Here is a 93677-nt window from a genome sequence, read left to right as displayed (position 1 = left end):
CAAGCCACAAATAAAGCAGCGGACTCCAGACGCACCTACCGAAAAGGCCGCAAATAGTCTGCCGATTGGAGCATCATTTAATTTGCCGGATGACAGTCTTCATCTGCCGATACATATCAATAACCATGTCATCATCTAGCTTAGCGCGAGCTTTATCTTTTCGGACGTCCACGCCTTGCTCTTTGAGCAATTTGATGATGGTGGTCTTGCTGCATTTGTAGTCGATGCTCATCTCTTGGCCTGTTTTTCCGGAAAGGTAGTCAGCTATTATTTTTTGAACTTCTTCCGGCGAGAAAGCCATCCTATACTTCCTTTTGAGTTGCTTTACAACCGTTTTATTTTTATAATATTCGTCCTCACTATTGTCTTTTTGAGGTCTTTGTGCGATAATAGGGCAAGCGGATGTGTCGAATGCATCGATTAAGCCGCGATCTCTTTTCCTTAAGATAGCGTGGTAATTGTTCAAGTTGCATTCCGATAGTCCGACTTCTTTAAATGACAGTGAGAGCGCCGGAATCCAGAGAAGATGATGGATTCCGGCGCTCTTTTGTTGATTGTGGACACCGAAGCTTCGAGTGGAGCGGATGTGTCCTCTAAATATCCAGCATCATCTGGAAGGGATTTTGACTGGTGCATGGCAGCCATGTCGGGAGACCAGAACCATTGGGATTTCCGGTTTTAATAAAATTTGTCCAGTAGGAAACCATCTTTTCGGACAGTGCGTAGTCGTCATCGGTCATTGGGCGCCAGCATTTATTAAGAGAACCAAACATATACCACAGTTCACTGCTGTGAAAAGCTCCGGCATCATCACCGGGCAGATCATGGGTAAAGTAATATACATAAGAAGGCTGATGACCGTTTTCTTCCATAATCTGTGCCCATCGGCGGCAGGCAGCCTGGAAACGGCTGTCTTTTGCAGCAGCCTCTTCGGGCAGAACTGTCATATCGTTTTTGGTTGTGCCGATCATCACCGGGACATCGGCGAGCATCCCTTTTTCGGTCATTTCATCTATGGGAAGCGGCAGCAGTGTTTTATTTGTGACCGGTGAAAAGGCCAGACCGCCGCCGAGTTTAGCAACCTTAGCATATACTTTTTCCTGTATTTCACAGATCTGCTTTGTTGTCAGAGAACGAAGTCCTTCCAGGGATTGGACACCGGAAAATTCCACGGCATATTGTCCACGTAAAAAGCCTTCTTCAAGGGAAATATCTGAACCGAGGAGAGTAGGATACCCGGCTCCGCTTTGCATTATTGCCCGGGAGAATTTTTCTCCTGATCTGAGAATGGATAAGAGGGCGCGCACACTCATGCATCCCGCGGATTGTCCCATAATGGTAATCTGGCGGGGATCTCCGCCAAAGGCTGAAATGTTTTCATATACCCACGTCAGCGCCGCAATCTGATCAAGCAGTCCGTAGTTTCCACAGGCATCAGGGTCTTCTTTGGCCAGCCAGGGATGTGCAAGAAAGCCAAAGATACCAAGGCGATAATTAAATGTGACTAAAATGACGCCTTTTTTGGCATAGGCATCTGTCCGGAAGGTGGCTTCATGTCCGCATCCGCCCATAAAAGCGCCGCCGTGAACGTAAAAGGCTACAGGCAATGGCGCGGATCTCCTTTTTTGGGGGATTCGTATATTTAAGTAAAGACTATCCTCAGATGAGGGATTGCTGCTTTCCGGATCACTGTGAAATTCCCGGGTAAAAAGTCCGGGAGGCTCAGATGACCAGTCTTTTTGAGCGCTCTGGTTTCCATAATGATCTGCTTTTAATATGCCCTGCCAGGGATGGAGGGGCCTGGGGGCCCTCCATCTTAAATTTCCCACAGGAGCCTGTGCGTAGGGGATACCCTTAAATACCACGCAGTCCCCTTCCACAGTTCCCTGGACAAGACCATGGTTTGTTTTTATAATTTCGGATTCCATATAATTCTCCTGTCTGTTTACTATTGTGTCAGCCACTGATTCAACTGCTCTTGATATGCGGCAACAATCTTTTCTGCGCCAGAACTTTTCAGCTTGCTGATAAATTCCTTATAAACGCTTTCATCTGCCATGCCGGTACCGACCGAAGAATCATATTCATTAATGATATTTGTGACCATACTGACTTCTGTAGATACAGCACTTGTATCGCCGGCAAAGCCAAGATATGGGGAGATTGGGGCGCTTTCCATCGTTTCTTTTTCGATTTCATTAATATCAGCCGGGGCGCCTTCCCAGGGGGTAACGATAAATTTATTTACGGCCAGATAATCGGCGCTGTGATAAGCGGGATTTTCGTTTCCTTCGATATAGTGAGCAATACCTTCGTCATCGGTTTCGTAGTCTACCCCTTCAATGCCCCAGGTCATCAGATTGGCAATTTGCGGGTCTGTAAACATCATCTCAAGGAAGGTTACGGCGGCTTCTGGGGCTTATGATCATTTGCAGGAAGGTGTTTACCGGGCTGCGGGGCCGGGGTATTACCGATGGTTTTTCTGCACTCAGGGAACAGGGGAGCTTATTGTTAATCATCAGCTTCAGGTGATCCGGCAGGGTATGGGATTTTTGCTCCAGCCGGAGGAGGCACATGGCTATTACGGGACAAGTCCGGACTGGATCGTCCATATGATCGCCTTTAACGGCAGCTTATGCGGAGGGTTGCTGACACAACTGGGGCTTACAGAGTCCGGTTCCTATTATTTTACGGAGATACATCTGTTTGAGCGATTTATTTCAAAAATAGCAGAAATAGAAAACTCGGATCATTTGGAAAAAGGCGTCCTTTTGTCAGAAATCTGTTACAGTTTTCTTCTTGAAATCGCCCGCTGTGTTACAAAGACACATTTGAATCCAGTCTCAGAAAAAAATATGCTGGTGATTAAGATCACCGAATTTTTAGAGGAACACTTTGCCCTGCCGGTTTCCCTTGACGAACTGGCCCTTCTGGTCAATTTGTCAAAGGATTATATGTGCGCTCTGTTTAAAAAGGCTACCGGACAGACGATTATAGATTATCTTACGGACCTTCGTCTGGAGCATGCCTGTCAGATGCTCAGGCAGTATCCGGAAAGGACGGCTGCACAGGTGGGGCGGATGTGTGGTTTTGCAAGCCCAAGTTATTTTGGAAAGGTATTTAAAAAATACCGCGGGATGACGCCCAATGATTACCGCAGGAAGAAATAATGACCGATGGTATTTTTAATATGACAGACCGCAAGAATTGCAATATTTTACTCTGATTTTGCAATGGCTGCGGTCTGTTTTTTATGGGATAATAAGGCCAGGATATAAATCACAAGGGGGAATTTTAAATGTTGTTTCCAGTATTAACAGAATCAAGATGTGTCATAGATCTAAGCGGAACATGGAATTTTAAGGCCGACGCCTGCGGCGTGGGATTTAAAGAGATGTGGTATGCCTCCAGGCTCAGAGACGCCCGGACAATGCCTGTACCGGCCGCTTACAATGATATGAAGGAAGATGCAGCCCTGCGGGAGCATTACGGATGGGTTTTTTATCAGAGAAACGTTTCTGTGCCGGCCGCTTTAAAAAGTCAGAGGGTTGTGCTGCGCATGGAGGCAGTGGCGCACAAGGCACGGGTCTATTTCAACGGAAGGTTGCTGTGTGAGCATAAAGGCGGTTTTCTTCCCTTTGAGACAGAGCTTGGCGAAGTTTTAAAGCCCGGTGAAAATCTTCTGACCATCGCTGTGGATAACCGGATCGACCGCACGACCTTGCCGGTGGGCGGTGACTGTCCCTTTGGCACCTCAGAGCCGGTAAAAGATCAGAAACAAAATTATCCCCGGTTTGACTTTTTCAATTATGCCGGGATCATTCGCCCGGTGAAAATTTATACAACGCCGAAAGATTATATTTGTGATGTGACGCTTGTGCCGTCGGTGATACGGGACAAGGACCTGGTGCGGGCATCTGTGGATTATTGTGTAAAGCTGTCCGATCTGACTATAGATGTGGACGTGGAAGTTTATGACGCCGATGGAAAGCGGGTAGGCTGCGGTCATGGCTTAAAGGGACAGATTGACATTGAAAATCCCCATTTGTGGAATCCCGGCGACGGCTATATGTATCAGGCGCGGATTACAGCCGGTGAGGACGTTTATGTACAGCCCTTTGGCATTCGTTCGGTCCGGGTGGACGGCGGCCGCTTTTTGATCAACGAAAAACCCTTTTATTTTAAAGGCTACGGCAAACATGAGGATACATTTCCCGCAGGTCGGGGTTTTAATCCGGTAATGAATGCCAAGGACATCAGTCTGATGCAATGGCAGGGAGCTAACAGCTTCCGGACGAGTCACTATCCATACAGTGAGGAAATGATGCGTCTGTGTGACCGGGAAGGCATCGTCGTTATTGATGAGACGCCGGCCGTGGGGGTAAGCCTGAAATTTGGCGGAGGCATTTCGCCTTTTTGCAAGGATAAGGTGACCTATAAGCCCTTTGAAGATGGCGGCATCGGGACATTTGAGCATCACCGGGAGGTGATCCGGGATCTGATTGACAGAGACAAAAATCATCCCTGTGTGGTTATGTGGAGTCTGGCCAATGAGCCGGATTCTGACAGCCCTGGCGCGTACGAATACTTTAAGCCGCTGTTCGATCTGGCCCGCGCCTGTGACCCGCAGAAACGTCCGTGTACGATCGTGTGTATGAAGGGGGCCTATTGGAAAGAAGATGTAACGATCCGTTTATCGGATGTGATCTGCCTCAACCGCTATTATGGCTGGTATGATTTCGGCGGGGAACTTGAGACCGCTAAAGAAGAACTGAAGAAGGAAATGGACTGGTGGGATGCTCTGGGAAAACCGGTGATGATGACCGAATACGGAGCGGACACTGTGGAGGGGTTAAGAGATACGCTGCCGGTAATGTTTACCGAAGAATATCAGGTTGCTTATTATAAAATGAATCACCAGGTTTTTGACACGCTGAAAAATTTTGTCGGCGAGCAGGCGTGGAACTTTGCGGACTTTGCCACCTGTCAGGGAACCGGTCGGGTCCAGGGGAACAAAAAGGGAATATTTACCCGTGACCGCCGTCCCAAGATGATCGCCCATTATCTTAAGGAGCGGTGGGAAAATATTCCGGATTTCGGTTATAAGGGCTAAAGCGCGGGCCCTTATTCCATTGGCTTTTGAGGCGCATTGTCCTGATAAAGGCGCTTTCGGTATTCCTGGGGCGAGATGCCGTATTCTTTTTTAAAATAGCGAAAAAAAGAAGAATAGCTGGTAAAGCCAAAGCCGGATGCGATCGCTTCCAGGGCGGTATGGGTGACCATGGCATTTTTGCATCCTTCCAGCCGCTTTTTTAAAATATACTGATGGATGGAGATTCCCATCGTTTCCTTAAAGATGTGGGAAATATAGTATTTGTTACGGTAAAATACCTGGGAAAGCCGTTCGAGGCTGACGGCCTCGCTAAGGTGTTCGTCAATGTAAGTGCAGATGCGGCTGCACAGTGATCCGGAGTCTGAATGAGTGGACAGCTCCCGGATGTAAATAAAACGGCTGAGCCCGAGAAGGAGCTGCTCAAGGAGCAGACGGCAGGCCGCCTCTTTGCCAAAGCGGCTGTCATGGGTTTCGCGGATCAGACTAAAGATCGCTGCCTGAAGATCATTGAAGCGGGGCTGGCTCATAGAAAGCAAAGGCGAGGAAAGTTTGTCACAGCGGTCAAATAAATATCGGAAAACATCTGTATGGGACAGCCTCTTTTGATAATAATCCTTCCGTATCCACAGAACAAAACGCCGATAGGGCGTAAGGGGGTCGAGAAGGGAAGGACAGTGGACAGTACCTGGCGGGATCATAATAATATCTCCAGGTACAACGTTATAGGACCGTTCCTGGATGGAAATAGAAACCTTTCCCTCAAGGAAAAAATAAAATTCGTAAAAACTGTGGCTGTGGGGCGCAACACCCTGATCGGGAAAGTCTTTATAATAATAGATTTCAAAAGCGTCATCAAGCATATACTGGCGATTTAAAAATTTTGTGCTGTCGTTTTGTTTCACAGGCGGTTCATCTCCGGTTTATTTGATAAATTGGGCGCTGTGGCCAATGATTTAATCTGAGGGTAGCACAAAGAGCGGTGACAGGTCAAGTTATTTATTCAAGACAAAAGGAGGATAATGATGGAGCGGATTCAGGAAATATTTCGGAAAGCCAGAGTAGTCCCGGTCATCTCACCGGAAGGACAGGCAGATGCCCGAAAACTCGGGCAGGCTTTGATTGATGGCGGAATGCTTTGCGCGGAAGTGACCTTCCGCAGTCAAACGGCGCCGGAGTGCTTAAGCGTACTCACCGGGAACTTTCCCGGCCTGTGCAGCGGCGCGGGAACCATTTTAAATGTCGAACAGGCCAGGCTGGCAAAAAGCTGCGGTGCCAGGTTTGTAGTTACGCCGGCGTTTAATGCCCGGGTGGTGGACTATTGTCTGGAACAGGAGCTGCCGGTGATCCCGGGGATATGCACGCCTTACGAGGTTGAACTTGCCCTGAGAAAAGGACTTGATTTTTTAAAGTTTTTCCCGGCCCAAGTTGGCGGTACGGCAATGCTTAAAGCGCTTTCGGGACCCTATAGGTTTGTAACTTTCATGCCAACCGGCGGCATTACCGTGGATAACCTTAACTCGTACCTTGCCCTGGAAAATGTTGCCGCCTGCGGCGCCAGCTGGCTGGCTCCCTCAAAGCTCATAGAGGCCGGTGACTTTGATGCGATCACTGCACGGTGCCGTCAGACATTGGAAACATCAGAAAAAATTCATATGGAATAGGGGGAGATGACATGGAGTATGATCTGATCACTATGGGTGAAATGCTGATGCGTCTGAGTCCGCCGGTATTTAAGCATCCGGCGCAAAGTGGGGTATTTGAATATTTTTTTGGCGGTGCGGAGATGAATGTCGCCGCCGCCGCTGCCCAGCTCGGACGAAAGACGGCCTTTCTGACAAAACTGCCCGGGCATATGCTTGGACAGCTTGCCCGGCGCGCCTTAAAGACTGCGGGGATCGGGGAGCGCTATGTTTTAGATGACTGTGAAAAAAACAGCCGGCTGGGTCTTTACTATTATGTCCCCGCGGATTTTCCGTCAGTGCCTCAGGTTGTTTATGATCGCGAATGTACCTCAATGCGGACAATGACTTTGGGGGAACTGGAACCGGATATTTTTTCGGATGCCTCATGCTTTCATGTTTCAGGAATTACACTTGGGCTTGGCGGAAGCTGTGGGGAGACCGCGATTGAGGCAATCAAAAATTTTAAAGCTGCCGGGGCACTGATCTCTTTTGATGTGAATTACCGGATGAATCTCTGGAGCGGCGAGGAGGCGCGGCGCTGCATCGAGACCATCCTCCCCATGGTGGACATTTTTTTCTGCTCTGAGGATACGATGCGGCTGACATTTAAAAAAGAGGGATGCCTTAAGGAGATGATGGCTTCTTTCGCAGATGCGTATCCGATGAAAGCAGTCGTTTCCACTCAAAGAATTGTTCATCGTCCGTCCTGCCATTCCTTTGGATCAACTGTGTTGGACTGCCATACGGGCCGCTTTTATGAAGATGCCGGCTATGAGCGGATTGAAATTACGGATCGTATAGGCAGCGGGGACGCCTATGTCGGCGGATTTTTGTCCGGTATTCTTCAGGAAGGCGTAAGGGATAACATACTGTCCCAAACTTTGAAGAAGGCTATGGATATTGGAAATGCGTGCGCCGCATTGAAGATGACGCAGCGGGGAGATATGATTGTTGCCGGACCGGAGGAGATTGAGGATATTATACAGCGCCATTATGAGGGATGCTCTTATGAAATGAAGCGCTGAGATGGGAGGAATAATATTGAAAATGACATTGCGCTGGTTTGGCAGCGGTTACGATACAGTAACATTAGAACAGATCCGGCAGATCCCCGGTGTGCATGGGGTGATCACAACATTGTACGGTACGGCGCCCGGTGAAGTGTGGAATCGGGACGATGTGCTTTCGCTGAAAGCACAGGTGGAGGCAGCCGGACTTTGTGTGGATGGCGTGGAGAGTGTTAACGTTCATGACGCGATTAAAGCGGGGCTTCCCGAGAGGGATATGTATATCGACCATTATATTAAAACACTTGAAATTTTGGGGGAGGCGGATATCCATCTTGTATGCTACAACTTTATGCCGGTATTCGACTGGACACGCACGGAACTGGCAAGAAAGCGTCCCGACGGCTCCACGGTGCTGGCCTATACTCAGACGGCAGTCGATCGTCTGAATCCCGAAAAAATGTTTGGATCGATCGCCAATGATATGAACGGGGCGGTCATGCCCGGGTGGGAACCGGAACGTATGGCCCGCATTCAAAGTCTTTTTGAAATTTACAGGGATGTGGACGAGGAAAAGCTTTTTGAAAATCTTGTGTATTTTCTTGAGGCAATCATGCCGGTGTGCGATCGCTACGGCATTTATATGGCGATCCATCCCGATGATCCTGCCTGGAGTGTTTTCGGGCTTCCGAGGATTATCACGAACAAGAAAAATATTCAAAGGCTTATGAAGACCGTGGATAATGTCCATAATGGGGTGACTTTTTGTTCCGGTTCCCTTGGCACGAACCCGGAGAATGATCTGCCGGATATAATACGCAGCCTGAAGGGGAGAATCCATTTTGCCCATGTGCGTAATCTTAAATTTATCGCTCCCGGAAATTTTGAGGAAGCGGCGCATTTGTCCGCCGACGGGAGTTTTGATATGTATGCGATCATGAAGGCGCTCTATGAGATTGGATTTGCCGGCCCGATTCGCCCGGATCATGGGCGGATGATCTGGGGCGAAAAGGCAATGCCCGGTTATGGGCTTTACGACCGGGCACTGGGCGCTGCTTATCTTAACGGGCTCTGGGAAGCCATCGCTAAAAGCCATAAAACAGTGGAGGTGTGATATGCGTATTGACAGCAGCATTTACAAAGAGCCAAAGCTTTGGGAAGCCAAAGGCTGGCATGTTCCCGCATTTGATCTTTTAGCCGTCCGAAAAAAGACTCGGGAAAATCCGGTGTGGGTACATTTTGGCGGCGGAAATATTTTTCGGGCGCTGATTGGACGGGCGGCGTCCGGCCTTCTGGAGCGGGGACTGATGGATCGCGGGCTGATTGTGACGGAAAGCTATGACGCGACGCTGATCGATGAAATTTATATCAAGCATGATCTGTTGAGCCTGGCTGTTATGGTGGATGGCAGCGGTACTATAGAAAAAAGTGTTGTCAGCAGTATTGGGGAGGCGCTTCACGCCGCAGGCGCGTGGCCGGAGGATATGAAGCGCCTGAAAACGATTTTTTCGGCGCCTTCCCTTCAGATGGTCAGTTTTACTATTACAGAAAAAGGCTACACGATTGCTGACAGCAGCGGGGAAGTGCTTTTGCCGATTCGCAAAGATATTGAAAATGGTCCGAATAAGGCAGCGTCAATATTGGGGATCGTATCGGCTCTTTTGCTGGAGCGTTATAACAGAGGTCGGTGGCCCATTGCCCTGGTGAGTATGGATAATTGTTCATCCAACGGCGCGCTGTTATGGCGGGGGATCCACATGATCGCAAAGGGATGGGAAGAACAGGGATGGGCCCCGAAAGGTTTTTGCGGCTATGTAGATGATCCGGATCAGGTGGCTTTCCCGTGGACGATGATCGACAAGATTACCCCCAGGCCATCGCAGAAAGTCACAGAACTGCTTGAGGCCGATGATATTGAGGATTTAGTGACTGTGGATACAAAGAAGCATACCTTTGCGTCGGCCTTCGTTAATAGTGAAGCCTTTGAGTGCCTGGTGATTGAGGATCGTTTTCCCGGCGGGCGGCCGCCTCTAGAGCAGGCCGGCTTTATCATGACCGACCGGGATCATGTGGAGCGGTCTGAGCGGATGAAAGTCTGTACCTGCCTGAATCCCCTTCACACGATGCTGGCTGTGTTTGGCTGCCTTTTGGGGAAGAAGACCATTGCCGAGGCTGTGGCGGATCCGGTACTTGGTGAGCTGACAAAACATCTGGGATATGACGAAGGACTTCCGGTTGTCACCGATCCTGAGGTGATCTCCCCCAGGGCGTTTCTGGATGATGTGATTGAAAATCGGCTGCCTAATCCATTTATTCTGGACACGCCTGAAAGGATTGTCACAGATACCTCTATGAAAATTTCGGTTCGGTTCGGACAGACCATAAAGGCATGGCAGGAGCGGAATATGGATACCGGCCGGCTGAAAGTCATACCTCTTGTTCTGGCCGGTTGGCTCCGCTATCTGACTGGAACAAACGACTGCGGCGAACCTGTAAAACTCAGTCCGGACCCGAGACTTTCCCAACTTTGTCCTGTGGTGGAAGCCGCAGCAAAGGCGATTGTGAAAGAGACTGCGACTACAGAGGTTCCAAATTCATCCAAAATGGCAGAAAATAATACAGGAACGCAGGGGATGAAAGCCGCGGGAGAGGTCCTTGAGCCTTTGTTAAGGGATGAGAGTATCTGGGGGTGTGATCTGTACCGCGCCGGTCTGGTGCCTGAGATTTTGAGATACTTTGGCAGTATGCTTGCAGGACCCGGGGCTGTGTATAAAACTTTGAAGTCTGTTTTGGAGCAGGAGGCGGAGAAATTGCAATGAAGCCGTTTATGACAGAAAATTTTTTGCTGGACACTTCCCAGGCAAAAACGCTTTACGCCATGGGCGCTGGTAATATGCCGATCATTGATTTCCATAACCATCTCAGCGGGAAAGAACTTTATGAGAACAGACCTTATGAAAATCTCACGCAGGTATGGCTTGGCCATGACCATTATAAATGGCGCCTTCTGCGCAGCTGCGGTGTTGATGAGAAATATGTGACCGGGGATGCAGGAGATAAAGAAAAATATGATCGTTGGGCGGAGACGGTAAGCCGGGCCTACGGGAATCCCCTGTATCATTGGACCCATCTGGAGTTGTGGCGTTATTTTGGTATTGATGAGCCTCTGACGGTAGAAAGTAAAGACCGGATATGGGGGCGCTGCTGTCATATGCTGAAAGCGATGCCGCCAAGGACGCTGGTGGAAGGGCAGAATGTCAAAATCTTGTGTACAACCAATGATCCGGCGGAAGATTTAAAATACCATAAACTTCTTTCCGGCTGGAAAGTGCAGGTACTTCCCACCTTCCGGCCGGACCGGGCGCTGAATATTCAAAAAGAAGATTTTCCGAACTACATTCAGAATCTGATGGAAGCTGCCGGAAAAGCATCTTCTGAGAAAAAGGCGCCGGCCATCAAAGATATCTTGGATGCTTTAGAGTGCCGGCTGGATGATTTTGTACGTCTGGGATGCAGGCTTAGCGACCACAGCCTTGAGGTGGGCGTTTTTGCTTCGTGCAGCCATAAAGAAGCCGATGCGATCCTGTCCAAACGGCTGAAGCAGGGATCAGTGTCTGTGCTGGAGCATGTGAAATACCAGACTTTTATGCTTCTTAGTCTGGCAGGAATGTTTAAAAAACGCAAAATGACCATGCAGCTTCACATTGGTGCCCTGAGAAACATATCTGCCTCCGGTTTTTTGTCGCTGGGCGCTGACGCCGGCCTCGATGCCGTCAGCGACCGCGCATTTGCTAGTGAACTGGCAGAACTTTTGGACGCCATGGAAAAAGGCGCGGGATTGCCGAGAACGATTATTTACCCGCTAAACCCCGGGGCATGGACGATGGCGGCAGCCATGGCCCCGTGCTTTTGCCGCGGCAAAACCATGGCGGCTCATGTTCAGATGGGGGCAGCGTGGTGGTTTAATGACCATGAGGCAGGGATAACACGGCAGCTTGAGGAATATGCCTGCAGCGCCAGTCTGGAAAACTTTGTCGGGATGGTTACAGATTCCCGGAGTCTGTTGTCATTTCCGAGACATGAATATTTTCGCAGAGTTTTGTGCCGGCTGCTGGGAAGGTGGATGAATACCGGGAAAATTCCGGAAGATTACAAAACCAGTCAAAAGATTGTGGAGGCGGTATGTTACAAAAATGCGGAAAATATGCTGAAAAATGAAAAACAGGAGGACTAAACTGTCTGAACATATTTTCTTTTAAAAAGCGGCGCCGGACTGTGCATTTTGTGTAAAACATTTTTTGAAAAAAACAAGATGCACAATTACAGACCGGATTTTTTTGGATGTTTGTCAACACTTTCAGACAGAAGTCTGTATAATAAAGACCATAAACAAACCTCCCCAATACATAAATTGTTTTGTTTATAGTTTTTTTGGTAACCCCCTATAAAAACAAAATACCTTCTCCTTTAGAAAAGGCAGCCCGTAAAGGCTGCCTTTTCGCATGTCTGTTTTTTAATAGGCATACAATGATCTATGAATAAAAGTTGGAGGTTCCAATGCAGGGGCTGAAATGTTTAATATTGGAGGGCATATGTCTGGCAGCCGTTTTTCTTGGGTGCAGTTTTTTGGGGATGAGCGGAAAGGAGCCCGATCACCTGGGAACTATTGCAGAGGTTGAGGCGGGTCAGACACAGGAAGAAGGAGACAAAGACTATATCCGGTGGGTAGATTTTAACGTGACATCCCAGGCCATGGAGGATGCCTGCCAGTGGGACATAAGTACATACGGCAGGGACATCCATTTAAACTGGATAGAGCTGTTAGCCTGTCTTGGCGCCAGATATGGCGGGGATTTTAAATCTTACCGCTCTGAGGATATGGAAAATCTGGCGGAAAAACTGACGGAGGGAACGGATACCATAGCGTCGGTGACAGCCAATCTTCAATATTATGACTATTATCTGGAGGCCTACGAAGCGGTGCTGGGCGGCCTTGTAGGCCTGTATGAGAGGGAGGTGGCAGATGACGCCGGCCAAAAATCCTGGGAGAAGGTTTATGGACTGAAAGCCTGCAGCCCTATCGCGGCCGGTTTTGAGTATTCAGATTATGATGATTTTGGGGTGAGCAGAACGTACGGCTATGAACGTCGCCACCTGGGGCATGATATGATGGGACTGGTGGGAACGCCGGTGATTGCCGTGGAGTCCGGTTATGTCTCGGCCCTTGGCTGGAACCAGTACGGGGGCTGGAGGATCGGTATCAGCAGTTTTGACGGGAAACGCTATTATTATTATGCCCATCTGCGCCAAAACCGTCCCTATGCCCAGGGGCTTGAAGTGGGGGATGTTGTGCTGGCCGGGGATGTGATCGGATATATGGGGCGAACCGGCTACAGTAAAGAAGAAAATGTCAATAATATCAAAGTGAACCATCTTCATTTTGGGCTTCAGCTGATTTTTGACGAATCGCAGAGGGAAGGGGCGAATGAAATCTGGATCGACGTCTATCCGATAGTGAAATTTCTGGAGAAGAAGCGCTCTCAGGTACAGAGAAATGACGAGACAAAAGAGTGGAGCCGGACATTGCTGATCCGGGATCCGGAAGCTGAAAGATATATTCGGGAACAGGGCGGTGATGGGGGATTGCCGGATAAAAATGAAAAAGCCGCCGGAATACACGGCGGCCTGCGTAGCGGAAATTGGATTTGAACCAACGACACCACGGGTATGAACCGTGTGCTCTAGCCAACTGAGCTATTCCGCCACAGGTGATAAATGGGGCCTACAGGGCTCGAACCTGTGACCCTCTGCTTGTAAGGCAGATGCTCTCCCAGCTGAGCTAAGACCCCAAATCAGAACGCTTTGATTAAGCGTAGGTTTATAATACCTTAAATTGTGTTAATTGTCAAGAATATTTTAAAATTTTTTTCACATGGCTGCCGGGAGATCGAAATCAGACAGAGGCTTAGCGCCTTTCTCAGAGACAGGTGTTTCATGATCTGAAAGTCCCTTGCCTTGCCGCCCAAAAAAGGTTAAGATAGGAGAGTAAAATAAAAAATACAGGGGGAGAAGGTTTAAATGACAGCACAACAAAAAGGTGTCAGACAGACGAGTTTGACAGAGGGGAGTGTCGTTAAGGGTTTTTTGACGTTTATGATCCCTATCATCATTGGAAACATTTTTACACAGATCTACAATATGGCCGATTCTGTAATCGTGGGACAGTTTTTGGGCGGTGAGGCGCTGGCTGCCGTGGGAGCCAGCTTTTCGCTGAATATGATGATCAATTCATTTCTTATATCTGTAGGCGCGGGGGCGACAGTGGTTGTCTCCCAGTATTACGGTGCCCGGCAGCAGGATAAGCTGGATAAAACTGTAAATACAGCGCTGATCCTGGCAGGGTGTGTAGCTGTGGTTATTACAGTCATCTGGCTGATTTTAGCCCGGCCCCTCCTTACAGTGATGAACACGCCGGAGAATATATTTGATGATGCCCTGGCTTATTTTTATATTATCATTCTTGGCACCATCGGTCATCTGTATTATCAGATGACAAGCGCTATTTTAAGGGGAATGGGGGATTCCGTATGGCCTCTTGGTCTTCTGATCTTTTGCAGTATCTTAAATATTATTTTGGATCTGCTTTTTGTAGCGGTGTTTCACTGGGGTGTGGAAGGAGCCGCGTGGGCGACAATCCTCTCTCAGTTGATCTCAGGGATCGCGGTGGTTTTGAGGCTGTGCGGTAAACGATACAATATTACAGTGCGGCCGGGGACGCTTAGGATTGATAAAGAGCTGGCTGTAACAATTCTTGCCATTGGCGTTCCCGCCGGGATGCAGCAGCTAGTTACTTCGGCGGGCAGTTCTGTGGTGCAGGTGGTAACTAACAGTTTCGGCAGTGACGTTGTGGCGGCCAACAGTACCATCATTAAGGTGGACGGCTTTATTATACTGCCTCTTATGGCTATCAGTACAGCCATCACTACATATGTGGGACAAAATATAGGGGCGGGCAAACATGACCGACTAAAACAGGGTATACATTTGAGCATGTGGCTGTCTGCCGGGATTGCTATTGTCCTTGGACTTATTCTTGTGGTGATCGCTCCTTTCGCAGTACGGATTTTCACCAATGAAAGTGCGATCATTGAGATCGGGGCGACAGGGCTGCGCACTCTGGGATTTTTTTATACATTTATTGCCCTGAGCAATTGTATCACAGGAATTGTCCGAGGGGCCGGAGCGTCCAGTGTTCCCATGTTTTCTGCGTTTTTAAATATCGGGGTACGGATTTTGTTTGCCTGGATACTTGCCTATGGCATGAATGATTACAGGGGATTGTATTATGCCATGATTTTGGGAAATTTCTGTAATATGGCGCTGCTGATCCTTTATTATAAGTTTGGTCACTGGCGGGAAGCGTCTGTCGTAAAAAATACATGATCAATGAAAGTTCTTTGGAAAAGAGGCGATGGTGTGAAAGTTGTTGTAGCCATGGATTCTTTTAAAGGAAGTCTATCTTCCTGGGATGCAGGAATGGCAGTGGCAAAAGGTATTAAAAAAGCGGTAAAAGACGTTAAGGTGGAAATATGTCCGGTGGCTGATGGCGGTGAGGGAACTGTGGAAGCGCTGACCCAAGGAATGGGCGGCATTTTCCGCACAATTAAAGTCACGGGGCCCACGGGGCGTCCTGTAGAGGCTTCCTATGGGCTTCTTCAAGATGGCAAAACGGCGGTGATAGAAATGTCTGCGGCGGCGGGGCTGACCCTGGTGCCAGAAGAAGAGAGGAATCCAATGAAGGCTACCACTTACGGTGTGGGAGAAATGATCAGGGATGCCATTAATTTGGGACGGCGCCGGTTTATTGTGGGTCTTGGCGGCAGTGCGACCAATGACGGCGGCACAGGGATGCTCACGGCGCTGGGCTATAAATTTCTTGATAACCATGGGAATCCCATTGGCCCTGGTGCCGCAGGGCTTGAGTCCCTGGCTTTGATCGAGACCGGCTATGTCATGTCCCAACTGAAAAATTGCGATTTCCTTGTGGCGTGTGATGTGACAAATCCTCTGTGCGGTCCACAAGGGTGCAGCGCCATTTATGGCCCTCAAAAAGGCGCTGACCCCGAAATGATCCGGCAGATGGACCGGTTTCTCGCCCATTACGGAGCTGTGACAGAGGAGACATTTGGCTGTGCCGGTCCTGATACACCGGGGGCAGGAGCTGCCGGTGGTATGGGCTTCGCTTTCCTGGCCTATGTTAATGGACGGCTGCGTCCGGGAACGGAAATTGTCTTTGAACAGACTGGGTTGGAAGAATGTCTTGAAGACGCGGATATTGTTGTTACCGGGGAGGGGCGTCTGGATGGCCAAACCGCGATGGGGAAAACCCCGATGGGGGTGGCGTCCCTGGCTAAAAAGCATGGGATTGTGGTCATTGCACTGGCAGGCAGTGTCACTGAGGATGCCTGGAAGTGCAATGACCAGGGAATTGACGCTTTTTTTCCAATCCTGCGCAGAATCACTACCTTATCACAGGCAATGGAACCGGAGACCGCCAGACAGAATCTGGAAGAGACTGCGGAGCAGATTTTTCTGTTCTGGAAAGCTCTTCGTTTATGATTCAAGACCCGCTCATGGGTCTTGGCGCGGGATTCGGGTCAGCTTCAGCCGACATAATTCTTATCCAAAACCCTGCCCTCTAGGCGGCCTGCAACCGGCTCAGGGGGTGAACCGATCTGTGTCGCTTTTATCCCGTTTTGCAAAGATCAGCAGTCGCAATTATTTGTATGGCAGCCACAGTTTGGCATATAGCCGCTGGACTGGCAGCCGCAGCCGCTGCGGGAGGAACGGGAATTTGAGCAGCCACAGCCGTTATTGCCGCCGCACAGAAGCAGTAAAAGAATAATCCAACAACAATTTGACATTGATTATCACTCCTTTCCTTAATATAGTATGAATGAAGTCTTTAAGTGTGACATATATTACTATGAAAGCTCTGGATGGCGGAAAGGGGAGATTTTTATGGAGAATTTTTTGCTGAGGCTGAAAGAAGATATGACGCAATATGAAGAGAAAAATCACAGTTCTCCCGATTATGTGATCATGGGCTGGGATTTGGTATATGAGGTACGTCATATGAAAGATGTCTATAAATGTACATTAAGCCGTGAGTACGTCTTTGGGATTCCTGTTCTGGAGACAAATATCAGTGGTGTGCTGGCACTGGGGATCCGGTGCAGGCAACAGTAGAATACATAGGAGGTTGAAAAATGCGAATAGGTATGGGTTACGATGTCCACAAATTAGTAGAAGGCAGGAAACTGATCATTGGCGGTGTGGACATCCCTTATGAGAAAGGGCTTCTAGGCCATTCTGACGCGGATGTGCTTCTGCACGCTATTATGGATGCGCTGCTTGGGGCTGCCGGACTGGATGATATCGGGAAACACTTCCCGGATACAGATGAGCGCTACCGGGGAGTGTCAAGTTTGAAGCTTTTGGCCAACGTGGGGCATCTGCTGAAAGAAAATGGTTTTGAAATCGGAAATATTGATGCTACTGTTATCGCTCAGAGGCCGAAAATGCGCCCCTATATTGATACGATGCGTCAGAACGTTGCCCGCGTTCTGGAAATTTCTGTGGAGGATATTAATATAAAAGCGACCACAGAAGAAGGTCTTGGATTTACCGGGGAAGAACTGGGAATTTCTGCCCAGGCTATCTGCCTGCTGAAGTAATTTTTTAGGACAGGGCGGTTATAAAATTTAAAAACTATTGACAAATTTCGGATTTTTGAATATGCTATATGAAACGTCAGTCAGTAAAATACTGGCATATATGTGAAAAAAGGCAAAGATTGGGAAGTTATTAAAGTGCTTGTATCAGAGAGAGGCCGCCGTGGGCTGAAAGCGGCTTTTACAATAGGCTTTAAGAAGTGCGCCCAGGAGCCTGCCGGAGGAAAGATGAGTATTCCGGCACGTTGCACGCGTTAAGTGAGTCTGTTTATCAGCGCAAAGGGGGAGGATATCCTCCCATTAGAGTGGAACCGTGGTAGCCGCCGCCTCTATTTTATAGAGGCGGTGTTTTTCATTTCACAGAAAACTGTGTTCCTGTGAAATGAAAAACGCTCCGCTTTAATCGCGCTGCAGCAGAGAGGAAGCGGCTGAGGCAGAAGGATGAATTTAAAAGGAGGTGTCCGGCGATGCTTCATTTTATAAAATATGTAAAAGAAGAAATTCGAATTATACGGGAGAGGGATCCAGCAATAAAGTCAAGTATGGAAGTTTTTCTATATCCAAGTTTTAAGGCGATTATGCATTACCGGCTTGCCCATAAGCTTTATTTAAAAGGACATTTTTTCTGGGCAAGGTGGATATCTCAAAGAACTGCCCGCAAAACCGGGATTGAGATCCATCCGGGAGCGGTGATCGGTAAGGGACTGTTTATTGACCATGGCCACGGAGTGGTTATTGGAGAGACGGCGGTGATCGGAGATAATGTGACGCTGTATCAGGGTGTTACCCTGGGCGGTACCGGGAAGGAGAGCGGCAAGCGCCATCCCACTATCGGCAATAATGTGATGATCAGCGCCGGGGCGAAAGTTCTCGGATCTTTTAAAATCGGGGATAATTCCAAGATCGGTGCGGGCAGCGTTGTCCTCAAAGAAGTTCCTCCAAATTCAACTGTTGTTGGTATTCCGGGGCGGGTTGTGCGCCGCCAAAGCACAATGGCACCCCAGGTGGAACTGAATCAGACGGATCTTCCAGATCCAGTATCCGGGGATCTCCATACGGTGACCGAGGAAAACCGAAGGCTCCATCTCCAGTTGACATTGCTGTGTAAACATTGCCAGCAAATGCATGAAAATGAATATGAAGCGGTATTTAATGAAATCTACGGACTGGATAAGCCGGCCAAAGAAAGCAAGGAGGAAATATCATGAAAATTTATAATACGCTGACACGAAAAAAGGAAGAATTTGTCCCCCTGGAAGAGGGCCATGTGCGTATGTATGTGTGCGGCCCTACGGTGTACAATTATATTCATATAGGAAACGCCCGTCCAATGATCGTTTTTGATACGGTGAGGCGCTATCTGGAGCATAAAGGATATGATGTCAATTATGTCTCTAACTTTACAGATGTGGATGACAAGATTATAAAAAAGGCAAATGAAGAAGGTGTGGACGCTTCTGTGATTTCTCAACGTTTTATAAGAGAAGCTCAAAAAGATATGGAAAGCCTTAACGTTAAGGAAGCGACCCATCATCCCCGCGCCACTGAGGAGATTGGCGGGATGATCGACATGATCCAGACACTTATTGAGAAAGATCATGCCTATGCGGTAGATGGAACCGTATACTTCAGGACAAGATCCTTTAAAGATTACGGAAAGCTTTCTAAAAAGAATATTGATGATCTTGAGGCCGGACACAGAGATATTAAAGTCACCGGTGAGGCAGGCAAAGAAGATCCTCTGGATTTTGTCCTTTGGAAGCCTAAAAAAGAGGGGGAACCGTCTTGGCCGTCACCATGGGGAGACGGCCGTCCCGGATGGCATATTGAATGCTCGGTGATGGCTAAAAAATATCTGGGAGAACAGATTGATATTCACGCCGGCGGCGAGGATCTCATTTTCCCTCACCATGAAAATGAGATCGCTCAGAGCGAGGCGTGCAATGAGAAAGAATTTGCCCATTATTGGATGCATAACGGCTTTTTAAATATTGATAATGTGAAAATGTCCAAGTCTCTTGGCAATTTTTTCACTGTCCGTGAGATTGGCGAAAAATATGATCTTCAGGTGCTGCGGTTTTTTATGCTCAGCGCGCATTACCGGAGTCCTTTAAATTTTAGTGCGGATTTAATGGCTGCGGCGAAAAACGGACTTGATCGCATTTTAACCGCTGTGGATCGTCTGAGATCTATAGAGGGAGAAGACCACCCTATGGATGAAAATGAGCAGGAGCAGATTAAAGCTCTTGAGGCTCTCTGTCAGAAATTTGACCGGGCCATGGATGACGATTTTAACACAGCGGACGCGGTTTCTGCTGTCTTTGAAATGGTTCGTCTGGCAAATGTTCAGGCTACATCCCAGTCATCTGCGAAATTCGTCAGCACTGTGTTAAAAGCTATTGTAGAATATAGTGATATCCTGGGAATTATCACAGAACGCGAAGAAGAAATGCTGGACGAGGATATTGAGGCGCTGATCGCAGAGCGGCAAAGCGCGAGAAAGGCTAAAAATTTTGCAAGAGCTGATGAAATCCGGCAAATGCTGTTGGAAAAAGGCATTATCCTGGAAGATACACGGGAAGGTGTTAAATGGAAGAGAGCGTAATCATGGAGTCATTGGAAGAAAATATGATCACGGAATCTGAAAAAAATATTTGTGAAAAAAAAGCGGATGAGAAACCGATGATGGCGCTGGATGAACATTTCAGAGCTATGTTTGGCCTGAAAGTGCCTGATGTCCGGGCTTTTTCGCCGCTGACTCTGGCTTATCTGGGCGACGCGGTGTTTGAGATTATTGTCCGCACCATTGTTGTGGAACATTCAAACGCGCCAGTCAACAAGCTCCATAAACGTTCTAGCGCGCTGGTTAAGGCTTCTTCCCAGGCTGAAATGGTCAAAGTGCTGGAGCCTCTCCTGACTCAGGAAGAAGAGGCTGTGTATAAGCGGGGCCGCAATGCAAAATCTTATACTATGGCAAAAAACGCGACAATGACCGATTACCGCATGGCTACGGGATTTGAGGCGCTTTTGGGGTATTTATATTTAAAGCAAGACCTGAACCGTATTATTGAACTGGTACACTATGGTCTGAATGAAAGGATTCAGTTATGAGATACGAAGAATCGAAAATCGAGGGCCGCAATCCTGTGGTTGAGGCTTTGCGGTCGGGAAAAACAATTGACAAACTTTTTGTCCTGGAAGGATGTCAGGACGGACCTATAAACACAATCTTGCGGGAAGCCAGGAAAAAAGACACAGTGGTCCATTTTGTGTCCAAAGAGCGGCTGGATCAGCTTTCCTTGACCAAACATCATCAGGGCGTTATTGCCATCTGCGCCGCTTATCAGTATGTCCAGGTGGAAGATATCCTACAAAATGCCCGGAAAAAGGGGGAAGATCCTTTTATTATTCTTTTGGACGGTATCGAAGACCCTCATAACCTGGGGGCAATTTTAAGAACGGCTAATCTAGCAGGAGCCCACGGGCTCATTATTCCAAAAAACCGGGCAGTAGGGCTGACTCCAACAGTGGCCAAAGTTTCTGCAGGAGCCATAAATTATACGCCGGTGGCCAGGGTGACCAATATGGCGGCGGTTATTGAACAGTTGAAAAAGGAAAATCTCTGGTTTGTCTGCGCGGATATGGGCGGGGAGTTAATGTACCGCCTGAATCTGAAAGGCCCCATAGGTCTTGTGATCGGCAATGAGGGCAGCGGCGTCAGCCGGATTGTTAAAGAAAAATGCGATTTTATCGCGTCAATCCCAATGAAGGGGGATATCGACTCACTGAACGCCTCTGTGGCCGCCGGTGTTTTGGCTTATGAGATTGTCCGTCAGAGGCTGGGGTGAATCGTGTGACACCGAGAACAGGAGATATATATGGAAAACCGGTTTGATCAAATGACCGATGAACAGATCTGCCAGTGCATCCAGGAGGGTGAGAAGGCGGGGATTGATTATCTTTTGAATAAATATAAGAGTATGGTGAAAAAAAAGGCGCGTCAGCTTTATCTTATTGGCGGTGAGAGCGATGATCTTATACAGGAAGGGATGATCGGGCTGATGAAAGCCATCTGGGATTATAAGCCGCAGGAGACGGTCTCCTTTGGGGCTTTTGCCCAGATTTGTGTCAGCCGTCAGATTTATTCCGCTGTCCGGGCGGCTCAGCGAAAGAAGCATCAGCCTCTAAATTCTTATGTTTCTCTCTATGAGCCGGCGGAAGACGGAGAGAATGCCCCGGTGCTTATGGACACACTGTCGGAGGAAGGGGCCGGGCCGGAGGACTCCTTTTTTATTAAAGAAAACCGGGAGCAGGCATGGCAGCGGTTACTGGATGTTCTCAGTCCCTTTGAAAAAAAGGTTTTGGATCTGTTTATGGAAGGACAAAGTTACGGTCAGATTGCCATGGTACTGAATAAAAATGAAAAATCTGTGGATAACGCGATCCAGAGGATCAAGAAAAAGGCCCAGCATATCAGTGATTGACCGGTATACTTCTCCCGGAGATTCATATACATAGTATAAAGAATCTCCGGGAGTTTTTTATGGAAGATATGATCATGGCCATAGCGGAGCAATGGGGATATGTGGGTATCGCAGTGCTGATCGCCCTGGAAAATATATTTCCTCCCATCCCCTCAGAGGTGATCCTCACCTTCGGAGGCTTTTTGACAACATTTACAAAACTAAACATATGGGGCGTGATACTTGCGGCGACAACGGGCTCAGTGGCCGGGGCGCTGGTACTCTACTTTGCGGGATGGCTTCTCGGCCGGGAACGGTTGCTGAAATTTCTGGATGGCCGAGCGGGTCGCCTGCTGCATTTTAAAAAAGAAGATGTGGAACTGACACTGGAATGGTTTTCAAAAAAGGGGAAGGCTGCGGTGTTTTTCTGCAGATGTATACCTATTCTCAGGAGTTTGATCTCAATCCCCGCTGGGATGTCCGGCATGGCCATGGGGCCGTTCATGGTCATGACTACTGCTGGTACGCTTGTGTGGAATATTGTCCTGGTTCACATGGGAGCTTTTGCCGGAGCCTCCTGGGAAATAATAACGAAATGGATGGATACATATAAAAACTGGACGATCCTTGTTCTAGCGGCGCTGCTGTCGGTGGCAGCAGCGGTAATCTTCCGCCGGGTAAAAAAGAGGAAAAAGAGCTAGATATCCTATTCCGGGGGATGGCACCTCTGACAGGGCGTGTATCCCCGGCTTTTAGCTTCGTCAAGGGATATGACGGTATCTGAATTTTCAAGGGAACTGCACCCTTCTCTGTGGTACCTGCTGCCGCTTTGGGTGATGTGAACCTGAATATCTTCCTCTGTCTCTGCTGCGGATTCGTCAGTGCCTTCCCCGGATTGGGCGGCATAGATGCCGGTTTCTTCTGTATCCCACAGGAATGAGGAACTGTCCGCTGAGGCGTCCATCCCAGATTGCGCTGGATCACTTTCGGCGGAGAAGCTCAGATGAGTACCATCGCTGTAAGCAATGACTGTTCCCATAAGATCTGTGCGGAAAATGTCAGCGCCGGCGGTCTCCAGCCTATCCAGAGTGACCTGGCAGGGATGACCATAATCGTTGTCCTGGCCGACGCTGATCACCGCATAATCTGGAGATACAGCGGACAGGAAAGCGTCGGATGTGGATGTATCACTGCCGTGATGGGCCACTTTTAAAACGTCAGCGTCAATGGCCAGCCCGGATGCCAGTATATCTTCCTCTGCCTCTACCTCTGCATCGCCGGTAAAGAGGAAACTTGTATCCCCGCAGGTCAGGAGAAGGACAACTGACCAGTTGTTAAGGTCATCCCCATAATCTTTCGCCGGGCCAAGCACTGTAAAACGGGCATCCCCCAGGGGATAAGTGTCGCCAATTACCGGCTCCGTCAGTGAGAGATCTTTCTCCATGACGGCATCCAGAACATCCTCAAAAGTCTTTGTGGTGTGTTCCTTAGGCGGCATCATGACCCGGTCTGTGTCAACAGCAAGGATTATGTCATCAAGGCCGCCGATATGGTCTTCGTGGGGATGGGTGCCAATGACCCAGTCCAGATGGGTGATCTGCTGTGCCTTCAGGTAGTTGAGAACCTCAGCGCCGCTCTCGTTAGTACCGGCATCAATAAGCATGGTCTGTCCGCCGGACTCTATGAGAATACTGTCGCCCTGTCCCACGTCGATAAAATGGACAATAGTCTCCGGGTTTGTGTCAACAGAGGATTGAGGGGAAGTCTCCGGTCTGCTCCCGGCGGAAAGACCGGCGGAAGGGGCACACCCGGACAGGAGGAGACAGAGGATAAAAACGTAGGGGAGTTTCATTTTCAATAATCTGTGGATCATAAGCATAACCTGCCTTTTTTATGATGTAATTAATAATAACAAACATATGTTCGTCTGTCAAGACAAAAAGAAAAAAGGGCTGTAGCTTAATACATAAAAGGAAATCAAGTGCGCGAACTTTGATACCCTGAGATTCAGAAAAAAAGAAAGACTCCAGAAAACCCAGTAAAATTAAGGATTTCAGGAGTCTATCAAAAAAGAAAAAAAGCTGCCTAGGGGACTTGAACCCCCGACCTCCGCCTTACCAAGGCGACGCTCTACCGACTGAGCCAAGGCAGCGTGCTGTTCGATTCAGCTTTATTAGAATACTACATTTTCCATCAGGTGTCAACAACAAAATGAAAAAAATATATACTTCGCCCTTGCCCTGTTCAGACAGCTATGCTATCATAATAAACATCATGCCACCCATTGGGTGGCGGCAGTATTTATGAGAGCCAAAAATAACAGGGAGGAATCATAACAATATGGAAAATGAAGTTGTTTCTAAAAATTTTATTGAACAAATTATAGATAAGGATCTTGAAGAAGGCGTTTACACTCAGGTATGTACCCGTTTTCCCCCGGAACCTAACGGATACCTTCATATCGGACATGCCAAGTCTATTCTGCTGAACTATGGCCTGGCAAAGAAGTACGGCGGCAGATTTCATCTGAGATTTGATGATACTAACCCGATGAAAGAAAAGAGCGAGTTTGTGGAATCTATCATTGAGGATGTGAAATGGCTGGGAGCTGTCTATGACGGCGAGGTTTTGTTTGCCTCCAACTATTTTGACCAGATGTATGAGGCGGCAGTCAAACTGATCAAAAAAGGAAAAGCCTATGTATGTGATTTAAGCGCTGAAGAAATCCGCCAGTATCGGGGAACTTTGACCGAACCTGGAAAGAACAGTCCTTACAGGGACCGCTCTGTTGAGGAAAATCTGGATCTTTTTGAACGGATGAAAAACGGTGAATTTGAGGATGGAAGCCGTGTACTCCGGGCAAAAATTGATATGTCTTCACCCAACATTAATATGAGGGATCCGGTCATCTACCGTGTGGCCCATATGACTCATCACAATACCGGGGATAAGTGGTGCATTTACCCGATGTATGATTTTGCCCATCCCATTGAGGATGCCATTGAAGGCGTCACTCACTCTATTTGTACACTGGAGTTTGAGGATCATCGTCCCCTCTATGACTGGGTTGTCCGGGAGCTGGAGTATCCGCATCCGCCAAAACAGATTGAATTTGCCAAGCTCTATCTCCAGAATGTGATCACCGGAAAAAGATATATCAAAAAGCTGGTAGAGGAAAATATTGTTGACGGGTGGGATGATCCCCGCCTTGTATCCATCGCCGCCCTGCGCCGCCGTGGATTTACACCGGAATCCATACAGATGTTCATGGATCTGGTTGGCGTGTCCAAAAGCCAGTCCAGCGTGGATTACGCCATGCTTGAGTACTGTATCCGCGAGGATCTTAAATTAAAGTGCAGCCGTGTTATGGCCGTCTTAGATCCTGTCAAACTGATTATTGATAATTATCCTGAAGGCCAGGTGGAATATATGGATGTGGTGAATAATCAGGAAAACGAGGCCCTGGGTACACGGAAGGTGCCTTTCTGCCGGGAACTTTATATTGAACGTGAGGACTTTATGGAGGAGCCGCCAAAAAAATATTTCCGCCTCTATCCGGGCAATGAGGTTCGCCTTATGAACGGGTATTTTGTGACATGCACAGATTATAAGAAGGATGAAAATGGCCGGGTAACGGAGATCCACTGTACCTATGACCCACAGACCCGCAGCGGCAGCGGATTTACCGGAAGAAAAGTGAAGGGAACGATCCACTGGGTGGCTGCGCCCTACGCGGTGCGGGCTACAGTTCGCCTGTACGAAAATCTGGTAGATGAGGAGAAAGGTGTTTATAACAAAGAGGACGGTTCTTTAAATCTCAATCCTGACTCACTGACAGTGTTGGATAACTGCTATGTGGAACCAGATCTTGCCAACGCTTTGGCCGGAGACAGCTTTCAGTTTGTCCGCCAGGGATATTTTTGCGTGGACGTTAAAGATTCAACGCCTTTAGCTCCGGTGTTTAACCGGATCGTATCTTTAAAGAGTTCTTATAAGCCGGGAAAATAAAGTAGCGGTCTGTAAGCTTTTTTATAATAAAAAATGAAAAATAAAGAAAAACAGAGTATTTATGAGGAAAACAGAGCATTGTTGTAAAAATCGGGTGATATTGCAATCTGTATATGCTTGCATAAAAACCGTAAAAAACATATTATAAATACATCGGTTAGCACTCGATTTGAGTGAGTGCTAATAAAGAAGAAGCTGAAATCTTTTAAGGAGGAATTTAGATATGAAATTAGTGCCATTAGGAGACAGAGTTGTATTAAAACAGTTAGTTGCAGAAGAGACTACAAAGTCCGGAATCATCCTGACTGGTCAGGCTAAGGAAAAACCACAGGAAGCGGAAGTTATCGCTGTTGGACCGGGTGGAATGGTTGATGGCAAGGAAGTTGTTATGCAGGTAACCGTTGGTTCTAAAGTTATCTATTCCAAATATGCGGGAACAGAAGTTAAACTGGACGGTGAGGAATATATCATTGTTAAACAGAGCGACATTCTCGCTGTTGTAGAATAATATTCAATCCCAGATTGAACAAAAAAGACATTAAGTGATCATTTCAATATCAGGAGGAATCAATCATGGCAAAACAGATCAAATATGGTGCAGAAGCAAGAAAAGCACTGGAAAATGGTGTAAATCAGTTAGCAGATACAGTCAGAGTAACCCTTGGACCTAAGGGAAGAAACGTTGTCCTTGACAAATCCTATGGCGCTCCGCTGATCACCAACGATGGTGTGACTATCGCTAAAGAGATCGAACTGGATGATGCTTTTGAGAACATGGGCGCTCAGATTGTTAAGGAAGTTGCCACAAAGACTAACGATGTTGCCGGTGACGGTACAACAACAGCAACTGTACTTGCTCAGGCAATGATCAATGAAGGTATGAAAAACCTTGCTGCCGGCGCAAACCCGATCATTTTAAGAAGAGGTATGCAGAAAGCTACTGACGCTGCCGTTGACGCGATCGCAAAGATGGCTCAGAAAGTTACAGGTAAAGGTCAGATCACAAGAGTTGCCGCTATTTCCGCAGGAGATGATTCTGTAGGCGAGATGGTGGCAGATGCTATGGAAAAAGTGACAAACGACGGCGTTATCACTATCGAAGAATCCAAGACAATGAAGACAGAGCTGGATCTTGTAGAAGGTATGCAGTTTGATAGAGGTTATTTGTCCGCTTACATGTGTACAGATATGGAAAAGATGGAAGCAAACCTTGACAATCCATACATCCTGATTACAGACAAGAAGATCAGCAATATTCAGGAGATCCTGCCGCTGCTTGAGCAGATCGTTCAGATGGGCGCTAAACTGCTGATTATCGCTGAAGATGTTGAGGGCGAAGCTCTGGCAACTTTAGTTGTTAACAAATTAAGAGGTACATTCTCCGTAGTTGCTGTTAAAGCTCCGGGCTATGGTGACAGAAGAAAAGACATGCTTCAGGATATTGCTATCCTGACAGGCGGCCAGGTAATCTCTGAAGAACTTGGCTATGAGTTAAAAGACGCTACTATCAATATGCTGGGCCGCGCTAAATCCGTTAAAGTACAGAAAGAAAACACAATCATTGTTGACGGTATGGGCGATGCTGATGCCATCAAAGATAGAGTTGCTCAGATTAAGAATCAGGCTGAAGAGACAACATCTGATTTCGATAAAGAAAAACTTCTTGAAAGACTTGCAAAACTCTCCGGAGGCGTTGCTGTGATCCGTGTGGGTGCTGCAACAGAGACTGAGATGAAAGAGAGAAAGCTCCGTATGGAAGACGCTCTGGCAGCTACAAGAGCAGCCGTAGAAGAAGGCGTTATCTGCGGCGGTGGCTCCGCATATATTCATGCGGCTAAGGAAGTTGCTAAATTGGCAGACACACTTACCGGCGATGAGAAGACAGGCGCTAATGTAGTTCTTAAAGCTCTTGAAGCTCCTCTGTTCCACATTGCCGCTAATGCCGGCCTTGAAGGCGCAGTTATCATTAACAAAGTTAAAGAAAGTGAAGTTGGCGTAGGCTACGACGCTCTCAATGAAACATATGTTAATATGCTTGACGCTGGTATCATTGACCCTGCTAAAGTTACAAGAAGCGCTCTCCAAAACGCTACAAGTGTCGCTTCAACCCTTCTTACAACAGAATCTGTTGTTGCTGACATTAAGACTGAGACACCTGCCGCTGCTGTTCCTCAGGGCGGAATGGGAATGATGTAATTGGGTTCCCGCTGAGATTTAAGACTTGCTTGTGAGTCTTACTCAATCTATAAAATTTTGTGAAGTTAAAAACCGCGTTGCGGTTCCTTTCCGGAACTGTAACGCGGTTTTTTATAGAAAACGCAGTGTCCTATGGCACAAAAGCTTTGCATAGCCAGCACTGGGGCAGAGTGGAAATCACCACATCCATGAAGCTTGGCTGTGACTGAGAATATTCATAATTTTGGGCTTTATCTTCGGGGAAAAATACAGTATAATAGACAAAGAAGATGCTGTCCGGGTGGCCTATATGTCTGTGCCGGGCAGACAATACTATTGGAGGAATGACTATGATAAGTTCATCAGGAGATATATTCTCCGAAGTTATCGTCCGCAGAAAAATTACGCCGGCCAATATTGTTGTTCGTGTGATCTGCGGGATTATTGTTTTTTTTCTGGCAGCCCTTTTTGTCCTGGGATTTTTTGCAGCCCTTCCAGGTCTGTTTATTTTCGCTGTCATTATTGTTGTGATCATTTATTTTATTATTCGTTTTCAGAAAGTTGAGTATGAATATATATTCACATCTGGGGATCTGGATTTTGACCAGTTGTCCGGCGATTTCAGACGGAAGAGAAAGTTAAGCGTAACTTTTGAATCACTGGAAGTGCTGGCGCCGGAAGGTTCCCACTGGCTGGATGGATACGGCGGCGACGGCGGGAAAACCTATGATTTTTCCTCCAGGGATAAGTCTAAGAAGAGATATGTCTATGTAGGTTCCGGAAATAATGGCCGTATCAAAGTGATTTTTGAACCGTCGGAGAAGATGCTTCAGAATATGTATAATTATTCGCCCAGCAAGGTGAAAATTGAGGGCTGACAGTAATCTTTGCCTGGGATATTATGTAACAGTTCTATCCATTTATTTCTAACGCCTGAATGGTTGCAGATATATTAATACTGCTGATAGAATCATAAGTTTTTTTAAGCTGTATTAATAAAACTCTTTAGAATTAATAATGACCGTATAGGTTGACTTTTTTGAAATCCTTTGTTAAACTTGAAACACTAAATTGCTACATTATTCGACAACTTATTATTCCTGTAATAAGTTGTCGAATTATATATGGAACAATTTTATTTATTCAAAAGAAAGAGAGGAAGAAATCGTGGGTAAGATTATCGGTGAAGGCATTACATTTGATGACGTTCTTTTAGTTCCGGCGTATTCTGAAGTTATTCCAAATCAGGTGGATATTACCACATATCTGACAAACAGCATTAAACTGAATGTGCCATTAATGAGTGCGGGTATGGATACTGTTACAGAACATCGTATGGCTATCGCTATGGCAAGACAGGGCGGTATTGGTATTATCCATAAAAATATGTCCATACAGGCGCAGGCTGATGAGGTGGATAAGGTAAAACGTTCAGAATATGGTGTTATAACAGATCCTTTTTATCTGTCTCCGGAGAATACTCTGGCTGATGCTAATGAGCTGATGGCGAAATTCCGTATTTCCGGCGTACCCATCACAGAGGGAAGAAAGCTGGTTGGTATTCTTACAAACCGCGATTTAAAATTTGAAGAAGATTACTCTAAAAAGATCCGCGAGTGTATGACTTCTGAAAATCTCGTTACAGCAAAAGAGGGCGTAACTTTGGAGGAAGCCAAGCATATCCTTGGAAAAGCCCGCGTAGAAAAGCTTCCTATTGTGGATGACGATTTTAATCTGAAGGGACTTATCACCATCAAAGATATTGAGAAAACCATTAAGTATCCACTTTCCGCAAAAGACTCTCAGGGACGTCTGCTCTGCGGCGCCGGCGTTGGGGTGACGGCGGACATTCTTGACCGTGTGGAAGCTCTTGTTAAGGCAAAAGTGGACGTAATCGTTATTGATACAGCCCATGGCCATTCTGCCAACGTACTCCGTGTAGTGCGCATGGTGAAAGATGCCTATCCGGATCTTCAGGTGATCGCGGGAAATGTGGCTACAGCCGGAGGAACAAAAGCGCTGATCGAGGCCGGTGTTGATGCTGTAAAAGTTGGCATTGGGCCTGGATCTATCTGCACAACACGTGTAGTGGCAGGTATCGGCGTTCCTCAGATTTCAGCGATCATGGACGCATATTCTGTGGCCAAAGAGTACAATATTCCTATTATCGCCGATGGCGGTATTAAGTACTCCGGCGATGTTACAAAGGCTATCGCCGCAGGCGCCAATGTGTGTATGATGGGCAGCATGTTCGCCGGATGTGATGAAAGTCCGGGAAGTTTCGAGCTTTATCAGGGAAGAAAATATAAAGTATATCGTGGTATGGGTTCCATCGCGGCTATGGAAAATGGCAGTAAAGACCGCTATTTCCAAACTGACGCGAAGAAGCTTGTGCCAGAGGGTGTTGAAGGCCGTGTGGCTTACAAAGGTCTTGTAGAGGACACAGTATTCCAGTTGATCGGCGGCCTGAGAGCAGGTATGGGTTACTGCGGAGCCAGAACTGTGGAAGAGTTAAAGGAAAACGGATGCTTTATCAAGATTTCCGCGGCTTCTTTAAAAGAGAGCCATCCGCACGATATTCAGATTACAAAAGAAGCACCAAACTATAGTGTGGATCATTAATATTCAGAAAAGTTACCCTCAGTGGGCAGGTACTGTGCGTATCTGCCTGCTGGGGGTACGTCAGTTAAGGATAAGTGGGGTATGAACAAAAGAAGAAAAACAGGCGGGATTTCAAGGCTTTACTGGGCTTTGGTGATCCTGCTTGTTATTATTATTGTAATTTTAGCAATCTTGCTGGTGGTGGAGAAAAATAAAAGGCCGGGGAGAGCTTCTGTCTACAACGTGGAAAATGTGGAGCAGTACCGTCCGGAAATTGATGTGGAACTTTTGACGCCAAATATGTACTCCCGCCCGGAAACCCCGGTGGGCACTATTACAGGGATTGTGATCCATTATGTGGCAAATCCGGGAACGTCGGCCATAGATAACCGGAATTATTTTGAAGGGCTCAAAGACAGCCATGAAACTTATGCCAGCAGCCACTTTATTGTGGGACTTGAAGGGGAGATCGTTCAGTGTATTCCTACATCGGAAGTAGCCTATGCCTCCAATGAGCGAAACAGCGACACGGTATCTATAGAGGTGTGCCATCCCGATGAGACAGGAAAATTTAAGGATGTCACTTATGATTCCCTGGTTGAGCTGACGGGGTGGCTCTGTGAATATCTCCATGTTCCGGTAGAAAATGTGATCCGACATTACGATGTGACGGGAAAATTGTGCCCCTTATACTATGTGGAGCATGAGGACGCGTGGGTGCAGTTTAAAGATGATGTCTACCAGTGGGTGGAGCGTCATCAATAAACCCTCCGGGGGATGCGCACGATTTTTGCAAGGAAAGATCTGCGCTTTGCGCAGCAAAAATCGGCGCAGGAAACGTCATAATAAAAATTATTATGACGTTTCCTATAAAAAAACACCCTGACAGTTGATGGCAAAGATAATATAAGGTATGATAGAAGCGAAGAAAAATAAAAAAGGAGAAGCATGATGACTACAGATTTTAAGAATATTCATTCAGCGTATACGCTGGTTTCATCCGAATATATTGACGAAGTAAAGTCCCAGGCTGCGATGTTCAAACATAATAAAACAGGTGCCTGTGTAGCCGTTTTATCCAATGAAGATAAAAATAAAGTTTTTGACATTATTTTCCGGACAACGCCTAAGGACAGTACAGGGGTGGCCCATATTCTTGAGCATTCTGTGCTGTGCGGATCAAAGCATTTCCCGGTAAAAGATCCATTTGTGGAGTTGGTCAAAGGTTCCCTAAACACTTTCCTAAATGCTATGACTTACCCTGATAAGACTATGTATCCGGTGGCAAGCTGCAATGATAAAGATTTTCAGAATTTAATGCATGTTTATCTGGACAGCGTTTTTTATCCGGATATCTACAGACATAAGGAAATCTTTTTACAGGAAGGCTGGCACTATGCCCTTGAGGACGCGGATAAAGAACTGACATATAATGGTGTTGTTTATAATGAAATGAAAGGCGCTTTCTCATCGCCGGAACAGGTGTTGGAAAGACGTATATTGTCCTCCCTTTTCCCGGATACCACTTATGGGCAGGAGTCCGGGGGAGATCCGGATCATATTCCCGATCTGACTTATGAGGATTTTCTGGACTTCCACAGAAAATACTACCATCCATCCAATAGCTATATTTATCTCTACGGCGATTTTGACGTATATGAGAAGCTGGATTTTATTGATAAAGAATACCTGAGTCATTTTGATTACCTGGATGTGGATTCCCAGATCCAGATGGAAAAGCCTTTCGGCGCCATGAAGGAGGAGACCGGGGTATACTCTATAGGCAGCGGGGAGGACGAGGAGGATAATACTTATCTGGCATACAGCGTTGTTTTAAAAGACAGCCTTGATCCCATGATGTATGTGGCTTTTCAGGTATTGGACTACGCCCTCATGAGCTGTCCGGGCGCGCCCCTGAAAAAGGCGCTCATTGAGAGTGGCATTGCTAAGGACGTTTACTGCAGCTATGAACGCTCCATCCGTCAGCCATTTTTATCAATTATAGCAAAAAACAGCAATGCGGAAGATAAGGACCGTTTTCTTGGGATCATCCGTGAGACCCTTTCAAAGATCGTCTCCGATGGAATTAATAAAAATTCTCTGAAGGCTGCCCTCAACACAATGGAATTTAAGTTCAGGGAGGCGGATTACGGATGGGTTCCCGGCGGTCTTATGTACGGGATCTTAATGATGGATAGCTGGCTTTATGACAAAGATCAGCCCTTCATTCACTTGAAGTGTTTTAAAACCTTCAATGATTTGAGAAAACAGATTGATACAGGATATTTTGAAAACCTTATTTCTACATGGCTTTTAGATAATCCCCATGCGTCCCTTGTCATCTTAAAGCCGGAAAAAGGTCTTTCTGCAGCTTCTGAGCAGGCTTTGAAAGAAAAGCTGGCGGAAAAAAAGGCGGCAATGACTCCGGAAGAGATCCGGGAAGTAGTGGATGCCACCCATCATCTGGCAGAGTATCAGGAGACGCCGTCCTCCCAGGAAGCGCTGAAAACCATTCCTATGCTGTCCCTTGAGGATATTGACAAAAATCCCATTCCCCTGGTCAACAAAGAGCAGACGATCGGTGGATTTCCCGGTCTGTACCACGATTATGAGACAAAAGGGATCGGTTATCTGAGACTCCTTTTTGACATGGATGGACTTCCTGTCCGGCTGATTCCCTACGCCGGCCTTTTGTCAAGCGTCCTTGGCAATATTGACACGGAGCATTATGAGTATCAGGATTTGAACAATGAGATCCGCATGTATACCGGCGGAATCTATACAGGGGCAACCCTTTATGCCGGGAAAACATGGGACAGTTATAATCCGAGATTTGAGATCAGCGGACGGGCCCTGACAGATCAGATGGGAAAAATGGGCGGACTGATCAGGGAGATTTTGTTTCATTCTAGACTGGATGACAAGAAACGTATTAAAGAGATTATTGATGAGAATGTCTCACGGCTCCAGATGGCGCTCAATTCTTCAGGACACGCGGTGGCAGTAAGCCGGGCAACTTCCTATTTCTCTGAGGCCGGGGCCTACAAAGAACTGCTGAGCGGCGTAGACTATTACAGGTTTTTAAAGAAGCTGGCATCAGATTTTAACGAGGTGGCGGATGATATCGTGTCCGGTCTGAGGGAGACGGCAGATTTTCTTTTCCGACGTGACAACATTATGGTTGATTTTACCGGACGGCCGCCTTACATTGAGACCGCTGCGCTGGCATTAGAAGGTTTTGAGGATGAGCTGACCGGGAAAGCGGCCGTAAAAGAAGATTTTAAATGGACGCCCGGATCGAAAAATGAAGGTTTTGTTACCCCCGGAACCGTACAGTATGATGTTATGGCCGGAAATTTTGTCCAGAGCGGCTTTAAATATCATGGAGGACTTAATGTCCTCAAAGTGATCATGGAATATGAGTATTTATGGATTAATTTGAGAGTTAAAGGAGGCGCTTACGGCTGCATGAGCAGCTTCGGACGTAATGGAAACGCTTATTTTGCCTCATACAGAGATCCGAATCTGGAAAAGACATTGGATATTTACAGGAAGTGCGCCGATTATCTGAGAAATTTTGAGGCCAGCGACAGAGACATGTTAAAATATATTATCGGCGCGATCAGCGCGGCGGACACGCCTCTAAATCCATACTCAGCGGCGGCAAGATCTCTGGGGGCTTATTTTTCCGGACTTACCGGTGAAGATCTGCAAAAGACCCGGAATGAGATCCTCTCCGCTAATGTGGAAACTATCCGCGGATTTGCCGGCCTGGTTGAGAATTTTGTGTCCCAGGAAAATATCTGCGTTGTAGGAAGCGAGGCTTCCATTGAAAAGAACAGAGAACTGTTTAAAACCGTAGAAACATTGTTGTAATTTGGGGTCACAGTTTAGCCACCAGGGCAGAATTGTGACAGTTTCAGGGAGGAATTATGGAAAATCATTTTAAATCCGGTTTCGCCACATTGATCGGCAGACCCAATGTTGGAAAATCCACGTTGATGAACCGTCTGATCGGCCAGAAGATCGCTATCACATCCAGCAAGCCGCAGACGACAAGAAACCGTATACAGACAGTCTACACCTGCGATGAGGGACAGATTATTTTTGTGGATACGCCGGGAATCCACAAAGCGAAAAATAAGCTTGGGGAATATATGGTCACAGTGGCAGAACGGACATTATCTGAGGTGGATGTGATTTTGTGGCTGGTGGAACCGACCACGTTTATCGGCGCCGGTGAGCGGCACATTGCTCAGCAGCTTGATAAAGTGAAAACGCCGGTGATTCTTGTGATCAACAAAATTGACACTGTAAAAAAAGAAGAAATCCTGAAATTTATAGATACTTACAAAGATATCTGTGATTTTGCCGAAATTATTCCTTGCTCGGCTCTTAAAGGGGAAAATACTGCCGAGATTCTTAAAGTTATTATGAAATATTTGCCGGAAGGCCCCCAGTTTTTCGATGCGGATACAATCACCGACCAGCCGGAGCGCCAGATCGTGGCAGAATTGATCCGTGAGAAGGCGCTGCGCCTGCTGGATGAGGAAATTCCCCATGGTATCGCCGTTGTCATTGAGCGGATGAAAGAGCGGGGCGGCAAAAAGCCCATCGTTGATATTGACGCCACCATTATATGTGAGAGGGATTCCCACAAAGGGATCATTATTGGAAAAAATGGCAGTATGCTTAAAAGGATCGGTTCTCTGGCCCGGGAGGAAATTGAAAATCTTCTGGACAGCCATGTCAACCTTCAGCTTTGGGTAAAAGTAAAAAAGGACTGGAGGGACAGTGACTTCCTTATAAAAAATTTCGGCTATAATAAGAAAGAGATTTGATATGGATGACAGAACAGATTAAGCTGACAGGCATGGTCATTTCCGCCATGCCTGTGGGGGAATATGATAAGCGTCTGGTTCTCCTTACAACTCATAGAGGAAAGATTACAGCTTTTTCCAGAGGATCACGGCGTCCCAAAAGTTCAATGCTGGCAGCCACAGAACCCTTTGTCTTCGGAGAATTTTTGCTGATACCGGGAAGGGATGCCTATACCCTTGTGGGCGCCAATGTCTCTAACTACTTTATGGAACTCAGGGAGAATCTGGAAGCGGCCTGCTACGGATTTTATTTTCTTGAGCTGGCCAGCTATTTTGCCAGGGAGAATATGGATGGGACGCCCCTTTTGAAACTTTTATATCAAACATTGCGTATATTGTGTAAGAAGATCATTGACTTTAAACTGGTGCGCCGGATCTATGAATTAAAGGTTATGGTGGCGGAGGGAGAATACCCTCAGTGTTTTTCCTGCTGTATGTGCGGCAGCAGTGAGAAACTTACGGCCTTTAGTTTTTCCCGATCCGGCGTTGCCTGCGAAAACTGTTTTCAACACAATCATGGATTAAAAAAGCTTCATCCCTCCACCATCTATACACTGCAGTATATAGTATCCTCCCCTGTGGAAAAATTATATACTTTTACAGTGAATGATGAGGTGCAAAGGGATCTGGAACAGGTGATGGATCACTATATGCGTCTTCATATTGACAGGAAGATAAAGTCTCTGGAAATGCTGGAAATGCTGTGAATTTTCCGCAGACCGGCAGGCTCCGAGGGGACTGTCCCGGAATTTCTTTAAAAGTGGTATAAATTTCAAGAAATAGGTTGAAAATTAAAGGGAGAAACGCTACAATAATAAAAGCCTGTGAGGAGGACAATGTGTATGATTAATGGCTCAAAAATCATTTTGTCGGTGCTGGGGGCAATGTGTGTTTTCACCATTGCCGGATGTAAAAATAAAATAGACATTTCCGCCTATTCTGAAAATACACTGGCATTAAATTCTGACGGCAGTGTGACAGAGCTGAGTGTGGAGGACTTTGAAGAGTCCTATTATTCTCAGTCAGATCTGGAAGAGTATATCCGTCAGGAAGTGGATATCTATAATTCTCAGCAGGCATCAGATCTTTTGGAAGGGGAAGAAGCTGAAGCAGTTATCACCGTTGACCAGGTTCAAGTGGCTGACGGGAGGGCGAGAGTTGTCTTAACCTATGAAGATCTGGAAGATTATGCGGCCTTTAACTATGCCCAGATCCAGACAGAGGACGGAACTGCTCTGACGGAGGAAAACGCACAGAGGGACTTTGTCAATGTGAAGGATGAAAGCAAAGTAAGCCTCTCTTCCATTGAAAACCTGGAAGATTACAGGGCGGTGACGGTCTATGGTCCAATAACGATTGTGGTGCCAGGAAAGATCGCTTATGTGAGCAGTAATATAACGTCCTGGGACGGTGCATCCGCCAGTTGCCCTGACGGCTCGTCTGTTATTTTATATCGTTAATAATTCCGCGGCGCCTTAGCGGCGGATTACATACAAAGTAACAGTTTATCCCGCTATCCCCGATGGCTGAACTGTTACCATTAGAAAATTGTGAGGTAGAAAAGATTATGGAAAAAACAATGGATAAGATTGTGGCGCTGGCTAAGGCCAGAGGGTTTGTTTACCCTGGTTCCGAAATTTACGGCGGTCTTGCCAATACATGGGATTATGGCAATCTGGGCGTGGAGCTGAAAAATAATGTAAAGCGCGCCTGGTGGAAAAAGTTTATACAGGAAAATCCCTACAACGTCGGTGTGGACTGCGCTATTTTAATGAATCCTCAGACATGGGTGGCTTCCGGACATCTGGGAAGTTTTTCCGATCCACTGATGGATTGTAAAGAGTGCCATGAGAGATTCCGCGCTGATAAGCTCATCGAGGATTATATGGATGAGAAGGGTATTGCCCATGAAGGCTCAGTGGACGGCTGGTCCAATGAAGAGATGATGAGCTTTATCGAGGAGCATCAGATCCCCTGTCCTTCCTGCGGAAAGCACAATTTTACAGATATCCGCCAGTTTAACCTGATGTTCAAGACGTTTCAGGGCGTTACTGAGGACGCGAAAAATACTGTATATTTAAGACCGGAGACTGCCCAGGGCATTTTTGTCAATTTCAAAAATGTACAGCGCACCTCCCGGAAAAAGATTCCTTTCGGCATTGGACAGATCGGTAAATCTTTCAGAAATGAGATCACACCGGGCAACTTTACCTTCCGCACCCGTGAGTTTGAGCAGATGGAGCTGGAGTTTTTCTGTGAGCCGGGGACAGACCTGGAGTGGTTTACTTACTGGCGTCAGTTTTGTATTGATTGGCTGAAATCTCTGGGAATGAAGGAAGAGGAGATGAGAGTCCGGGATCACGATAAAGAGGAACTTTCATTCTATTCCAAAGCGACCAGCGATATTGAGTTCCTTTTCCCATTTGGCTGGGGAGAACTGTGGGGCATCGCCGACCGTACCGATTATGACCTGACACAGCATCAGACTGTTTCAGGGGAGGATATGTCTTATTTTGACGACGCAAAGAAGGAGAAATATATCCCTTATGTCATCGAACCGTCTCTGGGTGCCGACCGTGTCGTTCTGGCATTTTTATGCGGCGCTTACGACGAGGAGGAGATCAGCGAAGGTGACGTGCGCACAGTCCTTCATTTCCATCCGGCCCTTGCTCCGGTGAAAGTGGGTGTTCTGCCTTTGTCTAAAAAGCTGGCCGCCCCTGCGGAAGAGATTTATATGCGTCTTTCAAAGAAATATAACTGTGAATATGACGACCGCGGCAATATCGGTAAGAGATACCGCCGTCAGGATGAGATCGGCACACCCTTCTGCGTGACCTATGATTTTGACTCTGAAAATGACGGATGTGTTACTGTCCGCGACCGTGATACGATGGATCAGGTTCGGATTAAAATTGAAGAGCTGGAAAGTTATCTGGACGAAAGACTGACTTTCTAAAATTTTATTTGCGGGACATGCGCAGGGCTCTGAAGCCGGATGTATGTTCCGCAAATTTTTGTGAATGAAATGAAAAACTTCTCTGCAAATAAGATAACAGGTGGAAAAAATGTTTAATGTAACAAAGAAAGCTGTACCCCCAAAGCTGCTCTTTGATAACAGTGCCTTAAAAAAACTGATCGTTCCGCTGATCATTGAGCAGTTTCTTTCTGTAATGGTGGGAATGGCGGATATTATGATGGTTTCAGCGGCGGGAGAGTCCGCAGTGTCCGGCGTGGCCCTTGTGGATCTGATCAATGTGCTGATCATTAATATTTTTGCTGCCCTGGGTACCGGTGGCGCGGTTGTTGTGGCCCAGCTTCTTGGCGCCCGCCAGGAAGACCGTGCCCGCCAGGCGGCCAACCAGCTTGTTTATATCACAGCATTTATCGGTATTGTGATGATGGCAGCGGTATGCCTGTGGCGGGTTCCACTTCTCCATCTTCTTTTCGGAAGCACAGAAAAGTCTGTGATGGACAGCGCGCTGATTTATTTTCTGATCTCCGCTTTTTCTTACCCTTTTATCGCGGTTTACAACGCGGGAGCGGCGCTCTACCGGGCCCAGGGAAATTCAAAGATTTCCATGTATATTTCCGCGTTAATGAATGTAGTCAATATTTTCGGAAACGCGTTTTTTGTCTTTGTCCTTCATAGGGGAGCTGACGGTGTGGCGGCCTCGTCCACGATTTCCAGAGCTATGGCGGCGGTGATCGTCATTGCCCTGCTCCACAAAAAGTCTCAGAAGATTTATGTGGAAAAACTTCTGCGCTTTCGCATTGACCGACGGATGATCGGGCGGATTTTATCTATCGGCGTCCCAAATAGCCTGGAAAACAGCTTTTTCCAGTTAGGGAGGGTGCTGCTGGTCAGTATGATCTCCGTATTTGGAACGACCCAGATCACCGCCAACGCGGTGGGCAATAACCTGGCCGCCTTCTGTATTTTGCCGGGGCAGGCTATGGGACTGGCCATGGTCACAGTCATCGGCCAGTGTGTGGGAGCTAACGATTTTGATCAGGTCCGCTACTATTTTAAACGGTTGATGAAGATGACTTATATTATGATGTGGATACTGAACGCGGCCCTGTTTCTCATACTGCCGCTGATTTTGTCCGCCTACAATATGTCGGAAGACACTTACCATCTGGCGGTGATCCTTATATGTATCCACAATATTTCGGCAGTATTTTTATGGCCCCTGTCCTTTACAATGCCTAACGCCCTGAGGGCTGCCAACGACGTCCGCTTTCCCATGTGCATCTCTATTTTTTCCATGCTGGTGTTCCGGCTGGGATTCAGTTATATTATCGGCGTTATGTTTAACTACGGGGCCATCGGCGTGTGGATCGCCATGGTCATCGACTGGGTGTTCAGGGTCGTCTGCTTTTCCTTCAGGGTGCGAAAAATCCTGTGGAAATCTCCGCCTTTAAGCCGGGCGTAAATACAGCGGCGGTTTGCCCGCTCATTACTGACGGCAGCAGCGGTAAAGCCTGAAAAACAGGCAGAATTGCCAGTGGGGCGTGAGGGGAGCGGGAATAGTAACCTCAGCGGCCGAAAAACTGTAAAATAATATAAAAAAAATTTGAAATATCCTATGTAACTGTGTTATAATATCCACGAAGCAGTGAGCCGGGCAGATTCCTATGCCCGGCGGCGATTACGGTATTTTATATGGTCACGATTTTTTGCTTCTGCCGATGCAAAAGTTTCACTTTTGGACGCCAGAAAAGGAAGAAAGGAACCATATATTATATGAAGCGTCATAATAAGTTTTATTATGACGTTTCATGCGCCGGTTTTTGCTGCGCAAAGCGCAGATCTTTCCTTGCAAAAATCGTGCGCATCCCCCCGGAGGGTTTATAGCAAACGACAGATATATTTGTCGTTTGCTATAACAAATAAAATACATTTTAGGAGGAATAAAACAAATGGCTAAGAAATGGGTTTATTTGTTTAGCGAGGGTAACGCATCCATGCGTGAACTCCTTGGAGGTAAAGGCGCAAACCTTGCTGAAATGACAGGCCTGGGTCTTCCTGTACCACAGGGCTTTACCATCACTACAGAGGCTTGTACTCAGTACTATGAGGATGGCCGTGAGATCAACGATGAGATTCGTGGTCAGATCAACGAGTACATCGGCAAGATGGAAGAAATCACAGGAAAGAAATTTGGTGACAGCGAGAATCCTCTTCTTGTTTCCGTTCGTTCCGGCGCTAGAGCTTCCATGCCTGGTATGATGGATACAATCCTCAATCTTGGTTTAAATGAAACAGTTGTTAATGTTATCGCTGAAAAGTCCGGAAATCCTCGTTGGGCATGGGACTGCTACAGAAGATTTATCCAGATGTATTCCGACGTTGTAATGGAAGTTGGTAAGAAATATTTTGAAGAGCTTATCGACGAAATGAAAGCTAAAAAAGGCGTAACATATGACGTTGAGCTGACAGCAGACGACTTAAAAGAACTTGCTTCTCAGTTCAAGGCTGAATATAAAGAAAAGATCGGCTCTGACTTCCCGGATGATCCAAAGGAACAGCTTATGGGCGCTATCAAAGCTGTATTCCGTTCCTGGGATAACCCACGTGCTAATGTTTACCGCCGTGACAACGATATCCCATATTCCTGGGGTACTGCTGTAAACGTACAGAGCATGGCATTCGGTAACATGGGTGATGATTGTGGTACAGGTGTTGCCTTCACACGTGACCCGGCTACAGGCGAGAAGAAACTCATGGGTGAGTTCCTTATTAACGCTCAGGGTGAGGACGTTGTTGCTGGTGTTCGTACACCTATGCCTATCGCTAAGATGGAAGAAGAGTTCCCTGAAGCATACGCTCAGTTCGTAGAAGTTTGCAAAACTCTTGAAAATCATTATAGAGATATGCAGGATATGGAGTTCACTGTTGAGAACAAGAAACTCTATATGCTCCAGACACGTAACGGTAAGAGAACAGCTCAGGCCGCTTTAAAGATTGCCTGCGACCTTGTTGACGAGGGCATGAGAACCGAAGAAGAAGCTGTAGCTATGATCGACCCACGTAACCTTGACACACTTCTCCACCCACAGTTTGACGCTGCCGCATTAAAGGCTGCCACACCTTTGGGCAAAGGTCTCGGCGCTTCTCCTGGTGCTGCCTGCGGTAAAGTTGTATTTACAGCAGACGACGCTGTAGAATGGGCTGAGAGAGGCGAAAAGGTTGTTCTTGTTCGTCTTGAGACATCTCCTGAGGATATCACAGGTATGAAATCTGCTCAGGGTATCCTTACTGTTCGCGGCGGTATGACAAGCCATGCAGCCGTTGTTGCCCGTGGTATGGGCGAGTGCTGTGTATCCGGCTGCGGCGATATCGTTATGGATGAAGCTAACAAGAAATTTACTCTTGGCGGCAAAGAGTTCCATGAAGGCGACTGGATCTCCATTGACGGTTCCACAGGTAACATTTATGATGGTCAGATTCTAACTGTAGATGCAAAGATCGCCGGCGAGTTCGGCCGCATCATGGCATGGGCTGACAAATATAGAACAATGAAAGTCCGCACAAACGCTGATACTCCGGAAGACGCTAAGAAAGCCCGCGAGCTGGGTGCTGAAGGTATCGGTCTGTGCCGTACAGAGCATATGTTCTTCGGTGAAGGCAGAATCGACGCTTTCCGCGAGATGATCTGTGCTGAGACAGAAGAAGAGAGAGAAAAAGCTCTCGCTAAAATTCTTCCATATCAGCAGAGTGACTTTGAAGCTCTCTATGAAGCTCTTGAGGGCAACCCGGTAACTATCCGTTTCCTTGATCCTCCTCTTCATGAGTTCGTTCCGACAGATGAAGAAGACATTAAGAAACTGGCTGACGCTCAGGGCAAGACTGTTGAGCAGATCAAAGCGATTATTGATTCTCTCCACGAGTTCAACCCGATGATGGGTCATCGTGGATGCCGTCTTGCTGTAACATATCCTGAAATCGCTAAGATGCAGACAAGCGCTGTAATCCGCGCGGCAATCAATGTGAAGAAGGCACATCCAGAATGGAATGTAGTTCCTGAGATCATGATTCCGTTAGTAGGTGATGTTAAGGAATTGAAATATGTTAAGAAGTTTGTTGTTGAGACTGCTGACGCTGAAATCGCCGCTGCAGGTTCCGATCTTAAATATGAAGTTGGTACAATGATCGAGATCCCAAGAGCTGCCCTTACAGCCGATGAGATCGCAAAAGAAGCTGATTTCTTCTGCTTCGGTACAAACGACTTGACACAGATGACTTACGGCTTCTCCCGTGATGACGCTGGCAAGTTCTTAAACGCTTACTATGATGCTAAGATCTTCGAAAATGATCCATTCGCTAAACTTGACCAGGTTGGCGTTGGCAAGCTGATGAAGATGGCTATCGACTTAGGAAAACCTGTGAACCCGAACCTTCACGTAGGTATCTGCGGCGAGCATGGCGGTGACCCAAGCTCTGTTGAATTCTGCAACAGCATTGGTCTCAACTATGTATCCTGCTCACCATTCCGTGTACCTATCGCAAGATTGGCAGCAGCACAGGCAGCTATCAAAAGTAGGGAGGCTTAATCTTTCCTTTGATTTACCGCTATCTTTTGAGCAAGCGGCAGCCTATCGAAAGGCTAACGGGCAGTATGTTCGTAAAAATCAATGGAGGGAAACAACCATTACTGCGTTGATAGACCTTGAATAGAAACTAAATGAAGATAAGCGTATCATTAGAGATAGTGATACGCTTATTTTTTTGCCAAGATTGCACATTTGAGCTGCTCTCCATTCCTACATATAATGAGAGTGAAGAAACGGAGGTGGCTCATATGAGAGAACAGAAATTCCACATTTATCTGGATAGCCACGAAAGGACAATCCTGCTACATAGCCTTGTGGAACTGAAAAATCAGCTTCTTGCGCAAGGCAGATATGCGGACTGCGTTGACGAACTGATTTTTAAGGTCACGGGCGCACCGCTGAAAAGACTCAAAGTACAACACGATTGCGGGAGGGTATGATGGATGGCATAGAATTTAAAGAATTGTTTAAGGTGGCTGTGGAAACACTGAGGGAAAAGACGATTACTCCGCTGTTGGAAGCAGACACAACCTATCAGGAGGACTCTGATAATGAGGGGATTGCGGAAATGAACTATCTCCAGTTGGATTTGACGGAGGAACAGCGGAAAGTCTGTAACCGCCTGCTTGAGTGCCGGGACAAGCAAGATATTGAGTATGCTACCCACGCATATATCGCAGGATTGTATGACGCTTTTCAGATAATGGCAGTGCTGTTCCCTGATAAGTGGGACATAGATGACATACGGGAGCTGCTTGCAGCGAAAGTAAACAACTGAATATTGAGGATTTTACATAGCCGATTGGTATCAAAGCCAGTCGGCTTTTTTGCGTTCTGCGGAACTTTACATAGCCACCCTGACAAGGTGGCTAAATTTATGCGAAAGGAGGACGCATCTATGTCAAACTGCAAAGGACAGAGAGAAAGCGGTGGCTCTGGCAGTGAAGATGAACGCCAAAGCGGACGGGAGCAAAGGAAAAAACAACGCCGACAGACTGAAAGCGGCAAAAAATCTGTTACCGCTTCGGCGGCTACATAGGGGAACGGGTATTTTCCGCAAAGGTGCTGAAACACCCTTGCAGGAAAAACGCCTGCCCTCTCAAAGAAAGGAAAGGCTATGGGAAAATATCACTTGTATCTTAGCGAGGAAGAAAGGCAGCTTGTTCTCCACGCTCTGATTGACTTCTGCAACAAGTTACTTGCGGCGGGCAGATATACGGACTGTGTGGACGAGCTGCTGATAAAGGTCATGTACGCAAAGACGAAAAAGATAAAAATACGGTAATGGCGGGAATGACAATGGCAAAATCAATCTTTGAACAGTTGGGCGGCGCTTATGAACAGCAGGGGGATTATCTTCTCCCCTGCCTATCCTTACCCGCCGAAAAAGAACAGCCCATAGGCGTATGGGGGCAGCGGCATTTGCGGTATCTGAAAGAATATCGCAGAGCCACCTACATAACCCTGCTCACAAGCGGAAGGTTGAACGCTTACCTTGCCGACATCGACAGGCAGGCGCAGGAGCGCATGGAAAGGCTCACAGAACAGATGAAACGGGCGCAGGGTATCACGGAACAGCTAAAGGCGGAAAACGCCTTAGAATGGGTACAGAGAATGAATAACATACGGGCGTGTGCGAGGGAGATTGTGGAGAGGGAAATTATCTTTGCATAGGTGTGTAAGGCGGTGGGAAAATATCTCCATCGCCTTTAGAATGGTCTTCAATTCTTTTTCAATCTTCTGTGATATAATGATACTACGGAGGTGCTAAATGAAGATTTTATTAGTTGAAGATGAAAAAAGAATGGCGCAGACTCTTTGTGAGATACTGCGCTTAGAAAAATATGAAGTGGATTACTATGAAGATGGAATATCTGGTCTGGACGCTGTAGAGAGTAATATTTATGATATTATTATTTTAGATGTAATGCTGCCGGGATTAGATGGTTTTAAAATCGCAAAAAAGGCAAGAAAAAAAGGTATCCGGGCTCCAATTCTCATGCTGACTGACCCGGACGCTGCGGCGGTGTCAATGGTATGGAGCTATATCGGGGAGCTGGTATTTAACATGCTCGTCTTAGTCGGGGTGGTCAAAATGGCAGACCGTGTTGTCCGTGAAATGATGGGCTTGTAATTGTAAATTTTTCTGCGCATATTGACTCAGTGGCATAAAATGAGTATAATATGGTTAGAATACTACTACCAAATACAAACGGGAGGTGTGGCTATGAATATTCGTCCATCCGCAGCAATCCGCCAGAATTACAATGAGATTGCAGAAATGTGCAGAAAGACCGCAGAGCCGGTATTCCTTACCAAGAATGGCGAGGGAGATTTAGTCGTTATGGATATTGAAACTTACAACCGCAGGGAGAAGATGCTGAAACTCCGTGAGGAACTGCTTGCGGTTGAGGAGGACAGAATGGCGGGAAGAACTGGCTGTACGCTTGAAGAACTTGACGCTTATCTTGATGAAGTGATTGCAGAGGTATAGCGTATGGTATCAAACAGCAAGTACAAAGTCATTGTTTCCGACAGAGCAAAAAGAATGTTGGGGACGCACATCCGCTTTATGGCGCAGGTCAATAAAGAGGCAGCAGCTGCAAAGAAAAAAGAGATTATGGCAGCGATGCGCTCTTTAAAGCAGATGCCACAGCGTTTCCCCTACTTTGAGGAACTGTATATCACGCCAAATAAATATCACAAGATGTTCATTGAGAAGTGGTATCTTGTCCTTTATCAAATCCAAGACGATACGGTCTATGTAGAATATATCCTTGACTGCCGCAAGGATTACAGTTGGCTTATCAAATAACAACAGAATATCAGAATGAAAATCGTCACTTGACTGCAGGTGGCGATTTTTTTATGCTTATATAGGGGCGTTTTCCAGACAGAACCTCGTCGTAAAAATTCTGCTTCCAGCGAATGTAGTCGATACTGTCTTCCAACTCTTTTATGGATGCGTTAAGCGCCTCCTGTTTTTTTGTCAGCATTTCTTTTCTCTGAGGGATTGTCGATTTTCCTTCAAGACACATCTCAAGATAAGTTTTCATTTCCTGTATGCTAAAACCACATTTTTCAGGCAGGTAAGATCCCTGATCCAGCGGACAGTCTTTTCGTCGAAAATCCTGCGGTTATTGGCGTCACGCAAAACGCCGGGGATCAGCCCCTCGTTACAGTAATATTTTAAAGTCTGGTAAGTAATATCCAATTCTCTGCATACCTGCATCATTGTGTACATGTTACATTTATCCTTTATTTCCGCGGACAGCGAGCCAAGCGGACGCGCTGGCGCGTCCACTTGGCGAACGCCGCGAGAGTCAAATACCCCGCCTCTTGGGGCGCAGCTAGCTTGATGCCCTGTTGTTTGTAGCGGGGTATATGACTTTTTTTAAATACCTATTGACCGGTAGTAACTATCGTAATTTATAATCGGTTACAAGAAGCGGTTGAAACAATCGTATTGTAGTATAAAGACAAAAAAATTGCAAGTAAAATGTCAGAGTTTAGTTGAAGGCGTCGGCCTAATATGAAAAGGAGTGTTTTTATGGACAGCAATACACAGATGAAAGCTCAGGATATTTTTAGAGAAACGTGGGAGAAGCTGGTTCACAGCGATCCGGAATTTATTGAGATTACCGCCAGTTTTTCCCAGACAGAGGCGGTGCAGGAGAGCAGACTGACAGAAAAAGAACGCTTCCTCTGTATTCTTTCAGCCCTGCTTGGCTGCCAGGGAATGGGAATGTTTCGCAACGTCCTCCATCAGGCCATAGATCTGGGGATTGATCCTGTGGCTGTTAAAGAAGTTATTTATCAGGCGGCGGCTTATCTTGGACTTGGCCGGGTTCACGATTATCTTGTGGCGGCGGACCAGATCATGGAACAGCATGGCATAAGTCTCCCTCTGGAACCCCAGGGAACGACAGATGAACAGACCCGGTTTGAAAAGGGACTGGAAAAGCAGGTCTCTTTATTTTGCGAGGGGATGGCAAAGCGCCAGACCGACGCACCACCTCTTCGCCGCAATATTAACCGGTGGCTGGCAGACAACTGCTTCGGCGATTATTACACCCGAAAGGGACTTAATGATCAGGAGAGGGAAATGATCACCTTTTGTTTTATTTTGGCCCAGGGCGGCTGTGAAAATCAGCTTCGCGGACATACGGCGGGCAATTTAATGGCGGGCAACAACAAAGAGAAATTATACAGCGCTGTAGAACAGTGTATGCCCTATGTTGGCTATCCCCGCTCCCTGAACGCTATGAACATTATTGATGAAATTTGCAAAGATGAACAGTAGCGGATGGAGGAAAATTTTAACATATGGGATTTTGCTCTCAGTGAAGAAGATATGGCCGCTATGGCCGCCCTTGATCTGGGTCACAGCGAGATCATCGACCACAGTGCCGCTGAAACGGCAAAGTTCCTGAATAGCTGGAAGATTCACGACTAAAAATGCTGCATTATGAAAGGTTCTGGCAGGGTTTAGCGGCATAGATGACCTTTAAAAATTGGGCAAGTTATGATAAAATGATTCCAAAAAAGCAGGTGATAAAGATGATAGAATGTCTCATTGTAGGGATCGGCGGATTTGCCGGCTCAATCCTGCGGTATTTGATCGGGCTGATCCCGGTGAGGGAGACATGGATATTTCCGGTAAAAACTTTTGGAATTAACGTGGCCGGAGCCTTTATTATAGGTGTGATTGCCGGGGCTGTTCTGAAAAAAGGAGACCTTGATCCAAGACTTGTGCTGCTTGTGAAAGTGGGGATATGCGGAGGATTTACAACATTTTCCTCTTTTGCCCTGGAGACTTTTGATCTTATAAAGGCCGGCAATGGACTCACAGCTTTGGCCTACGGCGTATTCAGCGTGGCTGCGGGCATCGCGGCTGTGTTCGCGGGGGAGTGGGCAGTTACTTCCATATCCCGCTAAAGTACCGCGCAAAGGAGGCCGGAGGACGCTCAGGGGACAGGGTACTGTGCTGTCCGCCCCGTCGGTCGCAAAACTTTCACAGCAGCGCTTTGTATCTGTCCAGCAGCGCCTGGATCTGGAGAGTAATGTTTTCTGGCATTGTTCCGGTATGAGGGAGAAATCTGATCCATAGGCGAAGCTCTTTATAGCCGGAACTTTTGTTTTTTAAATGATAAGACGAATTAGTATGAGAGTGAGAGGATTTTGCAGAAGGCTTTTGGGCTTTGTGGCTGCGGTTCTCTTTTTGGATTGCCTGGATTTTTACCTGAACCCGCCTCTGTTCAAAAAGGGGAATGATAATATAATACAAACGGTCATCATGAAAGGACAGGTATCCCAGTTGGGCGCCGGCCCTGTTTTTTAGATAAAGCCGGTGATCCTGGATTCTGGAAGGAAAAAGTATCTCGCCGTCTTCCAGTGATACAGAGAGGGAGGCTTCCAACATGGCGGCAACATAAAAAACAGGGGCACCGTCATCTTTGGACGGGGAGATTTTGGCCAGTTTTTCCAGCCAGGGCAGGGCGTCAATGTACTGCTGGGCCAGAAGATAGGCAAGCTGGGCCTGATATTTCTGGCGAAGAGCAGGGGAAGGGCGTGAATCCCTCTTTTTGCTTCGTTCGGCGCGGTCAAGGAGTTGTTTGCTGCACTGGTAAATACTTAGCAAAAAGAGAGGAAAATCTTCATCGGCTGTCCAGAGATATTTTCCCCAGGCGACGGTGAAGTGTCCGACAATCCGGCCCTCGTCATCGTGGACGTTGTGAAGAATTTCCCGCTCACAGTAAGCCTGGGGATTTTCCGGGGCATCCCAGTGACGGACCGGATCCGCCCAGTGCTTTGCTTTGCCCTGGCATTGTGAAGATCTTTTGGAAAAATAGCCTTGGCCAGCCTCATGAATGTTGCAGGAATTCCGCAAAAGATCATAGGCGGCAGTGATTTCATGAACATTGTATGGATAAGATGATTCGGGAAAAACATCTGGATGAACCTGGCGCATGAGCTGACGGTACCGTTTCTTTATTTCATTTTTAGGGGTCCCGCGGGGGATTCCGAGAATTTTAAAAGCCTGATCAAGAGTCATATCTGTGTATCCTTTATATTTTTCTCTATTTTAAAAATAATTTTATCTGCTGTCAATTCCTACCTGAAATGTGGTTATGATTCACAGTCCGATTTGAAACAGTTATCCAACCTTCTTCCGAGAATGCTTGACGAATTTGTGTATCTGCGTCAAATCGGCTGTGAATAATAACAAAATGTTACAAAAAATTTCTCCTCAAAAATGTCCGCATGTTGAAAAGGCTACTGGCCAGATATACAATAAAGAAGTAACTTTTTTAATGAGGAGGAGAGTTTATGAGAGGAAAAATGATTAAAGGTATGCTTGCCAGTGTCCTTACTGTCTCTATGGTTTTAGGCGGCGGTACTGGCGTCTGGGCCAGCGCGCCTCAGACAGAAGCGGCGCAATCAGAGTCTGCGGCAGAAACAATAACTCCTGAATCCGTACCGGCTGAATCCGTACCGGAGAGCGTCGCAGAGGAAAGTGTCGAAAACCAGAGCGCTGTACCGGAGAGCGTCACAGAGGAGAGTGTAGAGGCTCAGAGCGCTGTACCGGAGAGTGTCGCAGAGGAGAGTGTAGAGGCTCAGAGCGTTGTACCGGAGAGTGTTGCAGAGGAAACACAAGCGCCGCAGCCACAGAGTGAATCGGCTCCTTTAGAGAGTGAAGAAGTGCTTTTGGATTCGTTTGCGGGAAGTTCAATGGAGGCAGCAACATCTGTAAATCTGGGAACTACATATAATGGTTCGGTATCCAAAGCCCAAAAAGATAATTATTACAAGTTTACCCTTAATGCTTCCGGACGGTTGACCGTTAACGCTTTCGCCAAGGTTAGGACAGTCCATTATTTCATTTATGACGCATCGGGGAAAGAACTTTATGATAAATATCACGGTTGGGATGAAACTGCCGGCCAAAGTTCAGTTACCAAAACTTTTGACCTGACCAAAGGCACTTATTACTTTGTTGTTAGTTATAGCTCAGGTGAGGGAAATTATTCCTTTAATTTGTCTTTGACCAGTGCCAATGAGAGTTTTACTGAGACTGGCAACGGAACGAATAATACCTTTGAAAGTGCCAGCCCGATTTCCTTAAATACAGAATACAAAGGTCTGATTGCTGAAAATGATGATCTGGACTATTATAAATTTACAATTCCGTCTTCCGGAAGGATTACCAATAACGCCATCGGAAAAATGGACCGGATCCATTATCTGATCTATGATACTTCCGGGAAAAAACTGTATGATAGATATTTTTATGATGATTCTGTAACCGGACAGAGCAGTGTCAGCGAAAATATTGATCTGACCAAAGGTACCTACTATTTTGCCGTCGAAAGTAACGCCTATACGGGAGAATACAGTTTTACACTCAAGTTTACCAGTGCCAATGAAAGTTTTACCGAAACCGGCAATGGCAGCGATAATACCATGGCAACGGCCAGAAATATTTCCCTTGGTCAGACCTATAACGGCCAGATTGCGGTCAATGATACCGTTGATTATTACAAATTTACAGTGCCGGCAACGGGAAAATATATTCAGAAAGCTACAGCTTACATGAATAGGGCGGATTACTATATTTATGATTTAAACGGTAAGTCGGTTAATCACAGCTATGAATATTGGGACAGTGATCTTGGCTACAGTTCAATCAGCAGAGAAATTGAGCTTGAAAAAGGAACCTATTATTTTGTAGTTAAAAATACCAGCTATCACGGTAATTATTCCTTTAGCCTGTCTCCGTATACAGATGTTACAGGCGTTAGTTTGAATCAGTCGAAGGCTACATTAACTCAGAAGGGCCAGACACTTCAGTTAAAAGCTACCATTCTTCCTCAAAACGCAGTAAACCAGGACGTAGAATGGACCACTTCCGATTCTTCTGTGGCGAAAGTAGATGGCAACGGACTTGTTACCGCAGGTAATGCGGGAACCGCGACGATTACTGTAAGAACAAAACAAAATGACAAAACTGCCAGTTGTGTAGTTACTGTTTACAATATTTCGACAGAGGGAACTTCCGGTTTCGTAACCCGCCTGTATACCACATTGTTAAAGCGTGATCCGGATCTTAACGGACATGCTTCATGGGTAAAGGTACTTGAAAACCACCAGGATACCGGAGCGGGAGTTGCCTGGGGCTTTGTATTTAGTACAGAGTTAAAGAACAAGAATTTAAGCAACACTGAATTTGTTACCCGTCTTTATCGCACATTCCTTGACCGGGAAGCTGATGCGGCCGGTCTGGCAAGTTGGGTGAAGCAATTGGATAATGGTATTTCACGGGAGATGATCTTTAAGGGATTTGCCGAGTCTCAGGAATTTACCGCCATTTGCCGTTCCTATGGTATTGACAGAGGAAGTGTCAATCTGACAGAGCCAAGAGATCAGAACGCCGGAGTGACTATGTTTGTATTCCGCTGTTATCAGAAAGCATTGGGGCGTAATGCGGATACAAGTGGATTAAATAACTGGGCGGAAGTTCTGCTGTCGCGCAGAGAGAGTCCGAAGCAGGTTGCTCACGGATTTATCTTCTCTCCGGAAATGAACAGTAAGAATCTGTCCAATGAAGAATTTATCAAAGTTCTTTACCGGGTATTTATGGACCGCGAAGCAGATGCCGCAGGACTTCAGTCCTGGATTCGGGTGCTGGAGCAGGAAGGAAAGGACAGAGAGCATGTCTTTAATGGCTTTGCGGATTCACCGGAATTTCAAAAAATTGTTGCCTCTTACGGATTATAATAAAGTGGGCGCCGCCTGTACAGTAATGTCAGGCGGCGCTCTTTTTTCCGGCTGGTTGTAAAAGTGAGAAAAATAGATTATACTGACAAACAGTGAGACTTATAAAACCCTAAGGACAGGAGGCATTTATGATCAAATTACTTGCTGTGGATATGGACGGAACATGTTTAAATAAAAAGAGTGAGGTGACTGACAGGACTATGGAGGCTCTCAGGCTGGGAGCAGGCCGTGGTCTGATCATCGTACCCACAACAGGGCGCAATCTCTATTGTCTGCCGCACCGTTTGTCAGAAGGAATTCTGAGAAAAGGGGACGGGGAGGATGGAGAGAAAAACCGGGATCTGTACCGCTATGTGATCACCAGCAATGGCGGGCGGGTTCTTGATCTCAAAAAGAAAAAGACACTGTACCGGGCTATGCTTCCTAAGGTTACGGCCCTAAACATCCTGAAAGACAGTCGGGATATTCCTCTTGGAATTGCGTCCCACATGAATAACCGCTATCTGATTCAGGGACATGTGTTTGCCTGGATGGGGCGCAGGATTTACGGCAGAGACGCCATCGGGGTCTGCTGCGTCAAAGATATGGCGTCGGTGATCCGAAAAAGCCGCCATGAGGTGGAGGAACTTCAGCTTTATTTCGCGGCTCCCGGCGCAAGGAAAAAGACAAAACGCGTTTTAAGGGGGTACAGTGAGATCAGCGCAGCTTATTCAGGAATCTATGTGGAAATTTTTTCAAAAAACGCCTCCAAGGGCCGGGCACTTGCCATGCTGGCTCAGGGCCTGAACATTAAAAAGGAAGAGATTGCCTGTATTGGCGACAGTGAAAATGATTTGTCTATGTTTGACGTGTCCGGTCTGAAAATTGCTATGGGGAACAGCATTCAGGTGCTGAAGGAAAAGGCCGATCATGTGGTTAGAACCAATGACCAGGACGGAGTGGCTCAGGCCATTGAACAATATATCCTGCCCGGAGTTGGAGAATGGCAATAAAAGTTTCCAAAAGCATCTGAAAGTATGGTATGATGAAGTCAAATCTCCCACTGCAGGCAGCGGGGGAATAAGATCAATCATGGAATGAAGTCCATTAAGATACACGAAGGAGAGAACAATATGCCAGTATTTGATTTCAGCAATGAACCGGAGGAGAAAGATGACGCTCAGTGTACCTATACTGTAGTGCGTTCCAGTGCGCCTCAGGCGTCCCCCCAGAAACCGCTGCTGCTTTTAGATAACCGGGAAAAAGAGTGGAAGCATCACTCCTGCGGCTTCTTTGCCAGCCCCACCCGGCGGACAGCCTTTAATTTTGACGATGACAACGGCAAGATCAGCGCAGATATTTTGCAGGTGGACGCCCGGTTTGTCAGCCTGATTCGGTGGCTGGGGGATAACCATATTAAAGTGCGCCTGTCGGGGAAAAATACAGATGAGGGCTACGGCGTCTATAAGATCCGGGAACTGACCCATGGGGCAGGGACAAAGCTCTCTGCATCCGATGGCTTTTTGCAGTTTATGATCGGCAGGCTGCTGGCCAGTGCCCCACCGGAGGAAGAAACGGACGAGGATGATGACGAAGATGTCAACGGCGACGATATGCGGCTGACAAGTCTGCAGAGTATTACCGATTTTCTTACATGTGCGGGAAAAACTTTGCCGGACACTATCCGCCTGTGGGCTTACCGGAACCTGTCTGTGGCCAAGTCCAACGAGGTGACTTTGGAGGAGCGGCGCCATGCCCAGCGTGCCCTGTCTATCATGTTGAATATCCAGTGGAAAAGCAATTACTTTGAGCCTATTGATCCGGTGGAGGCCCGCCGTATTCTTGACGAAGAATTGTACGGTATGGAGCGTGTAAAGCAGCGGATCATTGAAACTGTCATTCAGATCAACCGTACCCACACTCTGCCGGCCTACGGTATTTTGCTGGTGGGCCCTGCCGGGACGGGAAAATCCCAGATTGCCTATGCGGTGGCAAGGATCTTAAAGCTGCCATGGACAACTCTGGATATGAGTTCTATCAACGATCCGGAACAGCTTACAGGAAGTTCCAGAATTTATGCCAACGCAAAGCCGGGAATTATTATGGAAGCCTTTTCCATGGCAGGAGAGTCCAACTTGGTATTCATTATTAATGAGCTGGATAAGGCTGCGTCTGGGAAAGGCAACGGCAACCCGGCCGACGTGCTGCTCACCCTTTTGGATAATCTCGGCTTTACCGATAACTATATTGAGTGTATGATCCCTACAACCGGGGTTTACCCCATTGCCACGGCTAATGATAAAAGTCAGATCAGCGCCCCTTTAATGTCCCGTTTTGCGGTGATTGAAATTGAAGATTACACGCCAAAAGAGAAGAAAATTATTTTCTCCAGATATGCCCTGCCGAAAATTTTAAAGAGGATGGGATTAAAAGAGCAGGAATGTCAGATTACCGATGAAGCGTTGGACGCTTTAGTGACAAAATATGTGACCACCTCCGGCATCCGCGATCTGGAGCAGGCGGCGGAGCATATGGCGGCCAACGCCCTGTATCAGATCGAGGTGGATCATGTGTCTTGCGTGACATTTGATTTGGAGCAGTTAAAGCGGTTGTTTTAAACCGAGGGCAGAAGATGAATACAAAAACTTTGACAGAATTTCAGGCGGTTTATGAGAACCAAAGCATTCACAAGGCGGCCCGGCAGCTTTTTATCACGCCTCAGGGCCTTGGAAAAAATATCCGCCAGTTAGAAGAAGAACTTCATACCCAGTTATTTGAGCGGACGAAACAGGGGGTTTTGCCTACAGCCAGCGGACGGCTTCTTTATAAAAAGTCAGCAGATATTCTGCGTCAGCTAAGACAGGTGGATCATGAGATCCAGCAGCTTAAATTTCAGGACAGCCGGCTGAGGATCGGCTGCGCTTACGGCGTTTTTAATATGCTGCCTATGCAGAAACTTCTTGATTTTATCCAAAATCATCCAAAAATCGCAGTGGAATATTATGAATATTCCAACGAGGAGATCCGCCGTCAGATTCTCGATGCCCGGCTGGACTATGGGATCATAGTGGGAAGGTCCGATGAACGGGATTTTCTGGAAAAAAAGCTGGCGGCCTGTCCGGTGGTTGTGCTTGTCTATGAAGGACATCCCCTGTATGACGCCGGGGAAGTCCCCATTGCCCGGCTTGAAGGTGAAAAACTTTTGTCTATGAACGAAGCCTTCTGGATCTGTCAGGAAATGATCCGCCGCTGCCGGGAGGCCGGTTTTGAGCCGGAGATCATTGCTAAAAGTGTGGATGGGATTGTTCTGCAAAAGCTTTGTTCCCAGAAAATTGGTCTGGCCATTGTGCCGGAGGTGGTTGTCGGGGAACTCAATATGACCAATCTCCGGGCTATCCCCTTAAAAGAAAGGTTTTTCTGGGAAATTTACGGGATATGCTGTCATGACGCCAAAGCGTACATGTCTGTCCGCCTCTTTGACGAGGCATTGTAGATTTTGGCCGGTGCGCTGTAAAAAAGAAGTTGCTATTTGGAAACCGCCTGTTTGTATGAAAAACATCCGCAGGTTTAGTATAATGTACATAATGATGGTGAGATTAAATTAAAATTTGACCTCATGATATAAGTGTCAGAAGGTCATGCCAATTGTCTCTGGCGCAGACAGGTATGATTTTGGGACGCAAAAACCCGAAAAGAAGGAGGATGTTTATGAAGTACAAAAAGCTGTTTACGCCGGTAAAGATCGGTTCAGTGGAGATTAAGAACCGTTTTGCCATGGCGCCCATGGGGCCTCTTGGACTTTCAGATTCAGAGGGCGGTTTTAACCAGAGGGGCATCGACTATTATGTGGAGCGGGCCAAAGGGGGAACCGGGCTGATCATCACAGGAGTAACCTTTTCTGACTGCAAGGTGGAAACCCAGAGTATGCCTAACTGTCCAAATTCCACATACAACCCGGTGCATTTTATCCGGACGGCCAGAGAAATGACAGAGCGCATCCACGCCTATGGAAGTAAGATCTTTTTAATGATGTCCGCGGGCTTTGGCCGGGTGACGATTCCCACAAATCTTGGGGAGTTTCCGCCGGTAGCGCCCTCGCCTATACCTCACCGCTGGCTGGATAAAATCTGCCGTCCCCTCGAAGTGGAGGAGATTAAAAGTATTGTGAAATCCTTCGGCGATGGGGCTTACAATGCCAAGCGGGCCGGATTTGACGGTGTGGAGATCCATGCAGTCCATGAGGGATATCTTCTGGATCAGTTCGCTATTTCCATGTTTAATCAGAGAACTGATGAGTACGGCGGCTCTCTGGAAAACCGTCTCCGCTTTGCCAGAGAGGTTTTGGAGGAGATTAAGTCCCGGTGCGGTGACGATTTCCCTGTAGCCTTGCGCTTTAGTGTAAAGAGCATGATCAAAGACTGGCGGGAGGGCGCTCTCCCCGGAGAAGTTTTTGAGGAAAAAGGCCGTGACATCCAGGAAGGTCTTGAGGCGGCGAAACTGCTTGTTTCCTACGGCTACGACGCTTTGGATACCGATGTGGGAACCTATGATGCCTGGTGGTGGAATCATCCGCCGATGTATCAGGAAAAGGGACTTTTCAGGGTTTACTGCAAGATGGTCAAAGAAGTGGTGGACGTTCCTGTGCTGTGCGCCGGCCGTATGGACGATCCGGATATGGCCTTAAAATCTCTGGAAGACGGCGACTGCGATATCATTAACCTGGGACGGCCACTTCTTGCCGACCCGGATTACGTGAACAAACTCCGGTGCGGACATACCGATGAGATTCGTCCATGCATTTCATGTCAGGAAGGCTGTATGGGCCGTATTCAGGAATATTCCATGATCAATTGCGCGGTGAACCCTCAGGCGGCCAGAGAGCGGGCGACTGCCTATGAGCCAATATTAAAGAGCAAAAAGGTCATGATCGTGGGCGGCGGCGTAGCCGGATGCGAGGCTGCCAGAGTGCTGGCCACCCGCGGCCATAAGCCCCAGGTGTTTGAAAAATCATCAAGGCTTGGCGGCAATCTTATTCCGGGAGGCGTCCCTGATTTTAAGGAAGATGACCACGCCCTGGCCAGATGGTATGAAGTACAGCTTCGCAAATTAAATGTTCCGGTATATTTAAACTATGAAGTGAAAAAAGAGGACGTGTTAAATAGCGGCTATGACGCTGTGATCATCGCCACCGGCTCTTCACCGAAAGTCTTTTCTCTGGGAGATGACGCCCATGTCTACACAGCAGCACAAGTCTTAAATAGAGAAAAGGATTGCGGCGGTACCACTGTTGTGGTGGGCGGCGGACTTGTGGGCTGCGAGACGGCCCTGTGGCTGGCAAAACAGGGGAAAAAGGTAACGATCGTGGAAGCTTTAGACCGTCTGATGGCGGTGAACGGGCCGTTGTGTCATGCCAATAAAGATATGCTGGAACGTCTTGTGCCTTATAACGGCATTGAGGTGGTGACAGGGGCCAAAGTCACCGGATTTAAGGACGGCGTCCTGACGGTCAAGATTGCGGGGGAGACAAAGGAGATATCCTGCGAAAGCGTGATCCTCTCTGTTGGCTACCGGGAGGAAAATTCCTTGTACCATGAACTAGAGTTCGATGTGCCTGAGATTTATCTTTTAGGCGACGCCAGGAAGGTTTCCAATATTATGTACGCCATCTGGGACGCCTTTGAAGTGGCGAATCACCTTTGACTTGCCGTTTCCTATAATTCGCCACTTGTGCAGGAAGTAAAGATATACTAAAATAGTGATGTCAGGGTCATTATGCAGATTTGGCCCTGGCATCATTATTTTTATTACATATATCCACCAGGGGGCTTACATGAGAGAAGATATGAAGACGCTCATTGCGGACACATTTTCCAGATTGCTGGAAAAAGAGAATATTGACAAGATCACTGTAAAGCGTCTGATCGAGGAGTGCCATATTTCCAGGCAGACCTTTTATTATCACTTTAAGGACATTATGGATGTGCTTGAGTGGGCTTCGGCCGTTCGGCCATGGAGATGGCCAGGCGCAGCCTGAAGGAAGAAAATCACAGGGAGGCGATCAAGGTATTTGTCTCCTTTGTCAAGACCCATCGAAATAAGCTGAGAAGACTTCAGTATTCTAAAAACTGGAACCAGATTGAAAGGCTGTTCTTAAAATCAACAGTTCTTTTTCTGGAGCAGATCATGAAGGAGAAGTTTCCCGATCTTAAAATTACTTATGAGAACCGGAACGTTTTACTTAATTTTTACGCCTGCGGCATGGCGGGGATACTTTTGGCTTATACCGGGGAAGAGGAAGAGGAGGATGAAAAGTTTATTTCTCAGATAGACTGGATCATTTCCAGGACGATGATCCGGGAGTAAAAGATGAAGGGGGACAGGCGGCCCCCTTCGGGACAGGCTTTCTGCCAGATGAAAGCTTTATATCCCGCCTGTACCGGGATATTTGATTTCCTGCATACTGATGGCTTCAATGAGAAGGACGATACCTGTCAAAATCAGGTAGGCGGCTAAAATATAATTCAGCGCCAGAGCGGATATAAAAGGGAGAAGGATAAAGATGACCGCCAGGATAATATTTAAAATGCCGCTGAAAGTCAGAGATCCTGTATGGGGGATACCGAAATATTTAAGCCTTGAGGAGAGCGACAGCTTCTGGAAGCCGGAAAACAGCAGCACAAAGGCAAACATGAAGGTGATCACCTGGACGGTCAGCGTCAGAGGCATGATCATTATAAGGACGCCCATGAGAACGTTTAATATGCCTGAGAGCAGCAGCGTATAGTCCCTGAAATAATAAGTCATTGACGAAAAGGCGATAAAGTGGTAAATGCCTACGATAATAATGGCGGCGGCAGCCAGGTACTGGATGACGATAAAGATCCTTACCGGAAAAATGGCTGTGAGTATGCCGGCAATTATAAGGATGGCGGCGATAATAAAATAGATGGCGCGGATTTTTTTTCGCCGGCTGTTCCACCGATCAATAAGTTCCTGTACATAATCAAAATTTGAATCAAACCATTTCATAACCTGAGACTCCTTTCTTTTTGTTTCTGATTGTATTATAAGTAATTCTTCCCATGATTTCCATGGGTAATCCTTCTGTTTTGTCTTTACAAAATTTCAAATCTGTCAGGTTTTATGGCAAATTTTTAAATATGAAAGATGTGAGATGTAATAAGCCTGTGGGCTTTGGCAAAAGCCAGAGGGGAAAGGAGGACTTTTGTATGGGTAAAGACTATGGCCCCTTTGCCGTAAAATTAGACGAGATGGAAGAGCAATGCAGGAGACTTATGGGAAGAGTGCGGCTCTGAGAAAACAAAGGCGCGGCAGTCAGAGGAAAACTTACACTACCTGTAAGTGGATATCTCCATACGCCTTTGATACAATAAACCTATCAAAAGGAACAAAAGTTTTAGTTATGGAGGTAAGAATAGATATGAATATGATGAATCATAGGGAACAGAAGGCACCGGCAGACAGCGGCCGGGTTCTGGAAGTGAAAAATATTACAAAGACCTATGGCGTAGGGGATAATGAGACAAAGGCCCTTAAAGGCATTACCTTTGACGTTTTGAAAGGGGAATTTCTGGGGATTATGGGGCCCAGCGGATCGGGAAAAACCACTCTGCTCAACACCATTGCCACCATGATCCGGCCCACTTCCGGCAAAGTCCTCCTTGAGCGCCAGGAACTGGGGCGGTTTAAAGACCGGGAGCTGGCCGATTACAGGGGAAAGAAGATCGGCTATCTTTTTCAGGACTTTGAACTTCTTGATAATATGACGGCAAAAGAGAATATACTCCTTCCTCTGTCCCTCCACGGCATTACGGGAAAGGCGGCGGCGGACCCTCTGGAGACTCTGGCCCGCCAGTTAGACATTGAAGATGTGTTAAATAAATTTCCATCCCAGATGTCCGGCGGACAAAAGCAGAGGGTGGCAGCGGCACGGTCGCTTATTGGGAATCCCAGCATTTTGCTGGCTGACGAGCCTACGGGAGCTTTGGATACGAAAAACTCAAGGACATTGATGGATCAGCTCTCTAAAATTAATCAGACGATGGGGATCACCATCATGATGGTAACCCATGACGCCAGCGCTGCCAGCTATTGTTCCAGAATCCTTTTTATCCAGGATGGCCAGCTTTTCCATGAGCTTCGCAGAAATGTGGAAAGTGAGCCCAGAGAGGTTTTTTATGAGCGGATTATCACCGTGCTGACACAGTTGGGAGGAGGGAGCGCTCATGTTCTTTAAACAGATTTTCAGAAATGGGAGAAAAAATATTAAAAATAACGGCCTGTTTTTCGGCTCCCTTGTGGCGGCTGTTGTGGCTTTTTACACCCTTTTATCTATGGGCGAGCAGGACGTTATGCGTTTTTTAAGAACAATGGAAAGCGACGCCGTGCAAAAGCTGATGATGCTCATTCCCGCCATCTATGTGGTGTCATTGTTTTTTGTATTCTTTCTCGTCTATTTTGCCTGCGCCTACCAGTTGGATGGGCGGCGGCGGGAACTCGGCATGTACCTTATGCTTGGCATGAAACGCAGCCGTATGTTTGGGATGCTTATGGGAGAGACGGTTTTTAACAGCGTCATCGCGTTAGTTATCGGCCTTCCCGTGTCGCTGATTCTGACCGAGTGCGTCAGTCTGGCCACAGCCAGAGGCATCGGCATGGGGATCATCGGCCATAAATTTTCCCTGTCTCTGACAGCAATACTGTGGACGGTGGCAGGTTTTCTCGCAGTTCAGCTCATCGCCATGTTTTTGCTCAGCATCCGTTTTGTCCGCCAGGAGCCGGCGGCGCTCCTTAAATCCGATGTGTCTGAAACTCAGAAGCTTCCAAAGACGGGAAAGGTGGGGGTGGCTATCGCTGTTGCAGGTATGGTCATGCTGGCGGCGGCTTATATCCTTTCTATACAGCAGATGGGGATCTTTTCCTATATCGTCCTCATCCCTGTCCTGATCCTTGGCATCTGGGGAACTTTTTGGCTGTACAAAGGCATGGGAGCCCTGATTGGGCGGCGGATTATGAAAAAAACTATGTCCCGGTCCGGCCTTTATACGTTCACCGGCCGTCAGATCCAGGAAAATGTTCTTCACCAATACAAAGTTCTGGCAGTGGCATCCCTTCTTTTGCTCCTTGCCATCGCCTGTGTATCCTACGGCATCGGCGTCGCTTTTGGACGGGGAGCGGAGTCGGGCCACAGCGCGGATTTTACCATTACAGATACGGACCAGGATGTGGCGGAGGAACTTCTTTCCGGGGACAGCGCCTGGATGATCAAAGACTGCTATGCAATGCGCCTTGGACATATGGATATAGACAGCCATACCTATAATGCCGAAGGGATGTATAAGGCTATATCGGGACAGCCTCAGTCCGATATTAGAGATAATATTCTTGAAAATATCCAGGGGCGGATAGATTATTTTATTGCCGAGAGCAGTTATAACCGGCTTCTTGCAAGTCTCGGAAAAGAACCCTTAGATCTTGGAGAAAACAGGGCGGCCATGTATACGTCCATGAGCGGCAGCGATTTTCAGTCGATTTTAGCAGGCGCTTTAAAAGACGGGGCCAGTATTGAAATTGACGGGAAAACCTATGAACTCCTGCCGGAACTCTACACGGATAATGTTGTTGCGGACCGCCAGATTACATTGTATAATGCTTATATTGTTGCCGATGAGGTCTACGACAGCCTGGTGACAGACCCGGAAGAGATTTTTGCCTATAATCTGTCTCTCTCCGATGCTCTGGTTGAGGAATCGGGACTGATGCAGGCAATTTTAGAGATGGGACAGGTTCTTGACAACTGCGGCCTCCACTATGAAAGCTACCTGGCCGGTATAGGGCGCAACCTTTTTTACACTGTGGCGGGAAGTTATATTACCATATATCTTGGAGTACTCTTTCTGATCATCGCCAATACGGTGATCAGCCTGAAATATCTTATCTGGCAGAGAAAGAATCACGGGCGCTATATGACCCTTTTAATGCTTGGAGCCCGGAAATCGGAACTGGCAAGGTCAGCCGTCCGGCAGATGTACACCTTTTTTACCCTTGTGCTTTCGGTTACGGCAGTGAGCGGCGTCTTTGCGGTGTGGTGCCTGTTTACAAACTTTACCCGGCTCCCGGCCAATGCGTCCATGGTTCACGTCCTTTCCGCTGCGGCGGTGGCATTTGCGGCCTTTGTCGTGATTGAGTGTATATACATGGGAGTGATCCGCAGGGCTACAGGCCGGGCTATCGGGGCGCTGGATATTACAGACAGGAGATGACAGTAATTTGAGCAGGATTATCATTGTGGAAGACGACGAGTTTCTCAGGGAAGAAATGGAACATACTTTTAAAAAGCTTGGGTACGATATTCCTTCAGTCAGAGATTTTTCAAAAGACCTGGCGCCGGTGATTTTAGAGTTGGCGCCGGATCTGGTGATACTGGATGTAAACCTTCCGGGAACAAGTGGCTACGATTTGTGCCGCTGGCTGAAAAGCCGCACCGCCATCCCGGTGCTGATCCTCACCGCCAGGGACACATTAAACGACGAACTTCACGCTCTGGGACTTGGCGCCGATGATTTTCTCACAAAGCCCTGCCCTACAGACCGGCTGACCGCCCGGGTCCGCCGCCTTTTATCCACCTACGCGTCCATGAATAATCTCCTACGCGCCGGGGATCTTACCCTGGACCTGGACACATGCCGTTTAAGTTTTAAAGATCAGTGGATGATCCTTCCGGAAACCGAAGCCAAAATACTGGCGGCCATTATCCCGGATTTTCCGGAAGCGGTATCTTATAGCAGGATCTGCGAAAAAGTGTGGGGAAATATGGAGTACCTGGATGAAAATATCCTTTCAGTGAATATTGCCCGCCTTAGAAAGCATCTGACCGCCATGGGACTGAAAAATGTGATCCAGAATGTCCGTGGAAAAGGGTATCGGCTGGAGGTGTCCGGATATGAAGAAGTCTAAAAAAAAATCAGGGATGATAAAGCCGGCCCTTGGCCTGATGGCATTGACCGATGTGTTTTTCTCTTTTCTTGTGTATATTGCGTCGCCAAAAACCTTTGGCGTTATGACAGCGGTGATTGTCCTTTTTTCTGCGGCGGTTTTGACCGTCCTGTATCTTTTGGAACAGTCATCGGAGAAAAAGCGGCTTTTCCGGGCATGGAACTATCTCGAAAAAAAGGACGAGGATTCTCTGGAACGGTTCCGGGCGGTTATGCCCGGCGGATGGCCGTTATGGTGCAGGGCCCTGGCCGATGAGCTTTCCCGCCAGCAGTCCGCCATTGAGGACGGCCAGTACGAGCTTAAAGATTACGAGGAGTTTATTGAGCAATGGACCCATGAGATAAAAACGCCCCTGTCCCTGACTGAGCTTGTGCTGAGCAATCACAGCGATGAGATGTCCCCATATGTCCTTGGGCGTCTTCGCCATGTCCAGTACCAGATCCGCTCGGATGTGGATCGTATTCTTTACTATGCCAGATCCAAAGCGGATCATATGGATTACAGATTTGAGACAGTCTCTCTCTCTGAGGCCCTCCTTGAAGTTACAAAAAATTTCAGCGGCATGATCCAGGAGCGGGGGCTGGCCGTCAATGCCGGAGGCGAAGATGTGTCTGTAATGACGGACCGGAGAATCCTTTTATTTATCCTGTCCCAGATTTTAAGCAACGCCGTGAAATATACTCCGGCACAAGGCGGTGTGATTGATATCCGTACCTGGGAGACTGTGGAAAATGATGAGAAAAGCGTTCATCTTAAAATCTCGGACAACGGCCCCGGCGTGCCGCCCCAGGATCTCCCGTTTATTTTTGATAAAGGATTTTGCGGAAGCTCACCGGACCGCCAGCACTCCACAGGCATGGGGCTGTATCTTGTAAAAAAGTACGCGGCCCTCATGGCCATGGACATCCGCACCATAGATGTACAGCCCCACGGATTTGGCATTGAACTTATATGGAAACTTTAAAAAGGAAAGGAAGGTCTTTAATGAAGTTTTTTCATCTTTCCGACCTGCACATCGGCCTTAGGCTGATGAACCGGGATCTTTTGGAGGATCAGACATATATTCTGGAACAGATCACAGCCCTGGCCGGGGAAATACAGCCGGACGCCGTTGTTATTGCCGGAGATATTTATGATAAGGCTGTGCCTTCCGGGGAGGCGGTGGCTTTATTTGACCGCTTTATTGAAGGGCTTGTGGACGCCATCCCTAAGGGGGAGATTATGATCATCAGCGGGAATCATGACAGCGGTTCCCGCCTTAACTGTTTCCGGGGGGTTTTGTCCAAACAGCGGGTTCATATGATCGGCCTGGCGCCCCAGATCCCCGGAGATTTTATTGAGAAAGTTACCCTGGAGGATACATACGGGAAAGTAAACTTTTATCTGCTCCCATTTGTCCGCCCTTCCATGGTGAAAGGGATCACTGAGGCCGGCGGGCAGGAGGGAGCCCTTTCCTACAATGAGACAGTGAAATTTTTAATTAACCGGGAAAATATTAATGAAGAAGAACGTAATGTGATCGTATCCCATCAGTTTTACCTGCCATCGGGAAAGACGGCGGAGGATGTGGAGCGGATGGATTCGGAAGTGCGCACTGTGGGAAATATTGACCAGGTGGATGCGGCTGTTTTAGCTCCTTTTGACTACGGGGCGCTGGGTCACATCCACAAACCTATGAAGGTGGGCAGCGATTATTTCCGCTACTGCGGTACTCCTCTGGCCTGCTCAGTCAGCGAGGCCGGGCAGGAAAAAGGGGTTGTAGAGGTGGACATGGGCCCCAAAGGGGAGATCAAAGTGTCTGTGATCCCTTTAAAGCCCCTGCGCCAGGTCCGTGTAATCCAGGGAACCCTTGAGGAAGTGCTGCAGGCATCCTGCGATGATTACGTGACAGTCCTGCTGACGGACCCGGTGGATCTGGACGTGCTGGATATGCAGGACCGGCTGCGCCAGGCTTTCCCTCACCTTCTTGAGATCCGGCGAAAGACATGGCGGCAGGCCGATTACCAGGCAGTTTACGAGCCGGCGGCGGCTCTGGATCCTTTTGAGCTGTGCTGTTCCTTTTTAAAGGATATGACTGATGAGGAAAAAGATATTCTTAAAGATGTGATCAATCGGATACAGGAGGTGGAAGGGCTGTGAGACCGTTAAAGCTTACGATGCAGGCGTTTGGCTCCTACGGAAAAGAGACGGTAATTGATTTTGAGGCGGCCAATCAGAACCTGTTTCTCATTACGGGAGATACAGGGGCGGGAAAGACGACCATTTTTGATGCCATTGTCTTTGCCCTTTACGGCGAGGCCAGTTCCACGGCCAACAAAAAAGACGGGACGGAGCTTCAAAGCCAGTTTGCCGGGGCGGATATTAAACCTTTTGTGGAGCTGACATTTTCTGAGGGAACAGGCCCGGCGAGACGTCTCTATACTGTGCGGCGGGTGCCAAGGCATGTGCGCCCCCTAAAGAGAGGCAAGGGCATAAAGGAAGAGAGCGGGGCCGTATCTCTGATCATGGATGACGGCACCGAATATCCTCCGAAGGAGACGGACAGGAAGCTGGAGGAAATCCTGGGGCTTACTAAGGGACAGTTTATGCAGGTGGCTATGATCGCCCAGGGAGAATTTATGGAGCTTTTGCGGGCAAAGTCCGATGATAAAAAAGTGATTTTCAGAAAGCTGTTCCACACGGAACTGTATCAGAAGATCATTGATGAGCTGGCCCGCAGGAGAAAGGAAACCTTTCAGGAAATGGGCCAGATTCACACCGCCTGCCAGACGGAAGTGTCTCATCTGGTCATCCCTAAAGATCATAAAGAGGCCGGGGAGCTTTCTCGTTTGCGGGATGAAATTTTGGGATCAGAGAAACTTTCTGTGGTGGCTATGGAAAACCTGATCCAGAGCCTTGGACAGCTCTGTGATCTTCTGAAATTCCAGGAATCTGAGGCAAGCGCTGTCTATGAGGCTGTGAATAAAGATTATCTGGCCCGGCGTGATGTTCTGGCTCAGGCCCGCCAGCTCTCAGAACGTTTTGAGGAGCTTGAGAAGGCCCAGGAAGAGCTGGAACAATGTGAGGCTATGAAAGCTTCTGTAGAGGAGCTGGAACAAAAAGCTGGACAGATTACCGCCGCCTATGAAATCTCAGCTATTTATGAGCGGTACGCGGATTCCCAAAAGAACTTCAAGGAAAAAAACGCCGCACTTGCGGCTTGGCGCCAGGCACTCCCCGGCTTTGAGAAGGCCAACCGGGAAGATATGGAAGGGGAGCAAAAGGCCCAGGAAAGTTTTAATGAGACACTTTCAATGCTTACAAGAGTTTCAGAGCAGGTAAAAAAGGCGCTGTCAGTATTTGACCAGGCAAAGAAGGCAAAAGTACAGGTTCAAAAAGGGACGAAGGATTACAAAAAGGCCAGAGAATTGTTGGAGCGTCTCAATGAAACTATGTCTGCCATAGAGTCCCAGGAAGAACAGCGGCGCCGTCAGGGGGAAGAATTACAGGACGCGGAAGTTGATTTTGCCAGGTGGCAGGAAAAGGCGAAAAAATACCGGGAACTGTACAACGACTGGGAGACGCTGGAAAATCTTGAAAAGGAGACGAAGGCTCAAAAAAAGGCTGTGGATGAGGCAAAGGCCGCCTACGGGGAGGCCAGCAAAGCCTATGAAAAGAAAAATGGGGAATATGAAACCGCCCGCAGGATCTTTCTTGGGGCTCAGGCCGGATTTATTGCCAGAGAGCAGCTTAGACCGGGAAAACCCTGCCCGGTGTGCGGTTCTTTAGATCACCCCAATCCCTGCCCCATTGAGGAAGACTATGCCCATTTAACAAGGGAAGGGCTTGAGCAGGCGCAACAGGAAGTCCAGGCTCTGTCCAAGTCACAGGAGCAGGCCGCCACAAAGGCTCAGGCGGCTGCGGCCATCTTAGAAGAAAAAAATACCCGCTTAGAGACGGAAACCGCCCGCCTGGGAGAAAAACTGAGGGCAGATCTTCCAACAAATTTTAGGCCCGCCCAGCCATTGACGGCGGCAAGAGTCCGGGACACTCTTTTAGAATGGCGGCAAATCCTGGCACTGGAGGGAAAGACGGCAAAAGATCATGTGAAACAAAAGCAGGCCATTTTACAGGCCCAAAAAGAAAGTGAAGAAAAAAAGAAAGATCTTTTTGTACAGATTGAGGACGCCCGGAAAAAGACAGAGGATATAAGGGCTGCTCTGGCGGGATATGAGGCGGCCTTAAAAAATCTGGAAATGTCCAGAGATTTCCCAACGGAAGGTGCGGCCAGAGAAGCCCTTGAGAAAGCTGAGAAAGATAAAAAACTGGCTGAGGAAAAATATAATCAGGCCAGGAGAAAAAGCCAGCACTCCAAATCCCAGATGGAGGGTACCAGGGCGCTGATTTCCCGCTATGAAAATGAGCTGCCAAAAGACCAGGCTCGTCTGGATGGGTGTCGAAAAGATTATGAGACTGTCATGGAGGAAAAAAAGCTAACCCAGGATCAGTGGCAGGAGATTGTTTTGCAATACAAAAAAAGCCAGGCCGCTCTTTTTCTGGAAGAGGTCAACACTTATCACCAGAAAAAGGCAGGCGCTAAAAGCCGGGCAAACCAGGCCAAAGCAGCCATTAAAGACCAGAAGTGGCCGGATATTTCCCGACTTGAAAAAGAACTTGAGACCGCCGGGGAAAAGGTCAGTGAAGCCAGAAGCGCCTTTGACCGTATCCGGGAGGTTCTGAGGGCGGACGTTAATGTCTATAATGCTCTGGAGCCGAAAATGTCTCAGAGGGCCAAGATTGTAGATCGCCACCGCTCCATGGATGATCTTTACAATCTTCTGGCAGGAAAGGTGAGCGGTGCCCGGATGGACATTGAAACTTTTGTCCAGCGCTATTATCTGGAGAGGATTCTTTTTGGGGCTAACCGCAGATTTATGGAAATGTCCGCCGGCCAGTACGAACTTCGCATGAAGGATGTGGACGTGGCTGGCGTCGGGAAAAACCGGGGGCTGGATCTGATGGTCTATTCCACAGTGACGGGAAAGGAGCGGGAAGTGCGCACCCTTTCCGGCGGGGAGTCCTTTATGGCGGCTCTCTCCCTGGCCCTTGGCATGGCGGATCAGATTCAGGCAGGCACGGCCTCCGTGAATCTGGATGTAATGTTTATTGACGAGGGCTTTGGCTCCCTGGACGACCATTCCCGTGACAAGGCGGTGCGGGTTCTTCAGGAGATGGCGGGCGGCTCTAAGATGATCGGGATCATTTCCCATGTCACAGAATTAAAACAGGAGATTGAAGACCAGCTTATCGTTGAAAAAGATGAGGATGGAAGTCATGTTCGCTGGCAGATCAGTTGATCTGCCGGTCTTTTTCTGTCTCATTAACCTGTGGCCTTGACTGTCCCTTGGCCCCGTGGTAAAGTGAAGTAAGTAATCCGTGAAAAAACTGTAGAGCCGGAAAGGAGATGGAGAAGAATATGAAGAGCAAAAAACTTCCCATCGGCATTGATGGATTTGAAAAGATCAGATCAAACAACTTTTATTATGTAGATAAAACAATGTTTATCGCGGAACTTTTGCAAAACTGGGGAGAGGTCAACCTGTTTACCCGTCCCCGCCGTTTTGGCAAGTCCCTGAATATGAGTATGTTAAAGTGCTTTTTTGAAATCGGGTGTGACCGAAAGTTATTTGAAGGACTGCAGATTGCCGGAAAAGAAGAACTGTGTGAAGAATATATGGGGAAATTTCCGGTAATTTCTATCAGTCTGAAAAGTGTGGATGGACTTGATTTTGAGGCGGCTGCAGCAGGACTTAGGACAGTGATTGGAGATGAGGCTATGAGATTCCAGTTCCTTCAGGATAGTAAACAACTTTCCTCTGCAGAAAAGGATTCTTACCGCCGTCTGATTCAGGTTGATATAAAGAGCGAATCAAATTATGTAATGTCAGAGTCAGCTTTGATTGGCAGTCTAAAAATGCTTTCAAGGCTTTTAGCCAAGCATTACGGCCGTAAGGTCATCCTTTTGATTGATGAGTATGATGTTCCTTTGGATAAGGCATTTCAGAATGGTTACTATGATGAAATGATTATTCTGATCCGAAATATGTTCGGCAATGCGCTAAAGACCAATGATAACCTGTATTTTTCTGTACTTACAGGATGTCTCAGAATTTCAAAGGAGAGTATATTTACAGGACTGAATAACTTGAAGGTACACACAATCTCAGATTCTCGATATGATGAATATTTTGGCTTTACCAATGAGGATGTGGATGAGCTTCTCTCATTTTATGGCCTGACAGAGGACAAAGAGGTCATCCGAGACTGGTACAACGGTTATCTTTTTGGAAAAGTCAGTGTTTACTGCCCCTGGGATGTTATCAATTACTGCGATGTCCTTTTGTCAGATAGAGATGCTGAGCCGGAGAATTACTGGGCAAACACCAGCGGAAACGATATTGTGCGGCGGCTGCTAAAACGCGCGGATCAGACGACACGGGATGAGATTGAGCGATTGATCGGAGGGGGAACCATTATCAAGACAATCCGTCAGGAACTGACCTACCGGGACATCGAGGACTCTATTGATAATATATGGAGTGTTTTGTATTCCACAGGCTATCTGACACAGAGAGGGCGTTTTTCGGGAAAACAGATGAAGCTGGCTCTTCCAAACCGGGAGGTGAGGGAGCTGTTTATTGATCTGGTAAAAGACTGGTTCCAGGAGACAACCCACGGAGATTTGACCCGGATCAACCGTTTTTGCGGGGCGTTTCCCGAAGGAAAGGTGAAAGTAATCCAGGATATGCTCCATGATTATCTGTGGGATTCCATCAGTGTGCGTGACACGGCGGTGCGGACAGGGATGAAGGAGAACTTTTATCACGGAATGCTGCTCGGCCTTCTGCGGAGTCAGGGAAGCTGGCTGATCCAGTCCAATGAGGAGACAGGGGAAGGCTACAGCGACATCTCCATCTGCACACCGGACAGAAACGGAATCGTGATCGAAATAAAATACGCGGATAATGGGGATCTGGAAAGCGCGTGCCAGAGAGCGCTGGAACAGATCGAGGAGAAAAAATATGGCGTCAGTCTGCTGAGACGCGGTATGAAAAAAATCCTGAAATACGGGATCGCCTTTTGTGGGAAAGAATGTATGGTAGTTATGGCGTCATGAAAAAAGGGGCAGTCCCACAACCGGGATTCCTCCTTTTTAAGACAGAGCGTGAGGCCTCACAGGCTAAATAATATTTCATTGTTGACGATAAGAGGAATTATTGATGAGTGTAAAAACGACAATCCAGAAATTCGGTCTGGAACAGGCATTTAATTATCTGTACAAAGATCCAGATAAAAATATGCTCAAGATCATGGACTGGGCGGATAGATTTGCAGGTGAAATAAGAAAGTGAAAAAGAAGCAAAGTAAACAAACGGGAAACCGGATCACCCCCGGAAGGGGAGAATATATAAAAAACAATGATGGAGGAAAAGGAAGATGAAAAGCGCCATTATAGATGTAGGCGGCGGAATGAGAGGCATATACGCCGCGGGCGTTATGGACTGCTGCATGGAGGCAAAGATTCGTTTTGATGTGGGTATCGGCGTGTCCGCCGGAAGCGCCAATACCACTTCTTACGCGGCGGGGCAAAAAGGCCGCAATTATGTGTTTTATACAGAATATTCAAACCGGAAGGAATACATGAGCTTTTCTAATTTCATGCGAAAGAAAAGCTATATTGACATGGATTATGTCTATGGTGTGCTTAGCAACAGTGACGGCGAAAATCCTCTGGACTATCCTGCCATAGCCGCCAGTTCCATGGAACTGATCACGGTAGCTACCAATGCGCTCACCGGGGAAGCAAAGTATTTTGATAAAAGTGACATTGCCCAGGACAATTATGATGTGGTGAAGGCGTCCTGCTCCATCCCCCTGGTATGCCATCCTTATATCGTCAATGGCGTACCTTACTATGACGGCGCCCTCAGTGATCCCATTCCTGTGGAAAAAGCATTCACCATGGGATGCGATAAGGTCGTTCTTATCCTGACAAGGCAAAAGGATTTCAGGCGGGTGCCGGGAAAGGATCAGATGATCGCCAGAGGAATCCGCAGAAAATATCCAAGGGCGGCAGCAAGGATGGAACAGCGGGCAGAGCTTTATAATACTTCTCTTGATAAGGCAGTCCGCTATGAGCGTGAGGGCAGGCTCCTTATTGTCGCGCCCGATGATCTGTGCGGTATGGATACACTGACCCGCGATAAGGCCGCTATGGACAGATTTTATAAAAAAGGTTTGGAGGATGGCAGAGCGGTCATCCGGTATATGAAAGAATAAACACCTGATAAAATATCATCCCCCTTCCTCCATTCTGTTTTTTACAGCAAAACAGCCATCTCCACAAAAAAGGGAGATGGCTGTTTCGCTGTTAGCACATATGATTGCTGTTGGAATACTGTTTATTCAGCAACGGTTACAGATGTGATATGGGGGTTTACGCCCTCATACCAGTAAAGGAATCCTTCCATGTTGATGGTCTGGCCGATCTCAAGAGCTTTTACAGCCTGATAAACATCTGTTGTTTCATCGCACAGGTAGGATTCGATGGTAAAAGTATAGGTCTGTCCATTGTAGGAAGCGTTAAAATACAGGTCGTCCCCTTCTGTACCGGAGCCATCATAGTTGTAGAGGAAAGCCACGTCATTGCCGTCGGCATCCTGTCCGGCAGCCTCCACAGTCATACCTGTAAAGGACACAGCCTGGTTCTGATAGTTGATCAGATCGTCTGTTCCCAGCATGTCTGTAACGTCGAGGGGAGTGGCGATGTATGTATCGCCGTCATCAATGATCTCAAAGCTGGCGTCGATGATCTCCACTTCGCCGGACCATTCAGCTTTGTAGCCTGTAACCTGGATCTTTGTTCCCGGAACTAAAAGATCATACTGATCTTCGGGACAGGCCATGTCATAGAGGAAGTAAGCGCCGTCCTGATCCTGAGCGTATACTGTGGCTGTGGACTGTTCTGCGTAGTAAGACTGTTTTGCCTGTACATAGGCCTGGATCGTTACCTGTGAATCAAGGTCGGCGGCAATATATTCGTCATAGGACATCACCTCGCCGGCGGCTGCGGCGCTTTCATCGGTGCCAGCAACTGCGGATTCTTCGGCTGCGGTGCTTTCATCAGCAGCAGAGTCGGCAGAAGCTGTGGTGTCGGCAACTGCTGCGGTGTCTGCGGCGGCTGTTTCAGCAGCAGTTGTATTTACAGTTTCACTTTCAGTGGTTGTACCGCCTGCGCAGCCAGCCAGAGCGGCTGCCATGGAAATGGCAAGAAAAGCTGATACTATTTTTTTCATAAAATTTGTCTCCTTTTTTCAAAATGAATCGCAAGTCCTATAATCATTGTGCAACAAGTTTAATTATAGTCAAAAAAATTGAGAAATCAAGTTTTTTGTAACTATTCACTCATGGGGCTGGTTTCTGATGGCCGAAATTTTTCCCGCGATCAGATAAAGAATGATCAGTATCCATACAACCCCCAGGGTGATGAGAAGTCCTTTGGCCATAGGCGGAAGGGGGCCCAGATCCGCTTCCTGCCCGGAGGGCGCGGTGTTCTCGTCCAGATGGTACAGGGCGGCAACCTCACTGTAAAGATTGTCCATATAAGCCTCATCTACAGTTTCATCGCGCCGCATAGACTTGGTTACTTCCTCAATGAGCTGGCCGGCGGCATTTCTCAGGGACGTGGAGCCGTTAAATACCGGGGTAATAAAAGTATCCTGGGTGTGATTAAGCAAAAGCTCTGACGCGGCAATTTTTACATCGTAGTACATATCATTGTCCTCACCGGACCGGGAAAGATAATCCTGATAAGCCTCCGATTCCTGGGCGGCCAGTGTCACAGGTACATAGCCCTCGGTGGTGGCGTAGTCCATCTGAACGTCATTGGTGAGAAGATACTGGGTAAACAGCCAGGAAGCCAGCACCTCCTGAGGATCGTCCTTGTTAAAAATACAAAGGGAAGGCCCTTGAGAGATCATTTTAGGATGATCCGGATCGTACTGGGGGATCGCCATAACCTCAATATCAAAATCAACCACAGCTTCCTCGGCAATATCCACCAGAGGGGCGTCACTTCCCATCCATGTAGCTCCGGCGGTGGAGTCGATGGCAAAGACACATTGCCCCGCATTGAGAAAATTGGCGGGATAGCTGGAAATCTTAAAGGTGGAGAATGCCCGCGTCCCCGCATGTTGGGCAATGGTATAGAGGATATCTTTGGTTGTATCGTTAAAAATCTGGATATCCCCGGTTTCCGTAGAATAGCCGGCGTTTTGCTGGATGAGCATCTGGATCATCATATTATCCGTGGATTTGTAAATAAATGGGATCATGACATCCTGGCCGTTGAGGACATAGGTGCCGTCGGCATTTTTTGCAGTGGCGGCCTCAGAGACTTCCCAGATAAAATCCCAGGTCAGCGTTTCCGGAAGAGTGTATCCTAACGCTTCTACATAGTCTTTATTGATGTAGCAAGCTTCTGTGGAACGCATAAAGGGCAGGGCATAGTAATGACCGGCAATGGTACACTCGTCAAGAAACTGGGGGACGATCTGGGACTTTGTAGGCGCCTGGAAGAGCAGTTCATTGCCCCCAAGGCCATATTTTTCATCATCCATCAGATCGTCTAAGGGGACGACCACATTGTCGCCGGTCATATAAGTGGCGATGTGATCCGGGTAAGTGATACATACATTAGGCGTTGTGTTTGTGGAAATGTTTGTGATCACGTCATTATAAATATCCCCGTAATCAGTGTAGAGCCTCAGCTCAATGGAAATATTGGGGTAAAGGGCCTCAAAGTCAGCGATAGCCTGTTTGTAGATTTCTGTCTGGCGCACATTGGTGTCATTTTTGGCCCAGAAAGTCAGCTCATAATTTCTGGACATATCAAATTCCTGGGGCACCTCAAAGGCTGTCTGCTCCCTCTGTCCGTGACATGCGGACATGGCGGCGGCCGCCAGGAGGGCGGCTGCGGCAAGTCCCAATTTTTTCGTAAAATGCTTCATCCTTTTGTACCTCCCTGGGATACCCCTGCCATGATCTTCTTGCGGAAAATTAAAAACAGAACGATCAGCGGGACGGAAATGACTACCACCGCCGCCATCATGGCCGGTATATTTTCCCGGCCAAAGCCGTTTTCACGGATTTCCTGGATTCCGTTGGAAACAAGGTAGTATGCCGGATCGTCGGTAATAAGCCGGGGCCACACATACGAGTTCCAGCACTCAATAATCTTTAAGATCGTGATAGTAATAATGGTGGGCCGGCAAATAGGGATCATGACTTTCCACAAATATTTCAGATCTGACGTGCCGTCCACTTTGGCCGCCCGGTAAAGCTCGTCGGGCACCTGCTCAAAATTTTCTTTTAAAAGATAGATATAAAAGACGGAAGTGACGGAGGGCAGGACAAGGCCCACAAAGGTGTTGCGCAGGTCAAGATTTGTCACCGTCACGAAATTGGTGATGACCACCAGTTCGCTGGGGATCATCATCAGGGAAAGAAACAGAGTAAATACCAGATTCTTTCCCCGGAAGTTCAGCCGGGCAAAGGCGTAGGCGGCCAGAGTGCTGACAATGACCATGATCACTGTGGTGGCCACGGCGAAGATGGCTGTGTTTAACAGATAGCCCACAAGGGGGACCGTGGTAAAGGCGTCAATATAGTTCTGGATGGTGGGCGATAAGGTGAAGAAGGCGGGAGTATGCTCCGCGTTATAGGCCCCGTAGCTTTTTACGGAAGTCAGGATCATCCAGTAAAAAGGAAACAGGACGATGAGGGCCCACAGAGTCAGAAAAATATAAGTGACGGCCTTTTGGATTTTATTGCGATGGTTTGTTTTGTGCTGTATTTTTTCATAAACTTCATGTTCTTCCATTTTGACTACCTCGAAATTTTTCTGCTGCTCACTAAAAGGTTAATACATGTGACGGTCAGGACAATGGCGAAAAGGATAATGGCCGCCGCCGAAGCGTAGGACGGATAGCCGCCGCTGTCCCCGTAAAGCATATCGTAGACATAGCCCACAATAGTATTCATACCGGCAGCGTTTAAATCTGTGCCAAAAAGGGCTACAGCGTCGCTGTAGGCTTTAAAGGCGCCGATAAACCCGGTGATCACAAGATAAAAGATCATGGGGGAGATCATGGGAAGGGTGATTTTTGTAAAAACCCGCCATTTAGGTGTGCCGTCTACCCGGGCGGCCTTATAGTAATCCGGATTGACAGAGGCCAGGGCGCTTGTCAGCACAAGGATTTTAAAGGGTAAAACAATCCAGACCGTATAAAAGCACAGGACAAACATTTTGGCCCAGTAAGGCCCGTCGATAAAATCAACGGCTGAACCGCCGAAAAACTCTATGACCATGTTTACAAGGCCATCGGTATACTCGGTTGGCTGAAACAGTATCATAAACACAAGGCCCACTGCCAGCGTGTTGGTCACGTAGGGCAAAAAGTAAATGGTCTGGTACAGATCCCGCAAAGGTTTGATGGAACTTAACCCCAGGGAGATCAGAAGGGCCAGTCCGGTTGACACAGGTACGGTAATGATTACAAGGATAATGGTGTTTTGTACCGCCTGTAAAAAGTATGGGTCATGGAGGACATAGGAAAAATTGTAAAGACCTACGCCAAAATAGGACTGGGAGGCAAAGTTAAAGCCTTCTTCCGCGGAATAAATAAATACGTCGATCAGCGGGTAGACCATGAAGAAAATAAGGAATAGCAGTGCCGGCAGAAGATAGAGCCAGGCTTTTTTGTGGTTCCTGTTCATCGTTCTCATTCTCCTTTCGACAATGGCTGGCCGGGAATCTCAAAGCTTATCCGTTCTTCTGTCTTGGCGGAGAAAAGAAATACTTTTCCCGGCTTTAAGGAAAAGCATACCTCAGCGGCAGCGGTATCCACACGGCTTTCTGAACTGATAATGGATCTGAGGGATGTCCCCGTACATGCGCTGTGGGTGGAGACAATGCTAACATCTCTGCCCATGACCTCGATCCGCTCCAGATGACAGCGCAAAGGACCGTCGCTTTTTAACAGAAAGCCTTCCGGACGGATGCCCACAATAACATCCTGGTCAGATACACCTTTAACCTTCAGCACCGGGGCTTGGTTAAGAAAGAGTGTTTCATCCCGTACCGTACCGTGAAAAACGTTAATGGGCGGCGTGCCGAGAAAACGGGCGACAAAAAGGTTTGCCGGGTTATCGTAAACATCCTGGGGCCGGCCTTCCTGCATGAGGACGCCGTGATTCATCACCGCGATCCGGTCGCAGATACTCATGGCCTCCTCCTGATCGTGGGTGACAAAAACTGTAGTAATTCCAGTTTTTTTCTGGATCTTGCGGATTTCTTCACGGGTCTGAAGGCGCAGCCGGGCGTCAAGGTTAGAGAGCGGCTCATCCAGCAAAAGAACCCTGGGCATTTTCACAAGGGCGCGGGCAATGGCCACGCGCTGCTGCTGGCCGCCGGAAAGCTCTCGTGGCTTGCGGTCCAGAAGATCTTCGATCTGTACCAGCCGGGCGGCCTCAAGAACACGGCTTTTCATGTCTCCTTTAGAGAGCCGCTCCTTGCCCTTTAAATTTTCCAGGGGAAACTGAATGTTTTTAAAAACGTTCAGGTGGGGATAAAGGGCATAATTTTGGAAAACCATGCCAACGCCCCGAAGCTCCGGAGCAAGGGCAGTGACATTTTCATCGCCGAAAAAGATGGAGCCGCTGCTGGCGTCCTCCAGACCGCAGATCATATTCAGTGTGGTGCTTTTTCCGCAGCCGGAAGGACCTAAAAGACCTACCAGCTCGCCGTCGGGGATCTCACAGGTAAAATCATTGACAGCGATCACATCTTCCGGGTGTTTCCTGCTGCGGCCCGGAAATTTTTTGGTAAGATTTTTTAACATTATTTTCATAATAATCTCCATTCCGCCGCCTTTGAGTTAGCGGCACAAATTATCTCCCTGTATCGGTTATTACCATTTGTTTATGTAAGTATAACCTATTATTGCCTGTTGCTCATGGCTAAAGGGTTATCCTTTAAGATTATAGCCTATTTTTTTCATATTCACAAGACGGCTGTGGACAGTGTTTTAGAATGCAGATGTTGCGCCGGTGCATTCTTTTGTGTTACAATGGCCTGTGTCTGAAAAAATTGCGACAAATGAGTATCTTACCAAAGAAAAAGGAGCGATATTTTGACTAATATACAATCCCCTTCCCATAAGGGACGGACAGGAGCCGTTAAGCCGGCTTCCACAGGGCGGCCCAAAAGTTCCACATCCCCAAACCGGCGCTTTAGGTCAGCCCAGACTGCCAGACGTCCAGGACGGCCCCGCCTGGGAACGTCCTATCTTGGTACCAAAACCCGGCGGCTCCGTCCCGGATCCCGGGCCTATATCCGCCGTCAGATGATCCTGCGCCGTCGGCGCATCATTGCCATGCTTGCCGGCGCTGGAGCGGCACTTGTGATTTTTATTGTCATTTTGTGTCTGGCTTTCGGCAAAGGCAGCGAGGAGAACACAGCGAGGGAAGATACATTGGAAATTTCAGAGGAAGTGCGGGCTTATGAACCTCTTCTGTCTCAGTATGCCCAGGAATACGGAGTTGAGGAATATACTCAGCTTCTTCTGGCAATTATGCAGGTGGAATCTTCCGGTCAGGGCAATGATGTGATGCAGGCCAGCGAATCTTTGGGGCTGGCGGTAAACTCTCTTATGCCGGAGGCATCTATAGAGCAGGGATGCCGGCTGTTTTCTCAGCTTCTCTCCTATGGGGAGGGGCTGGGCTGTGATCTTAACAGCGTGATCCAGGCATACAATTTTGGCATTACTTATCTGGATTATGTGGCCGAAAACGGTAAAAAGCATACCTTCAGCCTGGCAGAAGCTTTCGCCGGGGATATGTCCGGCGGGGAAACTGTTGTCTATGAAAACAGTATTTCTGTTGAAGAAAACGGAGGATGGCGGTATGCTTACGGAAATATGTTTTACGTGGACCTGGTCCGCCAGTACTGGTCCGAATCTTAAATTTCAGGTGGAATGATTGATGATAGACGAAAGTGAATTATTACAGTTTTACGTGGCGCAGTACCGCCGGGAGGCAAAGAAAAAGGGAGGCTATGTCAGAGCCTCCGGCTATGAAAAAAGGATTGGCGCACTGAGGAAGGCATTGGTCCGGGCTGGAATCCATCAGGTGAGCCGGTCTATTCTGGAGGATTATCACCGTCAGATTAAAAATCTTCTTCACATTGCCACCCGCTATAGAAATAAGGGGGCGGTTTCTGCTATTTTGACTCAGATCCTTCCGGAGCTTATACGGCTGGATCTGGGCCTGTTGCTGCCGGAGGACAGGGATTCTTTAGATGAAGGTTTTTTTGACTACGTGGAGAAAAATCTTCCCGGAGGCGTATGTACCAGATCCCTGTTTGATCTGTGCCAGAGTTACCGCAGATATTGCATTGAAAACCGCATTACTGAGCTTGTGCCGTCCAGGCCGGAATTGGAATTTCCCAAAGCCCTGGCGATGAGCCGGCGTTTTATCCTCCATATTGGGCCAACCAACAGCGGAAAAACTTTTCAGGCGCTGGAACGGCTGAAAACGGCCCGAAATGGGGTATATCTGGGGCCATTGCGACTGCTGGCCCTGGAAGTCTATGAAAAAATGAAAGACTACGGCACGCCGTGTACCATGCTTACCGGGCAGGAGTGTATCGAAACTTTGGGAAGCCGGGTGACTGCGTCAACCATTGAGATGGCAGATCTTGGTGAAAAATATGATATTGCCGTTATTGATGAGGCGCAGATGGTTCATGACCGGGATCGCGGTCACTCCTGGACCCGGGCCATTTTGGGCCTTCTGGCCAATGAGATTCATATTTGTCTCAGTCCCGCGGCACAAGGGGTTATTACCCACCTGATCCGGCTGTGCGGGGATTCCTTTGAAATCCTCCGCTATGAGCGAAAGATCCCTCTCTGCTGTGAAGAGCATCCTTTTGAGTTTCCTGACAGCGTTATGCCCGGCGACGCGCTCATCGTATTTTCCAAGAGGTCAGTGCTGGATGTGGCCGGGCGGCTGGAAGAGCGGGGAATTAAGGCGAGCGTGATCTATGGAAGCCTGCCTCCGGACATCCGCCGGCGCCAGGTTCAGATGTTTGCTGGAGGGGAAACAAAAGTGGCTGTTGCCACAGACGCCATCGGTATGGGATTGAATCTTCCAGTGCGCCGGATCGTTTTTGTGCAGACAGAAAAGTTTGACGGTACATCCCGAAGACAGTTGACAGTTCCTGAGATCAAGCAGATCGCTGGGCGGGCCGGGCGCTTTGGACTTTACGATGCCGGATATGTGACAGCCATGGGACAGGAGGCTTTGGAATATGTTCGGGAGCGTTTTGACGCGGAAGAAGAGCCTATCGGATCAGTCAGCCTTGGATTCCCTCAGATTTTGCTGGATCTTAATGAATCTCTGGACGCTATTTTGAAAGTGTGGCATGGCGTAGAGACATCACCGCCTTTTGTAAAGGTTAGTATTGAAGATACCCTCTATCTCTACGACCAGGCCAGCCGACGCAGAGAATATATTGACGGATTTTATGATAAAAAGGTTTTGTACCGCATGATCAGTTGTCCAATTGATGTGAAGGACCGGTATGTTGTGGCTTTGTGGCTGCGCTATTGTGAGAGCTATACGGCGGACGTCTCCCTGGAATTTCCCAGCATACAGGATCTGACCGGACTTTTCGGTATACAAAAATACGAGACTTACTACAAACAGTTAGATCTGTACTATCAGTTTTCTGTGCGCATGGGAAAGATTATTGACGCGAAAATGCTGTCAAAAGCCAGGGCCCGGACAGAGAGCAGGATCATGGGATATCTTCTCGGAAAAAAGACTAATTATATCTCCACCTGCCGCTACTGCGGAAAGAAGCTGCCTGTGGGCTATAACTTTGGCGTTTGCCCCCAGTGCTTTGCCATGGAACATGGAGGTATTGGGTCTTTTTCAAAAGAGCGGAAAGAAAAAATGAAAAAAAGGTCTTGAATATTTTTGTATACAGGATTATAATAAAACAGAATTTAACAGCGAAGCAGTCTTCGGGGCAGGGTGAGATTCCCGATCGGCGGTAAAGTCCGCGAGCGCGCAGCGCATGATTTGGTGAGATTCCAAAACCGACAGTATAGTCTGGATGAAAGAAGATGAGCATGTGTGACAGATTATTTTATATTTATTTTGCATGTTCGCCCTGAAATGTTTTTCATTTCAGGGCTTTTTGTGTATATGACTAAATGAACGATAACCTGACGCGAAAATTCATGTTCAAAGCCCCGGATACAGCATCCGGGGCTTTTATTTTTGTCATAGTGCTTAAATGGCTTCGTGTGTATCGCCATTAGCGGAAAATTAACATTCTATGGAGGTGACATCCTTGTTGGATGATGAACGGTATATGGCCCAGGCTTTGGAACTGGCCAAAAGGGGCGCGGGGAAAGTCAGTCCCAACCCCATGGTGGGCTCTGTTTTGGTGAAAGACGGGCAGGTAATCAGTGAGGGCTGGCATCAGAAATACGGAGATCTTCATGCCGAGCGGAACTGTATTTTAAACTGCCGCCAGGATATGAGCGGGGCAGTGCTTTATGTGACACTGGAACCCTGCTGCCATTACGGAAAAACACCGCCGTGTACGGATATTATTATTGAGAGCGGCATCAAAAAAGTTGTGGTAGGAGCTATGGATCCCAATCCCCTTGTATCGGGAAAAGGGGTTGAAATTTTAGAAGTTCATGGAATCCAGGTCGTCACAGGTGTCCTTGAAAAAGAATGTCTTGAGTTAAACCGTGCCTTTTTCCATTATATTACTACGGGAAGGCCCTTTGTCACCCTCAAATACGCCATGACCATGGACGGGAAGATCGCTACGGCCAGCGGCAAGTCCCGGTGGATTACCGGGGAGAAGGCCAGGGAGAATGTCCATCAAGACCGAAACTTTTTTTCAGGGATCATGACAGGCATAGGAACCGTCTTAAAAGATGACCCGCTGCTGACCTGCCGCATACCTGGGGGAAGGAATCCGGTGAGGATCATCTGTGATTCAAATTTAAGGCTGCCCCTGGAATCGTCTGTGGTAAAAAGCGCCCATGAGGGGCGGGTGATCATTGCCACCTGCTGCCGGGATGCTTCCTGCTATAAACCCTATGAAAAGGCTGGATGCCAGGTGATTTTTGTAAAGCCTGATGAGGGGGGCCATGTCCATCTTCCTTCACTCATGGATATCCTCGGCAAAGAGAAGATTGACGGCATTTTGCTGGAATGCGGCGGGACGCTGGCATGGGCTGCCTTGCAGTCAGGCATTGTATCACAGGTTCAGACATATATCGCCCCGAAGATTTTTGGAGGAGACACGGCTTTGGGAGCTGTGGGCGGCCAGGGGGTGGACGCCCCGGATCAGGCTTTTTTTCTGAACCCTGTGAAATATCAGTGGTTTGGTGAAGACCTGCTTATCGAAAGTGAGGTTAAAAATTATGTTTACCGGAATTGTTGAAGAAGTGGGAACCATTGAGAGCGTTAAACGGGGGCTTCATTCATCAGTACTGAAAATCCGGGCCTCAAAGGTTCTGGAAGACGTTCACATCGGCGACAGCATTGCTGTCAGCGGCGTGTGCCTGACGGTCACAGGAGCCGGCAAAGAGTATTTTCTTGCGGATGTGATGCATGAGACGTTAAACCGCTCGTCTCTGGCCGGAAGGCAGAGAGGGGATATGGTGAATCTGGAGAGGGCCATGAGCCTTGGCGGCAGATTTGGCGGCCACATCGTCTCCGGCCATATTGACGGTACCGGAGTGATCGCAGACATAAAAAAAGATGATATCGCTGTCTGGCTGACCATACAGGCGGGGGCTGGCCTGCTGCGCTATATTGTTGAGAAAGGCTCGGTGGCCCTGGATGGAGTTAGCTTAACGGTGGCGGGAGTTACGGGGAGGGATTTTCGCGTATCTATGATCCCCCATACATATACGGTGACCACCTTTGCCCGGCGAAAGAGGGGGGATAAGGTCAATATAGAGACAGACATCATCGGGAAATACGTGGAAAAACTTTTAATGACAGACAAGCCGTCAGGAATTACATCACAGACATTGTCTAAATATGGATTTTTATAACATTTCGGCCAGTGTCAAGCATGTGCCGCCGGCACACCACACCGCCAAGGGAAAATAAAAACAACAGGAGGAATAAACGATGTTTCAGTACGATTCAGTGGAGGATGCCCTTGAGGCACTCAAGAATGGAGAAGTTATTTTAGTGACAGATGATGAGGATCGGGAAAATGAGGGGGATTTTATCTGTTCCGCCCAGGCGGCAACCACAGAAAATGTCAATCTCATGGCTAAATATGCCAGAGGTCTGATCTGTATGCCAATGAGCAGGGAGCTGGCAGGAAAACTTAACTTTTACCCTATGGTAGAACAGAATATGGATAACCATGAGACGGCATTTACTGTTTCTGTAGATTATGTGGGAACAACTACAGGAATCTCCGCAAAGGAGCGGGGCATGACGGCCCGCCATTGTGTCAGCGACGGCGCCCGGCCGGAAGATTTCCGCCGGCCGGGTCATATGTTCCCACTGATTGCCAGAAAAAACGGTGTTTTAGAGCGGAGCGGCCATACGGAAGCCACTGTAGATCTTATGCGCCTTGCCGGCCTGAAAGAATGCGGTCTGTGCTGTGAGGTGATGAGGGATGACGGAACTATGATGCGAACTCCGGAACTGATCGAGCTGAGTCAGAAAATGGGTCTTAAATTTATTACTATTAAGGCACTCCAGGATTACCGCCGCAAATATGAAAAACTGGTAGACCGGATTGCCTGCGCGAAAATGCCCACAAAATACGGGGATTTCCTGGCTTATGGTTATGTGAACCGTTTAAATGGCGAACATCATGTGGCCCTGGTAAAAGGTGAGATCGGTGATGGAGAGAATATCCTCTGCAGGGTTCATTCGGAATGCCTTACCGGGGATGCTTTCGGATCCCTGCGCTGTGATTGCGGCCAGCAGTTTGCAGCGGCGATGACTCAGATTGAAAAAGAAGGCCGGGGAATCTTACTTTACATGCGCCAGGAAGGCCGGGGAATCGGCCTGATTAACAAACTTCGGGCCTATGAGCTTCAGGACCGGGGCATGGATACAGTGGAGGCTAACCTTGCCCTTGGATTTCCTGAGGATCTCAGGGAATATTTTATCGGCGCTCAGATTCTCAAAGACCTTGGAGTCAAGACCATGCGCCTTTTGACCAACAATCCGGATAAGATCTATCAGTTGACCGATTATGGGATGGAGATCACCAAACGGGTTCCTATCCAGATGGAAGCTACGGCTAAGGATCTGTTTTATCTAAAGACAAAGCAGACGAAAATGGGCCATCTGTTAAACTATTAAGGAAAATTTAAAGGAGTGTAGAAAAAATGCAGACATTTGAAGGAAAATTATTGCCGGAGAAAATTAAGGTAGGTATTGTGGTTGCCCGTTTCAACGAGTTTATCACATCAAAACTGTTAAGCGGAGCTATTGACGGCCTTGTGCGCCATGATGTTGACGAAGACGATATTCATGTGGCCTGGGTACCGGGGGCTTTTGAGATCCCTCTCATCGCTTCAAAGATGGCAGGGAGTGGAAAGTATGATGCGGTGATCTGCCTGGGCGCAGTGATCCGCGGAAGCACCAGCCACTATGACTATGTGTGCAACGAAGTTTCAAAGGGTGTGGCCACGGTATCTCTGAATACAGGTATTCCGGTCATGTTTGGCGTCCTCACGACAGAAAATATCGAGCAGGCGATTGAGCGTGCCGGTTCCAAAGCAGGCAACAAGGGGTACGAGTGCGCCCTTGGTGCCATTGAAATGATCAACCTGATCCGGGAGATCGGCTGATTCTCATTTTTGAGACAGAGAAAATCACGTTGTCTACACGTCTGATCGAAAAACTGGTTTCCCGGTATTTTAAAAAAAATGTAGCGGCGTGATTATTCCACAAATCCTTCAGGTCTCCCTTACAAAATAAAATAAGATACAATGGTCAGCGTGATCAGCGACGCCGCAGTGGTGATGAGGACAAATCCTACGGCGTAATCTTCCTCATTGTGGTTGGACTTTGTGAAAATGGCGATGGTTGTCATTGTGGGGAGAGCCGCGATGATAGAGATGGTTTTGACCATTTCCTCATAAGGGCAGATGCGCGACGCTACCGCGTAAAAGGCCAGAGGGAAGGCGATCATTTTTGCGAGAATCCCTATGTACAGTTCTTTCGTCTTTAGCACAGACTTCCAGTTGCAAAAGTAAAACAGGCCGCCGAGATAAAACAGGGACAGGGGCGTCGCCGACCGGCCCATGGTAGACAGCGCGTTGACCACCACATCCGGCAGATGGATGTTTAAAAGCAGAAAGATCAGCGACAGAATCACCGCGCACAGGGCGGGATTGATAAAGTTTTTTATGGAAAACTTTGCCTTTTTTGTGGCCGGCGTGGTCAGTTTTAGTCCGTAAGTCCACATAAAGGACTGGTCAATAATGGACATTAACACGATGTAGATAGGGCCATTTTCCGGGAAAATGGAAGTAATCAGGGGAATGCCGAGAAATCCCGCGTTTCCGAAAATCATCGCCGCCCGGAAAACTTTGTTGCGTTCCCCTTTTAACCGGAGTATTTTTCCAAGGCAGAAACAAACAGTGATAATGCTGATGTAAAAGGCCAGGGTCAGCAAAAGAATGGGATAGCCGTCAAAAAGCTGCTGCCGGGTGGTTCCTGAAATGGCATTGGAAAAAACAAGGAGGGGAAGAATAATCCGGGTGATCAGCCGGGACAGTCCATCGAGAAATGTTTCCCCAACGACTTTAAGCCGGACCGCAATGTATCCAATGATCATTAAAATAAAAAAGAGAATTAACTGATTGAGGACAATATTAAATTGTTCCATTTTATCCAACCTTTCTGGTAATCTTTCCTGTCTATTATAATAAGAATCTTCGGATAAATCTACCTGTTTTCAAAGAAAAAGCCACATTCCCCCACGGGAATATGGCTTTTTATCTGCGGTGCTGCCGTGTAAAGTGCGGCACGTCAGTTTATTGAAAAGTTCTTTCTAAAGCCTTCAACAACGGCTGTGTCTGATGTAAAAGGCTCAGTAAGCCTTAAAAGTCTCATAAGGTATGCCCTCTGTCCAGGGAGAAGATCAAGTTCCTCATACCATATCTTCTTTCCACTTTTTGGATAAGCAGAATAAAGAAGATATAAAAGAATATTGCCGAAACATGAATAATCCAGGTCGAAATCCAGGCCATCCTCCCCTGTGTATCGGGCAAGTCCAAAGTCGATGAGAGAAATATGACCATTATCGTCCATAATTATATTTGACAGCCTAAGATCGCCGTGAATCACATTTCTGGAATGGATATAGGACATGATCTTTAAAAGCTGAGAACCGACGTTAAAAATCTCACCATCACAAAATCTGTGACGATGTTTAAAAATTATCTGTTCCAAAGTCATGCCATTTTTGTATTCCAGCACAAAGAAATAACCGGCCTTTTCGTTGAGTACACCTAAAAATTCGGGAATTGCGGGATGCTCCAGGCCGGAAAGGATAACCGCTTCGTGATCATCCGGCGCAAAACGGCCTTTTGTTGGATTTTTATAAAAGCGTTTAAGGACAACAGGATGGCCATCGCTTTTAAACGCTTTATAACAGACGCCGTACTTCCCCCGTCCGATGGGTTTTACGACCGTATAACCTCCAATGTGTCCGACCGGCCGGAGCATTTTTAAAAAACTTATCGTATCAGCTTCTAGGAGTGCCGCATTCCGGGCAGAATTTGGCCCCTGCCGGAAGGGGCCGTCCGCAGCCGGAACAAAAAGCCGCGCTGGCGATAGGAGCGCCGCAGGAGAGACAAAACTTAGACCCAAATATGGTCAATAAAGTATAGAAAATCTTAAAAATTTCACATATTCTTTACAAAGCATTTCCAAAGGAAAATTTAAGAATCCGTATCTTTTTTAATATTCTTTTTAGATTCTTCTAATATTTTTTTAAGATTTGGTCTGTCATATTGACTCCCGAAACGGGAATGGTATTATGAATCCAGAATACTTTTTAGACAACGGGAATGAGGGAATTATGAAAACACGAAAGGATATGAAGCGCCAGGCTGTGGCCTGTCTGAAAAAACATTATTTTATATTTGTAGCTGTCTGTTTGATCAGTGCTTATCTGGGCAGTGAGTTTTCCTTATCTATCCGTCGGCTTGGCATTGGGGTGAACCCTCTGGATAATGTATACACTGTAAATATGGGTGGTCTTGTGGTCCATCAGGGATTGTCTGACGTGGTGGATAAGGCGCTTCAGGGGCAGATCAGTGAAGGGCGGGAGCTTTCCCGGCAGATCCGCCAGCAGGCCATTGATGACTCTAAAGACGATCATCCGTCATTTGCCAGGACTAAAGGGGTTCTGGCCGGAATCATTAACGATATTTCCTCCGGCTCCATTTTTGTCACTTTAATTGCGGCGGTACATTCCCTTCTCGGCTCGGCAGATGTGACCATGAATATTTTTATCGTGCTGAGCTTTTTTATGCCGCTGATGCTGTGGTTCTTTTTACAGAATATGTTTATTGTTGTGTCCCGGAGGATGTTTCTGGAGGGACGGTGTTATAAAAAAGTCCCGATACGCCGCTTCCTGTTTTTATTCAGTGTCAGGCGATGGTTAAAGACCTGCTGGACCATGGCGGTGGTCAGTGTGTTTGAAATATTGTGGGCCCTGACTATTGTTGGAATATTTGTGAAATACTATTCTTACTATTTAGTTCCCTATATTCTGGCGGAAAATCCGGATATAGGGACACTGGAAGCCATAAGCCTTTCAAGGAAAATGATGGTGGGACATAAATGGCAGTGTTTTGTTTTTGAGTTGTCTTTTCTGGGATGGGATCTTCTTGGGCTTGTCACTCTGGGCATTACTGACCTTTTATTTGCCAGTCCTTATAAAGTAGCGTCTTTTTGTGAGTACTATGTGGAACTGAGACATCTGGCAAAGGCGCAGGAAGTGGAGAATGCCTGGAAGCTCAATGACGTGTACTTATATCAGACGGCAAGTCCCCAGGACATTGCTTTTGCTTACGGAGATGTTTTAAAAATTTTAAAGCGTCCGGTCGAAGATCTCAGTGAATTTACAGGATTTCGGGGGTTTCTTATGCGTTGGTTTGGTGTTTTGCTTATGTATACAAAAAGAGAAAGGGCTTATGAAGAGGGGCAGGCAAGGCTTCAGAGAATTGCCGCGCTGCGGGAGGCCGCCGACGGAGAGGTTTATCCCTCCAGGCTGTTTCCTCTTCCGGAACGGGCGGGAATACGGATCGAGCCGCTGCGGTATATTCGCAACTATTCCATGGCTTCCCTTGTTCTTATGTTTTTTATTTTTTCCATGTTTGGATGGCTGTGGGAAGTCTGCCTCCATATGGTCAATCACGGCGTGTTTGTCAATAGAGGTGTTCTCCATGGGCCATGGCTTCCGATTTACGGCAGCGGAGCAGTGCTGATCCTTGTTTTGCTCAAACGCCTGCGGGCCCATCCGGTGAAAGAATTTTTCGCTATTTTGTTTCTGTGCGGATTTGTGGAATATATGACCTCCTGGGTTCTGGAAGGGCTCACCGGAGGAAAACGGTGGTGGGATTATACCGGTTATTTTCTCAATCTTCACGGTCGGATCTGCGCCGAGGGACTTCTTGTTTTTGGCATTGGAGGTATGATTGTGGTGTATGTGGCGGCACCTATTCTTGACAGCGTACTGAGACGTATCCGAAGAAAGGTCATGGTACCCCTGTGCATTGGTCTTCTCTGTCTGTTTTTAGGAGATCTGGCCTGGTCTGCCATTACTCCCAATACAGGCACAGGCATTACAGCGCCTCAGATTGTTACTGTTCGTGGTGAACAGTACCCTCAGATTACAACAGAGAAAGGAAGTTTTTAGATGCTGGCCATTTATTTATCACCATTATATATCATCGGATGTATTTATGTCTGGCGCTGGTTCGTCCGGTGGCTTGGCGCATGCCATGATATTTTTAAAAGAAAAGGGGCAAAAATTGCTGTCGCAGCAGTGGTTCTTCTGGCGGCAAGTTCTCTGCCGGCGGGGTTCTTTATGCCCGTCAACCGGTTTGGACGTCTGGTCAATTCAATAGCTAACCTCTGGTTTGGCGTCTTTGCCTGTCTTTTGCTGGTGCTGATTTTGTCAGATGTTGTGGGCCTGATCATAAAAAAGGCCGGGAAGGGAAGGCGAAAACCGGCTGGAGAGCGGAAGTTTACAGCGATTTATGGGGGCATATGTCTGAGCATTATTGCTGTGATCTGCGTTTATGGGGCAGTCAATGCCGGGATCGTCAGGGTGACGCCCTATGAAGTGACGATTCCAAAAGACGGAGGTGCGCTGGATGATCTGAATATTGTCCTCGCAGCGGATCTTCACCTTGGATATAATATCGGTTGTGCCCAGATGGAAGCTATGGTTGAAAAGATCAATGCGTCCAACCCGGATCTTGTGGTGATTGCCGGGGATATTTTTGATAATAATTATGACGCTCTTGAAGACGATCAGGAGCTGATCCGGATTCTTGGAAGTATTGAAAGTACTTACGGCGTTTACGCCTGCTACGGGAACCATGATGTGGCCGAGCCTATTCTGGCCGGATTTACATTTCCCAGTGAACATAAAAAACAGAGCGATGAGCGGATGGATAAGTTTTTAGAGGCCGCGGGCATTACCCTCCTGCAAGATGAGGGCGTACTTATTGAGGACAGTTTTTATCTTTTTGGCCGGGCGGACGCCCAGCGGCCGGGCAGGGGGATTGAGGTTCGTGTGACGCCGGAGGAAATTACAAAAAACATGGATCTTTCAAAGCCGGTGATTGTTATCGACCATGAACCCGGAGAGCTGGAAGAGCTAAGTGAGGCCGGGGTGGATCTGGATCTTTCCGGACATACTCATGACGGGCAGATATTCCCAGCCAATCTGTTAATGAAATTTTTGTGGGAAAATCCCTGCGGATATTTGCAAAAAGGAAATATGCACAGTATCGTTACTTCCGGCGTGGGACTTTTTGGGCCGGATATGCGGGTAGGGACAAAGGCGGAGATCTGCCAGATCCATGTAAACTTTTTATAACCGTTATTTTTGCGGACTGTGAGCCAAGCACACGCTCCGACGTTTGACAAGAGTTGTGGAGATCTCTGTCTTTACCGGAGGCTGATGAGGGTCGCGGATTAAAGAGATAATCCGCCGGGCGGCGATTTCCCCCATATATTTTTTGGGAACATTGACCGTGGTCAGATTAGGTTCAATGACAGTGGATATGGGGAGATCATCAAAGCCCGTGACGGAGATGTCTTCGGGAACGCGGTAATGAAACTCTTTAAATGCCTTCATGGCTCCGGTGGCTATGAGATCATTATCAGCAAAGTAGGAGGACGCCAAGCGCTCTCCTTTTTTTAAAATTTCACACATATCCGCGTAAGCGCCCTCCACCGACGGGGTCAGACTGTGGACAACAGATTTTGATACCGGCAGCCCGGCAGCGCGTATAGCGTTGTAAAATCCATCAGCCCGTTCTGTAAAGTTCTGGATCGGGTAGGAGGAGTGGAGGTATCCGGGCTGGCCTCCGCATTTTTTTATAAGATAACTGGCAGCAATATAGGCGCCTTGAATATTATTAATGAGGATGCTGTCGCAGGATAGTTCCTCAAAGTAGGTGTCCAGCAGGACAACAGGAATATCCAGCTTTAAAAAAGGACGGATATCCGCCGCAGTCATTTCTGTGCCAAGGAGTATCACTCCAAGGCAGTCTGATACTCTCAGATCTTCAATTTGTCTTTCTGTATTGTCTTCGTCTTCGTATATATAAGTGACTTTCAGATTAAAATTTTCTTTCTTACAGCCCAGGGTAATGCCCTCGGAGAGTTGGGCAAAAAAAGGGGTATCCGCCACAACGGCGCCGTGTTTTTTATAGATGATGAGATAGACAGCCCCATGAACGGTTATTTTCTGGGAGATACGGGTGAAATCATAACCGTATTTCTGTGCGGCGTCCAGGATTTTTTGCCGGGTGGCAGTGCTGACGCCTGGCTTATGATTTAATGCCATGGAGATGGCGGCGGGGGAGATATTTAATTTCTTTGCCAGTTCTTTGGCGGTGATGCTCATGGTCATTTCTCCTTTAAGATAGATTAATTCCATTATGAACGATTTACTTTATTAAATCAATAATTAAGTAGAAAATTAAGTAAAATTGTCTTAATAAATTAATGAAATTAAGCTGGCGAGAGGCTATACTGAACTCAGAAATAAAAATTTAGATGGTTTTTGCTGATAGTTACAAAAATGCCAGAAAACGGAGGAATTTGCTATGGACAAAATTAAGTTGGGATACGCGCCTACACGGCGGAGTATTTTCAGCGCGCCGGACGCCTTAAAGTTTCGCGGATTGACGGCGAAGCGGCTTAAAGAGCTTGGCGTGGAATTTGTGGACATTACCGATATCAATGAGGAGGGGCTCCTTTACGATGACGGGGATGTGGACAAGATCGCCCAGAAGTTTCAGAGGGAAGGGGTTGACGGCCTGCTTCTTGCCCACTGTAATTTCGGCACAGAGTATGTCTGTGCCAGACTGGCAAAAAAACTGGGACTTCCGGTGCTTTTATGGGGGCCTTTGGACGAGAGACCCGATGAGCGGGGCGTTCGCCTTAGAGATACCCAGTGCGGTCTTTTTGCAACAGGAAAGGTGTTGCGCCGCTTTCAGGTGCCATTCACCTACCTGACCAACTGCCGTCTGGATGACCCGGTGTTTGAGCGGGGGGTTAAAGATTTCCTGGCAGTCTGCAACGTGGTGAAAACATTTAAAAATATCCGCATTCTCCAGATTTCCACAAGACCTTTTGATTTCTGGTCCACCATGTGCAATGAGGGTGAACTGCTGGAAAAATTTAATATTCAGTTATCCCCGGTACCGATGACCGAACTGACTCAGGCTATTAAGTCGGCCCGGTCCGATGAAAACCGTATGGAGAAAATGCTTGCTTATATCCGTGAAACAATGACGGTGAAGATTAAAGAGGAGGATACTCTCATGGTGGCGGCTCTGGCCCTGGCCATGGAAGATCTGATCCAAAAGTACGGATGCCAGGCGGCGGCGATCCAGTGCTGGAACGCTCTTCAGACAGAGATCGGCATTATGCCATGCGCGGCTAATGCTATTTTAAACGAAAAAGGAATACCGGTTGTCTGTGAGACAGATATTCACGGCGCCGTCACCGCTCTTTTGGCGGAAGCCGCCGCTATGGGAGAAAAGAGGAGCTTTTTCGCCGACTGGACTATACGCCATCCGGATATTGAAAACGGCGAGCTTTTACAGCACTGCGGGCCCTGGCCGCCTTCTGTGGCCAGGGAAAAACCGATACTTACTTACCCATTGGCCTTTGATCATCCCGGAAGTCTGACGGCGGAGGCCAAACACGGGGAAGTGACACTGTGCCGTTTTGACGGAGATAACGGCCAGTATTCCCTCCTCCTTGGCACGGCCAAAGGGGTGGACGGCCCCAAGGGAATGGGTACATACCTTTGGGTTGAGGTGGACAATATTAAACGCCTGGAGGCAAAGATCGTGGAAGGGCCTTATATCCACCACTGTGTAGGGATTCATAAAAACGTTGTCCCTATTCTTTATGAAGCATGTAAATATATTCATGTGGCGCCGGATTTTTATGACCCCATTGAAGAGGATGTTAAAGCATATCTTCGCGGTGAATGAAGGAGGGGAAGGAGAATGAATTTAAAAGCATTAGCTTATAAGCTGAGGCAGGACGCCGTTGACCTTATATGTGCCGGAAAAAGCGGCCACATTGGCGGGGATATGAGCGTCATGGAAATTTTAACGGAGCTGTATTTTGATCAGATGAATGTAGACCCTAAGCTGGCGGAAGATGAGAACCGCGATCTTTTTATCCTGAGCAAGGGCCATTCTGTGGAAGCCTACTATGCGGTGCTGGCAAAGAAAGGTTTTCTTGATAAAGAGGATCTTTTAAAACGGTTCAGTAAATTCGGCTCCCCCTACATTGGCCATCCCAACAATAAACTTCCGGGAATTGAGATGAACTCAGGATCTTTAGGCCACGGCCTTCCGGTGAGCGTGGGCATGGCCCTGGCTGCAAAAATGGACGGGAAGGAGCGAAGAGTTTATGTCGTCATGGGCGACGGCGAACTGGCGGAGGGTTCTGTGTGGGAAGGCGCTATGGCCGCTCACCAGTATAAGCTGGATAATCTCTGCGCCGTGGTGGACCGGAACCGTCTTCAGATTTCAGGAAATACAGAAGATATTATGGGTCAGGATGATCTTTGCCAGCGCTTTACAAGCTTTGGATGGCATGTCATTGATGTGGCAGACGGCAATGATATTGACCAGCTTCACAGCGCTTTTGAGGAAGCAAAAACGGTTAAGGGAAAACCGACCATTCTCATCGCCAATACCGTTAAGGGTAAAGGCTCGCCGGTGATGGAAAATAAGGCCCAGTGGCACCATAAAGTTCCCACGAAAGAAGAATATGAGCAGATTATGAGTGATCTTAAACGCGCACAGGAGGGATTGGAAAATGAGTAACATTGCCAACAAACAGGCGATCTGCCAGGTTTTAATGGCGGCAGCCAGGACGGATAAGGATATTGTTGCTCTGTGCAGCGATTCCAGGGGAAGCGGATCCTTCACCCCATTTGCCGATGAATTTCCCAGCCAGTTTGTGGAGACGGGGATTGCTGAACAAAATCTTGTCAGCATTGCCGCAGGACTTGCCAAGTGCGGAAAGAAGGCATACGCTGTGTCACCAGCCTGCTTTTTATCTACACGCAGCTATGAACAGTGCAAAATTGACGTGGCCTATTCAGACACTAATGTTAAACTTATCGGCATCAGCGGCGGCGTTAGCTACGGCGCCCTTGGCATGAGCCATCACAGTGCCCAGGATATTGCAGCCATGAGCGCTATTCCGAATATGCGGGTGTATATTCCAAGCGACCATCTTCAGACCCAAAAGCTGACACAGGCCCTGTTAAAAGACAATAAGCCCGCATACATCCGTGTGGGGCGCAACGCTGTGGAACCGGTCTATGAGGACGGGAATGTGCCTTTTGAGATGGATAAGGCCAACATTTTGTGTGAAGGGGAGGACATTGCCATTATCGCCTGCGGTGAAATGGTCAGACCGGCCAGGGATGCGGCAGATCTTTTGAAAACGGAAGGTGTTCACGCCACAGTGGTGGACATGTACTGTGTCAAACCTCTGGATGAGGAAACCCTTCTGAAAGCGGTAAAAAATGTCAGGGCGGTTCTTACCGTTGAGGAACATTCACCTTTCGGCGGCCTTGGCTCCATGGTGGCCCAGGTGATTGGACGAAACTGTCCCAAAATGGTGTTGAACATGGCTCTGCCCGACGTGCCGGTAATCACCGGAACATCCCGGGAGGTGTTTGATTACTATGGATTGAATGCCCCTGGAATTGCCAAAAAAGCAAAAGATTTGCTGAGGGCATGTTCCTCTGGAGAATGCCTATGAGCGAAAAAAAATATG

The 93677-nt window shown here is 47.6% G+C and carries 90 protein-coding genes, 3 tRNA genes, 1 riboswitch and 1 other annotated feature (1 of these 95 only partly in view); of the genes, 71 read left to right on the top strand and 22 right to left on the bottom strand.

Going from position 1 to position 93677, the window contains the following annotated elements; all coding sequences use genetic code 11:
* Positions 1-73: 73 nt before the first annotated feature.
* The 3 genes from HNP82_RS12400 to HNP82_RS12390 form a co-directional block, all read right to left on the bottom strand.
* Entirely contained in the window at positions 74-466 is a 393-nt protein-coding gene (locus HNP82_RS12400; protein WP_183775250.1) for a hypothetical protein, read from the bottom strand.
* A 127-nt stretch (positions 467-593) separates the two neighbouring features.
* Complete coding sequence (locus HNP82_RS12395; RefSeq protein WP_183775248.1) at positions 594-1928, bottom strand: carboxylesterase/lipase family protein; 1335 nt, start codon at positions 1926-1928, stop codon at positions 594-596.
* Positions 1929-1948: 20 nt separating this feature from the next.
* The gene (locus HNP82_RS12390) at positions 1949-2389 is read right to left on the bottom strand and encodes a DUF3502 domain-containing protein (RefSeq protein ID WP_183775246.1); all 441 of its coding nucleotides are present in this window, start codon (positions 2387-2389) and stop codon (positions 1949-1951) included.
* 40 nt (positions 2390-2429) lie between these two features.
* On the opposite strand from HNP82_RS12390, the gene HNP82_RS12385 reads away from it, so the two are divergent.
* Both HNP82_RS12385 and uidA read left to right on the top strand, forming a co-directional pair.
* Positions 2430-3170, top strand: coding sequence for an AraC family transcriptional regulator (locus HNP82_RS12385; RefSeq protein ID WP_183775244.1), 741 nt, complete (start codon positions 2430-2432; stop codon positions 3168-3170).
* A 128-nt stretch (positions 3171-3298) separates the two neighbouring features.
* Positions 3299-5113 carry a beta-glucuronidase gene (uidA, locus tag HNP82_RS12380; RefSeq protein ID WP_183775242.1) on the top strand — a complete coding sequence of 605 codons (1815 nt, stop codon included), beginning with the start codon at positions 3299-3301 and terminating at the stop codon, positions 5111-5113.
* 11 nt (positions 5114-5124) lie between these two features.
* Here uidA and HNP82_RS12375 read toward each other — a convergent pair whose 3' ends face one another.
* Positions 5125-6015: a helix-turn-helix domain-containing protein gene (locus HNP82_RS12375; RefSeq protein ID WP_183775240.1), complete on the bottom strand. Its 891-nt coding sequence runs from the start codon at positions 6013-6015 to the stop codon at positions 5125-5127.
* A 117-nt stretch (positions 6016-6132) separates the two neighbouring features.
* On the opposite strand from HNP82_RS12375, the gene eda reads away from it, so the two are divergent.
* The 6 genes from eda (at position 6133) to HNP82_RS12345 (ending at position 13511) form a co-directional block, all read left to right on the top strand.
* Positions 6133-6774 carry a bifunctional 4-hydroxy-2-oxoglutarate aldolase/2-dehydro-3-deoxy-phosphogluconate aldolase gene (gene eda, locus HNP82_RS12370; protein ID WP_183775238.1) on the top strand — a complete coding sequence of 214 codons (642 nt, stop codon included), beginning with the start codon at positions 6133-6135 and terminating at the stop codon, positions 6772-6774.
* 11 nt (positions 6775-6785) lie between these two features.
* On the top strand, positions 6786-7820 hold the full coding sequence (locus HNP82_RS12365) for a sugar kinase (protein ID WP_183775236.1): 1035 nt from the start codon (positions 6786-6788) through the stop codon (positions 7818-7820).
* Between the two features lie 16 nt (positions 7821-7836).
* Positions 7837-8916 carry a mannonate dehydratase gene (gene uxuA, locus HNP82_RS12360; protein WP_183775234.1) on the top strand — a complete coding sequence of 360 codons (1080 nt, stop codon included), beginning with the start codon at positions 7837-7839 and terminating at the stop codon, positions 8914-8916.
* Between the two features lies 1 nt (position 8917).
* A complete protein-coding gene (locus HNP82_RS12355) occupies positions 8918-10621 on the top strand; it encodes a mannitol dehydrogenase family protein (RefSeq protein ID WP_183775233.1) in 1704 nt (567 codons plus the stop codon).
* Positions 10618-12036: a glucuronate isomerase gene (gene uxaC / locus HNP82_RS12350; protein WP_183775232.1), complete on the top strand. Its 1419-nt coding sequence runs from the start codon at positions 10618-10620 to the stop codon at positions 12034-12036. The genes HNP82_RS12355 and uxaC overlap by 4 nt, the downstream gene beginning before the upstream one ends.
* A gap of 398 nt (positions 12037-12434) precedes the next feature.
* Positions 12435-13511: a M23 family metallopeptidase gene (locus tag HNP82_RS12345; RefSeq protein ID WP_243164760.1), complete on the top strand. Its 1077-nt coding sequence runs from the start codon at positions 12435-12437 to the stop codon at positions 13509-13511.
* Here HNP82_RS12345 and HNP82_RS12340 read toward each other — a convergent pair.
* Together HNP82_RS12340 and HNP82_RS12335 are read right to left on the bottom strand one after the other, a co-directional pair.
* Positions 13493-13566, bottom strand: a tRNA-Met gene (locus HNP82_RS12340). The genes HNP82_RS12345 and HNP82_RS12340 overlap by 19 nt on opposite strands.
* A gap of 12 nt (positions 13567-13578) precedes the next feature.
* Positions 13579-13651: transfer RNA gene (locus tag HNP82_RS12335), tRNA-Val, on the bottom strand.
* Between the two features lie 229 nt (positions 13652-13880).
* On the opposite strand from HNP82_RS12335, the gene HNP82_RS12330 reads away from it, so the two are divergent.
* The gene (locus HNP82_RS12330; protein ID WP_183775226.1) at positions 13881-15245 is read left to right on the top strand and encodes an MATE family efflux transporter; all 1365 of its coding nucleotides are present in this window, start codon (positions 13881-13883) and stop codon (positions 15243-15245) included.
* A gap of 33 nt (positions 15246-15278) precedes the next feature.
* Positions 15279-16421: a glycerate kinase family protein gene (locus HNP82_RS12325; RefSeq protein WP_183775224.1), complete on the top strand. Its 1143-nt coding sequence runs from the start codon at positions 15279-15281 to the stop codon at positions 16419-16421.
* A gap of 146 nt (positions 16422-16567) precedes the next feature.
* Here HNP82_RS12325 and HNP82_RS12320 read toward each other — a convergent pair whose 3' ends face one another.
* Complete coding sequence (locus HNP82_RS12320) at positions 16568-16726, bottom strand: hypothetical protein (RefSeq protein WP_183775222.1); 159 nt, start codon at positions 16724-16726, stop codon at positions 16568-16570.
* Positions 16727-16823: 97 nt separating this feature from the next.
* On the opposite strand from HNP82_RS12320, the gene HNP82_RS12315 reads away from it, so the two are divergent.
* The 8 genes from HNP82_RS12315 to HNP82_RS12280 all read left to right on the top strand — a co-directional run bounded on the left by HNP82_RS12315 (position 16824) and on the right by HNP82_RS12280 (position 22700).
* Positions 16824-17051 (top strand): hypothetical protein, encoded by a 228-nt coding sequence (locus tag HNP82_RS12315; RefSeq protein ID WP_183775220.1) that lies wholly within the window; start codon positions 16824-16826, stop codon positions 17049-17051.
* 20 nt (positions 17052-17071) lie between these two features.
* Complete coding sequence (ispF, locus tag HNP82_RS12310; protein WP_183775218.1) at positions 17072-17539, top strand: 2-C-methyl-D-erythritol 2,4-cyclodiphosphate synthase; 468 nt, start codon at positions 17072-17074, stop codon at positions 17537-17539.
* Positions 17540-17645: 106 nt separating this feature from the next.
* Positions 17646-17870: a binding site (T-box leader), on the top strand.
* Positions 17871-18003: 133 nt separating this feature from the next.
* Positions 18004-18744, top strand: a complete 741-nt coding sequence (gene epsC / locus HNP82_RS12305; protein ID WP_183775216.1) for a serine O-acetyltransferase EpsC — start codon at positions 18004-18006, stop codon at positions 18742-18744.
* Positions 18741-20141, top strand: a complete 1401-nt coding sequence (gene cysS / locus HNP82_RS12300) for a cysteine--tRNA ligase (RefSeq protein ID WP_183775214.1) — start codon at positions 18741-18743, stop codon at positions 20139-20141. Before epsC ends, cysS begins: the two co-directional genes overlap by 4 nt.
* A 77-nt stretch (positions 20142-20218) precedes the next feature.
* A complete protein-coding gene (locus HNP82_RS12295; RefSeq protein ID WP_183775268.1) occupies positions 20219-20647 on the top strand; it encodes a Mini-ribonuclease 3 in 429 nt (142 codons plus the stop codon).
* Positions 20644-21384, top strand: coding sequence for a 23S rRNA (guanosine(2251)-2'-O)-methyltransferase RlmB (gene rlmB / locus HNP82_RS12290; RefSeq protein ID WP_183775213.1), 741 nt, complete (start codon positions 20644-20646; stop codon positions 21382-21384). The genes HNP82_RS12295 and rlmB overlap by 4 nt, the downstream gene beginning before the upstream one ends.
* Before the next feature lie 30 nt (positions 21385-21414).
* Complete coding sequence (sigH, locus tag HNP82_RS12285) at positions 21415-22020, top strand: RNA polymerase sporulation sigma factor SigH (protein ID WP_183775212.1); 606 nt, start codon at positions 21415-21417, stop codon at positions 22018-22020.
* A 59-nt stretch (positions 22021-22079) separates the two neighbouring features.
* Positions 22080-22700, top strand: coding sequence for a DedA family protein (locus tag HNP82_RS12280; protein WP_183775211.1), 621 nt, complete (start codon positions 22080-22082; stop codon positions 22698-22700).
* Positions 22701-22705: 5 nt separating this feature from the next.
* Here HNP82_RS12280 and HNP82_RS12275 read toward each other — a convergent pair whose 3' ends face one another.
* Both HNP82_RS12275 and HNP82_RS12270 read right to left on the bottom strand, forming a co-directional pair.
* The gene (locus HNP82_RS12275) at positions 22706-23872 is read right to left on the bottom strand and encodes a ComEC/Rec2 family competence protein (protein ID WP_243164756.1); all 1167 of its coding nucleotides are present in this window, start codon (positions 23870-23872) and stop codon (positions 22706-22708) included.
* A gap of 206 nt (positions 23873-24078) precedes the next feature.
* Positions 24079-24151 (bottom strand) — tRNA-Thr (locus HNP82_RS12270).
* A gap of 188 nt (positions 24152-24339) precedes the next feature.
* On the opposite strand from HNP82_RS12270, the gene HNP82_RS12265 reads away from it, so the two are divergent.
* From HNP82_RS12265 to HNP82_RS12165, 21 genes are all read left to right on the top strand, one after another.
* Positions 24340-26007: a glutamine--tRNA ligase/YqeY domain fusion protein gene (locus tag HNP82_RS12265; protein WP_183775210.1), complete on the top strand. Its 1668-nt coding sequence runs from the start codon at positions 24340-24342 to the stop codon at positions 26005-26007.
* A gap of 223 nt (positions 26008-26230) precedes the next feature.
* Positions 26231-26515: a co-chaperone GroES gene (locus HNP82_RS12260; RefSeq protein ID WP_183775209.1), complete on the top strand. Its 285-nt coding sequence runs from the start codon at positions 26231-26233 to the stop codon at positions 26513-26515.
* A gap of 65 nt (positions 26516-26580) precedes the next feature.
* On the top strand, positions 26581-28203 hold the full coding sequence (groL, locus tag HNP82_RS12255; protein ID WP_183775208.1) for a chaperonin GroEL: 1623 nt from the start codon (positions 26581-26583) through the stop codon (positions 28201-28203).
* A gap of 329 nt (positions 28204-28532) precedes the next feature.
* Complete coding sequence (locus HNP82_RS12250; RefSeq protein WP_183775205.1) at positions 28533-29060, top strand: hypothetical protein; 528 nt, start codon at positions 28533-28535, stop codon at positions 29058-29060.
* 289 nt (positions 29061-29349) lie between these two features.
* On the top strand, positions 29350-30804 hold the full coding sequence (guaB, locus tag HNP82_RS12245) for an IMP dehydrogenase (RefSeq protein ID WP_183775203.1): 1455 nt from the start codon (positions 29350-29352) through the stop codon (positions 30802-30804).
* A gap of 81 nt (positions 30805-30885) precedes the next feature.
* Positions 30886-31548 (top strand): peptidoglycan recognition protein family protein, encoded by a 663-nt coding sequence (locus HNP82_RS12240; protein WP_183775201.1) that lies wholly within the window; start codon positions 30886-30888, stop codon positions 31546-31548.
* A gap of 183 nt (positions 31549-31731) precedes the next feature.
* Positions 31732-34659 (top strand): insulinase family protein, encoded by a 2928-nt coding sequence (locus tag HNP82_RS12235; RefSeq protein ID WP_243164755.1) that lies wholly within the window; start codon positions 31732-31734, stop codon positions 34657-34659.
* Positions 34660-34715: 56 nt separating this feature from the next.
* Positions 34716-35624, top strand: coding sequence for a GTPase Era (era, locus tag HNP82_RS12230; RefSeq protein WP_183775199.1), 909 nt, complete (start codon positions 34716-34718; stop codon positions 35622-35624).
* Between the two features lie 5 nt (positions 35625-35629).
* Positions 35630-36370 carry a DNA repair protein RecO gene (gene recO / locus HNP82_RS12225; RefSeq protein ID WP_183775197.1) on the top strand — a complete coding sequence of 247 codons (741 nt, stop codon included), beginning with the start codon at positions 35630-35632 and terminating at the stop codon, positions 36368-36370.
* Between the two features lie 135 nt (positions 36371-36505).
* Complete coding sequence (locus HNP82_RS12220) at positions 36506-37123, top strand: hypothetical protein (RefSeq protein WP_183775195.1); 618 nt, start codon at positions 36506-36508, stop codon at positions 37121-37123.
* Between the two features lie 107 nt (positions 37124-37230).
* Positions 37231-38619, top strand: coding sequence for a glycine--tRNA ligase (locus HNP82_RS12215; protein WP_183775193.1), 1389 nt, complete (start codon positions 37231-37233; stop codon positions 38617-38619).
* Between the two features lie 109 nt (positions 38620-38728).
* Entirely contained in the window at positions 38729-40099 is a 1371-nt protein-coding gene (locus HNP82_RS12210) for an MATE family efflux transporter (protein ID WP_183775191.1), read from the top strand.
* A gap of 487 nt (positions 40100-40586) precedes the next feature.
* Positions 40587-43220 (top strand): pyruvate, phosphate dikinase, encoded by a 2634-nt coding sequence (gene ppdK, locus HNP82_RS12205; RefSeq protein WP_183775189.1) that lies wholly within the window; start codon positions 40587-40589, stop codon positions 43218-43220.
* A gap of 248 nt (positions 43221-43468) precedes the next feature.
* Positions 43469-43660 carry a hypothetical protein gene (locus tag HNP82_RS12200; RefSeq protein ID WP_183775187.1) on the top strand — a complete coding sequence of 64 codons (192 nt, stop codon included), beginning with the start codon at positions 43469-43471 and terminating at the stop codon, positions 43658-43660.
* Entirely contained in the window at positions 43657-43998 is a 342-nt protein-coding gene (locus tag HNP82_RS12195) for a hypothetical protein (protein WP_243164754.1), read from the top strand. The genes HNP82_RS12200 and HNP82_RS12195 overlap by 4 nt, the downstream gene beginning before the upstream one ends.
* A gap of 120 nt (positions 43999-44118) precedes the next feature.
* A complete protein-coding gene (locus tag HNP82_RS12190; RefSeq protein ID WP_183775185.1) occupies positions 44119-44259 on the top strand; it encodes a hypothetical protein in 141 nt (46 codons plus the stop codon).
* Positions 44260-44337: 78 nt separating this feature from the next.
* Positions 44338-44505 carry a hypothetical protein gene (locus HNP82_RS12185; RefSeq protein WP_183775183.1) on the top strand — a complete coding sequence of 56 codons (168 nt, stop codon included), beginning with the start codon at positions 44338-44340 and terminating at the stop codon, positions 44503-44505.
* Positions 44506-44519: 14 nt separating this feature from the next.
* Positions 44520-44894: a TnpV protein gene (locus HNP82_RS12180; RefSeq protein WP_183775181.1), complete on the top strand. Its 375-nt coding sequence runs from the start codon at positions 44520-44522 to the stop codon at positions 44892-44894.
* A gap of 97 nt (positions 44895-44991) precedes the next feature.
* Positions 44992-45354, top strand: a complete 363-nt coding sequence (locus HNP82_RS12175; RefSeq protein WP_183775179.1) for a response regulator — start codon at positions 44992-44994, stop codon at positions 45352-45354.
* A gap of 93 nt (positions 45355-45447) precedes the next feature.
* Positions 45448-45714, top strand: a complete 267-nt coding sequence (locus HNP82_RS12170; protein ID WP_087212381.1) for a type II toxin-antitoxin system prevent-host-death family antitoxin — start codon at positions 45448-45450, stop codon at positions 45712-45714.
* Between the two features lie 3 nt (positions 45715-45717).
* The gene (locus HNP82_RS12165; RefSeq protein ID WP_183775177.1) at positions 45718-46035 is read left to right on the top strand and encodes a type II toxin-antitoxin system RelE/ParE family toxin; all 318 of its coding nucleotides are present in this window, start codon (positions 45718-45720) and stop codon (positions 46033-46035) included.
* A gap of 25 nt (positions 46036-46060) precedes the next feature.
* On the opposite strand, the gene HNP82_RS18425 is transcribed toward HNP82_RS12165, so the two are convergent.
* Both HNP82_RS18425 and HNP82_RS18420 read right to left on the bottom strand, forming a co-directional pair.
* Entirely contained in the window at positions 46061-46276 is a 216-nt protein-coding gene (locus HNP82_RS18425) for a MerR family transcriptional regulator (protein WP_330599576.1), read from the bottom strand.
* The gene (locus HNP82_RS18420) at positions 46273-46464 is read right to left on the bottom strand and encodes a MerR family transcriptional regulator (protein ID WP_330599575.1); all 192 of its coding nucleotides are present in this window, start codon (positions 46462-46464) and stop codon (positions 46273-46275) included. The genes HNP82_RS18425 and HNP82_RS18420 overlap by 4 nt, the downstream gene beginning before the upstream one ends.
* A gap of 306 nt (positions 46465-46770) precedes the next feature.
* On the opposite strand from HNP82_RS18420, the gene HNP82_RS12155 reads away from it, so the two are divergent.
* From HNP82_RS12155 to crcB, 3 genes are all read left to right on the top strand, one after another.
* Entirely contained in the window at positions 46771-47523 is a 753-nt protein-coding gene (locus HNP82_RS12155; protein ID WP_183775175.1) for a carboxymuconolactone decarboxylase family protein, read from the top strand.
* A gap of 3 nt (positions 47524-47526) precedes the next feature.
* On the top strand, positions 47527-47676 hold the full coding sequence (locus HNP82_RS12150) for a hypothetical protein (protein ID WP_183775173.1): 150 nt from the start codon (positions 47527-47529) through the stop codon (positions 47674-47676).
* A 104-nt stretch (positions 47677-47780) separates the two neighbouring features.
* Positions 47781-48158, top strand: a complete 378-nt coding sequence (gene crcB, locus HNP82_RS12145; protein WP_183775171.1) for a fluoride efflux transporter CrcB — start codon at positions 47781-47783, stop codon at positions 48156-48158.
* Between the two features lie 76 nt (positions 48159-48234).
* Here the strand turns inward: crcB and HNP82_RS12140 are convergent, their stop codons facing one another.
* The gene (locus HNP82_RS12140) at positions 48235-49275 is read right to left on the bottom strand and encodes a J domain-containing protein (RefSeq protein WP_183775169.1); all 1041 of its coding nucleotides are present in this window, start codon (positions 49273-49275) and stop codon (positions 48235-48237) included.
* A gap of 275 nt (positions 49276-49550) precedes the next feature.
* Here HNP82_RS12140 and HNP82_RS12135 point away from each other — a divergent pair, with 275 nt between their 5' ends.
* The 7 genes from HNP82_RS12135 to HNP82_RS12110 all read left to right on the top strand — a co-directional run bounded on the left by HNP82_RS12135 (position 49551) and on the right by HNP82_RS12110 (position 58340).
* Positions 49551-51998: a DUF4214 domain-containing protein gene (locus tag HNP82_RS12135; RefSeq protein WP_183775167.1), complete on the top strand. Its 2448-nt coding sequence runs from the start codon at positions 49551-49553 to the stop codon at positions 51996-51998.
* A 128-nt stretch (positions 51999-52126) separates the two neighbouring features.
* On the top strand, positions 52127-52990 hold the full coding sequence (locus tag HNP82_RS12130) for an HAD-IIB family hydrolase (protein ID WP_183775164.1): 864 nt from the start codon (positions 52127-52129) through the stop codon (positions 52988-52990).
* Between the two features lie 120 nt (positions 52991-53110).
* On the top strand, positions 53111-54595 hold the full coding sequence (locus HNP82_RS12125; RefSeq protein WP_183775162.1) for an AAA family ATPase: 1485 nt from the start codon (positions 53111-53113) through the stop codon (positions 54593-54595).
* A 14-nt stretch (positions 54596-54609) separates the two neighbouring features.
* Complete coding sequence (locus HNP82_RS12120) at positions 54610-55470, top strand: LysR family transcriptional regulator (protein ID WP_183775161.1); 861 nt, start codon at positions 54610-54612, stop codon at positions 55468-55470.
* A gap of 215 nt (positions 55471-55685) precedes the next feature.
* Complete coding sequence (locus tag HNP82_RS12115; RefSeq protein ID WP_183775160.1) at positions 55686-57677, top strand: oxidoreductase; 1992 nt, start codon at positions 55686-55688, stop codon at positions 57675-57677.
* A gap of 130 nt (positions 57678-57807) precedes the next feature.
* Positions 57808-58011 carry a TetR family transcriptional regulator gene (locus HNP82_RS17845; RefSeq protein WP_207720614.1) on the top strand — a complete coding sequence of 68 codons (204 nt, stop codon included), beginning with the start codon at positions 57808-57810 and terminating at the stop codon, positions 58009-58011.
* A complete protein-coding gene (locus HNP82_RS12110; protein ID WP_207720613.1) occupies positions 57966-58340 on the top strand; it encodes a TetR/AcrR family transcriptional regulator C-terminal domain-containing protein in 375 nt (124 codons plus the stop codon). The genes HNP82_RS17845 and HNP82_RS12110 overlap by 46 nt, the downstream gene beginning before the upstream one ends.
* Before the next feature lie 57 nt (positions 58341-58397).
* On the opposite strand, the gene HNP82_RS12105 is transcribed toward HNP82_RS12110, so the two are convergent.
* On the bottom strand, positions 58398-59006 hold the full coding sequence (locus HNP82_RS12105; protein WP_183775159.1) for an HdeD family acid-resistance protein: 609 nt from the start codon (positions 59004-59006) through the stop codon (positions 58398-58400).
* 131 nt (positions 59007-59137) lie between these two features.
* Here HNP82_RS12105 and HNP82_RS12100 point away from each other — a divergent pair, with 131 nt between their 5' ends.
* From HNP82_RS12100 to HNP82_RS12060, 10 genes are all read left to right on the top strand, one after another.
* Positions 59138-59293: a hypothetical protein gene (locus HNP82_RS12100; protein ID WP_183775158.1), complete on the top strand. Its 156-nt coding sequence runs from the start codon at positions 59138-59140 to the stop codon at positions 59291-59293.
* 125 nt (positions 59294-59418) lie between these two features.
* Positions 59419-60234: an ABC transporter ATP-binding protein gene (locus HNP82_RS12095; protein ID WP_243164753.1), complete on the top strand. Its 816-nt coding sequence runs from the start codon at positions 59419-59421 to the stop codon at positions 60232-60234.
* Positions 60224-62260: an FtsX-like permease family protein gene (locus HNP82_RS12090; protein ID WP_183775157.1), complete on the top strand. Its 2037-nt coding sequence runs from the start codon at positions 60224-60226 to the stop codon at positions 62258-62260. Before HNP82_RS12095 ends, HNP82_RS12090 begins: the two co-directional genes overlap by 11 nt.
* Positions 62261-62267: 7 nt before the next feature.
* Entirely contained in the window at positions 62268-62954 is a 687-nt protein-coding gene (locus HNP82_RS12085; RefSeq protein ID WP_183775156.1) for a response regulator transcription factor, read from the top strand.
* Positions 62941-63957: a sensor histidine kinase gene (locus tag HNP82_RS12080; protein ID WP_183775154.1), complete on the top strand. Its 1017-nt coding sequence runs from the start codon at positions 62941-62943 to the stop codon at positions 63955-63957. Before HNP82_RS12085 ends, HNP82_RS12080 begins: the two co-directional genes overlap by 14 nt.
* 20 nt (positions 63958-63977) lie before the next feature.
* Entirely contained in the window at positions 63978-65132 is a 1155-nt protein-coding gene (locus HNP82_RS12075) for an exonuclease SbcCD subunit D (protein ID WP_183775152.1), read from the top strand.
* Positions 65129-68329, top strand: coding sequence for an AAA family ATPase (locus tag HNP82_RS12070; protein ID WP_183775150.1), 3201 nt, complete (start codon positions 65129-65131; stop codon positions 68327-68329). Before HNP82_RS12075 ends, HNP82_RS12070 begins: the two co-directional genes overlap by 4 nt.
* 119 nt (positions 68330-68448) lie before the next feature.
* Positions 68449-70149, top strand: coding sequence for an AAA family ATPase (locus HNP82_RS12065; RefSeq protein WP_183775148.1), 1701 nt, complete (start codon positions 68449-68451; stop codon positions 70147-70149).
* Between the two features lie 103 nt (positions 70150-70252).
* Complete coding sequence (locus HNP82_RS18250; RefSeq protein ID WP_279288919.1) at positions 70253-70384, top strand: hypothetical protein; 132 nt, start codon at positions 70253-70255, stop codon at positions 70382-70384.
* Between the two features lie 85 nt (positions 70385-70469).
* Positions 70470-71312 (top strand): patatin-like phospholipase family protein, encoded by an 843-nt coding sequence (locus HNP82_RS12060; RefSeq protein ID WP_183775146.1) that lies wholly within the window; start codon positions 70470-70472, stop codon positions 71310-71312.
* 122 nt (positions 71313-71434) lie between these two features.
* On the opposite strand, the gene HNP82_RS12055 is transcribed toward HNP82_RS12060, so the two are convergent.
* The 5 genes from HNP82_RS12055 to HNP82_RS12035 form a co-directional block, all read right to left on the bottom strand.
* Positions 71435-72328 (bottom strand): hypothetical protein, encoded by an 894-nt coding sequence (locus HNP82_RS12055; RefSeq protein WP_183775144.1) that lies wholly within the window; start codon positions 72326-72328, stop codon positions 71435-71437.
* 105 nt (positions 72329-72433) lie between these two features.
* On the bottom strand, positions 72434-74041 hold the full coding sequence (locus tag HNP82_RS12050) for an ABC transporter substrate-binding protein (RefSeq protein WP_183775142.1): 1608 nt from the start codon (positions 74039-74041) through the stop codon (positions 72434-72436).
* Positions 74038-74913 (bottom strand): carbohydrate ABC transporter permease, encoded by an 876-nt coding sequence (locus HNP82_RS12045; protein ID WP_183775140.1) that lies wholly within the window; start codon positions 74911-74913, stop codon positions 74038-74040. Before HNP82_RS12045 ends, HNP82_RS12050 begins: the two co-directional genes overlap by 4 nt.
* A 5-nt stretch (positions 74914-74918) precedes the next feature.
* Positions 74919-75809, bottom strand: coding sequence for a carbohydrate ABC transporter permease (locus HNP82_RS12040; RefSeq protein ID WP_183775138.1), 891 nt, complete (start codon positions 75807-75809; stop codon positions 74919-74921).
* Between the two features lie 5 nt (positions 75810-75814).
* Positions 75815-76942 (bottom strand): ABC transporter ATP-binding protein, encoded by a 1128-nt coding sequence (locus HNP82_RS12035; protein ID WP_183775136.1) that lies wholly within the window; start codon positions 76940-76942, stop codon positions 75815-75817.
* 282 nt (positions 76943-77224) lie between these two features.
* Here HNP82_RS12035 and HNP82_RS12030 point away from each other — a divergent pair, with 282 nt between their 5' ends.
* The 6 genes from HNP82_RS12030 (at position 77225) to ribH (ending at position 83953) form a co-directional block, all read left to right on the top strand.
* Positions 77225-78055: a lysozyme family protein gene (locus HNP82_RS12030; RefSeq protein WP_243164752.1), complete on the top strand. Its 831-nt coding sequence runs from the start codon at positions 77225-77227 to the stop codon at positions 78053-78055.
* A 19-nt stretch (positions 78056-78074) separates the two neighbouring features.
* Complete coding sequence (locus tag HNP82_RS12025) at positions 78075-80066, top strand: SUV3 family DEAD/DEAH box RNA helicase (protein ID WP_183775134.1); 1992 nt, start codon at positions 78075-78077, stop codon at positions 80064-80066.
* Positions 80067-80111: 45 nt separating this feature from the next.
* Positions 80112-80227: riboswitch (FMN riboswitch) on the top strand.
* A gap of 227 nt (positions 80228-80454) precedes the next feature.
* On the top strand, positions 80455-81564 hold the full coding sequence (ribD, locus tag HNP82_RS12020; protein WP_183775256.1) for a bifunctional diaminohydroxyphosphoribosylaminopyrimidine deaminase/5-amino-6-(5-phosphoribosylamino)uracil reductase RibD: 1110 nt from the start codon (positions 80455-80457) through the stop codon (positions 81562-81564).
* Entirely contained in the window at positions 81545-82183 is a 639-nt protein-coding gene (locus HNP82_RS12015) for a riboflavin synthase (RefSeq protein ID WP_183775132.1), read from the top strand. The genes ribD and HNP82_RS12015 overlap by 20 nt, the downstream gene beginning before the upstream one ends.
* A 79-nt stretch (positions 82184-82262) precedes the next feature.
* Positions 82263-83462 (top strand): bifunctional 3,4-dihydroxy-2-butanone-4-phosphate synthase/GTP cyclohydrolase II, encoded by a 1200-nt coding sequence (locus HNP82_RS12010; RefSeq protein ID WP_183775130.1) that lies wholly within the window; start codon positions 82263-82265, stop codon positions 83460-83462.
* A gap of 26 nt (positions 83463-83488) precedes the next feature.
* A complete protein-coding gene (gene ribH / locus HNP82_RS12005) occupies positions 83489-83953 on the top strand; it encodes a 6,7-dimethyl-8-ribityllumazine synthase (protein ID WP_183775128.1) in 465 nt (154 codons plus the stop codon).
* Positions 83954-84072: 119 nt separating this feature from the next.
* Here ribH and HNP82_RS12000 read toward each other — a convergent pair whose 3' ends face one another.
* From HNP82_RS12000 to HNP82_RS18665, 3 genes are all read right to left on the bottom strand, one after another.
* The gene (locus tag HNP82_RS12000) at positions 84073-84996 is read right to left on the bottom strand and encodes an AEC family transporter (protein WP_183775126.1); all 924 of its coding nucleotides are present in this window, start codon (positions 84994-84996) and stop codon (positions 84073-84075) included.
* 143 nt (positions 84997-85139) lie between these two features.
* Complete coding sequence (locus tag HNP82_RS11995; protein WP_183775124.1) at positions 85140-85838, bottom strand: protein kinase family protein; 699 nt, start codon at positions 85836-85838, stop codon at positions 85140-85142.
* A gap of 19 nt (positions 85839-85857) precedes the next feature.
* Positions 85858-85992 (bottom strand): zinc-ribbon domain-containing protein, encoded by a 135-nt coding sequence (locus HNP82_RS18665; protein ID WP_207720612.1) that lies wholly within the window; start codon positions 85990-85992, stop codon positions 85858-85860.
* 201 nt (positions 85993-86193) lie between these two features.
* Between HNP82_RS18665 and HNP82_RS11985 the strand changes: the two genes are divergently transcribed.
* Positions 86194-88038, top strand: a complete 1845-nt coding sequence (locus HNP82_RS11985; protein ID WP_183775122.1) for a DUF975 family protein — start codon at positions 86194-86196, stop codon at positions 88036-88038.
* Complete coding sequence (locus HNP82_RS11980) at positions 88039-89229, top strand: metallophosphoesterase (RefSeq protein ID WP_183775120.1); 1191 nt, start codon at positions 88039-88041, stop codon at positions 89227-89229. It abuts the gene before it with no gap.
* Positions 89230-89232: 3 nt separating this feature from the next.
* Here HNP82_RS11980 and HNP82_RS11975 read toward each other — a convergent pair whose 3' ends face one another.
* Positions 89233-90264, bottom strand: coding sequence for a LacI family DNA-binding transcriptional regulator (locus HNP82_RS11975; protein WP_183775115.1), 1032 nt, complete (start codon positions 90262-90264; stop codon positions 89233-89235).
* A gap of 202 nt (positions 90265-90466) precedes the next feature.
* On the opposite strand from HNP82_RS11975, the gene HNP82_RS11970 reads away from it, so the two are divergent.
* The 4 genes in view from HNP82_RS11970 to HNP82_RS11955 are tightly spaced (at most 15 nt apart) and all read left to right on the top strand, a layout consistent with a single transcriptional unit that may run on beyond the window.
* Complete coding sequence (locus HNP82_RS11970; RefSeq protein ID WP_183775112.1) at positions 90467-91867, top strand: L-fucose/L-arabinose isomerase family protein; 1401 nt, start codon at positions 90467-90469, stop codon at positions 91865-91867.
* A gap of 15 nt (positions 91868-91882) precedes the next feature.
* Positions 91883-92713 (top strand): transketolase, encoded by an 831-nt coding sequence (locus tag HNP82_RS11965; protein ID WP_183775109.1) that lies wholly within the window; start codon positions 91883-91885, stop codon positions 92711-92713.
* Positions 92706-93662 carry a transketolase family protein gene (locus HNP82_RS11960; RefSeq protein WP_183775106.1) on the top strand — a complete coding sequence of 319 codons (957 nt, stop codon included), beginning with the start codon at positions 92706-92708 and terminating at the stop codon, positions 93660-93662. The genes HNP82_RS11965 and HNP82_RS11960 overlap by 8 nt, the downstream gene beginning before the upstream one ends.
* A protein-coding gene (locus tag HNP82_RS11955) for an FGGY-family carbohydrate kinase (protein WP_183775103.1) crosses the window boundary here: on the top strand, positions 93659-93677 show its 5' portion. It continues 1463 nt past the right edge of the window; the window shows 19 of its 1482 coding nt (coding positions 1-19); it begins with the start codon at positions 93659-93661; its stop codon lies beyond the right edge, outside the window. Before HNP82_RS11960 ends, HNP82_RS11955 begins: the two co-directional genes overlap by 4 nt.

Origin of the sequence: Catenibacillus scindens (assembly GCF_014202115.1) — a bacterium.
GTDB lineage: Bacteria > Bacillota > Clostridia > Lachnospirales > Lachnospiraceae > Catenibacillus > Catenibacillus scindens.
This window is presented reverse-complemented; position numbering and strand designations above follow the sequence as displayed.

Coding starts and splice junctions, on each gene's coding strand:
- HNP82_RS12295 (WP_183775268.1), top strand. CDS start 20,219: ATGATGGCGCTGGATGAACATTTCAGAGCTATGTTTGGCCTGAAAGTG.
- HNP82_RS12025 (WP_183775134.1), top strand. CDS start 78,075: ATGATAGACGAAAGTGAATTATTACAGTTTTACGTGGCGCAGTACCGC.
- HNP82_RS12250 (WP_183775205.1), top strand. CDS start 28,533: ATGATAAGTTCATCAGGAGATATATTCTCCGAAGTTATCGTCCGCAGA.
- HNP82_RS12395 (WP_183775248.1), bottom strand. CDS start 1,928: ATGGAATCCGAAATTATAAAAACAAACCATGGTCTTGTCCAGGGAACT.
- HNP82_RS12220 (WP_183775195.1), top strand. CDS start 36,506: ATGATTAATGGCTCAAAAATCATTTTGTCGGTGCTGGGGGCAATGTGT.
- HNP82_RS12010 (WP_183775130.1), top strand. CDS start 82,263: ATGTTTCAGTACGATTCAGTGGAGGATGCCCTTGAGGCACTCAAGAAT.
- eda (WP_183775238.1), top strand. CDS start 6,133: ATGATGGAGCGGATTCAGGAAATATTTCGGAAAGCCAGAGTAGTCCCG.
- HNP82_RS11995 (WP_183775124.1), bottom strand. CDS start 85,838: ATGCTCCGGCCGGTCGGACACATTGGAGGTTATACGGTCGTAAAACCC.
- HNP82_RS12365 (WP_183775236.1), top strand. CDS start 6,786: ATGGAGTATGATCTGATCACTATGGGTGAAATGCTGATGCGTCTGAGT.
- HNP82_RS11965 (WP_183775109.1), top strand. CDS start 91,883: ATGAATTTAAAAGCATTAGCTTATAAGCTGAGGCAGGACGCCGTTGAC.
- HNP82_RS12355 (WP_183775233.1), top strand. CDS start 8,918: ATGCGTATTGACAGCAGCATTTACAAAGAGCCAAAGCTTTGGGAAGCC.
- HNP82_RS12265 (WP_183775210.1), top strand. CDS start 24,340: ATGGAAAATGAAGTTGTTTCTAAAAATTTTATTGAACAAATTATAGAT.
- HNP82_RS12045 (WP_183775140.1), bottom strand. CDS start 74,913: ATGGAAGAACATGAAGTTTATGAAAAAATACAGCACAAAACAAACCAT.
- uidA (WP_183775242.1), top strand. CDS start 3,299: ATGTTGTTTCCAGTATTAACAGAATCAAGATGTGTCATAGATCTAAGC.
- recO (WP_183775197.1), top strand. CDS start 35,630: ATGACAGAACAGATTAAGCTGACAGGCATGGTCATTTCCGCCATGCCT.
- HNP82_RS12015 (WP_183775132.1), top strand. CDS start 81,545: ATGTTTACCGGAATTGTTGAAGAAGTGGGAACCATTGAGAGCGTTAAA.
- HNP82_RS12095 (WP_243164753.1), top strand. CDS start 59,419: ATGAATATGATGAATCATAGGGAACAGAAGGCACCGGCAGACAGCGGC.
- HNP82_RS12200 (WP_183775187.1), top strand. CDS start 43,469: ATGAGAGAACAGAAATTCCACATTTATCTGGATAGCCACGAAAGGACA.
- HNP82_RS12080 (WP_183775154.1), top strand. CDS start 62,941: ATGAAGAAGTCTAAAAAAAAATCAGGGATGATAAAGCCGGCCCTTGGC.
- sigH (WP_183775212.1), top strand. CDS start 21,415: ATGGAAAACCGGTTTGATCAAATGACCGATGAACAGATCTGCCAGTGC.
- HNP82_RS12120 (WP_183775161.1), top strand. CDS start 54,610: ATGAATACAAAAACTTTGACAGAATTTCAGGCGGTTTATGAGAACCAA.
- HNP82_RS12035 (WP_183775136.1), bottom strand. CDS start 76,942: ATGAAAATAATGTTAAAAAATCTTACCAAAAAATTTCCGGGCCGCAGC.
- ispF (WP_183775218.1), top strand. CDS start 17,072: ATGCGAATAGGTATGGGTTACGATGTCCACAAATTAGTAGAAGGCAGG.
- HNP82_RS12260 (WP_183775209.1), top strand. CDS start 26,231: ATGAAATTAGTGCCATTAGGAGACAGAGTTGTATTAAAACAGTTAGTT.
- HNP82_RS12280 (WP_183775211.1), top strand. CDS start 22,080: ATGGAAGATATGATCATGGCCATAGCGGAGCAATGGGGATATGTGGGT.
- HNP82_RS12150 (WP_183775173.1), top strand. CDS start 47,527: ATGGAGGAAAATTTTAACATATGGGATTTTGCTCTCAGTGAAGAAGAT.
- HNP82_RS17845 (WP_207720614.1), top strand. CDS start 57,808: ATGAGAGAAGATATGAAGACGCTCATTGCGGACACATTTTCCAGATTG.
- HNP82_RS12235 (WP_243164755.1), top strand. CDS start 31,732: ATGATGACTACAGATTTTAAGAATATTCATTCAGCGTATACGCTGGTT.
- HNP82_RS12140 (WP_183775169.1), bottom strand. CDS start 49,275: ATGACTCTTGATCAGGCTTTTAAAATTCTCGGAATCCCCCGCGGGACC.
- HNP82_RS11960 (WP_183775106.1), top strand. CDS start 92,706: ATGAGTAACATTGCCAACAAACAGGCGATCTGCCAGGTTTTAATGGCG.
- epsC (WP_183775216.1), top strand. CDS start 18,004: ATGCTTCATTTTATAAAATATGTAAAAGAAGAAATTCGAATTATACGG.
- HNP82_RS12100 (WP_183775158.1), top strand. CDS start 59,138: ATGAAAGATGTGAGATGTAATAAGCCTGTGGGCTTTGGCAAAAGCCAG.
- HNP82_RS12195 (WP_243164754.1), top strand. CDS start 43,657: ATGATGGATGGCATAGAATTTAAAGAATTGTTTAAGGTGGCTGTGGAA.
- cysS (WP_183775214.1), top strand. CDS start 18,741: ATGAAAATTTATAATACGCTGACACGAAAAAAGGAAGAATTTGTCCCC.
- HNP82_RS12060 (WP_183775146.1), top strand. CDS start 70,470: ATGAAAAGCGCCATTATAGATGTAGGCGGCGGAATGAGAGGCATATAC.
- HNP82_RS11975 (WP_183775115.1), bottom strand. CDS start 90,264: ATGAGCATCACCGCCAAAGAACTGGCAAAGAAATTAAATATCTCCCCC.
- HNP82_RS12390 (WP_183775246.1), bottom strand. CDS start 2,389: ATGATGTTTACAGACCCGCAAATTGCCAATCTGATGACCTGGGGCATT.
- groL (WP_183775208.1), top strand. CDS start 26,581: ATGGCAAAACAGATCAAATATGGTGCAGAAGCAAGAAAAGCACTGGAA.
- HNP82_RS12185 (WP_183775183.1), top strand. CDS start 44,338: ATGGGAAAATATCACTTGTATCTTAGCGAGGAAGAAAGGCAGCTTGTT.
- HNP82_RS11970 (WP_183775112.1), top strand. CDS start 90,467: ATGGACAAAATTAAGTTGGGATACGCGCCTACACGGCGGAGTATTTTC.
- ribH (WP_183775128.1), top strand. CDS start 83,489: ATGCAGACATTTGAAGGAAAATTATTGCCGGAGAAAATTAAGGTAGGT.
- uxaC (WP_183775232.1), top strand. CDS start 10,618: ATGAAGCCGTTTATGACAGAAAATTTTTTGCTGGACACTTCCCAGGCA.
- HNP82_RS12345 (WP_243164760.1), top strand. CDS start 12,435: ATGAGCGGAAAGGAGCCCGATCACCTGGGAACTATTGCAGAGGTTGAG.
- HNP82_RS12315 (WP_183775220.1), top strand. CDS start 16,824: ATGGAGAATTTTTTGCTGAGGCTGAAAGAAGATATGACGCAATATGAA.
- HNP82_RS18250 (WP_279288919.1), top strand. CDS start 70,253: ATGAGTGTAAAAACGACAATCCAGAAATTCGGTCTGGAACAGGCATTT.
- HNP82_RS12330 (WP_183775226.1), top strand. CDS start 13,881: ATGACAGCACAACAAAAAGGTGTCAGACAGACGAGTTTGACAGAGGGG.
- era (WP_183775199.1), top strand. CDS start 34,716: ATGGAAAATCATTTTAAATCCGGTTTCGCCACATTGATCGGCAGACCC.
- HNP82_RS12075 (WP_183775152.1), top strand. CDS start 63,978: ATGAAGTTTTTTCATCTTTCCGACCTGCACATCGGCCTTAGGCTGATG.
- HNP82_RS12210 (WP_183775191.1), top strand. CDS start 38,729: ATGTTTAATGTAACAAAGAAAGCTGTACCCCCAAAGCTGCTCTTTGAT.
- HNP82_RS12275 (WP_243164756.1), bottom strand. CDS start 23,872: ATGATCCACAGATTATTGAAAATGAAACTCCCCTACGTTTTTATCCTC.
- HNP82_RS12215 (WP_183775193.1), top strand. CDS start 37,231: ATGGAAAAAACAATGGATAAGATTGTGGCGCTGGCTAAGGCCAGAGGG.
- HNP82_RS12320 (WP_183775222.1), bottom strand. CDS start 16,726: ATGTCAAATTGTTGTTGGATTATTCTTTTACTGCTTCTGTGCGGCGGC.
- HNP82_RS12130 (WP_183775164.1), top strand. CDS start 52,127: ATGATCAAATTACTTGCTGTGGATATGGACGGAACATGTTTAAATAAA.
- ppdK (WP_183775189.1), top strand. CDS start 40,587: ATGGCTAAGAAATGGGTTTATTTGTTTAGCGAGGGTAACGCATCCATG.
- HNP82_RS11985 (WP_183775122.1), top strand. CDS start 86,194: ATGAAAACACGAAAGGATATGAAGCGCCAGGCTGTGGCCTGTCTGAAA.
- rlmB (WP_183775213.1), top strand. CDS start 20,644: ATGAGATACGAAGAATCGAAAATCGAGGGCCGCAATCCTGTGGTTGAG.
- crcB (WP_183775171.1), top strand. CDS start 47,781: ATGATAGAATGTCTCATTGTAGGGATCGGCGGATTTGCCGGCTCAATC.
- HNP82_RS11980 (WP_183775120.1), top strand. CDS start 88,039: ATGCTGGCCATTTATTTATCACCATTATATATCATCGGATGTATTTAT.
- HNP82_RS12055 (WP_183775144.1), bottom strand. CDS start 72,328: ATGAAAAAAATAGTATCAGCTTTTCTTGCCATTTCCATGGCAGCCGCT.
- HNP82_RS12050 (WP_183775142.1), bottom strand. CDS start 74,041: ATGAAGCATTTTACGAAAAAATTGGGACTTGCCGCAGCCGCCCTCCTG.
- HNP82_RS18420 (WP_330599575.1), bottom strand. CDS start 46,464: ATGTACACAATGATGCAGGTATGCAGAGAATTGGATATTACTTACCAG.
- HNP82_RS12040 (WP_183775138.1), bottom strand. CDS start 75,809: ATGAACAGGAACCACAAAAAAGCCTGGCTCTATCTTCTGCCGGCACTG.
- HNP82_RS12115 (WP_183775160.1), top strand. CDS start 55,686: ATGAAGTACAAAAAGCTGTTTACGCCGGTAAAGATCGGTTCAGTGGAG.
- HNP82_RS12155 (WP_183775175.1), top strand. CDS start 46,771: ATGGACAGCAATACACAGATGAAAGCTCAGGATATTTTTAGAGAAACG.
- HNP82_RS12170 (WP_087212381.1), top strand. CDS start 45,448: ATGAATATTCGTCCATCCGCAGCAATCCGCCAGAATTACAATGAGATT.
- HNP82_RS12135 (WP_183775167.1), top strand. CDS start 49,551: ATGAGAGGAAAAATGATTAAAGGTATGCTTGCCAGTGTCCTTACTGTC.
- HNP82_RS12090 (WP_183775157.1), top strand. CDS start 60,224: ATGTTCTTTAAACAGATTTTCAGAAATGGGAGAAAAAATATTAAAAAT.
- HNP82_RS12105 (WP_183775159.1), bottom strand. CDS start 59,006: ATGAAATGGTTTGATTCAAATTTTGATTATGTACAGGAACTTATTGAT.
- HNP82_RS12175 (WP_183775179.1), top strand. CDS start 44,992: ATGAAGATTTTATTAGTTGAAGATGAAAAAAGAATGGCGCAGACTCTT.
- HNP82_RS12180 (WP_183775181.1), top strand. CDS start 44,520: ATGGCAAAATCAATCTTTGAACAGTTGGGCGGCGCTTATGAACAGCAG.
- HNP82_RS12240 (WP_183775201.1), top strand. CDS start 30,886: ATGAACAAAAGAAGAAAAACAGGCGGGATTTCAAGGCTTTACTGGGCT.
- HNP82_RS12190 (WP_183775185.1), top strand. CDS start 44,119: ATGTCAAACTGCAAAGGACAGAGAGAAAGCGGTGGCTCTGGCAGTGAA.
- HNP82_RS18425 (WP_330599576.1), bottom strand. CDS start 46,276: ATGAAAACTTATCTTGAGATGTGTCTTGAAGGAAAATCGACAATCCCT.
- HNP82_RS12000 (WP_183775126.1), bottom strand. CDS start 84,996: ATGGAACAATTTAATATTGTCCTCAATCAGTTAATTCTCTTTTTTATT.
- HNP82_RS12065 (WP_183775148.1), top strand. CDS start 68,449: ATGAAGAGCAAAAAACTTCCCATCGGCATTGATGGATTTGAAAAGATC.
- HNP82_RS12125 (WP_183775162.1), top strand. CDS start 53,111: ATGCCAGTATTTGATTTCAGCAATGAACCGGAGGAGAAAGATGACGCT.
- HNP82_RS12165 (WP_183775177.1), top strand. CDS start 45,718: ATGGTATCAAACAGCAAGTACAAAGTCATTGTTTCCGACAGAGCAAAA.